Annotated in this window: 76 protein-coding genes, 4 pseudogenes and 1 riboswitch (1 of these 81 running past the window's edge); of the genes and pseudogenes, 17 read left to right on the top strand and 63 right to left on the bottom strand. The window is 36.8% G+C overall.

Going from position 1 to position 81,913, the window contains the following annotated elements:
• Positions 1-166 precede the first annotated feature (166 nt).
• The 3 genes and pseudogenes from JCM9152_RS02070 to JCM9152_RS02060 form a co-directional block, all read right to left on the bottom strand.
• Positions 167-979 (bottom strand): AAA family ATPase, encoded by an 813-nt coding sequence (locus tag JCM9152_RS02070; RefSeq protein WP_035340313.1) that lies wholly within the window; start codon positions 977-979, stop codon positions 167-169.
• A pseudogene (locus JCM9152_RS24265) lies at positions 972-2,421 on the bottom strand (transposase). The gene JCM9152_RS02070 and the pseudogene JCM9152_RS24265 overlap by 8 nt, the downstream one beginning before the upstream one ends.
• A 19-nt stretch (positions 2,422-2,440) precedes the next feature.
• Entirely contained in the window at positions 2,441-2,995 is a 555-nt protein-coding gene (locus tag JCM9152_RS02060; protein WP_035340311.1) for a recombinase family protein, read from the bottom strand.
• Between the two features lie 594 nt (positions 2,996-3,589).
• Between JCM9152_RS02060 and JCM9152_RS23080 the strand changes: the two genes are divergently transcribed.
• Both JCM9152_RS23080 and JCM9152_RS02050 read left to right on the top strand, forming a co-directional pair.
• Positions 3,590-3,850, top strand: a complete 261-nt coding sequence (locus tag JCM9152_RS23080) for a hypothetical protein (protein WP_035340309.1) — start codon at positions 3,590-3,592, stop codon at positions 3,848-3,850.
• A gap of 929 nt (positions 3,851-4,779) precedes the next feature.
• The gene (locus JCM9152_RS02050) at positions 4,780-7,746 is read left to right on the top strand and encodes a Tn3 family transposase (protein ID WP_035340308.1); all 2,967 of its coding nucleotides are present in this window, start codon (positions 4,780-4,782) and stop codon (positions 7,744-7,746) included.
• Between the two features lie 86 nt (positions 7,747-7,832).
• Here the strand turns inward: JCM9152_RS02050 and JCM9152_RS02045 are convergent, their stop codons facing one another.
• From JCM9152_RS02045 to cspD, 3 genes are all read right to left on the bottom strand, one after another.
• Positions 7,833-8,801, bottom strand: a complete 969-nt coding sequence (locus JCM9152_RS02045) for a sugar phosphate isomerase/epimerase family protein (RefSeq protein ID WP_035340306.1) — start codon at positions 8,799-8,801, stop codon at positions 7,833-7,835.
• A 220-nt stretch (positions 8,802-9,021) separates the two neighbouring features.
• Positions 9,022-11,046, bottom strand: a complete 2,025-nt coding sequence (locus JCM9152_RS02040) for a penicillin-binding transpeptidase domain-containing protein (RefSeq protein ID WP_035340304.1) — start codon at positions 11,044-11,046, stop codon at positions 9,022-9,024.
• A gap of 176 nt (positions 11,047-11,222) precedes the next feature.
• Positions 11,223-11,423 carry a cold-shock protein CspD gene (cspD, locus tag JCM9152_RS02035; protein ID WP_035340302.1) on the bottom strand — a complete coding sequence of 67 codons (201 nt, stop codon included), beginning with the start codon at positions 11,421-11,423 and terminating at the stop codon, positions 11,223-11,225.
• Positions 11,424-11,813: 390 nt separating this feature from the next.
• On the opposite strand from cspD, the gene JCM9152_RS02030 reads away from it, so the two are divergent.
• The gene (locus tag JCM9152_RS02030) at positions 11,814-12,383 is read left to right on the top strand and encodes a hypothetical protein (protein ID WP_035340300.1); all 570 of its coding nucleotides are present in this window, start codon (positions 11,814-11,816) and stop codon (positions 12,381-12,383) included.
• Between the two features lie 62 nt (positions 12,384-12,445).
• On the opposite strand, the gene JCM9152_RS02025 is transcribed toward JCM9152_RS02030, so the two are convergent.
• On the bottom strand, positions 12,446-13,156 hold the full coding sequence (locus tag JCM9152_RS02025; RefSeq protein WP_035340298.1) for a YhcN/YlaJ family sporulation lipoprotein: 711 nt from the start codon (positions 13,154-13,156) through the stop codon (positions 12,446-12,448).
• A 247-nt stretch (positions 13,157-13,403) separates the two neighbouring features.
• On the opposite strand from JCM9152_RS02025, the gene JCM9152_RS21695 reads away from it, so the two are divergent.
• Both JCM9152_RS21695 and dapA read left to right on the top strand, forming a co-directional pair.
• Positions 13,404-13,550 (top strand): aspartyl-phosphate phosphatase Spo0E family protein, encoded by a 147-nt coding sequence (locus JCM9152_RS21695; RefSeq protein ID WP_081727861.1) that lies wholly within the window; start codon positions 13,404-13,406, stop codon positions 13,548-13,550.
• Between the two features lie 107 nt (positions 13,551-13,657).
• A riboswitch (Lysine riboswitch) is annotated at positions 13,658-13,836 on the top strand.
• A gap of 131 nt (positions 13,837-13,967) precedes the next feature.
• Complete coding sequence (gene dapA, locus JCM9152_RS02020; protein WP_035340296.1) at positions 13,968-14,855, top strand: 4-hydroxy-tetrahydrodipicolinate synthase; 888 nt, start codon at positions 13,968-13,970, stop codon at positions 14,853-14,855.
• A 137-nt stretch (positions 14,856-14,992) separates the two neighbouring features.
• On the opposite strand, the gene JCM9152_RS02015 is transcribed toward dapA, so the two are convergent.
• The 6 genes from JCM9152_RS02015 to JCM9152_RS01990 form a co-directional block, all read right to left on the bottom strand.
• On the bottom strand, positions 14,993-15,919 hold the full coding sequence (locus tag JCM9152_RS02015; RefSeq protein ID WP_035340294.1) for a DMT family transporter: 927 nt from the start codon (positions 15,917-15,919) through the stop codon (positions 14,993-14,995).
• A 205-nt stretch (positions 15,920-16,124) separates the two neighbouring features.
• Positions 16,125-17,315 (bottom strand): M24 family metallopeptidase, encoded by a 1,191-nt coding sequence (locus JCM9152_RS02010; RefSeq protein WP_035340292.1) that lies wholly within the window; start codon positions 17,313-17,315, stop codon positions 16,125-16,127.
• A 35-nt stretch (positions 17,316-17,350) separates the two neighbouring features.
• The gene (locus JCM9152_RS02005; protein WP_035340290.1) at positions 17,351-18,790 is read right to left on the bottom strand and encodes an aldehyde dehydrogenase family protein; all 1,440 of its coding nucleotides are present in this window, start codon (positions 18,788-18,790) and stop codon (positions 17,351-17,353) included.
• Entirely contained in the window at positions 18,768-19,835 is a 1,068-nt protein-coding gene (locus JCM9152_RS02000) for a homoserine dehydrogenase (RefSeq protein WP_035340288.1), read from the bottom strand. Before JCM9152_RS02000 ends, JCM9152_RS02005 begins: the two co-directional genes overlap by 23 nt.
• Entirely contained in the window at positions 19,825-21,012 is a 1,188-nt protein-coding gene (locus JCM9152_RS01995) for a M20 metallopeptidase family protein (protein ID WP_052015479.1), read from the bottom strand. The genes JCM9152_RS02000 and JCM9152_RS01995 overlap by 11 nt, the downstream gene beginning before the upstream one ends.
• Position 21,013: 1 nt before the next feature.
• Positions 21,014-22,201 (bottom strand): cystathionine gamma-synthase family protein, encoded by a 1,188-nt coding sequence (locus JCM9152_RS01990; RefSeq protein ID WP_035340286.1) that lies wholly within the window; start codon positions 22,199-22,201, stop codon positions 21,014-21,016.
• Positions 22,202-22,340: 139 nt separating this feature from the next.
• Here JCM9152_RS01990 and JCM9152_RS01985 point away from each other — a divergent pair, with 139 nt between their 5' ends.
• The gene (locus JCM9152_RS01985) at positions 22,341-24,017 is read left to right on the top strand and encodes a PucR family transcriptional regulator (protein ID WP_035340284.1); all 1,677 of its coding nucleotides are present in this window, start codon (positions 22,341-22,343) and stop codon (positions 24,015-24,017) included.
• A gap of 641 nt (positions 24,018-24,658) precedes the next feature.
• Here the strand turns inward: JCM9152_RS01985 and kapB are convergent.
• From kapB to gltB, 6 genes and pseudogenes are all read right to left on the bottom strand, one after another.
• The gene (gene kapB / locus JCM9152_RS01975; protein ID WP_369384507.1) at positions 24,659-25,036 is read right to left on the bottom strand and encodes a kinase-associated lipoprotein KapB; all 378 of its coding nucleotides are present in this window, start codon (positions 25,034-25,036) and stop codon (positions 24,659-24,661) included.
• A 197-nt stretch (positions 25,037-25,233) separates the two neighbouring features.
• Positions 25,234-25,488, bottom strand: a complete 255-nt coding sequence (locus JCM9152_RS01970; RefSeq protein ID WP_235715592.1) for a hypothetical protein — start codon at positions 25,486-25,488, stop codon at positions 25,234-25,236.
• Positions 25,489-25,516: 28 nt separating this feature from the next.
• A complete protein-coding gene (locus tag JCM9152_RS01965; protein WP_035340278.1) occupies positions 25,517-25,882 on the bottom strand; it encodes a hypothetical protein in 366 nt (121 codons plus the stop codon).
• A gap of 146 nt (positions 25,883-26,028) precedes the next feature.
• Positions 26,029-26,685 (bottom strand): YpjP family protein, encoded by a 657-nt coding sequence (locus JCM9152_RS01960; RefSeq protein WP_035340276.1) that lies wholly within the window; start codon positions 26,683-26,685, stop codon positions 26,029-26,031.
• Positions 26,686-26,849: 164 nt separating this feature from the next.
• A complete protein-coding gene (locus JCM9152_RS01955; RefSeq protein ID WP_035340274.1) occupies positions 26,850-28,337 on the bottom strand; it encodes a glutamate synthase subunit beta in 1,488 nt (495 codons plus the stop codon).
• Positions 28,338-28,659: 322 nt separating this feature from the next.
• Positions 28,660-33,251, bottom strand: a pseudogene (gene gltB, locus JCM9152_RS01950) (glutamate synthase large subunit).
• 528 nt (positions 33,252-33,779) lie between these two features.
• Between gltB and JCM9152_RS01945 the strand changes: the two are divergent.
• Together JCM9152_RS01945 and JCM9152_RS01940 are read left to right on the top strand one after the other, a co-directional pair.
• The gene (locus tag JCM9152_RS01945) at positions 33,780-34,775 is read left to right on the top strand and encodes a toxic anion resistance protein (protein ID WP_035340272.1); all 996 of its coding nucleotides are present in this window, start codon (positions 33,780-33,782) and stop codon (positions 34,773-34,775) included.
• Positions 34,776-34,805: 30 nt separating this feature from the next.
• A complete protein-coding gene (locus tag JCM9152_RS01940; protein WP_035340270.1) occupies positions 34,806-35,705 on the top strand; it encodes a hypothetical protein in 900 nt (299 codons plus the stop codon).
• A 54-nt stretch (positions 35,706-35,759) separates the two neighbouring features.
• Here JCM9152_RS01940 and JCM9152_RS01935 read toward each other — a convergent pair whose 3' ends face one another.
• The 4 genes from JCM9152_RS01935 to JCM9152_RS01920 are packed head-to-tail and all read right to left on the bottom strand — an operon-like array spanning position 35,760 to position 39,099.
• On the bottom strand, positions 35,760-37,256 hold the full coding sequence (locus JCM9152_RS01935; protein ID WP_035340268.1) for a PH domain-containing protein: 1,497 nt from the start codon (positions 37,254-37,256) through the stop codon (positions 35,760-35,762).
• Positions 37,249-37,725, bottom strand: coding sequence for a PH domain-containing protein (locus JCM9152_RS01930; protein WP_035340266.1), 477 nt, complete (start codon positions 37,723-37,725; stop codon positions 37,249-37,251). Before JCM9152_RS01930 ends, JCM9152_RS01935 begins: the two co-directional genes overlap by 8 nt.
• 24 nt (positions 37,726-37,749) lie before the next feature.
• A complete protein-coding gene (locus tag JCM9152_RS01925) occupies positions 37,750-37,959 on the bottom strand; it encodes a hypothetical protein (protein ID WP_035340264.1) in 210 nt (69 codons plus the stop codon).
• Positions 37,960-37,965: 6 nt separating this feature from the next.
• Positions 37,966-39,099, bottom strand: coding sequence for a conserved virulence factor C family protein (locus JCM9152_RS01920; RefSeq protein ID WP_035340262.1), 1,134 nt, complete (start codon positions 39,097-39,099; stop codon positions 37,966-37,968).
• A 177-nt stretch (positions 39,100-39,276) separates the two neighbouring features.
• Between JCM9152_RS01920 and JCM9152_RS01915 the strand changes: the two genes are divergently transcribed.
• Entirely contained in the window at positions 39,277-39,999 is a 723-nt protein-coding gene (locus JCM9152_RS01915) for a metallophosphoesterase family protein (RefSeq protein ID WP_035340259.1), read from the top strand.
• Positions 40,000-40,062: 63 nt separating this feature from the next.
• Here the strand turns inward: JCM9152_RS01915 and JCM9152_RS01910 are convergent, their stop codons facing one another.
• The 5 genes from JCM9152_RS01910 to JCM9152_RS01890 all read right to left on the bottom strand — a co-directional run bounded on the left by JCM9152_RS01910 (position 40,063) and on the right by JCM9152_RS01890 (position 42,737).
• Positions 40,063-40,500 carry a BrxA/BrxB family bacilliredoxin gene (locus JCM9152_RS01910; protein ID WP_035340257.1) on the bottom strand — a complete coding sequence of 146 codons (438 nt, stop codon included), beginning with the start codon at positions 40,498-40,500 and terminating at the stop codon, positions 40,063-40,065.
• A 1-nt stretch (position 40,501) separates the two neighbouring features.
• On the bottom strand, positions 40,502-40,831 hold the full coding sequence (locus tag JCM9152_RS01905) for a thioredoxin family protein (RefSeq protein ID WP_035340255.1): 330 nt from the start codon (positions 40,829-40,831) through the stop codon (positions 40,502-40,504).
• Between the two features lie 144 nt (positions 40,832-40,975).
• Positions 40,976-41,236: a DUF2524 family protein gene (locus tag JCM9152_RS01900; protein WP_035340253.1), complete on the bottom strand. Its 261-nt coding sequence runs from the start codon at positions 41,234-41,236 to the stop codon at positions 40,976-40,978.
• Between the two features lie 62 nt (positions 41,237-41,298).
• Positions 41,299-42,210 carry a ribonuclease Z gene (rnz, locus tag JCM9152_RS01895; protein WP_035340252.1) on the bottom strand — a complete coding sequence of 304 codons (912 nt, stop codon included), beginning with the start codon at positions 42,208-42,210 and terminating at the stop codon, positions 41,299-41,301.
• A gap of 2 nt (positions 42,211-42,212) precedes the next feature.
• Entirely contained in the window at positions 42,213-42,737 is a 525-nt protein-coding gene (locus JCM9152_RS01890) for a type 1 glutamine amidotransferase domain-containing protein (protein WP_035340250.1), read from the bottom strand.
• Positions 42,738-42,874: 137 nt separating this feature from the next.
• Here JCM9152_RS01890 and JCM9152_RS23845 point away from each other — a divergent pair, with 137 nt between their 5' ends.
• Entirely contained in the window at positions 42,875-44,023 is a 1,149-nt protein-coding gene (locus JCM9152_RS23845; protein ID WP_052015477.1) for a C40 family peptidase, read from the top strand.
• Positions 44,024-44,117: 94 nt separating this feature from the next.
• Here JCM9152_RS23845 and JCM9152_RS01880 read toward each other — a convergent pair whose 3' ends face one another.
• Positions 44,118-45,023: a chemotaxis protein gene (locus JCM9152_RS01880; protein WP_035340248.1), complete on the bottom strand. Its 906-nt coding sequence runs from the start codon at positions 45,021-45,023 to the stop codon at positions 44,118-44,120.
• Positions 45,024-45,067: 44 nt separating this feature from the next.
• Entirely contained in the window at positions 45,068-46,315 is a 1,248-nt protein-coding gene (gene ilvA, locus JCM9152_RS01875; protein ID WP_148296414.1) for a threonine ammonia-lyase IlvA, read from the bottom strand.
• Between the two features lie 192 nt (positions 46,316-46,507).
• Here ilvA and JCM9152_RS01870 point away from each other — a divergent pair, with 192 nt between their 5' ends.
• Positions 46,508-46,708, top strand: a complete 201-nt coding sequence (locus JCM9152_RS01870; protein ID WP_035340244.1) for a hypothetical protein — start codon at positions 46,508-46,510, stop codon at positions 46,706-46,708.
• Between the two features lie 67 nt (positions 46,709-46,775).
• Here JCM9152_RS01870 and JCM9152_RS01865 read toward each other — a convergent pair whose 3' ends face one another.
• Together JCM9152_RS01865 and JCM9152_RS01860 are read right to left on the bottom strand one after the other, a co-directional pair.
• On the bottom strand, positions 46,776-47,168 hold the full coding sequence (locus tag JCM9152_RS01865; RefSeq protein WP_035340242.1) for a YppE family protein: 393 nt from the start codon (positions 47,166-47,168) through the stop codon (positions 46,776-46,778).
• 66 nt (positions 47,169-47,234) lie between these two features.
• Positions 47,235-47,483 carry a hypothetical protein gene (locus JCM9152_RS01860; RefSeq protein WP_035340240.1) on the bottom strand — a complete coding sequence of 83 codons (249 nt, stop codon included), beginning with the start codon at positions 47,481-47,483 and terminating at the stop codon, positions 47,235-47,237.
• Between the two features lie 171 nt (positions 47,484-47,654).
• On the opposite strand from JCM9152_RS01860, the gene JCM9152_RS22255 reads away from it, so the two are divergent.
• Positions 47,655-47,756, top strand: a complete 102-nt coding sequence (locus JCM9152_RS22255) for a spore protein (protein WP_148296413.1) — start codon at positions 47,655-47,657, stop codon at positions 47,754-47,756.
• A 198-nt stretch (positions 47,757-47,954) separates the two neighbouring features.
• On the opposite strand, the gene JCM9152_RS01855 is transcribed toward JCM9152_RS22255, so the two are convergent.
• A complete protein-coding gene (locus tag JCM9152_RS01855) occupies positions 47,955-48,899 on the bottom strand; it encodes a DUF2515 family protein (protein ID WP_035340238.1) in 945 nt (314 codons plus the stop codon).
• Positions 48,900-49,040: 141 nt separating this feature from the next.
• Here JCM9152_RS01855 and recU point away from each other — a divergent pair, with 141 nt between their 5' ends.
• The 3 genes from recU to JCM9152_RS23060 are packed head-to-tail and all read left to right on the top strand — an operon-like array spanning position 49,041 to position 52,307.
• Complete coding sequence (gene recU / locus JCM9152_RS01850; protein ID WP_035340236.1) at positions 49,041-49,661, top strand: Holliday junction resolvase RecU; 621 nt, start codon at positions 49,041-49,043, stop codon at positions 49,659-49,661.
• A 28-nt stretch (positions 49,662-49,689) separates the two neighbouring features.
• Positions 49,690-51,801: a PBP1A family penicillin-binding protein gene (locus tag JCM9152_RS01845; RefSeq protein ID WP_235715591.1), complete on the top strand. Its 2,112-nt coding sequence runs from the start codon at positions 49,690-49,692 to the stop codon at positions 51,799-51,801.
• Positions 51,717-52,307 carry a hypothetical protein gene (locus JCM9152_RS23060; RefSeq protein WP_500778232.1) on the top strand — a complete coding sequence of 197 codons (591 nt, stop codon included), beginning with the start codon at positions 51,717-51,719 and terminating at the stop codon, positions 52,305-52,307. Before JCM9152_RS01845 ends, JCM9152_RS23060 begins: the two co-directional genes overlap by 85 nt.
• Positions 52,308-52,386: 79 nt before the next feature.
• Here the strand turns inward: JCM9152_RS23060 and JCM9152_RS01840 are convergent, their stop codons facing one another.
• The 8 genes from JCM9152_RS01840 to JCM9152_RS21690 all read right to left on the bottom strand — a co-directional run bounded on the left by JCM9152_RS01840 (position 52,387) and on the right by JCM9152_RS21690 (position 61,411).
• Positions 52,387-55,977, bottom strand: a complete 3,591-nt coding sequence (locus JCM9152_RS01840; RefSeq protein WP_052015475.1) for a dynamin family protein — start codon at positions 55,975-55,977, stop codon at positions 52,387-52,389.
• Positions 55,978-55,996: 19 nt separating this feature from the next.
• Entirely contained in the window at positions 55,997-56,407 is a 411-nt protein-coding gene (locus tag JCM9152_RS21190) for a YpoC family protein (protein WP_052015473.1), read from the bottom strand.
• A gap of 73 nt (positions 56,408-56,480) precedes the next feature.
• Positions 56,481-57,140, bottom strand: a complete 660-nt coding sequence (gene nth, locus JCM9152_RS01830; RefSeq protein ID WP_035340234.1) for an endonuclease III — start codon at positions 57,138-57,140, stop codon at positions 56,481-56,483.
• Between the two features lie 11 nt (positions 57,141-57,151).
• Positions 57,152-57,856 (bottom strand): DnaD domain-containing protein, encoded by a 705-nt coding sequence (locus tag JCM9152_RS01825; protein WP_035340233.1) that lies wholly within the window; start codon positions 57,854-57,856, stop codon positions 57,152-57,154.
• 191 nt (positions 57,857-58,047) lie between these two features.
• The gene (asnS, locus tag JCM9152_RS01820) at positions 58,048-59,340 is read right to left on the bottom strand and encodes an asparagine--tRNA ligase (protein WP_035340231.1); all 1,293 of its coding nucleotides are present in this window, start codon (positions 59,338-59,340) and stop codon (positions 58,048-58,050) included.
• Between the two features lie 155 nt (positions 59,341-59,495).
• Positions 59,496-60,680, bottom strand: coding sequence for a pyridoxal phosphate-dependent aminotransferase (locus tag JCM9152_RS01815; RefSeq protein WP_035340229.1), 1,185 nt, complete (start codon positions 60,678-60,680; stop codon positions 59,496-59,498).
• 69 nt (positions 60,681-60,749) lie between these two features.
• Entirely contained in the window at positions 60,750-61,232 is a 483-nt protein-coding gene (locus JCM9152_RS01810) for a PepSY domain-containing protein (RefSeq protein ID WP_035340228.1), read from the bottom strand.
• 8 nt (positions 61,233-61,240) lie between these two features.
• Positions 61,241-61,411 (bottom strand): YpmA family protein, encoded by a 171-nt coding sequence (locus JCM9152_RS21690; protein ID WP_081727860.1) that lies wholly within the window; start codon positions 61,409-61,411, stop codon positions 61,241-61,243.
• A gap of 85 nt (positions 61,412-61,496) precedes the next feature.
• Between JCM9152_RS21690 and JCM9152_RS22525 the strand changes: the two genes are divergently transcribed.
• Positions 61,497-61,655 carry a hypothetical protein gene (locus tag JCM9152_RS22525; protein ID WP_156314971.1) on the top strand — a complete coding sequence of 53 codons (159 nt, stop codon included), beginning with the start codon at positions 61,497-61,499 and terminating at the stop codon, positions 61,653-61,655.
• Between the two features lie 57 nt (positions 61,656-61,712).
• On the opposite strand, the gene JCM9152_RS01805 is transcribed toward JCM9152_RS22525, so the two are convergent.
• The 13 genes and pseudogenes from JCM9152_RS01805 to JCM9152_RS01745 all read right to left on the bottom strand — a co-directional run bounded on the left by JCM9152_RS01805 (position 61,713) and on the right by JCM9152_RS01745 (position 74,757).
• A complete protein-coding gene (locus JCM9152_RS01805) occupies positions 61,713-63,017 on the bottom strand; it encodes an amidohydrolase (protein WP_035340226.1) in 1,305 nt (434 codons plus the stop codon).
• A gap of 39 nt (positions 63,018-63,056) precedes the next feature.
• Complete coding sequence (gene dinG / locus JCM9152_RS01800; protein WP_035340224.1) at positions 63,057-65,861, bottom strand: ATP-dependent DNA helicase DinG; 2,805 nt, start codon at positions 65,859-65,861, stop codon at positions 63,057-63,059.
• A gap of 30 nt (positions 65,862-65,891) precedes the next feature.
• Positions 65,892-66,851 (bottom strand): tetratricopeptide repeat protein, encoded by a 960-nt coding sequence (locus JCM9152_RS01795; RefSeq protein WP_035340222.1) that lies wholly within the window; start codon positions 66,849-66,851, stop codon positions 65,892-65,894.
• Positions 66,852-66,919: 68 nt separating this feature from the next.
• Positions 66,920-67,303 (bottom strand): aspartate 1-decarboxylase, encoded by a 384-nt coding sequence (panD, locus tag JCM9152_RS01790; protein WP_035340220.1) that lies wholly within the window; start codon positions 67,301-67,303, stop codon positions 66,920-66,922.
• Positions 67,296-68,159: a pantoate--beta-alanine ligase gene (gene panC, locus JCM9152_RS01785; protein ID WP_035340218.1), complete on the bottom strand. Its 864-nt coding sequence runs from the start codon at positions 68,157-68,159 to the stop codon at positions 67,296-67,298. The genes panD and panC overlap by 8 nt, the downstream gene beginning before the upstream one ends.
• Positions 68,137-68,994, bottom strand: coding sequence for a 3-methyl-2-oxobutanoate hydroxymethyltransferase (gene panB / locus JCM9152_RS01780; RefSeq protein ID WP_035340216.1), 858 nt, complete (start codon positions 68,992-68,994; stop codon positions 68,137-68,139). The genes panC and panB overlap by 23 nt, the downstream gene beginning before the upstream one ends.
• 245 nt (positions 68,995-69,239) lie before the next feature.
• On the bottom strand, positions 69,240-70,205 hold the full coding sequence (locus JCM9152_RS01775; protein ID WP_035340212.1) for a biotin--[acetyl-CoA-carboxylase] ligase: 966 nt from the start codon (positions 70,203-70,205) through the stop codon (positions 69,240-69,242).
• Entirely contained in the window at positions 70,202-71,341 is a 1,140-nt protein-coding gene (locus tag JCM9152_RS01770) for a CCA tRNA nucleotidyltransferase (protein ID WP_035340210.1), read from the bottom strand. The genes JCM9152_RS01775 and JCM9152_RS01770 overlap by 4 nt, the downstream gene beginning before the upstream one ends.
• Positions 71,342-71,357: 16 nt before the next feature.
• Positions 71,358-72,485: an N-acetyl-alpha-D-glucosaminyl L-malate synthase BshA gene (gene bshA, locus JCM9152_RS01765; RefSeq protein WP_035340208.1), complete on the bottom strand. Its 1,128-nt coding sequence runs from the start codon at positions 72,483-72,485 to the stop codon at positions 71,358-71,360.
• The gene (gene bshB1, locus JCM9152_RS01760) at positions 72,482-73,237 is read right to left on the bottom strand and encodes a bacillithiol biosynthesis deacetylase BshB1 (RefSeq protein ID WP_369384506.1); all 756 of its coding nucleotides are present in this window, start codon (positions 73,235-73,237) and stop codon (positions 72,482-72,484) included. Before bshB1 ends, bshA begins: the two co-directional genes overlap by 4 nt.
• Positions 73,212-73,601: a methylglyoxal synthase gene (locus tag JCM9152_RS01755; RefSeq protein WP_035340204.1), complete on the bottom strand. Its 390-nt coding sequence runs from the start codon at positions 73,599-73,601 to the stop codon at positions 73,212-73,214. The genes bshB1 and JCM9152_RS01755 overlap by 26 nt, the downstream gene beginning before the upstream one ends.
• A gap of 16 nt (positions 73,602-73,617) precedes the next feature.
• Positions 73,618-74,420: pseudogene (gene dapB, locus JCM9152_RS01750) on the bottom strand (4-hydroxy-tetrahydrodipicolinate reductase).
• Complete coding sequence (locus JCM9152_RS01745) at positions 74,404-74,757, bottom strand: nucleotide pyrophosphohydrolase (RefSeq protein ID WP_035340201.1); 354 nt, start codon at positions 74,755-74,757, stop codon at positions 74,404-74,406. The pseudogene dapB and the gene JCM9152_RS01745 overlap by 17 nt, the downstream one beginning before the upstream one ends.
• Before the next feature lie 134 nt (positions 74,758-74,891).
• Here JCM9152_RS01745 and JCM9152_RS01740 point away from each other — a divergent pair, with 134 nt between their 5' ends.
• The gene (locus JCM9152_RS01740; protein ID WP_035340200.1) at positions 74,892-75,764 is read left to right on the top strand and encodes a YitT family protein; all 873 of its coding nucleotides are present in this window, start codon (positions 74,892-74,894) and stop codon (positions 75,762-75,764) included.
• A 415-nt stretch (positions 75,765-76,179) separates the two neighbouring features.
• On the opposite strand, the pseudogene JCM9152_RS01735 reads toward JCM9152_RS01740, so the two are convergent.
• The 9 genes and pseudogenes from JCM9152_RS01735 to JCM9152_RS01695 all read right to left on the bottom strand — a co-directional run.
• Positions 76,180-76,865, bottom strand: a pseudogene (locus tag JCM9152_RS01735) (zinc metallopeptidase).
• A 138-nt stretch (positions 76,866-77,003) separates the two neighbouring features.
• Positions 77,004-77,789 (bottom strand): sporulation protein YpjB, encoded by a 786-nt coding sequence (gene ypjB, locus JCM9152_RS01730; protein WP_035340198.1) that lies wholly within the window; start codon positions 77,787-77,789, stop codon positions 77,004-77,006.
• A gap of 70 nt (positions 77,790-77,859) precedes the next feature.
• Positions 77,860-78,459: a DUF1405 domain-containing protein gene (locus JCM9152_RS01725; protein WP_035340196.1), complete on the bottom strand. Its 600-nt coding sequence runs from the start codon at positions 78,457-78,459 to the stop codon at positions 77,860-77,862.
• 114 nt (positions 78,460-78,573) lie between these two features.
• On the bottom strand, positions 78,574-79,362 hold the full coding sequence (locus tag JCM9152_RS01720) for a menaquinol-cytochrome c reductase cytochrome b/c subunit (protein ID WP_035340193.1): 789 nt from the start codon (positions 79,360-79,362) through the stop codon (positions 78,574-78,576).
• Between the two features lie 38 nt (positions 79,363-79,400).
• Entirely contained in the window at positions 79,401-80,072 is a 672-nt protein-coding gene (gene qcrB, locus JCM9152_RS01715; RefSeq protein ID WP_035340191.1) for a menaquinol-cytochrome c reductase cytochrome b subunit, read from the bottom strand.
• Positions 80,073-80,087: 15 nt separating this feature from the next.
• Positions 80,088-80,588 (bottom strand): Rieske (2Fe-2S) protein, encoded by a 501-nt coding sequence (locus JCM9152_RS01710; protein ID WP_035340189.1) that lies wholly within the window; start codon positions 80,586-80,588, stop codon positions 80,088-80,090.
• Between the two features lie 143 nt (positions 80,589-80,731).
• Positions 80,732-81,196 carry a YpiF family protein gene (locus JCM9152_RS01705; RefSeq protein WP_035340187.1) on the bottom strand — a complete coding sequence of 155 codons (465 nt, stop codon included), beginning with the start codon at positions 81,194-81,196 and terminating at the stop codon, positions 80,732-80,734.
• Positions 81,197-81,299: 103 nt separating this feature from the next.
• Positions 81,300-81,857 (bottom strand): ReoY family proteolytic degradation factor, encoded by a 558-nt coding sequence (locus JCM9152_RS01700; RefSeq protein WP_035340185.1) that lies wholly within the window; start codon positions 81,855-81,857, stop codon positions 81,300-81,302.
• Positions 81,858-81,912: 55 nt separating this feature from the next.
• On the bottom strand, position 81,913 holds a 1-nt sliver of the coding sequence (locus JCM9152_RS01695; protein WP_035340183.1) for a tetratricopeptide repeat protein. The gene runs 1,265 nt beyond the window's last position; only 1 of the gene's 1,266 nt is visible here; its start codon lies beyond the right edge, outside the window — the gene reads right to left on this strand; the stop codon is cut by the window's right edge — 1 of its three bases falls inside, at position 81,913.

Below are 81,913 nucleotides of genomic sequence, written 5' to 3'. Positions count from 1 at the left end.
GGACAATATTTGAAACATGGAAGATGCAATTGCTTTGCTCACTTAACAAAATTAATAGTCATACTTTTTATTTATTTCTAATACGACATTAATGGTCTTTATCCATTATTCGATCTTCAACAATCTGGCCCGATTGCTGAACAATCGGGAGAAAGCTTTTTACTTTTTACTTTATTCCGATCACTAAGCTATCTCGTGCAGCTTCAACAACTTCTGTTGTTATCGTTTCAAGCTTATTAATTTCAAGTATCCTTTCAATCTGAGTGAACAGTCTTTGTATGAGTCTAAAGTTTCCGCCAGTAATCTTTATTATGCTAGTTATTGCTTCGTAATCGGAAAAACCCTCAAGTTTTATAGAAAGTCCTAACTCCTCCCATTTATACTCCAAGATATGATGGGTTTCATCTTTACTAAGTTTATCGAATTCATGAGCAAATCCAATTCTAGAGTAGAGTTGGGGATATCGCGCTAATCGCTTCTCAATACCAGGCATTCCAAATAATATCATTGCTATATCATTTCGATCGTAGATATCCCTGAGTTGTTCTAAATTTTGCACTTTCAATCGATCTATTTCATCGATAATAATTAAGTCGATATCTACATAAGCATCGGAGGGATAACTTTCTTCTGCCCCCTCTGTGAGTACTTTATACGCAATTTTTGCCGTATTCATTCTATATCCAATATAATTGATCTGCTCGGTCATTTTAGTCGCTCGTACTGCTGGAGCTGTATAAAAAATTGTTCTGGCTTTAAGTATTTCTTCATTTGCGTCTGAGCCTATTTCTTTTGCTGTTTTATAAGCTATTTGTTTTTCGATGTAAGCCCAATTTGAATAGTACCTTGAGGATAATGTTTTTCCAACACCGGGCAAACCGTAACAAATGCCTATGTACTTGTATTTAATACAAGCGTCACAGAACTCGGCAAACCTTTTATATTCTTTTGTTTCAATAAACTTTTGTGTTTTATTCATTGAAATACCTCTTAAGTTTCGACTTTTTGGAATTAGATTTATTCAGCTTTTCCTCTAAATCCTTTTGCTTCGACAAGGCAATTTCTTCTGCAACAGTTTTTCCAGAATCAAGTTGTTTCTTTAGATTCTTCCTTATTTTACTTCGTGCTGAAACAATATCCTTTAAATCTACTGTATAATCAGAGATTTCAGGAGAAATAGCCGTACATAAGTATTTATCTTGATAGAACACTCGAATCTCTGCAATATCTCTTGGATCATAACGAATAATGACTGATTCACCAACGTATGCAGCAAGGTTTGTATCAATATACCGCAATCCTTGGAAGTGAATCCCATCAGAATGCACCTTTCTTGGTTTTGCTACGTTTAACAATAATAAATCAAGACTTTCTAAACTTTCAGGCATATTGGGAAGGAATCCCGAATTATTCCATGCATGTATAGGCTCCTTTTTTGTTGTGCCATGAACCCTATGGTGATAGTTACTTATAATGAAATTTAGTAATTTTTCGTCTAGTTCTTTAATGGTAAGAAGTGAAGTGCAAGTCTGATTTCCCAAATAGCCGGGTAAATCTTGCAGAAATAATTGATTAATGGTTAAAAAGAATCTCTCTATTTTCCCACGCCCTCTTGGAACACCAACTGTAGAAAAGACTAGATTAATTTTTAAATCAATTGCTACTTGCTCCATATGGTTGGATGTAAAATCGCTTCCATGGTCTGTATAAAATTTTTCTGGGATACCGCATATTTGCCAATCGGGATTACCTTTTCTCCATATTGCTTGGTGTAACACCAAAGATGTATGTATAGCAGAGGGGTTTTCAAAAGATAAGTAATACCCAGCGACTGCTCGGCTATAATCATCTAAAATGATTGTTAGCCAAGGTCTTTCTGGTTTTCCTTTTTCATTTAAAACTATAATGTCTATAGGGGGTATGGTCAGCTTGCCAAATTTCGTTGGGGTAGCTTGCTTCTCTTCGATGAATTAAATCATATTGATTGTTGTATGCTTTTTGACCATCATGCGCTAACTTCTTTAAGCTTGGTGAAAGGGACTGTGATATCTTATATACTTGATAATAACTTGGTTCTTGCCAGCCTTTTTTCTGACATTGCTCACAGATCATTCGATGAATTGACGTCAATGAATTTCTTTTGTTCTTCAATATCAATTGTTCGACTAACACGACAATTTCCGGCTCCAAATGTATTTTGCCATCATCGCTTCTTGTTTTTCGAATTAAACCTTTTAAGCCCAATTGTTTATAGTCCCGAATCCAGTATCGTAGTGTTCTTTTTGCAATGCCGGTTTCTTCTGTAATGACAGTTAATGTTTTTTCATTGATAAGATAGGGTGCGATAATTTTATACTTTTTTACTGCTGCTTGCCGTTGTTCTTCCGAATAAGCTGTTAATGGTAGTTGTTCATTTTGCACAGGCATCAACCTTTCCGATTTACTGTCGTTCCAAATAGCGATAAATCGTTGTGCGAGACACACCCCACTTTTCCGCAACATCTTTAATCGTTGTGCCACTTTCAATTAAAGCCTTCATCATTTCAATATCTTTAGCTCCATACTTTTCAGGGCGTCCACCTAGACGCCCACGTGCTTTGGCAGCTGCTCGTCCCGCAGCAGAGCGCTCTTCGATCAAATTACGTTCAAATTCTGCAAATGCTGCGAACAAGTGAAACATTAATTGCCCCGTCGCATTGCTTTTGTCCATTGTTATATTTTCTTGCAGACTATGAAAGCCAATACCCCGTTCATTTAAGCTGTTCACAATTTGAATCAAATCTTGCATGTTGCGTCCTAGTCGATCCAATCGCCAAACGACAATTGTATCGCCTTTACGTGCATACTTAAGAACTTCTTCCAAACCGGGGCGTTGTCTTTTTGTTCCACTCATTTTATCGTGAAAAATTTTTGTACAACCATGTTGCGTTAAAGCATCTGATTGCAAATCCAAATTTTGTAATCCTGTTGACACACGTGCATATCCAATTAACACCAATTATCACTCTTTCTAATTTTTACTCTGAATCCATTGTAACATAAGATAAAAATAAATAGGTTATTGAACATAGAATATTGAACAGGGTTTTATTACAATTAAGACAATAAAAAATGCCCCTATCTAATTAAAAATAAGCGTGTTCAGAAAAGGACGAGTTTTGGAACAAATATTGGGTTTAAGAAATATTGACAGGTTGCTTTTTTGATAAAGAGCGCATTTTTAATTTTGTTTAGCAATCGGGCCAATATCTACAGTATGATTTTCCACCGTATTCAACGTAGTTTAAGATATAAAAATGGCCGATTTTTAACTTTGTGGAAACATTATATACAGTAATTATTATAGTATTTAACGTGCACAAAGATAAAAGGTGCATTCTATCAATTTTTTGTCGATGATACCGTAGATAACTATCTAATTGTTGAGTAACTCATTTTTCAAAATAAATGGATATTTTTTGAAATTTATAGAGGATTGAAGAAATGCACTTAAATTAAAGGGTCAGTTTGAACAACTTAATTAAAAAATTATTAATTGTACATCCTAGAAATGTACTTATTTATTTTGTTTAAGATAGGATGTCATTTTATGTGGTTTCTTTATGTATCAATTGTTGTATTTAATATAACAGCTGTTTTTGTGAAAAAAAATTTAAGACCTAACGAATTTTATGTAAGTATCCTATCGGGATTATTAGTTTCTAGCTTCGCTGACCGATTTACGGACAAATATAACATTTATGGGCTTTTTGACCTCTATTTTATTGAAGCCAAGAGTTTACTTATTTATTTAGGAATATATCCAGCTGTTACAGTGCTAATTATTGGTATCCCTTTAATCGTCCATTAATTAATAAGATTTTTTACATATTATGTTGGTCTGCTTTTTCTACCATCTACGAATGGTTATCTTTAAAAATGGGGTTCTTATATCATACGAATTGGAATATCTGGTTTTCTGCAATTTCTTATCCTTTTTTATATCCTCTCTTGTTAGTAAATTTAAAATTTATTCGTTGGTTAGATAAAAGGGAATAATAGTAAATGATTAGTCTTGATTTTCGTAAAGAAGCCTTATTTTTTCTTGATTGAGCTGGCTTCTTCATCGACTTAGCCAATCGAATCTGGTAAAAATTAGTATTTCGCGAAATATTATGTAGGATCTTATACAAGAATCGGGCGCAATTCTTGTATAAAGAGTTGTGTTTTTTTAGTTATTTAGATGAATAAATGAGAATTTTTATTGCTTTAATATTGCACGTTTGACACAAACTGCGTCCTAGTGTTTATGTTTTGGGATTGTCCGAGCATTTTTTGCAGAGGAACTCAGACACCTTCATAAAGTCTACAACAAAAACGAGTCCTGTTCCTGCACCCCATAGGAAATTCCATATATACCAACAAGCATCACGCATAAAACCACTCCTTAGCTTTTTGCTTAGTATTTGCCAAGATGAGTGGATTGAAACAGCATTTTTTATATACGAAGTAATGAACAGTACGCTTATACTGTGCATTAAATTTAAACCACTTATTCAAACAATCGGGCGCTTTTCCGGAGTAACGAAAAAAGTCCAATTTCTCAATTTTAATGCTGAGAAGTTGGTCCTTTTTATATTTACTTATAGTGCAAAATAACGCTTAAAATAGATGCAAAATAACTCCTAAAGTGACAACTATGATTTTATCAGTCTACTATACTTGTATCAATAGAGTACACTCTATTGATATATAATTAAACTAATTAACTGAAAAATTACAGAAATGGGATGAGACTACATGAAAATTGCGAGAGGTAGAGAATTACTTACACCAGATCAGAGACTTGCTTTAATGCAAATCCCTGAAGATGAATGGGTATTGGGAACCTACTACACTTTTTCCAAACGAGATTTAGAAATTATAAATAAGCGAAGGAGAGAAGAAAATCGTTTAGGGTTCGCAGTTCAATTGGCCGTTCTTCGGTATCCCGGATGGCCATACACTCATATCAAAAGCATCCCAGATTCCGTCATACATTATATATCGAAACAAATCGGTGCCACACCATCCACGATTAGTCTTTATCCTCAAAGAGAAAATACACTTTGGGATCATTTGAAAGAAATTCGAAGTGAATACGACTTTGTAACTTTTACCCTAAAAGAATATCGAATGACATTTAAGCATCTTCATCAAGTAGCTTTGGAAAATGGTGATGCCATACATTTACTACATGAATGCATAGATTTTCTAAGAAGAAATAAAATCATATTACCTGCTTTCACCACACTTGAGAGAATGGTGTGGGAGGCAAGGGCAATGGCTGAAAAGAAGCTATTTAATATGGTTAATCAATCTCTAACAAAAAAGCAAAAAACAAAGCTGGAAGAGGTCATTACTTCGCAGCATCCATCCGAATCCAATAAAACGATATTGGGTTGGTTAAAGGAACCACCAGGTCATCCTTCACCCGAAACATTTCTAAAAGTAATAGAACGACTCGAATACATACGAGGAATGGAGTTAGAAACGGTACAAATTAGTCATTTGCATCGCAATCGCCTGTTACAGCTATCTCGCTTAGGTTCAAGATATGAGCCTTATGCATTCCGTGACTTTCAAGAAAATAAACGATATTCGATATTAACCGTCTATTTATTACATCTTACTCAGGAGTTAACGGATAAGGCATTTGAAATTCATGACAGACAAATACTAAGTCTGTTATCAAAAGGCCGTAAGGCTCAAGAAGAAATTCAGAAACAAAACGGTAAAAAGCTAAATGAGAAGGTTATACATTTTACGAACATCGGACAGGCTTTAATCAAAGCAAAAAAGGATAAATTAGATGTTTTTGAGGTTTTGGAATCTGTTATTGAATGGAATTCTTTTGTTTCTTCTGTAGAAGAAGCTCAGGAGCTCGCACGTCCTGCTGACTATGATTATTTAGACTTACTGCAAAAACGCTTTTATTCACTTAGAAAATATACGCCGACGCTATTAAGAGTATTAGACTTTCATTCTACAAAGGCAAATGAGCCACTTTTACAAGCTGTAGAGATTATCCGAGGAATGAACGAATCTGGAAAGCGAAAAGTACCTGATGACTCACCAGTGGATTTTATTTCAAAACGTTGGAAAAGGCATTTATACGAGGATGATGGTACAACAATTAATCGTCATTACTATGAAATGGCTGTTTTAACGGAACTTCGGGAGCATGTTCGGGCAGGAGATGTTTCCATTGTTGGTAGCAGGCAATATAGAGATTTTGAGGAATATTTGTTTTCAGAAGATACATGGAATGAAGCGAAGGAGAATACGAGATTATCAGTTAGTTTATCATTCGAAGATTATATGACGGAGAGAACCAAAAGTCTTAATGAAAGGCTAAAGTGGTTAGCTGCCAATTCCGTTAAGTTGGACGGAGTTTCTCTTGAAAAAGGAAAGATATCAATTGCACGCTTGGAAAAAGATGTTCCGGAAGAAGCAAAAAAATTTAGTGCGAGCCTGTATCAGATGCTCCCAAGAATAAAATTAACCGATTTACTCATGGATGTTGCTTATATAACAGGATTTCATGAACAATTCACTCATGCTTCCAATAATCGAAAACCGGATAAAGAAGAAACGATTATTATTATGGCAGCCCTTTTAGGAATGGGAATGAATATTGGTTTGAGTAAGATGGCTGAAGCAACACCCGGACTTACATATAAGCAACTAGCCAATGTATCTCAATGGCGCATGTATGAAGATGCCATGAATAAAGCACAAGCAGTATTAGTAAATTTTCATCATAAATTACAATTGTCTTCCTATTGGGGCGACGGTACAACATCCTCATCGGATGGTATGAGAATGCAGCTAGGTGTTTCATCACTACATGCAGATGCAAATCCACATTATGGAACCGGAAAAGGAGCAACCATCTATCGTTTTACTAGTGATCAATTCTCTTCTTACTACACAAAGATTATTCATACTAATTCAAGGGATGCGATTCATGTTTTAGATGGTTTGTTGCACCATGAGACGGATCTAAACATAGAAGAGCATTATACAGACACAGCCGGTTATACAGACCAAATATTCGGACTGACTCATTTATTAGGATTTAATTTTGCTCCAAGAATAAGAGATTTATCAGATTCGAAATTATTTACAATAGATAAAGCAAGTGAATATCCAAAATTAGAAGCCGTTTTACGTGGACAAATAAATACAAAGGTCATTAAAGAAAATTATGAGGATGTTTTGCGATTAGCTCATTCTATACGAGAAGGAACAGTTTCAGCATCCCTTATTATGGGGAAATTAGGTTCTTATTCAAGACAAAACAGCCTAGCTACAGTCTTACGTGAGATGGGCCGAATAGAAAAAACTATCTTTATTCTTAATTATATTTCAGATGAATCTTTAAGAAGAAAAATACAAAGAGGATTGAATAAAGGAGAATCTATGAATGGACTAGCACGAGCTATTTTCTTCGGAAAGCAAGGAGAGCTTAGGGAACGAACCATACAGCACCAATTGCAAAGAGCCAGTGCCTTAAACATAATCATCAATGCCATCAGTATCTGGAATACTTTACATCTAACAAAAGCAGTTGAATATCAAAAACGGTCAGATAGTTTAAATGAAGAATTATTGCACCATATGTCACCTCTAGGTTGGGAACATATTAATTTATTAGGAGAATACCATTTTAAGTCCGATAAAATAGTTTCGTTAGATTCTTTAAGACCATTGAAACTTTCTTAACGTTGTTAAAAATAGAGAATTCGTCAGGAAAATAGGCTTATCGTTGTAAATCCGCATTTTCCTGACGCTACCCCTATTTAATGATATTAGACCCACCACATATCTGTTGGTTGTTCTCTTAATAATACTTTCTGTAGGTTGTCTACGGCACATTTAAACCCTTCATCAATTGACATAAGTGGATCCTCATGTTCAATGCTTACGACAAAGTCATAACCATACGTACGAAGAGCGCTCATCATATTGATCCACTCTTGGCTACTATGACCTAATCCAACTGAACGGAAATTCCATGCGCGTGTTTGAATTTCGCCGTATGGCTGCATATCTGTTAATCCATACATGTTAACATTATCTTGGTCGATAAATGTGTCCTTTGCATGGAAATGGTGGATCGCATCCGCTTTACCAAGAATTTTAATCGCCGCTACGGGATCAATTCCTTGCCACCATAAATGACTTGGATCAAGATTCGCACCGATTGCATCACACGTTTCTTCTCGTAATTTAAGCAATGTATATGGTGTATGTACGAGGAACCCACCGTGTAACTCCAAACCAACTTTAACTCCATGCTCTTTGGCAAACGCTCCCGCTTCTTTCCAATAAGGAATTAGTTTCTCTTCCCATTGCCATTTTAATACATCGCCATAATCGTTTGGCCAAGGAGCTACTGGCCAGTTTGGATATTTGGCACCTTCGTGATCTCCAGCTGCACCAGAAAATGTATTGACAACTGGAACATTTAATAAATTTGCTAGTCGTACTGTTTTCTTAAATGTTTCTTGACATTCTTCCGCGAACGCTTTATCTGGTGATATCGGATTTCCATGGCAACTAAATGAACTAATCGTTAATCCACGTGATTCAACCTTCTCTTTATATTCTTTGCGTTTTTCTTCGCTTTCAAGCAGTTCATCTAAAGGACAATGGGCATTGCCTGGGTAGCCACCTGTTCCGATTTCAATGGAGTCCAGCCCTGCGTCTTTCACATAATCTAGCATTTCCTCAAAGCTTAAGTTTGAAAATAGTACAGTAAATACTCCTAATTTCATCTCATAACACCTCTCCTTTTTACATTTGATCAATCACATGTGAGAACGATCCCATAATTACGTAATAAAATAGATGAAATCGTTTACACTTACTATAAAAGGTTATTGGCTATAAGTCAATGATTGATCTAGTAATCGTGATAATATTTATAAGGTTATCTTAAAGGTGCGGCCTTACCTTTTTAATATAACTTTAAAAGATAAGGCCATTTCCTACTCGTTAATTGCTAAATGTTCGTTCGAAAACTTCTTTCATTTTCGGAACAACGTAACTACTACCACCTCGGTCTTCTACTTCTTCGATCATTAATGTTAGTAATAATTCAGGATTATCAGAATTATAAGCGACAAACCACCCTGTTTCTTTTCCATTATCATCCTGAGTTAATTTATATTCTGTCGTACCTGTCTTACCTGCCAGTGGAAGGTGAGTCATATTTGCTGAATGAGCTGTTCCTCTTGAATCTTCTACGACTGTTTGTAAAGATTGGTCAATAAGCTGTGAATGTTCTTCCGTCAGAACTTGTTCTAGCCAATAGGACGTTTCCTCACCTTGAATGATAGAAGGTTTTACAATATTCCCTTCATTCATAAAAGCCGTATACATAAGAGTTAAATGTAAAGGATTTACGAGCATCTCCCCTTGTCCATACGAAGTATCAGCTAATTGTAATTCACTTGATATATCTTCATTAGCAAAAGTGGACGTTCTCATCCCATATGGAAATGGGAGTGTTTCATTAAAACCAAATTGATTCAAGCCATTCGTAAAGGCGTCTGTACCTAATTCTAAAATGATTTGAGCAAAATAGATGTTATCAGAATACATTAAAGCGCTGTTCAGATCGATCGAATGACCTGGATCAGTAACCCGTCTAACAAAATACTCCCCCCATGCTGAATCGTCTGGTTGCCATTGATGAGATTGAATCGTACGTTCTTCACTTGGATCTAGCCCCTCATTTAATGCAATAGCAGCTGTAATCGGTTTAATGGACGAGCCAGGCGCAAATGACTGTGTAAATCGATTTGTAAATGGTCGCTGTTCATTTTGCTCTAATGATTCATATTCTCCTGAATGGAACCCTATGACAAATGAATTCGGATCATACATAGGAGAGCTAACTAATGATAGTACCTCTCCTGTTTTCGGATGTATCGCAACAGCAACACCTGCATCCTCTTCGGAAAATGTTTCAACAATTCTTTTTTGTAACGTACTATCAATGGTTAAATGAACGTCCTCTCCAGCTATTGGATCTTTACGAGTGATTAAATCCTTTTCTTGACCTTCTTCATTTATAACCGCTATTTCAATACCAAATTCCCCTCGTAATTGTTCCTCAAATACAGCTTCAAGGCCCGCTCTCCCAATTAAACCATCTTCTGGATACCCCTCATTTAATCGTTCCTCTAACTGATCTTCTGGAATAGAGCCTATATAGCCAGTCAAATGTGCGGCAGCTTCAGCTAATGGATATTCGCGTGTATCAAATGGTAAATAGCTGACGCCTGGCACGGTTAAACGCAAATGTTCAACATAATCCCCTTGGTCACTTCTTACACTAATTAACGGAACAAATGTATCTGGTTGAACCCATGATTGATTGAGCCTTGCTTCAATAAATTCTTCTGATAAGCCAAACTCTTCCTCTAAAAAGGCATAAGTCTCATGCTCAACTCCTTCCATCCGTTCTGGCACTAATCCGATATCATAAGCTTGACCATTAATGGCTAGCTCCTCTCCATTTCGATCAAATATTTCTCCTCTTTCAGGCATTTGATATCGAACTTGTATGTCGTCACCAGCATTTAACAACGGAAGAATTAGTGAGTAGTTCCAATCGACTTCCCACTCATTTGTTTCATCATTTCGAATGAAAGAGATATGCTCCTCGAATTGCAACGTACCAGTTATCATATTTAATGATTGTTTATAAGGTAAATAAACTTCTGTTACTTCTTCATCTCGTTCTTCTTGCTCTTCCTCTTCTAGAATAGGGCTTTCTAATGTTAATTCACTTAATTGTAATTTTTCATACACCCGACTATACGCTTGTGTGAATTCTTCGCTTGAAATGGTCTGTTTTGCATCCTCCGTTATCATGTTATACATATTGCTATATTCTTCATTTTCCCAATAGTTCATATAAGTCTGTAATGTTTGCTCAGGTGTTGGGTCTGGCTCAGAACAGCCTGCAATTAAGAAAATAAGAATGCCCCCCATACAAAATAAACGTTTCATTGTAAACTCCTCTCTTTTTTTCTATCTATGTATAAAATTATTTTACTTAATTTATGTTCTTTTGGCTATGTTCTTGCAACAAAAAACATCCTAAGAAGAATTTCATCTTCTTAGGATGTTCCCATCAACACGCATGAAAGCGCGAGATTTATAAATTGAATAAGCGTTAACGCAAATTAGCGCTTAACAACGTTAGCTGCTTGAGGACCACGGTCACCTTCAACGATTTCAAATTCTACTGCTTGACCTTCGTCAAGAGATTTGAAACCTTCACCAGTGATAGCGCTGAAATGTACAAATACATCATTTCCACCTTCAACTTCAATAAAACCGAATCCTTTTTCTGCGTTGAACCACTTAACTGTACCAGTTTGCATGCTTTAATTTCTCCAATCGTAAATAAATTTTCTTAATATGCGGTAATCTGTTTTGCACGAGCAAATAGAAAAATTCACATATTATAAGGAATATCAACAACAACATGAGTAAATATCCCTTATAAGATGTGAATACTGAACTCTTCATTTAATTGCAATTGATGCTAAATTAAATTATTTATAGAACATTTCTTCATGCATTTATTCATTAACATTACTATACATGATTCAATTAAGCAATGCAAGTTTTTTGAAGAAAAAGTTTCACTTCTTTAATTAAGGGCACTGAAATGGTTTTTTTCAGCGGCCTCCTTTATTTGTACAGTTTTTACACATAAATTATCTTGTTTTATTCATACTAAAAAAAAATGATATTTGGAGTGATTGACATTGAAAAGATATATTCTAGTCCTCATTGTACCTCTATTGATGATAACAGGTTGTACCATTTCTGATAGTGAGGAAGACATAGTTAACGATTTGACCATTCAACAATCAGATGATAATACGAAAGAAGACCAACCTAATAACATGGAACAAAATACGTTTCTAAATCCAAATGTCAGAACAATGGATTTACAGGAATATGCAGACTATGCAGGTACATATATTTATTCGGTATATCAGTATTTAGAGAATGTCGATGAACTATTCAATGATGAGGGGACAATGAATGAGGAAAAGGTTAAAGGGGCAATTGAATCATTACAAAGATTGTTAGAAGAGCATGAGCATTATAATCAGATAGAAGAACCTGAGCCATTTAATGGTCTTTCAGATGTACATAGTGTAGCCATTTATGAAATTGAGTTGTTGCTTGAAGAACTTAACAAGATGAAGAAAGGTCAATCAAATTATTCATTAGAGCATGCACGGCGCCATTACGAAAATGCGGTTCTATCTCATAATTTAATGGAACGAGAATTTTTGTCGTTGTCAGAGGAGTATGGTTTATATTAAGAATTGTAAGAGATCACAGACAAATGGAATACATGTTGCTGTGATCTCTTATCTTTGTGTAATTATCGGTGATGATGTGTAGCATCATCGATTAAATCAACGATTTCTGCAAGGGTCGCTCCAAATGTATCAAACGGTTCAGCGAGCGATACATTGTGTTCCAGTGCTTGTATTCGATTAATTATTTTTCTATTTGTTGTTACGTGTATTTCCTCATCTTTAAATGATTCAAGTTCTTTCCTAACTTGATTGACTAAGTAATTTCGATCAGATTCATCAGACTCTACTCCAACGACAAAAATATTTTTATCTGAAATGACATGAGCATCTCTAACTATTTGAAGCTTTTCTACTCTTTTTTCGATCTCATTTTCTTTTAATGATTGAGATTGGATGACAATATGTGATTGATCCGTTTTTATTTTTTTATTTGAATCGGATCGTCTATGAGCATATTTATCTCTTATTGTTCCTGGACGGTTCGTGTAAATCCTTGCACCTTGATGATTGACTCCTTCATGTTTCATCCCTAAATTTTTCTTCGTCACTGAATATGGATTGTTAAGTATGTCATCAGTTCTTTGGCCGATACTCATAGGAGATTGATCAGGAACCATTAAATCAGTAAGTGGTCCCTCATGATTGCGATAAAACGAAATCGTCGAATTCTCTTCTGTTTTATTTGTATTTACACCTAAAGGAGATTGTTGTGGAACGGTACAAGCTGAAAGCATTATGACGAAAAATAATGCAACTAATCCTTTACGTGACATCTCTACCTCCTCCTTTCTTTATTATATAGTGTGCATCAAAATCCTTATTAAAACCATCATAGCTCCTGAAAAATCAACCAATTATCTGACAAAAAATGTCGATTTTTTTCTTAAATTTCATCTTTCTGACTTATTTCGTAGAATCACTTTTTTTTATTAAAGATTCGCTTATAATAAGTCGTATGAAGAAAAAAGGTGCTTCTATTTTGAACCCCTTTTTCTTATTAAGACATTTGGAGTGGGAATTATGATTATTGGTAAGATTGAGGATAAACGTATGGAAATGCTGAAATTTGCTAAATCTCACGGGCTAACTTCGAAAATAACCGTTCAATGTAGCCAGGAATTGGATAAGTTATTAAATAAAGTACAAAACAAACCTCATATTAAATAAAATGTGTTAAACATTTTTTAAGAAATTTTTGCAAAACCATTGCAAACATTGAGTACATTTGTTAAGGTAGACACAAATTAATACTTAATCTTACTTCAAATGTTTGAAGTGAGGGTAGAGGTGCAAAGATCATCAGTAAACATGTTGAGGAGAATGAGCTCCAAGGAACCATGTTAAAAGGGATATTTGCCGAAGCTATTGGTAGCTCATAATCCAATCGCTGGGACTGTTTTGAATAAGAGCAGGACTGTCATATAGCATGGCTATATGGAGGGCTATCTCACACATTGAATTGGTTTTGCTATTCTTTGCTAACCATCAACAATGAGATGTAACCTCATTGTTGTTTTTTTGTGCTTCCATTAGTAGCCCAAAACGAAATAGGATAAACTAAAATAAAGAACGAGGGTGAATCGGATGAATTTCGGTCGAGTAATTACAGCAATGGTGACACCATTTGATCAAGATGGACAAGTAGATATTGAGGCAACAAGAGAGCTAGTTCAACATTTGTTGGCAAATGGTTCGGATGCACTTGTCGTTGGAGGAACAACAGGTGAATCCCCAACGTTATCAAAAGATGAAAAAATCCTTTTATACAAAACAGTTGTTGAAGAAGTTAATGGAAAAGCACCTGTTATTGCAGGCACTGGTTCTAACAATACGTATGAATCCATTGAATTAACGAAACAAGCTGAGCAAATTGGTGTGGATGCGGTTATGTTAGTCGTGCCATATTATAATAAACCTTCACAAGAAGGTATGTATGCTCATTTCAAAGCGATTGCTGAGGCTACATCATTACCTGTTATGCTATATAATATTCCAGGTCGTAGTGCTGTGAATATGAGTGTTGATACGACATTGCGTCTTGCTCAAATTCCTAATATTGTTGCAACGAAAGAAGCAAGTGCTGATTTAGAAGCGATGTCTGAAATTATTGAGAATGCGCCGGAAGGTTTCTCGTTATATAGTGGAGATGATAGCTTAACATTACCAATTCTTTCAATTGGAGGAATGGGTGTCGTGTCTGTAGCTTCTCATATTGTCGGAAACGAAATGCAACAAATGGTGCGTAATTTCCAAGCTGGGCAAGTGACTGCTGCTGCAATGCAACATCGCCAGTTGCTTCCAGTGATGAAAAAGTTATTTATGGCTCCTAACCCGACTCCTGTAAAAGCTGCATTAGAAATGAAAGGAATTCAAGCAGGATCCGTTCGTTTGCCATTAATTCCACTGACAAATGAACAATATAAAGAGCTTCAATCAGTGATTCATCCTAATATGAACTTCTTTGTTAGCTAAATGAATTAAGGTAACACAAAAACAGCCTTCAATAGTGCATTGATTGAAGGCTGTTTTCAATTTGTATAGAAACCGTTGCCTGTTTGAGATGATAAAACCACTCGTATGAAGCTTTTCAAAATAGGACTGCCTTTGATTTATGAGGCTCTCTTTCTATACTCTCTTCTCTCTTTTGAGTACCACATATGTTCAATATAACCAGTACCGAAAAGGACACCAATCACGATAAATAAAAACCCGACCCCTTGATACCAAAAAATTTGTTCGTCCAAAAAGATAGCAGAACTAATTAAACCAAAAAAAGGAACAAAATTATTGAAAATAGCTGTTTGTCCAGCACCAATTTGTTCAATAGCTGCATTAAATAAAAAGTGTCCAATGGCAGTAGCAATAATTGCTGATATAGCAAAAACACCATAGACCCACATAGGTGCACCACTCATTTGTTGTATCCCTTTAGGTTCAAAAACGAAGCTAATCATTAATAATCCAAAAGACCCTATGACGAGCATATATCCAGTCATTTGTTTAGAGTCTAATGTTTTTGTGGCCAGTTTAATATAGACAAAACTGATCGCTTGAAGTAGCATGGCGATAAATATATACATCTCACCTTTGTCAATTACTAACATACCACTCCCACTTTGAATGAAAAAAACGCCAAAAAATGCAAGACCTATACCCAAAATCCTCCATTTTGTAAGTTGATCATGTAAAAACCAAACAGCAAGAATGGACGTGGTAACGGGAAGTAAAGCTAATATTAATACAGCATTAGATGCTCCTGTATGAACTAATCCTTCAGCTAGAAAAAAATGATGTCCGACAACACCAAATAATGCTCCAAGTAGTGTGTATTTCCACTCGTAAGCCGTTAAATGACGTATGTGACGTGCAAGGAATATGATGATCATGACAACAATACCAGCTAACATAATTCGTAATGATGTCATTGAAATCGTTGGGAAGTGTTCAACTAGTACTTTTAGCATAACGGCATTTACTCCCCAAATCATCATTACAAACAAGATCACACCGTATGTCATTAGTAAGGAATGTTTCATTCTATCCCTTCTCTCTCCACTCTCTATTATCTATTTGTATACGTATCGTCTATGTATCTTATCATGTTCATCGTGTATCGTACATACAAAGGAATCCCTTATTTTGTTTTGTGCCCCTATTTATTATAAATAGTCATCATTAGTCGAACATGGAAGAAGACATCTAAAAAGGCTCTTTTTAGATGTCAACGTATACACCGTGTTACTAAACAGATTCCGACATGTGTAAGCATGATTTCTCATACAATGCTCGTGGGAAAGTTGTGAGTGTCTTCACTCCCTTATCGGTCAGTAAAATCGTTTCAGTAATTTCAATGCCGTAGTCCTCATACCAGATGCCAGGCATTAGATGAAAGGTCATATTCGGTTTTAAAATTGAGAGGTCTCCTTGGCGAAAGCTTATTGTATGCTCTCCCCAATCAGGTGGGAAGCTTAGACCGACAGAATAGCCTAGACGAGAAGCTTTAGTATGGCCTTTCTTTTCAATCGCCCTTCTCCAGACTCTTTCTACCTCTTCTGCAGTCATACCTGGCTTTATAGCGTCAAGTGTTAGCTGAATCCCTTCCTCTACTACTTTAGAAAGCTCTTTCAATTTATGAGGAGCAGGACCTAAGGACATGGTACGAGCCATAGGAGCGTGATATCGCTTATAAGCTCCAGCTATTTCTAACGTTAAGAAATCACCTGTTTTATATGTTTGATCTGTCCAAGTTAGGTGCGGGCACGATGTATGTTCATTTGTTGGTAGCATTGGTACGATCGATGTGTAATCTCCACCAAAATCTTTTGTTCCTTGTATTTGCGAATGAAAGATGGTAGCTGCCACATCACATTCTCTGACTCCCACATTCACTTTGTCATATGCCGCTTGCATCGTTTGCTCGACAATTTTAGCGGCTTTCCTCATACATTCAATTTCTCGCTCTGATTTAATTAATCGGATCATATTCACCAAGGTTGTTGTATCCTTAAAAGTAGCATTAGGTAATCCATTTGTTAGTTGCTCGTATGATAATCCTGTAAAATAGTGAGCATCCATCTCAATCCCTATCACTCGATTACTTTGGCCGATCTCTTTCAATATATTGACGATAAAATTCATCGGGTGTTTTTCTTTAGATTGAACATAATAGTCAGGATAAGGGATGATATGATGATCATCCAGCCAAGTTGTTTTTGAGACACCTTGAGCATCCATTTGTCTTCCTATCCAAATCGGTTGAGCATCTTCAAGTGTTACGATCATCATTTGATGCACGTAAAAGCTCCAAGCTGAATAATTCGATAAATAATACATATTAGAAGGGTTCGAGATAAGTAATACCTCTACCCCTTCATGAGCCATTCTTTTTTTCAGTGTATGAAGACGTTGATGGTATTCCTTTAGTGGAAACACTCTCCCCACCCTCTTTCTTTTTAATGAAAAGGTCCTTATTCTTTCGTTTGGAAAGCAACTACTTTCCACTCAGTCATAGCTTCCATGGAATAGCGAACGCCTTCTCTGCCTATGCCAGAATGTTTCACCCCACCAAATGGCATGCTGTCGATTCGAACATCGCTACTATCATTGATCATGACTGCACCTACATCTAATTGCTTGATGGCTAATAATGCTCGCTGAATGTTTGATGTAAACACGCCAGCTTGCAATCCATATTTTGTATGATTGGCTTTCTCAATTGCTTCTGAAAATGTTTCAAACGATTCAATTAAAACAACAGGTCCGAAAACTTCCTCCTGTGTAATGATTGCTTCACTCGGAACATCGGTGAGAACGGTCGGTTCTAGAAATGCCCCCTCTCGTTTTCCCCCATATAAAATCGACCCACCACGTTCGACAGCATCTCTAATCCAGCTTTCAACACGTATTGCTTCTTTTTCTGTAATCATTGGGCCCATATCGGTTGACTCTAGTTTTTTTGAACCCACTTTTAAGTTCTTTGTTTCGGTAATAAATTGATTCAAAAATGTCTGGTAAATAGAAGACATGACGTAAATTCGTTGTACACTTAAACAATTTTGCCCAGCAACACTGAATGCACCTTGCACCGTATCATGGACGGCTTTTGAGATATTAGCATCATCAAAAATGATGGTTGGTGAATTGGAACCAAGCTCCATTACCGTTTTTTTAATTCCTGCTGCTGAGAATATTTTCTTGCCTGTTTTATAACCGCCAGTGAATGAAATAAATGAGATCGCATTGTGTTCAAGTATAGGTGGGCAGATTTCGGCTCCGTCCCCTGTTAATACCGTTACGACGTGTGGCGGTAATCCAGATTTTAAGAAAGCTTCCGTTAATCGTAGCGTACTAAGTGGAGTTAAGGTTGAAGGTTTAATGATGATTGCATTTCCTGTTGCAATGGCTGGCCCCATTTTATGTGCGACTAAATTTAAAGGGTCATTAAAAGGAGTAATAGCTAAAACAATGCCAATCGGGAATCGATATTTATAACCGATTCGTTCTTCGTGTCCTTCTACTTGGGCAAAGGATATAGTTTCTCCTTCTAATCGTTTCGCTTCTTCTGCACATAGTGTTAGCGTGTTTATACAACGCTTTACTTCTTTCCTTGCTTCTCGAATCGTTTTACTACTTTCCTGTACAATTGTATGAACAAATTGCTCGAAATGGTTGTTAATATAAGAAGTAGTATTCTTCAATATACGTACTCGTTCATGAAGTGGTAATTGTGCTGAAATAGATGCTCCTTCCATTGCGCTATCAATCGCTTGATAAGCATCTTCTTTTGTTGCTTTTGGGACGTAAGCGATAATTTCATTTGTTTCGGGATTACATACTTCTGTATATTGCTTTGTATCTACCCATTCACCGTTTACGAACATTTTTTCAAATACGGTTTGAATGGACATTACGATCACCACCTATCTCTTGATTTAAGGTGATTAAATCAATTAATACGGCATATGCTGTTTCCGGCTTTCCGGCACCAGCGCCGACTAATGTAATTGGGCCAGAGATGTCGCAATCATAAGTGATCGCATTCATCGCGCCAGAAACGGCAGAAAGTGGATCTGACATTGAAAGTAACTCAGGCTGAACGGTTGCTTTCGTTCCAGTGGGTAAATGTTTGATTGAACCGATATATTTCCATTTTGCATTTTTCTGTTTAGCGATCTTCATATCCTCTTCTGAAATCGTTGTTAAACTTTTAACCTGTACATCTTCACGTTTTAGTGGTACATCTAATAAGACATTAGCTAAAATCAATAGTTTATATAGTACATCGTAGCCTTCTATATCATTGGTTGGATCAGCTTCGGCATAACCGAGTTGTTGAGCTTCTTTTAATGCTTCCGATAGAGATATTCCTTCTTCCATTCGCATTAAGATGAAGTTACAAGTGCCATTAAGAATACCACTTATTTCCGAAATGGTATTGGCAACTAAGGTCGCCTCAGGTAGTCGTAATGCAGGGGTTCCACTCATCACGGCTCCTTCAAAATACCACTTTACTCTGTTTGCTTGGGCTTCATTATAGAGTCGTTTATATTCAAGTGCTACAGGTCCTTTATTTGTCATCACGACGTTTTTTTGCTTTTTAAAGGCTGTTAAGCAATGATCGATAGCGGGCTGCCCTGTACTCGTATTCGTAAATGTCATTTCGATAATCGTATCAGCATTTGTGTTCATAATGGTTTCTTTACTCGACCAGCCGCGAATAAGTTTAGTTGTTGTTGGATAAGAATCTAATGAATCATTTGATTTGACTAGTTCGTTTATTTTGAATAAATCTAAACCATTTTCATCATGAATAGACCCTTTATATAAATCACAGATTGAAACAACAACAAATGTATGACCTAGCCTGTGTAACGTTTGTTCCTTTTGAATGAGTAATTCAATAACCGTTTGACCCACTCCACCAAAACCAATTAAAGCGATCTTATGTTCCATTGGTATCACTCCTTAATTGATTAATCACAAACTGAACAAGAGTATTCATGCCGAATAAGAGTGCTTTTTCATCGAAATCAAAGGATGGGTGATGTAAAGTAGTATCGATGTGCTCTTCTTTTTTTGCGCCAATAAATAGGAATGCGCCTTTCATTCGCTTTGTGAAATGACTAAAATCTTCACCACCCATTCCATATGGAATTTGATGAATCTCTACATGAGGATTTATTTGTTGTATACTTTTTTTTATTTCGCGTACGACATCTTTATCGTTATTTAATTGTGGTTCGCCTTTCATATAGCGTAGTTGTGTAACTCCACCATAAGAGGATAGTGAATCGCATATTTGCTGAAGTTGCTGCTCCATAAATTCTCTAGCTTCTTCTGAATACGTTCTACACGTCCCTTCTAACTTAACTTGCGAAGGGATGACATTTGCCGAAGTCCCTGTAGTAATTTGACCGATACTACAAATAGTAGGCTCCATAGGTGAAAAACGGCGACCAGGCATGCTATAAAGAGCTGGTAATAGAAGAGATAGAAGCCAAATCGGATCATTTGTTTGTTCAGGGTAACCTCCATGACCACCTTTTGCATGAATCATCATTGAAAAGGTATCAACATTCGCCATAACAGGTCCAGTTGTTAACTTCACTTGACCTAATGGCAATGTTGGGTCAAGGTGTAGAGCCATAATCATGTCTAACTGTTTGATCAGAGAGGATTCGATCATGTACTCAGCCCCTGTTCGGCCGTTATCATCTGTTGCCTCTTCTGCTGGTTGGAAAATACATGTGACATTTCCTGTTAATTGACCGTTTTGAAATAATGCGGACAGCTTGTGGATGGCTCCAATCAGCATCGCTGTATGACCATCATGGCCACAAGCGTGCATGATTCCGTTATGTTTAGAGCGATATTCACAAATGTGATCCTCTACAATTGGCAATGCATCAATATCCGCTCTAAGCCCGATTCCTCGCTTTGTTCCATCCCCTATAACAGCAATTAATCCTGTTGAAGTGCCTACTAATTCCTTTCCATGGAATATTTTCACATGGGGTAAGGAATTTAGCTGCTGAATGATATAGTCAGTCGTACCATACTCTTCATAACTTAATTCTGGATATTGATGTAAATGTCTTCTCCATGTTACCATTTCGTTAAAGAGATCCATTTCATTCACCTACGACGCGAAGAGCTTGCTCAAGGTCTTCCATTAAATCATTTATATCTTCAATACCTGTTGAATAACGCACCAACCCTTCTGGTATTCCTAATTCTTGTCGCTCTTCTTTTGTATTTTCAACATGGCTAGTCGTTCTTGCAGGTCCAACGGTCGTTTCTACTGCACCTAAGTTAGCGGCACGATGAGCCAATTGTAGATTGGGTAGGAATTGTCTTACAGCAGCCATCTCACCTTTTAATGAAAAGCTAAGCATACTTCCAAATCCACTCATTTGTTTTTTGGCGATATCATGATGAAAGTGGTCTTTTAAGCCAGGATAAAAGACGGTTTCTACTTTACGATGAGATTTTAAAAATTCGGCAATTTGATGGGCATTTTCTTCCTGTTTTTTCATTCGAATGTCAAGTGTTTTCATACCTCGTAGTAATAAATAAGCGGCCATCGGATCGAGTGAGGCTCCATTGATTTCTCGATAATGGTAAATCTGTTCTACTAAATTTTTGGAGCCGCATACAACTCCACCTAACGCATCTGCATGACCACCAAGAAATTTTGTTGCACTATGAATGACAAGATCGACATCCATCATTAACGGATTTTGATTTATCGGTGTGGCAAACGTGTTATCGACAAAAACAAGAGCTCCCATTTGTCGTGCTGCTTTAGTGATTCGTTTAATATCCGTTATTTTCACTGTAGGATTTGTTGGGGTTTCTAAATAGACAAGTTGACAACCTTTTGCTATTTCATCTTCCATTTTACTATGGTTACCCGTTTCAACAAGATCGACCTCTATTTGAAGCTTTGGTAGAAATTCAGTGAATATCTTATTTGTTCCTCCATACGTATCTTTAATAGATACAACTCGATCTCCTGGCTTTAAAAATGTTAATAATGAATTAGAGATTGCTGCCATTCCTGTTGAGAAGCTTGTAGCTGCTTCAGCACGTTCAAGCGCTCTTACTTTATCTTCGAAAGCTTGAACAGTTGGGTTCGTATTTCGTCCATATATATGCCCCTTCTGTTTACCGGTTGCGACCTCATACCATTGATCAATGTCATCATACGTATAAGCAACACTATGAACGACAGGTACTTGAGATGCTCCATGAACTAAATACTCTTTCTCACCTGACCAAACGGTTTTCGTAGCATTACGACATGTCATGTCTTTCATCAATAGCACCTCTTTCTTTTTTGTTAGTACTATCATACGAAAAACCATGGTATGTAACTATTCGTCAAATTGTATGAATTTTATCATAAATAATCATACGCCTTTGACAAATTGAGATCATTAGAAAGGTGGGTTCGTTATGAGTATTTATTTAAAAGACATTCAATCCCTTTCGATATTGAATAAAGCAAAGGTTCATAGTGGTGATCACTTATTGGCAACAAAGAAAGTGGAATGGATATCCGTTATTGAGGCGCCTGTCGAGTCATTTGTACGCCAGAATGAATATGTATTAACAACGGGTGTTAGTTTTTCAGAAAACGAACAGTCTTTTCAAGAATTTGTAGAAGATATTATCACGTCAAATGCAGCTGCATTAGCCATTGCGTTTGGTCCGTATGTGAAAGAAATTCCTCAGTCTATTATCGAGCTTGCTGAAAGTCATAAACTTCCCTTAATCGAATTGGCTTGGACGACACGCTTTTCAGATATTATTAAAGAAGTAATGAACCTCATGCAACGACATAAACATGAATATGTGGAAAGAATTGAATTAATCCGACGAGCTTTGCTTGATTATATATTAAATGGTCAATCCCTATCTGTAGTAGCCCAGCATGTATCTGATTCGATTCAGTCAGATGTCATCATTGCTGATAAAAAAGGAATGATTCGAGGTCATAACAAGAAATTAAATCCTATGTTAGAAAAGGCGTGGCAACAATCTTTAAACAAGTCTTTATTAGAAGATGGACTGGAGCAAGAAACAGAAAATGATTTTCAATGGGTCTTATATGATCGCAAGTATTATGCTCTTCAACTGTCCATACAGTTAACAGGGCATGTTCAAGGCTATGTTGTGATCGGTGATTTCTCAGAAGAACCTCTTACTCCAACAGAGGAGAAAAAATGGAAAATGCTACTTGAGCATGTTACTACGGCTATTGCCATCCATTTCCTTCATGAACAGGCAGCAAAAGAAGCTGAATGGCGTTTACGTGACGATTTTGTTTGGGAATTATCGCAAGGGAGTATACATTCAACAGAATTATTACGTTCGCGAGCCAAATCTCTTAATTATCAAATTCATTTACCATATATTTGTCTCATATTGCATGTCTCAAATTTAAAGAAATCTTATGATTTACATCCTCACCTTCCTATTTCGTTTGACCATTGGCATCATGAATGTATTAGGCATATTGAGGAAGAAGCTGAGCGTACAGCTAAATCAATGGCTATAAAGTTATTAGTCACTTATCAACATAAAGAATTTGTCTTGTTTATTGAAACAAATGAGCATAATGTCATTAGTCATGCTAATACATTTATTGAACGATTAAAGAAACGGATTCAAATGCTCTATCCATATGTTCTATTAACATGGGGAATTGCTAACCAATTTGGCTACTCTTGTTTCAACGAAAGTTATTTAGAAGCAAAGAGAGCCATTGATATTGGGCGTAAACGAAAAGGAGAAGGAACAATCTCCGTTTACGCTGATACAAAGGTAGACCGTGTGTTAGAGTTGTTATTATTGAATAAAGACCTACAAGAAATAGCTTATTCTGTATTAAGTTCGTTATTACGTTATGAACAAAAGAGACAAATCGACCTCATTCATACGTTCACTACGTACCATGCGAACCATGGTAATGTTAGTCAAACAGCAAGGCAGTTAAACTTGCATAGACAATCACTATTGTATCGACTTCGGAAAATTGAAACGTTAACCAACTGTCGACTTTCAAACGCAGATGACTTATTTTTATTAGATTTAAGTATTAGACTTTGGCTATATGGCATGGAAATCTAGTATAAGAAAAACGCGACAGCATCTTTTCTTCAAAGCGTTGTGCCGAGCCTTTACAGCATTTTTTAGTTTTTATGAAAGTGGAGTTCTTTCATAAAAACAGTACGAATTTTATCGATTCTAATTTATTAGAAAGATTGTCCACTCTTAAGAAGTTTACATGTGACTTGCTGTCATAAAAAGAGTACTTCAACCCGCTACCGGATGGGGGCACGCTTTCCGCAGGCGGGCGTGGAACTAACCGGCTGCGCCGGTGGATTTCCACTTGCCCTTCATCCTGCAGGAGTCGGCCCACCCCTCTCGTCCGCTTTGATTAGTGGAAAAATAGAAATGCCCTCTTTTCTAATAATAGATGAAAATAAGAATGGGGTGAATGGCAATGGTGTCAAAAAAGTTGGAAGATAAGCGAATGCCGCGTACCAGAAGCAGTTAGAAGATGAAATTAACGTGGAAAGAGTTTCAGATCCATCTTAAAGGATTGGAAAAAATGCAACGCAGACGATGTTTGTTTTTGTTGCCATAAACTTCAAATAATCAGCCAATTGGCACTACAGAAATACTTATCCTCCAGTGAAGAAATAACATCAAAACGCTTTTGAGAATCAATTTCCCAAAGGCGTTTTTTCTACGTTCTGAGAGCACAACTAGGATAAGTTGTATTCTTTTTCGCATTCGCGTAGTTTCGCTAAGCTCATTTTAGCCCAGTCAGACTGATCAGCTTGCAAAATGTTCATTTGTTGTAGGAGTGCTTTCTTTAAGGATTCTTTGTATTCAGGTGCAACATCATGCTCAAATGGTTTCATGGATGTTAAAGGAACCCAGGCTTTCTCAAATTGAGCTAATGCTTTTCTTTGGTGAAAGAGCGGTACATTGATTTGCTTTGGAGAGTGTAAATCACCTTGAGTAGGGTGCTTTACAACTGCAATAATTTTAACTAAACCTCTATTTTGATTAACCTGGCGTTCGATAAGCTCCCCAATATAAACCCCTGTTTTATATGTAGCACGAACTAGTTCAGTCAAGATTTGTCAACTCCTATCTGTTAATTATGAGGCATTGAAAAAGTAGAAATTCACTGTTCAGTACCTTTTAGACTAGCAACAGCATCATTTGTAGCTCGTTTAATGATGAGAAGCGGGATCGTATAGGTAACGAATTCGCGCATTGCTTAAAGGACACCGAAAAAGGTAAAACTCATACTTTTTCAGTGTCCTTCTAATTATAATCCAGGAATTAAGAAAGTAAATAAATCCCACATGAATTCTGATAAAGGAACTAAATATTGATCAGAAATAGCACCAAATCGATTCGAATCAGTAAATAAATCGACGACAACAAATGAGAATGTAATTAAGATAGAAATGATGGTTATAGCTAATATAATGGCTAGGAAAATAACATAGGCTAACAAAATTCTAAGAATCCATATTAACCATGTAGGCATTTCTCTCCTTTTACGTTCCTCTCTAGTCAAAAATGTCTCCTCCCACACAATAAAATAGTTATTCAGCGATGCCAATTTTCTCTAAGATTCCATCGATAGGAACCCCGTCTCGTGCTGAAATATCGCTAAAATCATAATTTGACAAATCAATCGTTTCGTTAGCAAGATAAGAGCCTTCGTTGTCGCTCACTGTGATAACTATTTCGTCATCTTCTTTGTTTGTACTTCCCTCTTCATCTTTAAAGGCAGTCTCATTCTCTTTATTATCTGCTTTATCTAACGTTATTTCCTCAAATTCAGATCCATGCATAGGTGATTCTTGACTATAATCTAATTGATGATTCGTCATTTGCATAATGACTAACACCCAAATTCCGATAAATGCAATAAATGTTGTTATTAATAATGCGAGTTGTTTTTTCATTATCGATCACCACCTATTATGTATATCTAACATTCTACCATTGTACACAACTTTTGTCACATTTAGGTGAAAGGAATCACAATTTCGTCAATTTGCTTAGAATTAGAAAAAATCCTCATGATTAAAATGAGGATTCATCAAATGTACTATACATCATGAGTGTCAGAACTCCATTGGGGTGGCATATCTTTTCCCCAATAAACGATACCTAACTCATTATGTGATTCATAATTATCGAACATCGTATGGTAATGAAAGTTAAAATAGTAACCTTGTTTTGGACGTTGATCTCTACGTACGTGAAATCGAAGTATATCCTTTCCTGAATCTCCATTGTATAAATGAATGATTTTTTCTCCAAGGCCACTTGATGGTTGAGTTGACCACTTTAAAGTTACCCAGTCATTTGTTGAAAAACCTTTCGTCGTATCACTTATAACCTCTTTAAACTTCGGTATAATTTCAGTTTTGTATTGTTTAGCAATATTGTCTGAAATAGCTGATCCGAATTTTGTCATTCCTTGTTCAATTGCTTGATTGGCAATATAATCACTTAATAAAAGTGACGATTCGACATCACGGTGAATATAGCAATCTGTTCGTACAGGTAATACATCTGTATACAATTCATAATCATGATGATTTATTTTATAAATGAGCTTTTCATCAGCTTCATCATGAGTTTTATCTACTTTATCATTTAACTCAGCAGCAATCGCTTGTTGTAAATCAACTGAAGTAGCTAACCCAAATGATAGAAGGACTGATGAAAGAATAAGGCTTCTTTTCATCAATTTAATCACGTGTATGACGTCCTTTCATGAGTTCATTTCTTATATTTTCTCATGAATTCTATGAAAGCGCCACATTTTTTTGAGTAAAAGTCTTACCATTCTAATTATATATTGAGGATGTTGGCAACAAAAAACGGCAATTGAATTGCATTGCCGTTTTTTCTCATAAACTATTAAGGTAGATTAGAGCTTCCCATCAAATAGCGATCACATTCTCTTGCTGCTTCACGACCTTCATGAATAGCCCAAACGACTAAACTTTGTCCTCGGCGATTATCACCAGCTGCAAACACACCAGGAACATTCGTTGAATACTTTCCATATTCAGCATCAATTGTTGATCGACCTGTCGTTTGTAATGATAGTTCTTCGATAATACGCTCCTCTGGACCCGTGAAACCAACTGCTAATAAGATTAAATCTGCCTTCCAGACTTTTTCCGTTCCAGGAATCGGAGTACGTACTTTACGACCACTTGCATCAATCGTTGTATCTACACAAATGGTATGAAGCTCTGTTACTTGGCCATTCTCGTTACCAACAAATTTAGTTGTGCTCACTTGATAGCTACGAGGATCCTTCCCATAGACTGCAATGGCTTCCTTTTGACCATCTTCTACTGTATGCACAATAGGAAATAGTGGCCATGGATTGCTTTCAGATCTTTCATTTGTCTTCTCGCTATTTATGTCAAATTGCGTTATAGAAGCAGCGCCATGACGAACTGACGTAGTAATACAGTCTACCCCTGTATCCCCTCCGCCAATTACAATAACATGTTTGTCTTGAGCAGAAATATAATTGCCATCTTTGTGCTCTGAATTAAGCAAGCTTCTTGTATTTTCTGTTAAGAAATCCATAGCAAAATGAATGCCTTTTAAGTTTCGTCCTTCAACTTCCACATCACGAGGTTTTGTAGCGCCTGTACAAAGAATGACGGAATCAAATTGATCATGTAATTCTTTAGCTGAAATATCTTTTCCAATTTCAGTATTTGTTTTAAAGGAAATCCCTTCTGCTTTTAAAATAGAGATTCTACGTTCGACGATGTCATTAGCTAACTTAACATCTGGTATACCGTATGTTAATAAGCCTCCAATTCGATCCTCGCGTTCAAATACGGTTACAAGATGACCCGCTTTGTTTAATTGTTGAGCGGCAGCTAGTCCAGCTGGACCTGAACCGACGACTGCTACTTTTTTGCCTGTTCGATTAGCAGGAGGCTGGGGTTTAATCCACCCTTCCTGGAATCCTCGCTCTACAATGTGGTATTCGATACTTTTAATTGTGACTGGGTCATCACTAATAGCTACAGTACAGGATCCTTCACAAGGTGCTGGACAAACTCGTCCAGTGAATTCAGGAAAATTATTTGTTTTATGAAGACGGTCAAGAGCTTCCTTCCATTTGCCACGATAAACTAAGTCGTTCCATTCAGGAATTAAATTATAAACTGGGCACCCAATTTCATCAGATCCGTCCATCGTTGTGCCAGTTTGGCAAAATGGTACACCACAATCCATACAACGTGCTCCTTGTTGGCGTAAAGCTGGTTCAGGCATTAATAGTTGGAACTCTTTCCAACTTTTCGTACGTTCAAATGGATCTTTTTTGGTTGGGTTTTCTCTCTTATATTCAAGAAATCCTGTTGGCTTCCCCATCGCATTCACTCCAATCTCTTTCTTTCCCCTTTTTCAAAAAAGGTTCTCATAGGAACGTGCATATGAGAGCATGAGTCTGGGACATAAGTGTTTTCATAAATGAGAATTCGAACAAATAGACAGAGGTGCAAATAAATCGTTCTCGAAATAGACTTCGTATTCCGCAGGAGGCTTCATGAGCCTAGTTCTGCGAGTTCTCCTCTTTTCATCCAACAGGAGTCTACGTATATTACCTTCGCTGCGTTCGCACATAGTCTAGATTCTCAAGTTAAACACGTTCGCTATGTCCCTTCATCTCCCTCTAACTTGGCACAAGTTGTTCCTACTTCCCGCTTACACGAGATTTGTCATTTTTATTTTCATCAAATGCTACCATAACCGCATCAAGTCCAGTTAAACCATCCTGCTTAACACGCTCAATTGCTGCAAGCATTCTTTTGTAATCTTTAGGGATGACTTTAACAAATTTTGAAACTTCATCAGCCCAATTTCCAAGAATGAATGTAGCATTTTCACTACTTGTGTAATTCTGATGATTTTCAAGTAATGTTCTAAGCTGTTCGACATCTTCTTGTGATGAAACTGATTCTAGCAACACCATCTCTTGGTTACAGTGCTCACTAAACGTACCATACGGATCGTATACATAAGCGACTCCACCAGACATCCCTGCAGCGAAGTTTTTCCCAACTTTTCCTAAGTTGACAACAACTCCACCAGTCATGTACTCAAGTCCGTGATCACCGACTCCTTCAACAACAACTTTCACTCCTGAGTTACGAACAGCAAAACGTTCACCAGCTATACCGTTTATATAAGCTTCTCCGTTCGTAGCACCGTAGAAAGTCGTGTTCCCAATTATAATATGATCATCAGCCTTTAGATCGGCGTTCGTTGGAGGATACACAATAATCTTACCACCTGATAACCCTTTACCAAGATAATCATTGGCATCTCCTTCAAGACGCATGGTCATCCCGTTTGGTACAAACGCTCCAAAGCTTTGACCAGCAGACCCTTTGAAATCAAACGTAATGGTATCATCAGGTAATCCTTTAGCGCCATATCGTTTACTTATCTCACTTCCAACAATCGTACCGACCACGCGGTCAATATTGCGTACAAGGTAGGTTCCTTTTACCTTTTCTCCATTTAAAATTGCTGGTTGACTGACAGGTAATAGTTCACGCTGATCGAGCGATTGCTCAAGTTGATGATCTTGCTCCTTCGTCTTATATTGACGTTCTTGTGAATCAGACGTTGGCTTATATAATAAGTTTGATAAATCAACTTGTTTTGCTTTATCATTTTCAATATTTTTATTTACTTCAAGAAGATCTGTACGACCGATTAGGTCATCTAATTTACGAATACCTAGTTCAGCCATAATTTCACGTATTTCTTGAGCGATAAATTTCATGAAGTTTTCAACATGCTCAGGCTTACCCATATATTTCTTACGAAGCTCTGGGTTTTGAGTCGCAATACCTACCGGACAGGTGTCTAAATGACAGACACGCATAATAATACATCCTAAGACGACTAGCGGAGCAGTCGAGAAGGCATACTCCTCTGCACCAAGCATTGCCGCAATAGCAACGTCTCGTCCAGTCATTAATTTACCGTCCGTTTCTAATGTTACACGGTTGCGTAAATTATTTAATAATAAGGTCTGATGTGTTTCAGCGAGTCCGATTTCCCATGGTAATCCAGTATGCTTAATACTTGTTCTGGCAGCAGCGCCTGTACCGCCATCATAACCACTAATAATAATACCGTCTGCTCGACCTTTTGCTACACCAGCAGCAATTGTACCAACACCGGTACCAGCGACTAGTTTAACACTTACTTTTGCTGAAGGATTTGCATTTTTTAAATCATGAATGAGCTCTGCTAAATCTTCAATCGAGTATATGTCATGATGTGGTGGAGGAGAAATAAGCCCAACCCCTGGAGTTGATCCACGTACTTCTGCTACCCAAGGATATACTTTATTACCAGGTAATTGACCACCTTCACCAGGTTTTGCGCCTTGTGCCACTTTGATTTGGATTTCATCGGCATTAACTAAGTAATGACTCGTTACACCAAATCGACCGGATGCAACCTGTTTAATTGAACTACGACGCAAATCACCGTTTTCATCACGTGTAAAACGATCTGGATCTTCCCCGCCTTCACCAGTATTGCTTTTTCCCCCTAGGCGGTTCATAGCAATCGCCAATGTTTCATGAGCCTCTTGTGAGATAGAACCAAAAGACATTGCTCCGGTGCGGAATCGTTTCACAATCTCTTCAATAGGTTCTACTTCATCGACTGAAATTGAGTTTTGTCCGGTTTTAAACGCTAATAAGCCACGTAAAGTCGTTTGTTCTTTAGACTGTTCATTGATAGCCTTTGTATATTTCTTAAATAGCTCATAGTTTGTTGAACGACATGCATTTTGTAGCATATGAATCGTGTGCGGGTTATATTGGTGTGGGTCACCATTACGACGCCATTGTAAATCATCCCCTGGATCCAATGCTTTATCCACGCCTTCTTGCTCTGAATAAGCTCTCTTATGTCGTGCGCGTACCTCTTTTTCAATCGTTTCTAAATTAACTCCACCAATACGTGTTGTTGTCCAAGTGAAATACTTATCGACAACAGATGGAGAAATTCCAACCGCTTCAAAAATTTGCGCTCCTCTATAACTTTGAATCGTTGAAATACCCATTTTAGAAAGGACTTTCATAATGCCTTTAGCAGCTGATTTAATGTATTTGTTCACAGCTTCAATATATGAGATGTCTTCAAGTAATCCGTCTTGAATTAAGCCATCAATAGAATCGAACACAAGGTAAGGGTTAACAGCCTCGGCACCATATCCAAGTAAAACAGAAAAATGGTGAACTTCTCTTGGTTCGCCTGATTCTAGTAAAATACTAACGTCCGTTCGTGTTCCTTGACGAATTAAATGGTGATGTAATCCCCCTACAGCAAGTAATGCTGGAATTGGTGCGTTTTGACCATTTACATCACGATCACTTAAAATTAGCAACGTATGACCATCTTTAATCGCTTGATCAGCTTGTGTAAATAAAGTTTCTAGCGCAGATTCTAGCTGATTTTCTTTCGAGCAATCAAAAGTAATCGAAAGTGTGATCGACTTAAAGCCTTCCATTTTATTGTGCTTAAGCTTAGCCAATTCCTCATTGTTAATAATTGGATACGGCAAATGAATGTGACGACAGCTCTCAGGGTCTGGATTTAAAAGGTCACGCTCTTTACCAATAGTTGTTCCAATTGCAGTAACGACTTCTTCACGAATAGCATCGATTGGAGGATTCGTTACTTGCGCAAATAACTGCTTAAAATAATTGTATAGTAATTGTGGTTTTTTAGATAATACTGCAAGTGGTGAATCGTACCCCATTGAACCAATTGGATCGACGCCATCCTTGACCATAGGTTGAATCATCTTCGACAATTCTTCATACGTATAGCCAAATGCTAATTGACGTAACTCTAATGATTTAAAATCAGTATTATCGACGTGAGCCGTTTCCAATACATCTTCCAATTCGACTAAATGTTGATCGACCCAGTCCTTATAAGGCTTTTCTTTTGCCATTTCATTCTTAATTTCTTCATCAGGAATAATACGTCCTTCAACTGTATCAATTAGAAGCATTTGACCTGGATGTAAACGTTCTTTTGCTAGTACATTTTCAGGCTTCACATCAAGAACACCCACTTCAGAAGACATAATAATATAATCATCTTTCGTCACATAATAACGTGATGGACGAAGACCATTACGGTCAAGTGAAGCTCCAATTTGTTTTCCATCAGTGAAGACTATTGCAGTTGGACCATCCCAAGGTTCCATTAACGTACTATGATACTGGTAAAAAGCCTTCTTCTCAGGACTCATATGTGTATCATTTTGCCATGGTTCGGGAATCATCATCATCGCAGCATGTGTCATTGAACGTCCTGCTAATGATAAAACTCTAACGTGTTATCAAACATAGAAGAGTCAGAACCATCTTTATCAACAACTGGTAGCACTTTGCTCAAATCTTTACCAAATACATCTGAGGTGAACTTTGCCTCACGTGCGTGCATCCAGTTAACGTTTCCTCTAATTGTGTTAATTTCGCCATTATGAATCATGTAACGATTTGGATGCGCCCTTTCCCAACTTGGGAATGTATTTGTACTAAAGCGTGAATGAACGAGAGCAATGGCAGACTCAAACGTTTGATCATTTAAGTCGAGATAAAATTGATTTACTTGCTCGGTCGTAAGCATCCCTTTATAAACGATCGTACGACTTGAAAAGCTAGTAAAATAAAACGATTCTTCTTCAGCAACCTTTGATCCTATTTCACGTTCTGCACGTTTACGAATGACATAGAGCTGCCTTTCAAAATCTACTTCTGTCATTTTATAATCATTTTTCTTAATAAATAATTGACGAATAAATGGCATAGCTGCTTTTGCCGCATTACCAAGCATCGAATCATCAACAGGAACAGTGCGCCAGCCAATGAGTTCTTGATTCTCTTCTGCTATGATGGCTTCTAATTCCTTTTCACATGCTCCTCTCGCTTCTTCATCCTGTGGCAAAAATAGCATCCCAACTCCGTACTCACCTTGATTTGGAAGGTTTATTCCACTCTCAATGCAAGTCTTTTTGAAAAAACGATGCGGGATTTGTAGAAGAATACCTGCACCATCTCCTGTATTTACTTCATCACCTTGACCACCACGATGCTCGAGATTTCGTAGAATGTGAAGAGCATCTTGAACTACTTTATGCGACTGTTTCCCTTTCATGTGAGCTAAAAAGCCGATCCCACAATTGTCGTGTTCGAATTGCGGATCATATAAGCCTTGTTTCTTCGGGAATTGTGTGTACCGCATTGGCATCAACCTTTCTCCAAAAAATAAAAACGCAATCAACTCTCCCTTAATAAATGAGCTAATATACAGGATCATATCATTTTTCTGACATTTCGGCAAATTATTTTTTTTATTCATAATCACTGAAAGCGATTACTGTATTGCTGTATTAAGGGGTTTATGAAATGATGAAATGATGCATATTTCATTTGGTTTTGTTCTCTCTATACATTGAATATGAATAAATATACAATTATATTCGTGTTGGTTGGTTTTTGGAAAAAGTATATTGGAGAAAGACATTTGTTCAAGTACGAACGATTAATTGAGTTTGAAAGTGTAACTTCTGTTTATTAGTTGAAGATAAAGTGATTGGAAAACAAACGAAGTAAAACAAGTGTGATATTCTCGTAGTATATCACGAAATTCGTTGCTTGTAATTTCTCTTCATTAATTATATGCGTATTCATAAGTTGTGAACATTGTCTTAATTGAAAAAATCAATCATAATAGAAAGTGACATACTTTGTTGAATATAGGAGGAATTTGATGAGTTCCAATAACGAAATGAATCAAGATATGAAGTATAATGATGAGGAGTTGGCTAAAGTTCTTTCAACACTGGACCAGCTTGGGGAAACTGAGCAAAAAGAAGCAGGTGAATCATTAGAGGCTTTAAAACGCCCAGTGAAAGAAATGATGAAAGATCAAAATAACACGCTCCCTACTAAGCTTCACGAATTGAAAGAAACGGTAAGTCAGCTAGAACCAACACACCTTAAAGATAGTAAAGCGAAAAAATGGATGAGTAAATTGCTACGACGTAATCCGATCGAACAATATGCTAAAAAATATCAAACAGTTGAAGCTCAGGTTGAGCAAATTGTTGAAGGGCTATTAACTGGAAAGGATAAGTTGCAAGAAGATAATGTTATGCTTGAGCAATTGAAAGAAGTAGCCATTGAACGAATCGACAAATTAAACAAGCAAATTGAAACAGGTCAAACGTTACAAACGATGTTAAATGAGAAGCTAGAACATGAGCAAGATTCTCAAATGATTAATGAAATCAAAAAAGGTCAACTAAAAGTAGTCTCACGAGTTAAAAATATGTCACAGGCTGTTATGGTTTTGCAACAGTCACTTGCTTCTGTTGATTTAATTAAGGAAAACAATGGTAAATTAGAAGAGGCTATTTTCAATGCTATTACAATGACTAAGAATGTTATTACTGTATCGGCATCGATTCAAATGGCTCTGGCCAATCAACAAAAGGTTATTAACGCGGTTAAAAATGTAAATGAAGCTACGGAATCAATGCTGCTCTCTAACTCTGAACTATTAAAGTCAAATACAGAAGAGACATTAAAGACGATGGAAGAACCAGCAATTGCTCTCGAATCATTCCGAAAAGCATATGAAAATGTCTTTGAGGCGATTGAACTTACAGAGCAATCAAATGATCGGATTATTCAAACAGGTCAGCAATTTATCGCGGAATTAGATCAATTAAACAAAGAGATGAAAACAAAACTTTTACCATAATGAATTGTTGGGCTCTGGAGGTGGTTAAACATGGGGATGATGGAAGAATTACGATCTTTTTTTACACCAGCTCATAAAAAGCCTGTTGAAGAACATTTAATTCGTGATTCCGTTACAAGACGCTTAATTGAAGATACAGAAGAGCTATTAGTGCGCATTGCCGAAAACAAGCCAAAATCGACTAAGGTCATTAAACGAAAGCAGCGTGAGTGGTCGATTAAGGTAAAGATGAAGCAACCGACCATTCAAGTAATTATGACTGATACGAAGCATTCGACAGCACCGATTAAGAAGAGAATTACGATAATTTGCTATAGAAAGTATATAAAGGCAGTTAATGGAGTCGGTGTTTGCAAGGAAGCCTCGATACACTATTTAAAAGACGGTCGCTCACAAACACGCTCTATAAAAGATTCTCCTTTATTTCAAACACTATTTTATCGAATTCACTATTTGGACTCAGTTTTATCAAACGATCTTTCGACATTAACGGAAACGCCTAAATCATTACTTCAACAGCAAGAGCAACTTTTAAAAACGAGTGATCATAATCAATTACATTTATTACTTGATGAAGCGAAAAGATATAAGCAATTACTCTCAAAGTTTCAAGTAGATCCTTCGATTGAACACCGATTACAACGTATTTTGGAGCATTCCTCTTTGTTAGCTGATGACTTTATGATGCTTGATTTTGAGGAAAAGCACATCGTTCGACGAATGCTTAGGGAAGATATTCCTTCCTTGTTACATACGTATATTTCATTATCAACTAAGCATCAACTTGAGCAAAAGGAGAACGTTTATTTAACACTGTTTAAAATGGAATTGACTCTTATCGATTACAAAGAAAAACTAGAAAAAGAGAGAGTCACTCGAATGGACCAGTTATTTAAGCTCCAATCAATGCGATATGATCGCAATTCCTAATTGTTAAGAAATACGCGACAGCGTCTTTTCTTGCTCAAAAAAATGAGAAAGATGTTACGACGAACGAACATCTTTCTCACTGCTCTCTTTTGAATACCATTCTAATAATCTCTGTACGTTCTCCTCATCCTGATCAACAACTTTATATGTTCTGCCAGTAATGGATGAAAGAACTGAAAATTGGATCGAAGCTAACCTTTTGCGTTTTTGAAAAAAGGAAATGTGACTTTCCATTGATTGTATTTTCTTCTTTTCTGAAATGACCGTTGTTTGTTTTAACAGTCGAAAGCGAAAACAAATGAAATCTCCATTAATCGATGTTGCTCCATCGCGGTATTGTAAGTAGCCTAAAAGCAGCGAAAGAAGAATGATTACAATTCCCCAATAACCGTAAGATGTGAAATAACAAGTTATGGAAGTTACGACAATCGGCAACCATGACATTCTTCTCATGGCGCGGAAAATAGCTCGCTTTGGAATGGAATTTAAAGTGTGATTCATTTCATAATGTGGTAAAACCTCTGCGAAGATGGCTTGAATCTCTTTAGGGCGGATGATTGGTAAAATAACAGTCGAAAGTTGTTCATCCATACTTCCCCCACCGGCGCATTCGACATAGACTGTCGCAAATCCAATCGGTTGTCTTAAAATCGATTTCTCAATTGAAATGGCTGTTACACGATTTAAAGCAATTGTTAATTGGCGTTTTTCGATGATCCCACGCGAAATAACCAATTCATTTCCATATTTCTCGATTTTAAAACTACCGTATTTCAACATATGTGCTCCAATGGATATGAGCCACGCCAGTAAGAAACCGGCAAATAAGAGGAAAAGAAGAAGCCACAGACCGCTATCACGAAAAAATGAAAATACTCGATCATAGATAGCTTCAGGTAGGAATTGTTCTACTTGACCTAATAAGACGAATACAGCCGACAAAGTTAATCCAATTCCACTTGAAGTAAGTGCAGAAATCCATAGCCGTAAGTTTGTTAAGTGCCACTGAAATTCAGGCTGCTCTTCTGTAACTGCGTGCCCTTTATGTTCTGCTTCATCATTAATCTCTTCACTCATACTAGTTGTGTGATCATTCGCTTCTTCACGAAAGCTTTTCTTTAAGTATTGTCTAATATTTATTGCTTCTTCTTTCTGAATCGCAAGCAATGAGACTTCTGGTTCAGATCCCCCACCAGCAGTCTCTACTTTTAGTTTAACGAGCCCGAACAACCGTTGGAATAATCCGGCAGTTATATCGATACTTTGAACTTTATGCTGGTATATAAACCGTTTTTTTCGGATGAAAACACCGTGTTGAATATATAATAGACCTTCGCTAACACGATATTTAAAGAAAATCCATCTTAAAAGTCCTGATAATATGGCAACAACTAAAAGAAAAATCCATATGTATTCAAATCGAAAAAATCCTATTGGGTTTGTCGTTGTACCAATAAACAAACTAATAATAATAGGTAGTATAAATTCTTTTAGGGCTAATACAGCTGAAATGAAAATGGTTGCAGGGTGCATACGCTTTAACTCAGTCATCTTTTGCCACCGCCGCAAGTGCTGCTATTTGATCACGTAAATGATCAGCGACTTCTTGAGAAAGTGCTGGGATCGTATGAACAGTAGCAGCTGTTGAAATCGTCACAGCCGACAGTTGATACTTCTTCAATAACGGACCTTGAACGGTATCAACATGTTGGACACGAGCCATAGGAACGAGTGTTCTTTTCATAATGATAACACCATATTGTAAATCTATTTCTTCTCCTAACACTTCATAGCTCCAGCGCTTCCACTTGATAGGTGGAAATACTATTACGGTAAATATCATATGAATCATCCATGTAGCAATCAAAATCCATAGAATCCAAAAAGGGAAAGAAAAGAAATATAATAGTACCCCGTACCCAATTGGTACGAGGGCTGTTATGATGCACTGTATAGCAGCTTGTAAACGAAACAAAGGTAGTGCTTTCTCTGGAAGTGTTTCGGTTGGCTTTTCTCTCAAGTTTCTTCCTCCTACTCCTCTAGTTTACTCCTCATCTTTTATATAAATAATCGTAACACCGAGTTCTTTTAATAGATGTATTACTTCTTGATTTAACGTTTGGTCGTATAATAAGCCTACTGATTGGACGACTTCTAACTCTTCTAAATCACCGGATTCTGCATCTTCAATTAATTCAACGATGTCATCTAATTTTCGATTCTTTAATTCATTGAGAATGTCTTGTTTTTTCATCGCAATCTACCCTTCATGCTTTCTTGCGTCTGTCATTTGTTTCCAAACTGATCCTTTTGCTTCTTGACCACCTTCAATGCGTTCTAACGCCATTTTCACTTGTAATGCAACTTCAAATTCTTCATCAGCTTCCGCCTTTTTTAATGCTGGAATGGCAGTTTCATTACCTACTTCATATAAAAACATAGCTGCTCTCCATCTCACTAGTTTATTTTTATCTTCGAGCGCTTCAATCATAGCAGGGATTGCTGCATCACTCCCGATATCTGATAAGCAGTCACCAGCTGTTCTGCGTACCGTAACGGAAGAATCCTTTAATGCTTTGTATAAGTAAGGCAAAACGGAATCTTTTTCAATCATACCAAAATAAACGGTTGCTAATCGTCTTATAGAAGCTTTTTCATCATCTAATGCTTTTTCTAAAACAGGAATATCCTTTTCCTTTGGATCCATTCGTTCTAAAACAGCATAACGCTTCTTCCAGTCATCTTCATTTAACATTTCTGGTGTAACCTCAATAAATCGACTTGCAAACGCTGCTTCTTTTTCAGTTGGATTACCACTAGCTAATGCAATTAAAGCTTGAAGTCTTTCACTTGAATATGCAGCGGCTAACTCATCAGCGACCTCTTTCGCTACTTGATCCAATTCGCCATAGCGAACACCCTTCTCTACCCATTTACGCTCTAGTACAACGTTATCTTCTGGTTTTTGTACCTTTGTTATGGCTTCGGTGAATCTATCAGGCAAGCCTTCTCGTTTCTCTTGCTCTCCATCTGTTAATTTAATCTGCATTGGAATGCCTTTAAACATTTGCACGAAAACATTTACTTCTCCAAAGTGTTCATTCACACCTGATTCTTCAGAAGAATCACTTGCTTGGTCTTCACCAAATACTTCTCTTACTTTAGGCAATATTTGCTTCCAATCTTTTTTGGGATGACGGTCAATGGCTATGAAATCCGCTACATGATAGACACCTTTTACACCATCAATGTCAAATAATTGTTGTATATAACTTGGCGCTTCTTCTTTATTTTTTACTGTATAAGAATTTCTAGTACTATCGCCCAAGCTTTCGCTTAATGTTAGTTTCATTGTATTCGGGCTAGGTGTAGGTTCAATTGATTGAATGTGCATGTCGAATACCTCCAATTTCCAATTCTTCATTTGGTTTTACTTTATCATACGATTTCTATCTATGCCACCCTTCCGCTCGAACTGGCAAAAATGATGTTTTAAAAGTATATGTAAAAGGAATGATTTACTGTATACTATTAATAGTCTGTTATAATAGAAAAAAGGGAGGTTTTTCTATTGAGAATAGCTTTTTTATCTGACATTCATGGAAATGCAACAGCATTGGAAGCTGTCCTACAAGATGTTCGTCAACAACAAGTCGATAAGATTTGTATTTTAGGTGATTTATGCTTCCGAGGACCTGAACCAAAACGAGTATTGGAAACGGTGCAATCCTTAAATGCAAAAGTCATAAAAGGGAATGCTGATGAGTGGCTTGTACGTGGATTTAAAGAAGGAGAAGTTCCGAAGCAAGCATTAGACATGATGAACCAGGAGCGTGACTGGACTCTAAAGCGCTTAAATCAAAGTGATTTAGATTATTTAGACCAATTGCCTACTGAACTCGTTCTTGATGAAGGAGTGGATACGATCATTCATGCCTTTCATGCGACTCCAACAAGTCTGTTTGATGTCGTTTTACCAGATGAAACAGATAAGATCGAAAACAATTTAATGCAGCGTGATGACGCAGATTTGTATGTATATGGTCATATTCATCACCCGTATATTCGCTCGATTCATGGAAAGAATGTCGTGAACGTCGGTAGCGTTGGCTTACCATTTGATGGTCATCCCCTCGCCTCTTATTTAGTAGCAGAAGTTGAGGAAGGTCGACACCGCTTACATTTAAATCGTGTTCCGTATAACCGAGAGCATGTCGTAGAAATTTACAAACAAGCTGGCTATCCGAATACGCAAACGATGGCACCAGTTATTTTTTATGGCGTAAGACCATAATTTTCAATACGAAAGGGATGTCTACCAATGTGTTTTATTGGTTGGACATCCCTTTTCATTCTTTTATGATTGACAATATTCGTTATAAGCAAGTGCTAGATTACGAATAATATCCATTGGTTCAACGCCTTCGATTTGCTCTCTTGGAATAAAATGAACAAGGTCCTTCCCTTTAAATAAAGCCATAGATGGTGAAGATGGTGGTATATCACCAATATATTCGCGCATCCGAGCAGTGGCCTCCTTGTCCTGTCCAGCAAACACAGTTACTAGATGATCGGGAGTATGATCATGTTGAAGGGACGTAACTGCCGCAGGACGTGCTAATCCAGCGGCGCAACCACAAACGGAATTGATGACAACGAGTGTCGTTCCTTCTGCACTCTCCATATAGGACTCGACTTCTGCTGAAGTGGTTAATTCCTCGAATCCATTTTCAGTAAGCTCTAATCTCATGGGTAATACAACTTGTTTCATGTATTCGTCGTAAGCCATAGACATGTTAAATATCCCCTTTCTTTATTAACGTATAAGGTAACAAAAGCTGATGTACATGCATGATTGAATGAAATGCATAAATTTGCTTTACACTAAATCCTTTCTGAAAGATATAAAGTGCTGGCACACTTTTCACTTGCCACTTTTGAGCAAAAGTCGGTGCTTGATTTATATTAATTGTATATATTTTTATCATAGGTAGCATTTCTTCCACGACTTCTAGCATTTTTTTTGCAACCGTGCATGTACCGCATAAAGGTGTATAAATAAATACAAATAAATCTTCACGCTTCGTTAATCGTTCGTTTATTTCTTCAATGTTCAATTCAATCATAAAGACACCTCACATACTCAATACTATTGTAACAAAAATAAGTATACTTGTCTTATGCTAAGCTATACACGTTTCATGATTGATATTAAACATTACGCAAAAAATAAACCAAGCATTTATGTGCTCGGTTTATTTTTAAAAGGATTATCGCTTTAAAATCATATGATTTTGCAGTTGGCGAATTTGTTGCTGTTTTCGAGATAACTCTTCACGCTGCTCAGGCGTTGCTGTTCGAATTAACGTATCCAGCTCATTATGCATCGACTGTAAATTTTCTTGTGTCTTTATGTAATCTGATTCATCAACCCGATTAACTGTTTGAGATTTTTTAAATATTTCCTCCGCCATTTCGATTTGATGATTAAAACGGTTCAAAACTTCCTTAACGTGACTTCGTTCAGTCATATTCACAGCCTCCTCCTTAAAGATGAACTGTGCTTACTTTTTCCAAAACGAATACGTTCTATTCACATTAGTTTGTAAATCATATGATCGTAGGCAATGATAGCTTGAGGAAAATTTATCTCAGCTTCACTTAATAATTCCTTCTCCATATCAACATACCTTGAGCTAATATGTGTAAGAATAAGAGATTGAACATTGGCGCTTTTTGCTAAGTGAGTGACCTCTTTTATCGTCGAATGTCCATACTTTTTCGCATGCTCTCGTCGGTCATCAAGAAATGTGCCTTCATGAATAAGAAGGTCGACATTTTTGATAAATGGTGTTAAAGAAGTTATAGGTCTTGTATCTCCTACAATGACAACTTGCCTTCCCTTTACTGGAGAACTAACATAATCAGCATGATGAACCGTTTCACCATTACGTAATGTGACTTGTTCTCCTTCTTTAATTTTTTTATAAATAGGTCCTGGCTTAATACCCGCATTTTTTAATTTATCCACTAGTAATGAACCTGGCTTGTCGTCTTCAATTAACTTATATGCGAAGCTTTCGATGACATGATCGAGCTGTTTAACTGTAATCGTGATCCCTTGTTCATAAGCCTTAAAATCATCTTTGACGATGACATAGTCAATCGGATAACCTAGTGTTGTTTTAGAAACTTTAAATGTCGTTTCAATAAATTCTTTAATTCCTTCAGGGCCATAAATCGTTAATTTACTCTGACCACCTTGGGCTGAGCGCGACGAAAGAAGTCCTGGTAAACCATAGATATGATCACCATGCAAGTGTGTAATAAATATATGCGAGATTTTTGAAAGAGTAATGGAACTGGTTAATAACTGATGTTGTGTCGCTTCTCCACAATCAAATAACCAGATGTCTTTTCTTTGCAAAAAACGAACAGCTAATCCACTTACATTTCTTGATTTAGATGGTATTCCAGATCCCGTACCTAAAAAGTGAAACTCCATTACTATTCTCCAACTAGTGCATCTGCAAATGCTTTTGCATATGGAGGCAAATCAGGTGGCCGTCGACTTGAAATAATATGATTATCTACGACAACGGCTTCATCCTTCCAAGTTGCACCTGCATTTTCCATATCATCACGAATTCCAGGTGTACTTGTAACGATTTTCCCTTCTAATATTTTTGCAGAAATAAGCACCCAACCAGCGTGACAAATTTGTCCAATTGACTTTTTCGCTTGATCCATTTCTTTTACAAGCGTTAGCACCTCTGAATATCGACGTAATTTGTCTGGTGCCCAGCCACCAGGAACTAGTATTCCATCATATTCATTGGCCTTCACTTCAGAAAATGAATACTCTGTTGTAGCAGGAACACCATACTTCCCGATATATGTTGTGTTTTTTTCGGGTCCGACTAAATGGACAGTTGCTTCTTCCTCTCTTAAACGCATAACGGGATACCACAGTTCCAAATCTTCAAATTCTTCATCAACAAGTGCTATCACTTTTTTATGCTGTAGTCGCATGTCTTCACTCTCCTTTTTTATTTATAGATAGTATAACATGTTCGTTTTCTTTTCAAAATTGTTACACGTGTTCTATCTTTTCTTTTTCCACATAAAAATAGAGAAACAACCACGACCTTACTTAGGAGGAATGAATCGTGAACACGAAAACGAAAGGGACTATACTCGTCTCAACAGCGATGATTGGTTCAGTTAGCTCCTTTACTTCTCTTCCCATTGATCAGCCGCAACTGGAACTGTCTAACCATGCCAAAAAATGGACTCATCATCAGTCTTTACAATTTGGAGATAGAAATAACTCTGTATACAATCTTCAAGGGTATTTAAAAGCATTTGATTATTATCGTGGAGAACAAGATGGCCAATTTGGATTATTGACGAAGTTAGCGATTATTTCCTATCAGAAGCAGCACCAGTTACAAATGAATGGAGTTGCTAATGAAGAAACTCTTAAACATTTGCTTCAATCTAATGAAGTTCAGTTAAAAATTGACGAGGCGAAGATTAGTGGTTTCACGATTGAAGAGCAACCAAACAGTTTAGATCATGTATTAACGGCAACCGAAGAAACATCATCTTTAAAAGGAAGCTCACAGCACCTGTTTCAAATTGGCGACGAAGGTCAACAAGTTGAAACCTTTCAAGAAACGTTAGCTGAGTTTGGGTACTATAGTGGAGTTGACGGCATTTTTGGTCCGAAAACGAAAGAAGCTGTAAAACGATTTCAAGAAAAACATCAATTGCAAGTTGACGGTATTATCGGTCCTGAAACGAAAGAAGCATTAGCCAATACAGATGAAATTATCAAATATGAAGCTACTGAAGTGGTTGTTGATAATGAGATAGAATCGGAGGTCAATACGACTAAACATAACGAGGACATGGAGAATAAAGAAGCAAGTGACAAATCAAATAAGGAAAAAGAAAGTCATCATCATTCTGCTGTTATTGACACAGCCCACTCCTTAATTGGAACACCTTATTCATGGGGAGGAACAACGACAGCTGGTTTTGATTGTAGCGGCTTTATTCAATATGTGTTCGAGAAGCATGATGTATCTGTCCCGCGCACAACAAACGACTTGTACAATGAAGGAGCGTCTGTTTCGAGTTTGCAAGTTGGAGATATTGTATTTTTCACTACATATCGTAGTGGGCCTTCTCATGCTGGAATCTACATCGGTGATCAGCAATTTATTCATGCCGGATCATCAACGGGAGTGACAATATCTAGTTTAGATCAAAATTATTGGTCTGAGCGTTATATAGGTGCAAAACGTTACTAAGAAATCTATCATCATACTCTTGAGGCAAATTTATTTATAGAAAAAAGTGCTAACGGAAAAGTGGTTGTCCATTTAGCACTTTTTTTCTATATTATTACAATACAAGCTGATCAATTACTTTAATGAGATCGACAATTTGCGGTTTACTAATTTGTGCATCGGCACCGACCCCTTTACCTTTATAAAATAAATCTTCTGTAATAAGAGAAGAAAAGATAACAACAGGTAACTGCTGCAATATTTCATCGTCTTTTATTCGCCTCGTTAAATGATGTCCATCCATTTTAGGCATTTCAATATCAGTAATGACTAATTGAAGATCATCAAATAGACTCTCGTCTTCTTTTTTATTATATAAGAACTCCCAAAGTGCTTGTCCATCTTCAAAAAACTGAACTTGATCATAGCCTGCTTCCTTCAACGTATCTCCAATTAATTTACGTAAAATAGCTGAGTCTTCGGCTACTATAATTTTTTTATTATTTCTTTCTCGTTCACCAAGTTGCTTGACTTGGTGAACAGATATGCTACGTTCAGGGTTTATGTCAACGATAATCTTTTCAAAGTCTACTAGTAGAATCATATCGTCCTCAACTTTTACAACACCGGTTGCAGCTGTTTCGATATTTTGAGCAAGCTCATTAGGCTTTCGAATATCTTGCCAAGAAATTCGATGTATACGAGAAACATCTTGAACACGAAAAGCTACTTTTAACTGATTTAATTCGGCAATGATAAACTTATCATCATTTAAATTATTTGCAGGTTCAAAGCCTAATACATCTGTTAAATTGACTACTGTAATGACTTCCTCACGTAACCGAATAATTCCTTCTATATGTCGGTGACTATTTGGAATCGGAGTAATCGTTTGGGCAGGGATAATTTCACGCACTTTCAAGACATTTATTCCGAATAAGCTTGTACCGACTTCAAAAACAATGATTTCTAACTCATTTGTACCTGTTTCTAGTAAAATTCCTTGTTTGCTTTCATCCATGTCTTTCCTTCTCCCCTTTAAGTTAGAGAACTACTTCTTAAAATTTAAATCAGAAGCTGAAATAAACTCTCATCTTTGTTTAGCTCTGTATAGGCAAAGCCTTTCTTTGTTAAGCGATCAATTAATTGATCATAGTCACTAGCATATTTTAGTTCTACACCTAACAATACTGGACCATTTGAACGGTTATTCTTTTTCGTATATTCAAAACGTGTAATATCATCATCAGGACCTAATACATCTGATATAAATTCTCTTAACGCACCTGCGCGTTGTGGAAATTGGACAATGAAGTAGTGCTGTAGGCCTTCGTAAATAAGAGAACGCTCTCTCATTTCTTGCATCCGCCCAATATCATTATTGCCTCCACTTACCACACAGACGACATTTTTCCCTTTAATCTCTTCGCGATAAAAATCTAGCGCGGCAATTGACATCGCTCCTGCAGGCTCAGCAACAATGGCATTTTGGTTGTACAATTCTAAAATGGTTGTACAAATTTTCCCTTCAGGTACTAACACAACATCATCTAGGATATTTTGACAAATGGAAAATGGAATATCACCGACTCTTTTAACAGCAGCACCATCTACAAATTTGTCAATTTTCTCTAACTCGACCACTTTTCCTTGTTTTAACGATTCCTTCATTGATGGTGCGCCACTAGGCTCACAACCAATAAGTCGGGTTCTTGGACTAATACTTTTAATATAAGTCCCTACGCCACTAATAAGTCCGCCTCCGCCAATTGAAGAAAACAAATAATCGATGTTGTCATCGATGTCATTCATGATTTCCATCCCTACAGTCCCTTGTCCAGCAACAATCTTCTCCTGATTAAACGGATGGATAAACGCCATATTGTAGTCATTAGAATAACTGAGTGCTTCGTTGTATGAGTCATCAAACGTATCACCAATTAGTAATACTTCAACAAATTCCTTTCCAAAAAATTTCACTTGGTCGACCTTTTGTCTCGGAGTTGTTGAAGGCATAAATATTTTCCCTTGAATTTTCAACGCTCGGCAGGAGTAAGCCACTCCTTGTGCATGATTTCCAGCACTTGCGCAAACAATGCCATTATTTAATTCCTCTTCAGATAAGCTAGAAATTTGATAATAGGCACCTCTAATTTTAAATGAACGAACGACCTGTAAGTCTTCTCTTTTTAGAAATACATTACAGTCGTAACGTTCTGACAATACTTCATTCTTTTGTAATGGCGTATGTGTTACAATGTCCTTTAAACGTTGGTTTGCAATAATAATATCTTCTATATGTAAAATTCCCATGATCCTATCCCTCTCGATTCATTGTCTACAGTATATCTATAGTATCACAATGACTTTCTTTTGCGAACCCCTAAGCCATTGAGCAGTTGCTCAATAACCTGTATGATTTTGTCATAATAAGATTGATTATTTAATTCCGGCTTACTATAATAGAGTGAAGGATCTTTCTGTTCTGGTTGAGGAGGGTAGAATATGAAATTAAAATGGATGCTATCAACAGCGATAATCATGCTAATCTGTATGGTACCAGCACAAGTTCTGGCAGCAGCTGCTGAAAATGGTGATGAAGCTGCTAGTTCTGAACCATCTGGCTTGCTTGTTGTTTCACTTACAATCTTATCGATTGTGACAATGATTTATTTAATCTATCTTGAAATTCGTGATAACGGATAATCACTTATTTTCTTCGATTGCGTGTAGTTAGGAATATGTACATATAAAAAGAGAGTTACTAGATATGCTAGTAGCTCTCTTTTTTGTATTGATCGATGGCGGATAATAGTTGTGACAGTACAAAGTCAACTGATTTGAAAGTTTCCATCTGTCGTTTTCTACTTGTATTTGAGTAAAATGATTTAATGGCGACAATTTCTAAATTCTCTTCTGTTTGATTCAATTGAGAAGGATGAAGATGTAGAGGTTTAGCTTCCTGCACGAATGCGACAGCTAATGGAAGCCAATTGTCTCTAATATCTTTCACCTGATCAGCAAAAGGTTTCACTTTTCCGTAAAAATCAACCTCATACCCCTCTCTTTTGACTACTTGTATAAAATCATTTCTTGCTTCATCATTTCGTATGCATAATTCTTTTGTTAATCGTTCTAACTGTTCTAGCTTATTTTGTTCTAGCATAACGCCCTCCTTTTTGTATCATACCAAAGGTGGCGATAAATCGAAAGACGTAAGAAATATCAATTTTCAACATTCATTATTAAATGCCTTTAATCGATTCTTCATTTTGGTGAACATTGTATGAAATTCAGTTAACTGATTCACATTTCTTTCATACTTTAAATGTCTCATACAATCATATTCTTCAAATAGATTTTCAATTGAATCAAGTTTACACTGTATGGTTGCACCTGTGACATAGTTTCCATGTTGGGAGTTGTTTTTGTAATTCTGAATCGATTGTTCATGATCATTTACGCGAATGACATATTCCACGTTAACACCCTCCTCTTTTTATCGTACAAAATGTATTCCATAGAACGATATTCATTTCCTTTCACGTTGACAAAACTAGTATTGGTTCGGCAAAGAAAGTGCTAATTCTGTATGAGATGCTACCTTTTGGATAAACTATGGAACGATTTCAATAAAAAAGGAGGTCTTTAGATGACAAAAAACAATAAAGAAACGAAACAACAGGAAAAGCAACGTAAGGAATTAAATAAAGGCGATAAAAAGCTAGGTGGACCAAACCGTCCAGCAGAATAATTTCACCATGCTTTTAAGCTTGCAATGTGAAACATAGAGGAAGAACCACCTTGTCTAATTAGCAAGGTGGTTCTTTCTAAATAGGGACTTGAGATAATTATCCATTCTCTATACTAGTAATGTTCTGTTCAAAAGTGTCTTTTCTATTTTGGAGACAGCCTCTTATTCCTTTAACCTTTTTTGATGTGTACCTTTCACTTAATAGCCACCTATGAGTAAAGACGCCTTTACTACTAGGCCTAATTCTAGTTCTTTTCTCTGTACCCACTTATTCATTTCTTTTGGTATAATTATCTTTCTGTTTTTCAAAAAACGGTGTCCATTCATTTGCAAACTCCAATCTTTTTTGTACTTCCAATGATGATGAATGATTGGACATGCCAATCGCAAATACGGACTAGTATTCGCTGTCGACCAATTTAAATGACTCCTATATTCATTACGAGATCCGGTTGGTTCAACTTTACAAGCAAATTGATAAAAGTCCCCTCTCAGTTCAGGATGAAAAAGGAGATTCATTAACTGTTTGCCTAATGTAATTCGTTTTTTTACTTTTGTAAATTGTCTTATATAGTATCCATACAGGCGTCCATCAGTAGTAGGAAATAATACATAGCTGAAATGACCATGTTCTTCTAACCAATATAAAGCCGTTGAGAAGACTTTTTTTCGGTATAGCTCTTGTTCGATAACATTTTGTTGAAGAACAAATTGTTCATTAATGACGAGTGCGATACATAATCGTTCTTCATCACGTTTTTCTAAAAAATGCAACCATTCTTTTTGCATAAATTGGGATACGTTTAAGTTTTTCAAAATAGTTATATCGGAATGATTCGTTTTTTTTATGTATTCATACCAAAGAAGTTGAGGATACGCATCAGCAAAGATTGTCCAATTTGCTCTTTCATACGTCTGAAATAGAATGGCGCGATGCTCTTTCGAAATGAGTTGTTGAAACCATTTGCTTGATAAGTCCGTTATATTCCAACCGGCATTTCTTGAAACCATACTCGCTAGGAATGCCCACCTTATTTCAGGATGTTTTTTATAAAAATTGAAATAAAATCTGGTTCGTGAAATATTATCAAGGTTTCCTTTATAAGTTTTGTTTAAAATTGATTGAACTACATGATTTTTCATTATTTTTCACCTTATCTCCTTGAAAGTTCTACAACATTGTCTTGCAACTTATGGTAATATAATGTGATGAAGATTATTCATGCATTTTAGTTCTGTCTACTTTCAAGGATGCATATCAGTTTGGAAGGGCTGTGATTTCGCGTGGCAATTCATTATCCAAACGGGAAAAAATTCAATAAAGGGAATGTCGTAAATAACGCGCCTAAAAAAAGAAGTGAACCCACTACTTTGTATAGTAATCGAGGAATGACACTTGAAGACGATTTGAACATGGCGAATCAATATTATTTAGCGGATGGTCGTGCTATTATTCATAAAAAACCAACACCAGTTCAAATTGTTCATGTTGATTACCCAAAGCGAAGTGCTGCTGTTATTAAAGAAGCTTATTTTAAACAAGCGTCAACAACAGACTATAATGGAGTATATCGAGGACGTTATATAGACTTCGAGGCTAAAGAAACAAAAAATAAAACCTCCTTTCCGTTAAAAAATTTTCACGATCATCAAGTCAATCATATGGAACAAATTATTGAACATGGTGGCATTGCATTTGTTATACTTCGCTTTTCTTTTGCTGAGGAAATTTATTTGCTTGAAGCTAAGCACCTTATTACGTTTTATCGAAAAAAAGAAACCGATCGTAAATCTATTCGTAAAAAAGATATTGAAATTTATGGTCATTTGATTAAAATAGGATATCATCCACGTATTGATTATTTAGAGGTGGTTGATTCGATCTACTTCATGGACGAGTCATAATGAATGAATAAGAAAGGGAGAATGAACGATGTCAGATCAACTGAACACAAGGCAAGCGCGTCGTCAGGCCCAAAAGAAAAAACAAAATAGTAATAATAAAGGGAAATCAAAAAAACAGCTTATAAAGAAAATTGCCATCGCAACTGCAATTGCCATCGCAGTCGCGATCATTGCAACTGGTATTACTGTATTTGCAATTATTAGTAATGCGCCTGAATTGGATGAAGAACAATTAATGCTAACACAAGGGGCACTCATGTATGACCAAAATGATGAATTTGTCTCTCAGCTTGAATCTTCTGAGCGACGTATGAACGTCTCAATAAGTGACGTCCCTTCTGTCGTCCAAGATGCATTTATCGCTGTAGAAGATATCCGTTTTAGAGACCATTTTGGTATCGATATTCGCCGTCTGTTTGGCGCTGTTGCAGCAAATATTACAGATGGATTTGGAGCGGAAGGTGCGAGTACGATTACACAACAGCTCGTCAAAAATTTATTTTTGGAAAATGACAAATTAATGTCTCGGAAAATTCAAGAGCAGTATTTAGCTATTAAATTAGAGCAGCAATATTCAAAAGATCAAATCCTTGAGATGTATTTAAATCAGATTTATTTAGGATCAGGTGTTTATGGAATTGAGCTAGCATCACAACGATATTTTAACAAGACGGTTGAAGAGCTTTCTTTGGCTGATGCTGCGCTACTAGCAGGAATTCCTAGGCGCCCAAGCTTCTACGATCCAACTGTTAATCCAGAAGCTGCTGAAAGTAGACGTAATTTAGTCTTATCATTAATGGTTCAGCACGGAAAGATTACTGAGGAAGAGGCTGCTGAGGCTGAGGCAATTTCAATTGAAGAGCAATTAGATGTGACAGAACGCGAGGCTTACGCCTACGAAGCATTTTATAATCTTGTTTTAAATGAATTAGAAGAGATTGATGGCATTACAAGCAGTGATATATACAATTCGGGCTTGAAGGTGTACACAACATTAGATACAGATGCACAAGAACATGTTGAAACAGTATTACAAACGAGTGAGTATATTCAAAATTATCCTGATAACGAGGATTTCCAAGCTGCTATTACACTGTTAGATACTGAAACTGGTCAAATTAAAGCAGTCGGAAGTGGTCGTGAGGATTCCGGACAACAAAGAGGGTTTAATTATGCGACTGAAGCCAAACGTCAAATTGGTTCAACGGCTAAACCATTACTAGACTATGGACCAGCAATTGAATATTTACAATGGTCCACTGGTCATATGATTACAGATGAACCTCATTCGTATTCGGATGGTACTGAAATTAATAACTTTGACGGTACATTCCAAGGTCGGATGTCTATGAGAAGAGCTTTAGCTGCTTCGCGAAATGTTCCCGCCGTTAAAGCATTACAGGAAGTTGGAACGGATCGAGCAAAAGAATTTGGGGAGCAACTTGGTATGTCTATTGATACAATGCATGAATCGTACGGGTTAGGTGCTATTCCGCTTTCAACGAAAGATTTAGCAGGTGCTTATGCGGCCTTTGGAAATAATGGAACATATACACAACCATATTCTGTTAGAAAAGTCGAATTCCCAGATGGTCGCGTGTTAGAATTTGAACCGGAATCGCAAATGGCAATGAGTGATTATACGGCTTATATGGTTACTGACATGTTGAAAACAGCCGTTACAGATGGAACTGGTGGGACGGCTAATATATCAGGTTTACCTATGGCTGGTAAGACTGGTACAACAAACTTTGATCGAGATACTCGGGAACAATACAATATTCCTGCAAATGCTGCTCCTGATATTTGGTTTGCTGGTTATACAACTAAATATACAGCAGCTGTTTGGACAGGATTTAACCAGCATTCAGAGAACAATTACTTCCCTAGTCAAGATTCATCTAGACAAATTGCTCAGCAAATATTTAAGGCAGTTGTTGAGGAAGTATCATCTACTATTGAAACACCAGATTTTACAATGCCGAACTCCGTTGTTCGTGTTGGCGTAGAACGTTCCACAGGCTACTACCAAGTGATTTTACGCCAAGTAGTGAGATTGTTTATGAATTATTTGTACGTGGTAATGAGCCGACTAGAGTATCAGAAGAATTTATCGACATTGAATCTCCTAGCGATCTGATGGCGAACTATGAAGAGAGCTCTAACCAAATTATAATGAGCTGGAATTATCCAGATGAATTTAGAGACCAAGTCACATTTGAAATTCAAGTTTCAGTTGACGGTGGTGACTTACAAACATTAGACAGGAAGAAAGATATGCAATATATTTACGGTTCTCCTGATGAAGGTGTTACGTATCAATTTTATGTTACCGCCCTTTCCGATGACCATTCGAGCTTGAGAAGTGATCCGGCGTCTGTAACGATAGAGATCCCTGAGGCTGTTGAGGATCCTGTTGATGACCCTGATGCACCAGATGATGAAGATCCTAACGATATACCTGATCCTACCGATAATATTGGCAATGGAGATGGTTCGAATGGAGATGGTGACCCTTCGAATGGGAATGGTGATAGTGATACGGATAGTGGTGATAATGATACGGATAATGGTGATTCCCCTCCTTCTAGTGATGGAGACGGTGATAACGATACGAATGTCGATGATGAAGAGACAACTGAATAAATAGAGGAACTATATGTAAATAAAAGCAGTCTTAAAGGATACAACATGTAACCTTTAAGACTGCTTTAATAGTTTTTTGTCATTTTTGAAGCTGTGAGACACCGTCTTTAATGAATTGATTTACTTTCTTTTCTTCCGTAAATAATATATCTAATTGTGTATCATTCATTAATGAATAGAATCGGTCGGATTGACGTTGTAATTTATCATAAAATTGTTCTTTTATATTTGCTACATATTGTTCGATAAAAGAATGCAAGTGAATAATGGTTTCATCTTCACAAGCTTTTAATTGCTCCTGAACATGCTCTGTCCCTTTAGTGACTAACTCTTCCTTCCAGCGTCGATTTTCACCCTCTTCAAAAAATCGACGTAGTGAATGGAATTGTTGGATATACCGATCTATTTCAATTTCTAAAAATCGCCTTGACCTAATGTCTACTTGAAAATGGTTCATGTCCTCAACCGGACGGCTCAATGATTGAAAATCGTTTTGTATTCTTACCATTAGCAAGTCTATCCATTCATTTATAGAAAGATGAATTTTCGCATCAATACGAACGAATGTCGCCTGTAGTTCCTGTTTAATAAAATGATCTCCTTCATTGAGCCATTCTACTAAAGCAGAACGTAACGTTTGTTTTTGGGTTCGTTTGTTAGCACCTGTAACGGTTGTAACATTGACGATATCTTGATAATTATCATTCAGTTGAAAACGGATTCGTTCTCTTAAATAAACGAATAACTGTTGAAGTTCTTGCTTACTAAGCTGTGAAATGACATCATAGGAAGTATTCGATACCTCTTCTTTCCAATGCTTTAGCTTTGCGTGTAATTCTTTTTCTTTCTCTTCCTTCTTATCATTTTCCGATTGAATTAAGTCAATGCTTTCTATTAATATTTCTTTGTATTTCTTTATTTCATCAACGATTAACATATAACTAAGCTTTAGAATATCATTAATGGTTGAGGCATAGAATGTACGTTCAAAGTTTTGAAAGGGATTATCAGGTTCGTTAGATTGTTTTCCACTTAACCCTTTTTTACTAGATAGAGCAAATAAACGTGGCTCAGATATGCCATTATTTTTTAACTGCTGAATAACATGATTTTTTACACCATTTAATTCTGATTCATTACTAGCTAAATCTGACGCGTTTAATATGAAGTATAATTTATCTTCTCTAAATCCATCATTGACCTTAGCCATTTGTTGCAGAAACAATTGATCAGCTTTTGAAAACGAATGGTTGTAATAACTCACATAGAAAATGGCATCTGATTGTTGTACTTGTTTAAATGCTACTTGAGTATGTCGACCATGTATTGAATTGACTCCAGGAGTATCTACTAATACAACACCATTTTTTGTCAACTCACAATCATAGAAAATCGTCACCTTTTGCACAAGACATGCGCGTTCTTCTTTTGCAATAAAGGGACTCACATCATTTAACGAGACAGAATATGAATCATCTAACAAAAAGTCCTCTTGCCCACTCAAGCCAGTCTTCAGCATTGTTAAATAAGCATGATACGTTTTTTGCCATTTTGACGTTGCTGTATATTTAGTGTGATCCCACTTCTGAATCGTTTCATATGACACATCTACTTCCAATTGCTTAGAAACTAATTCTATTTCTTTCCTAATCGTTTGTTCGGATTTCATTTCAATAAGAGCTGTACCACTTTCATGCTCATGATTTGATTGTTTTACGACATTGACCGTTGCTGTTGTTGGGTTCGGTGAAACAGGTAACACATGGTCGCCAAGTAATGCATTAGCAAAGCTAGATTTTCCTGCACTGAACGCACCGAATAAAGAAATCGTAAACGTACGATTTTCGAATCGTTTAATTCGTTTCAAAATTTCCTTTCTTTCTTCATCGACTGCATGGTGTCCAGCATTTTGAAAATGACTTTTTAGTTCTTTTATCCATTTCATCGCTATTTTCTCATCAAAGCGATCGTTTGGTGCTTCGCTTCCTTCTTGTTCGACGACTCCAATCACACTCTCATTTGGAAGAGTCATTTCGCCCCACTCATGTTGGGCGAAAGTAGGAAGTGTTCGTTGCATAGTGCTTTTCAACATCGATTCATATCTATCCTCATCTTTATATTGCGAAGCTTCACGAGCATACTCCACAATGACATCATCATACCGTTTTTTTCGTTCATTCATTTCGCCTACATATTGTTCGACAACTCGAAGTTGATTCAATCTTTCTGACACACTATTTCTTTCACGAGTCCAATAATTCTCCATTCCAATTTGGATGAGTTCTAACACATGAGTAGCTTGGCGTTTTATTCTGGATACGATTTCTTTCGTTCTTTCTTTTGTGTACGTAAAAACATAATCACGATTTTTCGGACCTTGTTGTACTGAAGAAGTAAAAAAATCATAATCTAAAGAAATGGTTAGCTTTTCAATCGCAGCCTCAACTTCGTGACGATTCGTCAAAAGATCGAGATCATACGAACGAAAAAGAGCTTGAAGATGAAAGATGATTAAGCTTTGAACTTTATCTTCTAGTTCATTTTTTAATCGTTGCAAACGCTCCTGACGAGCTTGATCGGTTTTTTTCTTTGAAAAAATCCAACCCACTCGATAGCTTGGGTCCATAGCTTCAAGCCACTGTCTTGTTAATTCTGTTGTCGTATATGGGAAAAGTGTGACATTTTTGACTAAATCATTCCACTGTTTTGTGAAATTTTGTTCAAGACGTGCTTTTGCGCCCTCTAAATCAGAACGTTTATTCAGCAGCTCTTCTCGTTCCCGTATGTCATTAGGATTTAAACCAGAATGAAGCATTTTATCCTTTATCTCTTGAATGGCTTCGTTCCTATCATCCTCTAATCGTAGCATGATACGTAAATAAAAGCCTTGTAATAAACGTTTATTTGCTAATGGTACTAAATCATTAGAAAAATATAACAACGTTTTTATATCTTCGTCTACTTCTGTCCAATCATTTAACGGATGATGATGCGCTTTCATACTTGTATATGCTAGCTTTAAATAGTGAATACCCCAGTTTTTTAATGTTTCTCTCGTTGAATGATCAAAATGTTTAAACGATAGTTCATCTTCATCATGCTTATCAATTTGATTAATGATCATATAAATAGGCTTATTTTCATCTGTTAATTGCTTCAAAAAATTTAAGTTTGTTTCAGATTGTACATGATTATATTCCATTACATAAACAATAAGATCCGTTTCTTGAAGAGCATCCATCGTTACTTCTTGATGGGTCGGATCAGTCGAATCAACACCAGGGGTATCAAATATTACACTTCTTTCGTTCAAAAATGGTAATGGTGCAGAAATCGTAATCGAATGAATGTCTACTCCATTCATTCCGAAATTCCTCACTTGTTCCCATGGGATTTCACCTTCCCATTTTTGTTCAACCCCCTCTTTATTTTGAATGGTTAGTCCTAATGAGCCATTTTGAATACGAATAATATTCGCGCTCGTTGGAATGGGACTAGTTGGGAGTAAATCCTTTCCCATTAATCGGTTTAGTACAGTAGATTTTCCCGCAGAAAAATGTCCACAAAAGGCAACCTGAAACGATTGCTCCTGAACCTTATTTTGAATTTTCATTTTTTTTAATGTTTCTTGTTCGGTTTCTCGAATAACACGTTCTAACGTTTCAATCATCCACTCCACCTACTTTTTTCTATTTCTTTCTTTTTACTATTTTCATTTTAGCATTTTTCTTACGCTGTTCGGAAAATAAATGTTCTAATTGTACAATCGCTTGAAAATGAGTGATATTTTCAAGAACAAACGTTAATCGATCGCCACAGTTATACGGTTTATAAGTGAGTTGTTCGATATCAGTGAACAATCCATTACCTAATTGGCAAACCTTCTGTCCATTCGCCCAAAACATGAGATCAATGTATAAAGCAATGAGAAGAGTCATTTTAGGGTATAGATGACCTTGATCATTCCTTTTTTTTAATCGCTTGACTTCTTCTAATTGTATTTCTGATAAACGAATGAGCTTGTTTTCGACTGATTCAAAATCAAGCCAAGGTGTTTGATATTCAGTTAAATCAAAATAAAAAGGGAATGAGCTTATCACTGTAGATAGCTCCCCTTTTTCTAATTTCCATGTATTTGTCCCGAAAAGGGAGCATAGTTAAATTCTTTCGTAATCATGATACGTTTCTCTTTAATCGTTTCGTCCCTTCTCGACACACATCCACTAAAGGGCACTGAACACATTTAGGAGATTGAGCTTTGCAATGATATCGTCCGAAAAAAATTAATTGATGGTGTGAATCTGACCACCGTTCTTGAGGGATTTTCTTCATTAATGTTTCTTCTACTTCTCGAACAGAATCTTTCCAGCGACAAATTCCCAAACGTTTAGACACTCGTTCAACATGTGTATCGACAGCTATGGCAGGGACACCGAAAGCAACCGACGTGACAACATTGGCCGTTTTACGACCGACTCCTGCTAATTTAATTAGTTCATCACGATCTTTAGGAACTTCACCGTTATAGGATTCTAACAAAGATTGTGATAGTTTTTTAATGTTTTTTGCCTTACTTCTAAATAAACCGATAGAACGAATATCTTGTTCAAGCTCTTCTAACGGAACTTGAATATAATCTTCGGGTTTTTGATATTTTTTAAATAATTGAGGGGTTACTTTATTGACTAAGGCATCCGTACATTGCGCTGATAGGACAACGGCAATGAGAAGCTCAAATGGATTTGAATGGACTAGTTCACATTCAGCTTCTGGAAATAATTCAGCAATAACATCTAATGCTTCCATTGTCTGCTTTTTAGACTTTAAACTCATCGTTAACTCCTTTATGATTGCTCTAACCATTGAAAGCCAGGAGCCGAATCTAATTGACTTCTTGCTTGCTCCTGCTTTATCGGTTGTTTATATTTTCTAAATTTCTCACCTTGTTCTTTAGCTTGTTCAATTGTTTTGATTCCATTCTTCTTCCATTCGAATAAAATACGGTCAATATACCGAAAATTCAATTTTCCTGAAACAACTGCCTCTCTAAGCGCTGCAACAATCATTTTCGGTGAATGACCATCTTGGTCGATCCACATTGATAATGTTTCCACTTCGATAGGTGAAAGTGGACGCGAAAATTCTTCTTCAAATCGTTTAAATAATTGTCCTTCCTCTTGTTGCTTGGACATTTCTGATTGCTGGATTTGTTCACCTTTTAATACATCAATTAGCTTTATCCATAAAGGCTCCAAAGTTAGCATTTCATAAATAATGCCATTGTCATCACATTGCTTTTCGATGGAGACAAATTGATATTTTAATAACCGTCCTATCATATTTGAGCACAATGAAGATGATATATTCATTCGTTCACTAATTAAATCTGCAGTTGGAAATAGCTCCCCTTCATCAAGAAACGACTGGATATGTAACAAAATAACTAATTCATCTTCTTTTAAGTGAAGGTCTTTATAATGCTTTAATAATAGACTAGGTATTGTCATATAACGTTGAGTCGTCCACTTTTGTAATACTTTTTCGTTCATTAGCAAAACACCTCTTCACGTTATTATAACATGAGATTGGAGCTCATTGACCACCGAACTTTTTCAAGCTTAAGAAAGAAGCTAGCAAGAAACAGAAACGAAGGGCACCGAAAAAGTTTAAAACGAAATTTTTTCGGTGCCTGTCTCTTGTTGAAACTCCTTTGTTCCAGCCTCGAAGAACGCAGAAACGATTAAGGATAAAGACGATTTAGTAAACGTGGAAAAGGAATGGTTTCGCGCACGTGCTCGACACCAGCAATCCAAGCAACCGTTCTCTCTAGCCCTAATCCAAAACCGGAATGCGGAACAGAACCATACTGGCGTAATTGTAAATACCATTGATAGGCTTCATTTGATAATTGATGTTTCTCGATATTTTTTCTTAATAATTCATAATGATGAATACGCTCAGATCCACCGATTATTTCCCCATATCCTTCTGGAGCAATTAAATCCGCACATAGTACAACCTCTTCACGGTTAGCGTCCGGTTGCATATAAAAAGGCTTCAATTGAGTTGGATAATGTGTGATGAAGACAGGTTGATCATAGTGTTTGGCAATGGCTGTTTCATGAGGAGCACCAAAATCATCTCCCCATTTAATATCATTAAATCCGTTATTCGTTAAAAACAAAATGGCCTCATCATACGTAATACGCGGAAAAGGAGTTTGTACTTTGGCAAGCTTATCTAGATCACGACCTAATACACGTAATTCTAATTGACAATTCGCTAAGACAGATTTGACAATAAACGATACGAACTGTTCTTGTATTTCTAAATTTTCTTCAAACTGAACAAAAGCCATTTCAGGTTCAATCATCCAAAATTCGATTAAATGTCTTCGAGTTTTAGACTTTTCGGCACGAAAAGTAGGGCCAAACGAAAATACACGACCTAACGCCATCGCAGCTGCTTCCATATACAATTGACCACTTTGCGACAAATAAGCTTCTTCATCAAAATAATTAGTCGCAAATAGCTCTGAAGTCCCTTCTGGTGCACTTCCAGTTAATATTGGAGGATCAACTTTAACAAAGCCATTGTCATTAAAAAATTCATATGTAGCTCGAATGATTTCATTACGTATTTTCATAACAGCATGCTGACGTTTCGATCGTAACCATAAGTGGCGATGATCCATTAAAAATTCTGTACCGTGCTCTTTGGGTGTAATAGGATAGCCTTCTGCTTGATGAATAATATCAATAGACGTTACGGTAAGTTCAAATCCAGAAGGCGCTCGTTCATCCTCACGAACGATTCCAGAAACATATAAAGAACTTTCTTGTGTGAGCGATTTCGCTTTTTGGAATAACTCTTCACCAACTTCAGCTTTAACGACTACACCTTGAATAAATCCAGTTCCATCACGTAATTGCAAAAATGCAATCTTACCACTTGATCGTTTATTAGCTAGCCAAGCACCAATTGTTACTTCTTTATTAGAAAATTTTCCTATTGTTTTTATTGTTGTTTTCAATGTATACCCTCCAATTATGATCAGCTATGTTTATTATAACCATCCCATTCTGCTTCGAAAAGTGAAAACAAAAAAGAAAAGGTTTGATTCGTCAGGTTCTTCTTACCCTTCTGAATCAAACCAAAAGCAAATCTCATTTTACTTAAACACGCAAATTATTTCATATGATTATTGATGAATCGTTCAAGGCGATTTAACGCTTCTTCTATTGCTTCAAATGCTGTTGCATACGATAAACGAACATTATTTGGGGCACCAAACCCTGACCCTGGGACTAGTGCTACTTTTTCTTCTTCCAAAATAGCTGCTACCCAATCATCAACTGAACTAAATCCATTCATCTTAGCTGCTTCACTAACATTTGGGAATAAATAAAAGGCTCCCTTTGGCTTTACACATGAGACACCAGGTATTTTCGTTAGCTTTTCATAAACGCCGTTAAGTCGTTCTTCAAAAGCAGCACGCATCGTTTCAACTGAACCATCATCTTTTGTATAAGCTGCAATTGTTCCATACTGTGCATTTGTTGTTGGATTTGATGTACTATGACTTGCTAAATTGGTCATTGCTTTAATAATAGTCGAATCACCAGCCGCATATCCAATTCTCCAGCCTGTCATCGAGTGTGATTTAGACACACCATTAATAACAATCGTTTGTTTTTGTAATTCAGAAGATAACTGTGCAATCGACGTATGTTTCGCACCATCATAAACTAATTTTTCATAAATCTCATCAGATACTATGAGAATGTTATGCTTTAAGCAAACTTCACCAATTGTTTTTAGCTCTTCTTCACTATACATTGAGCCTGTCGGATTGCTAGGTGAGTTTAAAATAAACGCTTTTGTTTTACTTGTAATTGCCTTTTTGATTTGGTCAGCGGTTACTTTAAATGCATTGTCTTCATGACCTTCAATATAAATTGGATTTCCTCCTGCAAGCTTCACTTGTTCAGGATAGCTTACCCAATAAGGGGTCGGTATGATAACTTCATCTCCCTCATCCAAAATCGCTTGAAATAAAGTGTACAGTACATGTTTGGCACCAGAACCAACTAAAATATTTTCAGCAGAATATTCAATTTGCTGATCGGTTTTAAATTTTCCGATAATGGCATTTTTAAGTGCTGGTAACCCTGCTGAAGGTGTATATTTCGTATGTCCTTCTTCCATCGAACGGACCGCTGCATTAATTATGTATTGTGGTGTGTTAAAATCTGGCTCACCTGCACCTAATCCGATTACATCATGACCTTGTTCTCGTAATTCTTTTGCCTTTGCTGTAATCGCTAATGTTGAAGATGGTGTTAACGTTGAAACTCTTTTTGCTAATTTCATGTTCTCGTCCCTCCCACTATATACTATACACTATAGAAGTTGATTCGCAATAATTCAAGTATGAATTCATTACGAATCAGCTCTTAAAGAATAACGTTTTAATAATGAACCGTTGGTAAAATCCAAATAATAATAAGCTTGTCGTCCATTTTCATCAATAAAGGTTATTTCATACAAGGGGCGATTTCTTTCATATCCTAAGCGAACCGCTTGAAGTTGATTAATTGTTTCATGCTGCTCAACAATGGCAATGGCTTCGTTTTGTGTGATACCATCTTCTTCATTTGCTTCATGGACAGACATAAAATCTTCTGAGACCCATACAAATTTCAACTCGTCTTCATACAACCCTTGTGCAACATACACGACTTCTTGTCCATGGAAATAAGTTACTTCTTCAACCGTGTTAAGAAGTTGCTGGTTGAGCACATATTTTTCAACTTGACTTAATTGATTCGTTAAAGGTTCGCGAATGATGGTATATGCATATATAGTTCCCGATATTAAAAGGATTATAACGATTAAAAGAATAGAAATGATCCACTTTTTCATGGTCACACCTATGTTCGATAAATGGTAAAAACCATTTTTTTATCATTTTTTTGATCAAGCGCTAAACCAAACATTAAATCCTGTTCCTTTAATGTGCGGTTTAATGAATCAACAATTTTGTATAAATCAGAAGTCCGGTCAACGGTTACCTTTGATAATACTTCCATTTTTTGTTCCATTCTCTTACCTCCATTGGTTAAAATTCGGCACGATATTTTTACCTTATTCGGTTATAGTAATAGTAGGCAAAAGGGAGGTCATAACATGTTTAAAAAACATATTCACCCTTTAGCTAAGCAATATCAAGCAGAAAAACATCATATAGCATTAATTTGTCGTGAAGGTCGTACGTGGGAAATGGCTTACCCAATTTCATTTAAACAACCACAATTACCTTCATATTTCACAAATAATAACCATTAAATGAAGCTTTGCCCACACCTTAAGCGGAGGTCAGATTCAGTTAGAGTCTGATCTTTTTTAGCTATGATGAATTCTATGATAAGCTTTATTTGCAGTATACATGATTTGTTCTTGATCAAGTGTGGTCAATTGACGATTCTTCACGAGTTGTTTACCTTGGACGAATACATCTGTTACATCAGAACCATTAACAGCATAAATCAAATGTGAATACACATGCTCTTTCGGCTGTAAGTGTGGTTCTTCGTTTGTAAGTAAAATAAAATCAGCCTCGTAGCCATTCTTTATTTGCCCCACCTTGTTTAAGGAAAGAGCTTTAGCACCATTCACAGTAGCGATTTTAAATGCCTCAAACGCCTCTAAAACGGTTGGATCTTGAAGAATTCCTTTTTGCAATAATACACCTATACGCAATTCTTCAAATAAATTCAATGTATTATTAGAAGCGACACTATCTGTTCCTAGAGCTACATTAATACCCTTTTTCATCATTTGGGCAATTTGAGCAATGCCAGAGCCTAATTTCAAGTTGCTTTTAGGGTTGTAACTGACAGATAAATCATACTCTGGCATTTGGGCAATATGTTCTTCATTCATATGAACACAATGAGCAAATAACCACGGTACTTTATCCAATACACCTAATTGATTTAAATGATCAAATGGGTGAACACCATATGATTCGATGTGATCATGGACTTCTTTACTCGTCTCTGCGAGATGCATATGTACAGGTAGCTGTAATAAACTTGCTTCTTCTACAATCCGTTCAATAAAAAGCGGTGGACACGTATAAGGTGCATGAGGAGCTAGCATCATTTGCAAACGGCCGTTTGCATGGTTGTGCCATTTTTTTGCTAATGTTACAGCTTCCTTCAATTTTTCCTCTTGTTCCTCTCTTGAACAGAGTCCAATCATGGATCTCATTAATGTGGCTCGAACGCCAATTTCTGATAGCTGTTCTGCAAATTCATCAATAAATAAGTGATACGTTTCTAAAAATGTTGTCGTTCCTGACAGAAGCATTTCGGCAACAGCCATTTCGCGCCCCGCTTTTATCGCCTCGTAATCTTGCTTTGCTTCAAATGGCCACATTTTCTCTTCCAACCATTTATACAACGGTAAGTCATCCGCATGACCACGAAGTAAAGCCATTCCAGTGTGTCCATGTGTATTAATAAGCCCTGGTGTCATCCATTTTCCATTCGCATCAATCACTTCATTTGCTGTTGATTCTAGCTGTCTAGAAGGTATACCTGCTTTTATTTCGACGAACTGTCCTTCTCTAATAAAAGCATACCCATTAACAATTCCTAAATCTGACATTGTAATGATTTTGGCATTCTTAATTAATTTAGTCATCAGTATACGATTCCCCTTTTTAATCTAGGTCAGCTACGACTATAAATATGAGTTATGACTATGTAATAACTGATTAAATTCATCTTCATAAACAGGCACATTAGGTAATGATAGAATAAATTGCTTGCCATATCGAGTAGTCGTAATACGACGATCAAACACAAACACAGATCCTCTATCCGTAGTGGAACGAATTAAACGACCAAATCCTTGCTTAAAGCGAATGATTGCCTGAGGTAACGAAATATCCATAAATGGGTTTCCTCCTTCCTCCTTTACTTGATCGAATTGAGCTTGAATGAGTGGATCATCTGGTGGAGAAAATGGTAACCTAACAATGACTACGGTTGTAAGCTCGTCTCCTGGCAAATCAATGCCTTCCCAAAAGCTACTAGTTCCAAATAACATCGCATGATCACTTTGCTTAAACATTTTCATTAATTTTGCTCGACTTCCTGAAGTGACTCCTTGACCGATAATGTGTAATAAATGGTCATTGTTCCATTTCTGAATATGGTCATAGACTATTCGAAGCATTTCATATGATGTGAATAGAACGAGAGTTTTCCCTTTCGTCTTCTCAGATAATTGCCACAGCTTTTTGGCAATTTCATATGAAAATTGATCCATTGTCACTTCTTTAATTGAAGGGATATCGGTCGGTATTAATAGTCGCGCCTGTTGATTATAATCAAATGGAGATGGTATCACACACGTTTCTGGAGCGAAATCTTCTAGTCCTAACCGTTTAATTTGATAAGAAAAGGATCCATTTACTGCTAGTGTTGCTGATGTTAAAATAACACTTTTTTTCTTTGCAAAAAAAAGATCTGCTAATGCAACAGATACATCTATAGGTTTACTGTAAAGATAAGTTGCATTTTTAGCTCCTCTTGGTTCAATTTCTGCCCAATAAACAACCGTTGGATCATATTCTAGTAACAATTGATAAAGAGTATCTTCCTCCTCTAGCAAGACTTCAAACCATTTTTCTAACTCAGTTATAAAAGATTGATCGGAATACTGTATATGGTCATGATCATTTTGTTCTAAAGGTTGTAGCAGTTGCTTAAACGCAACAGCTATTTCCTTTGCTACCATATGAACACGCATCGTACATTCTAATAGCGCTTGCCATTGTGTCCCTGCCTCTTTAAAGCTAAAGTAACGATAACGATTTCGACCGACATCTGTAGCTGAAAGATGATTTTTCTTTTGTATGTATGAAAATAAAATTCGAAATAATTCATCCACATCCTCTTTCATGCTCGTTAAAAGGGTAAGGAGACGTTCAGTTGATCGAAAAGGTAGCTCATTTCGCTTGAAAATAGCTTCTAAATGCTCAACCCAATGATGTTCTTGTTCTGTGGACAACCGCTGGAAAATGTGAGCGAATGCTACATAGTCTGTTCGTTGTCCAAGGTGATTACTTGCAACCTCTTCTAAATGGTGTGCTTCATCTAAAATGACGTGAGTATGTTGTGGCAAGATCCGTTGCTCATGCATTAAATCAGTACATAATAGCGCATGATTTGTAACAACGATTTGAGCATCCTGAGCAAGCCTTCGTGCACGGTGATAAAAGCACCTTGAAAACCAAGGGTTCGCTTTACCGATATCACTACTGGCATCACTTTGTACCTCATACCATAACGATTTAGCACCGGTTGGAATCATAATCTCCTCAATATCACCTGTTGTTGTCTCTGTTAACCATACAAGTATCATACATTTCGTTAAGTTAATTTCATAGTTTGAATGCTCGACGGACAAACTATGTTCAAATTTACGTAAACATAAGTAATGACTACGTCCTTTAAGAAGAGCAATACGAATAGGAAATGGAACTAATCTTTTTAATATGGGTAAATCACGCTGAAATAATTGCTCCTGAAGTGGAATCGTCTGTGTACTTACGATAACCGGTTGGTTATGCTGTTTCGCATAGAAAAGTGCAGGGAGTAAGTAAGCTAATGATTTTCCAGTTCCAGTTCCTGCTTCAATTAGTTTATATTCATTTTGATTAAATGCTTCATGTACTTCCTGCATCATCAATTCTTGCCCTTCACGGCGTTCAAATTGGCTTAAAGCCGTTTTCATTAACTCTGTAAAATCAGATACCATATAATCTTCATACGTCTTAAATGTATCATTATTTGATGTAGGTTGTTTTTCAACTTTTTTAATGGCTAACTGTCGGAAACAATCATATTCTGTTTCATTACGTTTAGTGAATTTTCTCTGATCGATGCATTCCAATAAAATGGGTTCAAAGTCACTTTTTAGCTTTCGTAGTAATGGAATTAATTGTTGCAATGTCAAAATGGGAAGCTCTTTGCATCTTTTTATTATTTTTTGAAACAGAGCAGCCGTGACGCTTGCATCGCTGTCAGCCTGGTGTGGCCGATCATGAGAATAGCCAAGTTCTTCTGCCAACTCGCTTAGTTTATAGCTGTTTTGCTGTGGTAAAAAGATCCGAGCTAACTCTACTGTATCTATGACAGGAACTTGCGGAAAAATATAGCCTTCTAGTTCTATTTGTTTTTTCAAAAAGTTTCGATCAAAATCAGCGTTATGCGCCACTAAACAACCATCTTCAAGTAATTCTAAAATGGTTGGAATAACAGTACGAAATGGTGGCGCATCTTGAATGTCATTTTCAGTTATTCCCGTTAATTCTTCTATAAAAGGTGGTATTTCCACTCCAGGTTGGACAAATGTTGAAAAGGTTTTGATGATTTCATCATTTGAACAAACAACAGCACCAATTTGAATAATGCGATCTCCTTTTTCGACTGAATGACCTGTTGTTTCAAGATCAATCACGATATAACGATCATACATACGTACACCTCAATTTCATCGATTCAACTATTATACGTTGAATTCAGGAAAAGCTTTTGAAAGCCAATTCATTGATTTGCGTATTTCTTTGTCATCAGTTTCTTTTTCAAGTAAATGATGAAAGAATTTCTGAGACTGTTGAATGTCCCCGATAAGGGCATAATTCCAAGCTAGTCCATGATAAACATGAAACGTATACCCTTCTCGCTTCTGTGCTAGTTCTAAGCAATGAATCGCAGCATCATGTAGCCCATGCCACTCATACACAATAGAAAGGGCAAGAAGCATCTGAAGTGATGGATTGATTTGTAGGCATTCTGACCAATAAGATAGTGAGCGTTCATAATTGCCTAGCAATGAATCACAGCAGCCAAGTACAAAATACATACCTTCTTCATTGTTGTTCATCTCAATATAACTTAACGCATACTCTTTAGCTAACGTATATTGTTTCATATAAAAATAACAGAGACTTAAATTATACACAACATCTAATGAAGAAGTAAGCGAGTTTGCGCGTTCAAATTTCGCAATGGCTTCATCGAATTTTTCCATTGTTAAAGCGATATGTGCCTGACCCAAATAAGAAAAGTGCTTAATGTGCGTATGGTCAGTAGACTGGACTAAATAAATAAAGACTTCCTGTGCTTGATCGAGTAATCCGATATAATAATAAGAGTAGCCTAAATAAAGCCTGCGTACATCATCTTCATAGCCGTTAGCCTCTTCATTTGCTAATTGTTCAGCGGCCTCGTTAAACATGTTAAGAGAATAATAAGTAGTCCCTTTCGAGGAATACATAGGTAATTCTTCTTCTAATTGCAGTTTTTCATTTAAATGATTTATTTTCTCATCAAGCTCAACCCACTGATCTAATAGATGGGCTGCTGTCTTCTCTAACAATTGGACATATTTCAATTGCTTTTCCTTTGGGAGTAAGTCCCATTTTTCGTCTGGACTTGCTATGCCATTGAATTTCTCTTTATCCATAAAAATCCCCCTCTTCATGCGAAACATCTATGTTAAGTGTTTATCGAAGAAGAAGGGAATATGCGATATTAACGTATTGTTGATGCTAATTCGGTTCCTAACATTTCAACGATCTCATTGTTGTCATTCATAATGGCTACTTTAGGTTCATGTTTTTGTGCCTGTTCATCAGACATTAGAGCATATGACAAAACAATAATAATATCTCCTTCTTGAACAAGTCGAGCAGCGGCTCCATTTAAACAAATCACTTTACTGCCACGTTCTCCCTTTATGACATATGTTTCGAATCTGGCACCATTATTATTATTTACAATTTGCACCTTTTCATTTTCTAAAATGTTTACAGCCTCCATAATATCTTCATCAATGGTAATACTACCAACATAATTTAAATTAGATTCTGTCACACGCGCTCGATGTATTTTTGATTTCATCATCGTTCTAAACATGTCGATTCTCCTCCTCAATATCAATGATGTCATTATCAATTAACCGTGCCTTCTCATAAAGATAAGCGACAGCTACTATGACTTTGCCTGACAACTTTTCCTGAATTTCAAGCTCTGGATAGGTCAGAATATCAACATAATCGATTTCACCCATTCCATTTTCAAGGTGTTCTTTCACGCGTTGTATAACTTCTTTTCGGTTGAGAATCCCGCTTTTTATTGCGTCACAAGCCTTCTTGAGTGATTCAAATATAATTGAAGCCTCTGCTCGTTCATTTTCTGATAGATAAACATTTCTTGAACTTTGGGCTAACCCATCACTTTCGCGTATCGTCGGGCACTGAACAATTTCAACAGGAACATTAAAAGCTTGAACCATGTTCATGATAATAGCTACTTGCTGAGCATCTTTTTGTCCGAAGTACGCTTTTGATGGCTGAACGAGATTAAATAATTTCATTACAACTGTGGCGACTCCATCAAAGTGGCCCGGTCTACTTTGGCCACAAAGAACATTGGTTCCTTTGTGAACTTGGATCGACATAGGCATTTCAAATGGATACATTTCAGCAACTTCTGGACAAAAAAGAATGTCAACCCCTGCTTCTTTCGCAAGTTGCTCATCTCTCTCTAAGTTCCTTGGGTATTGATCTAAATCCTCATTTGCTCCGAATTGAAGGGGGTTGACAAATATACTAGCAATAACGTGATCGGTTTGCTTTCGAGCTTCCTTCATTAATGATAGATGACCATCATGTAAATAGCCCATCGTCGGAACGAACCCAATTGTTTGATTAGATTTCTTAATATTTTCTATTTCCACTTTTAATAAATCAATCGTCTTTAGAACTTTCATTTGATCCTCCATATAAGGCCTGTACTTGATCTTCTGTCATACTAAAGCTCTGAAGTTTATTAGGAAACTGACCAGCTTTTACTTCTTTTCGATAATGTACTAAAGCTTTATTGATAGGTGATGCTATATTCGTATATTGTTTGACAAATTTAGGCACATGTCCATAGCCATATCCAACTAAGTCATGATAAACAAGTACTTGCCCATCAGTTTCCGCTCCAGCCCCAATACCAATAATAGGTATTTGGCAACTGTTCGCAAGTGCTTTACCTACTTCTTCAGGTACACACTCAACGACAATGGCAAAAGCTCCTGCTTCTTCTAGTCGTTTTGCATCATCTATTAGCTTCTCAGCTTCTAATGCACTTTTCCCTTGAACACGATACCCACCGAGAACGCCAACAGACTGTGGAGTTAATCCTAAATGCCCAACAATAGGGATACCGGCATTTGTCAGCTTTCGAACTGTTTCTACAATTTCTCCAGCTCCTTCTAGCTTTAATGCATTACAACCACCTTCTTGCATGATTGTTCTAGCTAATTCTAACGTTTGCTGGAATTCTCCGTGGTATGATAAATATGGCATATCCGTTACAATAAATGTTTGAGTGGCACCTCTTTTTACGGCTTTTGTATGATGTAACATATCATTGACTGTAACAGGAATCGTCGAATCGTATCCTAAGACGACCATTCCTAGAGAATCTCCAACGAGAATCATGTCTATTTCCGCTTCCTCCACTAGGTGAGCCGTTGGTGCATCATACGCTGTCATCATTGTTATTTTCTCAAGCTCTTGTTTCATTTTCATAAACGTACTTGTCGTTTTCTTCATGATTGATAATCCTCCTTCTCATCGTTAGAGGAGTTGTCATAAACACGAAAAATCCACTTCCAAATAAAGAAAGAGGACAAATACATGCTTAAATAAGCTATTTTGCGAAAATAGTCTTATCCATTACTCCTCTGTCCCAGTCAATCTTGATCAAGGCAGATTGATTTTTTCTTTTTATTTTATTCCTCGTATAGGTGCAGTTTATGACTAATACCGCCCTTAGAGAATAGTATAACAAAGATTCTTTAAAATTCGATATCTGCTGAATAAATTTGATGTGTGACACCAGATTCATCTTCAATTAATAAAAAGCCTTCACTTGTAATTCCTTTTGCAAAGCCGTAAATAACATCATTTGGTGTTCTAGCATAAAGGTGAGTACCAATACTAATGGAGTGCGTCTCCCACATTAATTTTATTTGCTCAAATCCATCCGTTATATAGATTTTATATAATGACTCCAATTCATTCAACACATATGCAATTAACTTGGCACGATCAACCTTCTTTTTTGTTTCAATGAATAATGATGTCGTCTTATCTTTTAAATCTGAACGTAATTCATCTTTTGTTTGATTAACGTTGATACCGACACCGATGACAACTGAATGAACAAGATCAGGATCTGATTGGATCTCAGTTAAAATACCGACTAATTTCTTTCCATTAACTAACACGTCATTAGGCCACTTAATGTCTGCTGAAAGACCTGTTAATTGCTTAATCGCCCTCACGATGGCTACAGCAGATAGCAATGTAAGTTGTGGAGTTTTTTGTGGTGGTAGGTTAGGCTTTAAGATAAGACTCATTGAAACGCTTGTACCTGCAGGAGAGTGCCATGCGCGTGACATTCTTCCCTTCCCATTCGTTTGTTCATTGGCAACAACTAGGTGCCCTTCTTTTACTCCTTTTTGCAAAAGCTCATGAGCAACTTTTTGTGTTGATACAGTTGTAGAGAGATAGGTTTGCTCTATAGCAAATGTATCTGTCGTTAAATTAAGCTTTATATCATGAGGCTGTATTTGTTCCCCTCTTTGAACTAATCGATATCCTTTTCTTGGGGCTGATTCAACCTCATATCCGCTTTTTCGCAAACTATCTATGTGTTTCCAAATAGCGGTTCTAGAACAACCTAATAAGCGACTAATATGTTCACCTGAGACGAACTGATCTTGTTTTTCTTCTAATAATTTTATGAGCGATTCCTTCAAATGAACATTCTCCCTTCTAGCCACTTTAAAAGTTGGCTCTTTTCATTTACACACTTTCTATTTATAACAGCTAGCTCTGCTTGTCGTAAAGCGTCATTTATCCATCTACCTGCACTTTTACCACTTTTTAATAAATCATGCCCATTTATGGCTAGTTCACTTCGTCTATGGATCGATAATGAACCCCATATCTTTTCTAAATCCTGTCCACTAATAGTAGGCAAATGCATTTTTTTTCTTAATGTTTCCACATCAAGAGCAACTGCAAGCGTTGCATCAAAAAGCGAGGTAGGATTCCATCTTTCAGTTTTCCTTTTTTCATACCACTCTAACCGTACCTTTACTTGCCGTCTCACCTCTGATGAAACGGCTAGCTTTCGTAAATACGAAGAGGAAGGTGGTTGATACACTAATGCAAATGTCGACCATGTTAAGATGTCAGATTCCTTTTGGCTTAGTGGGAGTAACATTAGGTGTTCAAGTTGCTCTTTTGTTAAATGAAAGCCAGTCATATACCGATATAATTTGGTTGATTGAATCAATTGTAACGCATCGAGCACATTTGATCCTTGTAGCAACTTCAACCATTCCTTCGCAAAACGTTCTGTAGCAACAAAACGAAGCATCGGAGCATTTGCATATACAGCCTGCTCCAATGCTTGATCAATTGAAAAGCCTAGTTGACTCATAAAACGAGCTATTCTTAATAATCTAAGCGGATCTTCCTTGATTCGTATTTCTGGATGGTGTGAACGTAGCAGTTGATTGTTTAGATCAATCTGCCCTTCGCATGGATCAATAATCGTTCCAGTAGCATCCATGGCCATACTATTGATTGTTAAGTCTCTTTTGCTTAAATCTTCCTCAATTGAATAACCACGCATTGTCGTTATTTCATAATTTAGTGAGTCTACTCGAACGATTACCGTTTGATGCGCCGTATTCATCTGAAATGATTGTGGGTATAGTTGTTGTATTTGTTCAGGCGTTGCACTAGTAACAATGTCGATATCAGAACAATTTTTCTTTAATACATAATCACGGACAGCTCCACCGACAATATATGCTTCGAAGCCATTATGACTTAAGCGTTGTAATAGCTGTTTCGCTTTTCTAAAGAATGGATTGTCCATCATAACCTAATCACTCATTTCAACTTTCTAACATTTTATTGTATAATTGTTCATAATGACTAACGACTCTTTCAGAATGAAAAACTTGATGAACTCGTTTCACACTATGGCTTGAAAAGCGGTTATGTTGTTCATCGTCTGTCAATAACGAAACGGCTTTCTCTACGACACAATCTATTTCACCAACTGGACAAACATACCCAGTTTCACCGTCAACAATGACTTCTGGTATGCCTCCCGCATTACTTCCGATAACAGGAACTCCGCAGGCCATAGCTTCCAATGCTACTAAGCCAAAACTTTCTTTTTCACTCAATAATAACATTAAATCACTCATTGATAGTAATTCCGCAATATGCTTTTGATTCCCAAGGAATTGTACACGATCATCAATCCCTAATTGTTTAACGAGCTGCCTCACAACTGGTAAATCAGGACCGTTTCCAATTAAAAGAAGCGTTGATTTTACTTTAGCTTGAATTCCAGCGAAGCTTTTAACAACATCACAAACACGTTTGACCGGTCTGAAGTTAGAAATATGTATAACGACTTTTTCATCCTGACTTAACTCGTAATGTTTTTTTAAATGCTCAACCTCTTTTTTCATATAAACTCGCTCATCGATAAAATTATAAACAGTTTCAATTTCTTTATTTGTCCGAACTAAGTCTTTCGTTTGTTCAACTAAATTGTTCGACACAGCTGTTACGCAATCAGACTTATCGATGGCAAACCTAATGATTTCTCTTAAAGATGGGTCATAGCCTAATACGGTAATATCTGTACCGTGTAATGTCGTCATGATTTTTAACTTATTATCGATCATTTGCTTAGCTAGTATCGCGCAAATAGCGTGAGGTACGGCATAATGTACATGGATGAGATCTAATTGATTACGTTTTGCAACTTCGGCTATTTTACTCGCTAATGTTAAATCATAAGGTGGATATTGAAACACAGAATATTGATTTACATCAACTTCATGGTAATAAATATTTGGATACACACGATCAAGGCGAAAGGGGACACTAGATGTGATAAAATGAACCTCATGACCTCTTTCAGCTAATAGTTTACCGAGTTCCGTAGCTAATACGCCAGAACCCCCTACAGTTGGATAGCAGCTGATTCCGATACGTAATTTCATTTATTCGCTCCCCTTCCAACGAGCAATTGATCTATAATAAGGGGCTTAGGTGTCATAAAGCCTTCTGCTGCATGAACACCGACTTCCTTTCCAAATAATTGATCTCTTGCTTCAACCGCAGAAATATAATCATTTGTAAGCGGTGTTTGAATTGAATTATTCTTCATTGTAAATTGACTTTCGTATGAAAGAAGTGCCTGCCTTTTTAACTTCTTTTCGTTTGTAATATCAATGACAAAGTTAGGACGTTCATAACCATTAATAAAATAATAAAATAAATTATCAGGTCGATAAGCCTTTCTGTTTTCATAGCAACGATATTGTCGAATACCCGCATTAAAATAAGCCTCATTAATAATTCGACTACACTCACCGTGATCTGGATGACGGTCGATTTCAAATGGAGCAAAAATTACTTTCGGTTGAAATTGACGAATGAGTGAAACAACTTTTCGTAAATCTTCCTCGGTTATATATTTTAAGCCTCGATCGCGAAAAGAAAGCTGTATTCGCTTACATACCCCTAATTGTTTACTTGCTCTTTCCGCTTCTTCTTGTCTTATTTGTACAGTTCCATTTGAAGATAGCTCCGCATTTGTTAAATTACAAATTCCAACTTTATATCCAGCCTTCGCATATTTAGCTAACGTCCCTCCCATCCCGATTTCAATATCATCAGGATGGGCTCCGAACGCTAATAAATCTAATGAAGTCATAATCGTTTGCCTAACCTTCTCTCCAAAGGAGATCACCCCGTTCAAGGCCCTTGATTAGTACTTCAGCTGTACCGAGGTTTGTCGCAAGTGGGACATTTTGTAAATCACAGAGCCTTACTAAAGCAGTAACGTCAGGTTCATGTGGTTGGGCTGTTAGTGGATCACGGAAGAATAGAATAAGATCAAATTTATTTTCAGCGACTAACGCACCAATTTGTTGATCCCCACCTAGCGGACCTGATTTGAAACGAGTAACAGGTAATTCAGTAGCTTCCATAATTCTTGTTCCTGTCGTACCAGTAGCAAAAAGTTCATGTTCTGAAAGAATTGACTTGTATGCAACTGCAAATTGAACCATATCATCTTTCTTTTTGTCGTGAGCAATCAATGCAATTCTCATCCGGTTTCTCTCCCTTTTATTCAATGATCTGTTCTAAACCATATACAAGCGTATCAATCTTTAGTACAGTTTCAACCGCTAATTTTACACCAGGCATGAAAGATGCACGGTTTATAGAGTCATGACGTATCGTTAACGTCTGTCCTTCTCCTCCGAAGATCACTTCTTGATGTGCCACTAACCCTGGCAGACGAACACTATGTATTCTCATCCCTTCTATATCTCCACCTCTTGCACCAGCTAATTCTTCAACTTCGTCTTCATGACCTTGTTTCTTTTCATCCCGCACCTCTGAAATAAGTTGTGCCGTTTTCAATGCTGTACCAGACGGTGAATCTAGCTTACGATCATGATGACGTTCGATAATCTCACATCCGTCATATATTTAGCTGCTAGTTGTGAGAACTTCATCATAAGTATAGCACCAATTGCGAAGTTTGGAGCTATAATTGCACCTATTTCTTTCGTTTCTGCTATTTGTCGAAGTTCAACGATATCTTCTTCTGTAAAACCAGTTGTACCAACTACAGGACTTACCCCATATTGAAATGCAATCTCCATATGCTTCCTACCAAATTGTGGTGCAGTTAAGTCGATTAGCACATCGACATCATGCTCTTGAAAGCATGTTTCCATATTTGTGAAAATTGGGACATCAACATTGGAAAAATGATCTAAATCAGATAGTTTTTTTCCTTCATGTTTCGAGTCAACTACTGCAATAAGATTAAATGTTGCCGTATTTTCTACAAGCTTGACGGCCTCACTTCCCATATTCCCTCTTGGCCCTGCAATAACGATATTAACGGTCTTCTCCATCTAAAGCACCCTCTTCATCAAATCTTGTCCAGCGATTTTGATCTCGTTCCTGAAATTTTTTCATCACAAGATCAAATGCTTCATCTAAATCAATATGTAAGGAATTGGCGAAACAAATAAGAACAAACATTAAATCACCTAACTCTTGTTCTAGTGATTTTTCATCTTCTGTTTCCTTTTTTGGCTTTTCACCATAGTAGTGATTAACCTCTCGAGCAAGCTCACCTACTTCTTCTGTCATACGTGCGAGCATCGCCAATGGTGAGAAATAGCCTTCTTTGAACTGTCCAATAAATTGATCAACTTCATTTTGCATTTGCTTCATTGATTTATCCATACTTACACATTCCTCCTTTCTACATGTTAGCGAATTGTTCTTAATTTGACAAATAGAAAATAGAAATTTGATATGAACAACATGATTTTCTATAATAAGTCTACATCAAAAGATAGACTAGGAGGGATAAAAGTATGAATCCAATATTACACATAAAACGAATTATCTTTATTATTCTTGGCTCAGCTGTTTTATCTTTCGGTCTTGTATATTTTAACATGGAAAATCAATTAGCAGACGGTGGGTTTACAGGTATTACGCTGATATTATATTTCATGTTTGAGTTCAACCCCGCTTTGTCAAACCTTGTACTTAATATTCCACTTTTTTTTATAGGATGGAGAATTCTCGGTAGGACAACATTTATTTATACGTTAATCGGAACGTTTAGTGTATCGATCTTTCTTGAGTTTTTTCAACGGTACCCTCTTATTCATATCCCATTACATGATGATATGACTCTTGCCGCTCTTTTGGCTGGCGTATTTATTGGAGTTGGTTTAGGAATTGTTTTTCGTTACGGAGGAACGACTGGTGGTGTAGATATTATTGCTAAGCTAGGGTTCACATATCTTGGCTGGAGTATGGGGAGAACGATGTTTATTTTCGATGCGATTGTCATTAGTAGCTCATTACTCTATTTAAATTATCGAGAAGCGATGTATACGTTACTCGCCGTGTTTGTCGCCGCAAAAGTCATTGATTTTATACAGCAAGGAGCTTATTCTGCTAAAGCATCATTTATCATATCTGATCACGCTTCTGAAATCGCTCATAGTATTATCAATGAAATGGACAGAGGAGCAACGATCTTGACTGGAAAAGGAACTTTTTCAGGTTCTAACAAAGACATACTATATTGTGTTGTTGGACGTAATGAGCTTATTCGTTTGAAAACATTAGTTGAAAAAATTGACCCGCATGCCTTTGTAACTGTCAATGATGTTCAAGATGTAATTGGTGAAGGATTTACACTGGATGAACAAAAACGCCCTCTTACACGTTAAACATTTTAGCTTTTGGCTGGCTGTTTGGACCAATGAAGAAGTACAAATCGAGAGCACTGAAAAAGTCCTTTCTAGTAACTCAAAGAAGAGTAATCGCTCCGCTCGTTGCGCGCCTTGTTATGAGGAACCCACTCATAGCAAGGCTTTCAAAATCGGGCAACGGCTACGCACATTACTTAAAGGCCACTGGAAAAGTGAAAATCGCACTTTTTCAGCGGCCTCCTCTATTTCTCGCAGGAGTCGAGTGACTTCAGCTTTGAGAATTCTCTTTTTCAAAATAACATAAGGATATCATGTACAAAAGAAGTAGTAGAATTTACTCATAAAATAGAAAAAGGTGAATTTGAGCTCGCTCAAATTCACCTTTTCATTACTTAAAGCTAGCTATGCCCCAGCCTTTTGCCGTCTTTTTTACTTAATCATCACCATTCATGCCCAAATACATTAATGCGAAGCTACTAACTCTAGTAAAGCAACGACCGCTGCAGCTACATACGTTAGAGCAGCAGCATTTAACACTTTCTTTGTTTCACGTTCTTCATCATTGCGAATAACACCGGCTGAAACGATTTGCTCCATTGCACGATTACTCGCGTTAAACTCTACTGGAAGAGTGACAAGTTGGAATAAGACTGCTGCAGCCATTGCGATGATTCCAAATAATAACATACCTTGACTAGAAAGTAAGATCCCAGCCAAAATAAGGAAAAATGAGGCATTAGAGCCAAAGCTCGCAACAGGTACTAAAGCATGTCTAAATCGTAAGAAAGCATACTCCTCCTGATCCTGAATAGCGTGTCCTACTTCATGTGCAGCAACCGCAGCTCCGGCTACCGAATGACCGTGAAAATTATCTGTAGACAAACGCACAGCTTTTGAACGTGGATCATAGTGATCAGTTAATGTTCCTTTTACTTCTTCTACTCGTACATTATACAAACCATTATCATCTAAAATTTTCCTTGCTACTTGCGCTCCTGTTAGACCTGATGATGAGGGCACTTGTGAATATTTTCTGTAAGCGCTCTTCACTCTTGATTGTGCCCAAAGTGGAATAATTAAGAGGAGTGCAAAATAAATGATGAAAGTAGTTAAACCCATGTATAGTCACCTCTTATGTTGATCATTTTCTTATAGTTTAATGAGAACATCAAATAAAGTCAAACATTTGCTCTCATTTTCGAAAATGGTCATGAAGTTGTCACTTTATCGAACATATGATAAATATTTTTAAGATCATTATTCTTTTAAGCGAACTTTACGTTTTTCTGCTCGATACTTTTTCCAGCCAACATACGTTAATGATCCAGTAATCATACTACCAATTGTAAAAATCACCCACCAAAATGAAGGATCCGTATTATCCTCCTTCATTCTCTTATATAGTTGCTCCCACTCTTCTTTCATCAACTCCATATGGTCTACGAGCTTATTATTACTTGTGCTCTCTATCCTCATTCGGTCTAAATAAGCTATTTGAGCATCTATACGTTGTAACTGTTGAGGTTCTGTGTCTATATATAAAGCTGGGCGTATCATCTCATATTGATTTAAAAGTTGATTTAAACGAACTTGGAAAGCTTGTTCATCGTTTTCGACTATTGATGCCTCCATTTCCGTTAATGCTTGCATCACAACCTCTTCAGTCTGTAGCCATAGGGGGTGAAATTCACTTGTTAGAGCATCAACAGCTAATCGAAAGGATGTCACTGCCCTAATACGATCTTCCAACATTATATCGGTCGCTGTTAATGATTGCTCGGCTTTTTCAAAGGCTAAAATAACAGCGCGTAAAGAACTCATTGTAATACCTTCTTCACGAAAATCAATTTCTAAAAATGAATTAGAGAAATGGTTCATTAATTGTTTTGATTCAGCAAATTTTTCTTGCTTCGTTAATTGAAGAATTTGATCAGACATATGATTTAATTGTTTCCAAGTATGTTGTGATGGAGAGTCATCAGCATAAGCAGTTACTGGAATGATTAAAGAAATCGTTATGATAGCGATGAGTATTTGTCGCATCCTTGTCCCTCCTTTTTCTACTCTCATCCTATGAATTTGTGGACAAGAGTAGACCAAAAAAAGAAGGTTATTATCGAACAAGTATAAAACGATTCTTTCTAACCGCTAATAAGTAAACGACTAGAATGGAGAATAGGCTAAGTCCAAACGTAAAAAAACCTATTTGTTCAATATAAGAATTTAAGCCTCTTGATACCCAAGGGTGCATCATAAATCCATAATCAATATAATCATTCAAAATTGTCCAAATAGCTACAATTAATAAATGCCACAATTTAATACGAAAATAAGGTGAATAAAGAATTGCTTGTAAGGCCATTCCAGCATGAGAGGCTATCAGCATATAATTTTTCCAATTTAACGGGTCACCTACTAAGCCAGCGCCGATATTCATGGCTACAGCCCATATCCCATACTTAATGAGTGTCACAGCAGCAAATGCCTCAATAAGTGGTATTTGTTTTTTATAAAGAAGTGCCACTAATACAAAGACAAAAAATAAACTCGCAGTTGGACTATCGGGTACAAATAATATAAAATGAGCTGGTGTTTGAGCTAATTGATCAGCATACCAAATGTATCCATAAATTGTCCCTAAAATATTAATCATTAATAAAAGAAAAAGAATTCTCTTGTCCCCAAAAAGGGGAAGTATTCTTTCTTTTAACATATACTTTCCCTACCTTTATGTATGATTCACACAAGTAATGATTTGTTCTTTATGAAGAAAGTGCCCTAAAAGATAAAATCCTACCTTTTAGGGCACTCGTGAAACGTGTTACGCTTATTCTTCTGGTTGACCGTCAGCAACGATATATTCAGCAAGGATCTCGAGTTCTTCGTCTGTCCCTTCAAATGCTCCACCTGGCATAGCTGTCCCTTCAATACCATTGATGATAATTTCAATCGTTTCTTCAACAGTTAGTTCCGAATCAATTAGTGAAGGTCCAACACCTGGAACACCAGCTAAATTGTCACCATGACAACCAATACAGCTCGTCTGGACTGAATAAATTTCGTAGCCTTGTGCTTCCATATCAATTTCTACCTCTTCTACAATCATACCTTGCTCAGCAGCAGCTTCCCAATCATGTTGAGCAACTGATTCCCACGTTAAATATGCAACAGCGATAAATGAAAGAATCATTATAGAAGAAGCAATTGGTCGTTTAATCGGACGTCTTTCTTTGCCTGTATCTAACCATGGAGCAAGTAGTAGTGCTCCAAAAGCTAATCCTGGAATAACGATTACACCGATCACATTATAGTCACCAGATGCAAATTGATATTTTAATAATTGATACAAGAATAAGAAATACCAGTCAGGTAATGGTATGTAGCCTGTATCATTCGGATCAGCCATACGTTCTAACGGTGCTGGATGGGCAACCGTTAAACAAAGAAATCCCATTAAGAAAACGGCACCTACTAGCCATTCCTTTAAAAGGAAATTAGGCCAGAATGCTTCTGTTTTCCCTGGATACTCTGAATAATCTTTTGGTATGTTAGGTTTACGATTATTTGCCTTCACACGAGAATCACCGACAAATTGTAATCCTTTCCCTCGTTCCATCTCTATTCCCTCCTTTACTAAGTTCGCATCACTTTAGTTTACAATGGTCCTGAGATACCTTGTTTTCGAATCATGTAGAAGTGAGCTGCAAGTAGACCTAACAACGCACCAGGTAAAAAGAATACATGAATCGCGAAGAATCGCGTTAAGGTTGCTGCACCAATAATATCTCCACCTGCTAGCAACGCTCTTGCAAATCCACCAATAACCGGCACACTCTCAGCGATCTCAAGTACAACCGCTGTTGCAAAATACGCTTTCATATCCCAAGGTAATAAGTAACCTGTTACACCTAAAGCAAGCATAACAAAGAAAATGAGGACACCGACAACCCAGTTCAATTCACGTGGCTTCTTATATGAACCTGTAAAGAAGACACGTAACGTGTGTAAAAACATCATAACAATAACTAAACTTGCGCCCCAGTGGTGCATCCCACGAACGATTACACCGAAGGCTACTTCATTTTGTAAAAAAGCTACAGATTGATAAGCGTTAATAATATCTGGTGCATAGTACATCGTTAAAAACATACCAGATAAAATTTGAATAACTGTAATAAAGAACGTTAGTCCGCCAAAACAGTATACGAACGCAGAGAAGTGGTGAGCAGGGTTAACATGCTCAGGAACTTCATGGTCAGCAATATCCCGCCACATTGGCGTAATATCAAGACGCTCATCAACGTAGTCATAAATTTTTTGAAGCATTGATTACGCTCCTCCCTATGTTCGTTGATAAATTGATCCTAAATAAACTTTTCCATCCTCTACCTTGACTTCATAAGCGTCAAGTGGTCGTCTTGGCGGAGTACCAGGAATATTATGCCCATCCTTATCAAATCGTCCGAAGTGACATGGACAGAAGAATTGCTCCGGATAGTCATCATTCCCGTCATACGCAACGGTACAGCCTAGATGAGTACAAATGGCAGACAATGCTGTTACTTCATTATCACGGATATAAACGTAAACGTCTCGTGATACCTCAGATTCGTACCATGCATCAACTTGATCGAAATTGAATGGAAATACTTGTGGATCTTCGGTCAGTTGATCTACATCACATACGTATAAAAATTCAGATTCCGCTCCAGCTCTCAAAGCTGGGTCTAGGGCAAAGCGCGCCATTGGCATTAACATACCAGCAGCCATGAATCCGCCAACCCCCGTAAGCGTATACGTAAGAAATTGTCTCCGTGATACTTTGTGGTCTTTTTCGCTCACTCATTTTCCCCCCTTGCACAAGTAAAGTCAACCCAAAAACGGGCGTAAATAAGCACATATTATACTAGGACATACTCATGATAATACAACAGACATGAATGTGCAACAACTTCTAGCTTTCGGCACAAATTCGGCAAACTTTTTCATGTTCTTGATTGCCATCTGTTTGTCACAATTGGGATCAATTGTTTCATTTGATCATGAATGACATGGTTACGATTTTCACTATCAAGGTGCTCCAAAGGAATAGACGGTAACCAAATATGCAGACCTTGTAATTCCCCTTCGACCTGACGCCACTTTCCATCTGAAGTCAAATAGACAACATGTTTAAAGCCTTCTTTGAGAAGATTGTCTTCCCATAGTTGCAATCGATGTAAACATTGTTCATTGGATTCCGTTGCAAAGTATGTAAATGCTGGAAATAATACAACCCTCCCATGGAACTGCTTTTCTAACTCGTGAGATATAATCGTAATGAATTCTCCCATAGAAACTGTTCCTTTTACTTCAGTTCCCCAAGAAATCGGGATTAAGGAAATAATAGCTGTATCTATATATTCCCTCGCTTGTAAATAAGTATCCATATCATTTGCATTCCATTTCATTTCATCACCTCGTTTACACTTGATACTAAGCCTAGAGAATCGCACTTAAATGAATCATACAATAAAAAAGCACAGCAATTTGCTATGCAAAGAACATAAGCATCTAATTTTTTTCTTTTTCTTCATCAAGCTTTTTTAATTCCAATAATAACGTTATGAATCGATCTTGATCTTTTTCATCTAGTGCACGATCTATCTCGTTCGTTAATCGCTCTCTTTGATATGAGATTAATGAACGCTGTAAAATAAACGTTGCCGCCTCATCATACACTTTTGTTAGTTCTACATCGTCAGGAACGTACGGATTTTCTTCTAGTACAGTTAAAAATGGTGAATATCGATTTGCTCCTTGAAAGTGGAGTTCTATATATACATCTTCGGATTGATTTAAGCGAATATCGTGATAGGCTTTTTCGGTATCAGTTGTCACATGGTGTTGCTTGTGAAAAGAAAAAGGTAGGTGATCCACTCCTTTTGCAGATATAATTAGCCCTTTAGGGGTATGGGCAGCTTTTTCAACAAAATGAACATACTTCATTAAATCATCATCAGACATTAAAAAATTTAATAACCATGTACATTCCCGACGCTTCAATTCGAATTCTGCTAAGAATTGTTTGAGAAACTCCTTCTTTTCACTAACTGATATCATATGACCCATTTCGTCCTCCTTGCGAAGTAATGATGTATGATATGATTATTCATTTACTTAATCGT

The organism is Halalkalibacter hemicellulosilyticusJCM 9152 (genome assembly GCF_000513115.1).
GTDB lineage: Bacteria > Bacillota > Bacilli > Bacillales > Bacillaceae_D > Halalkalibacter > Halalkalibacter hemicellulosilyticus.
Note: the sequence above shows the minus strand (reverse complement) of the source record. Positions and strands in the feature narration are given on the sequence as shown.

Bases quoted from the DNA above. Each gene is read 5' to 3' on its own strand.
- JCM9152_RS02070 (WP_035340313.1), bottom strand. From the start codon at position 979: ATGAATAAAACACAAAAGTTTATTGAAACAAAAGAATATAAAAGGTTT.
- JCM9152_RS23080 (WP_035340309.1), top strand. From the start codon at position 3,590: ATGTGGTTTCTTTATGTATCAATTGTTGTATTTAATATAACAGCTGTT.
- JCM9152_RS02050 (WP_035340308.1), top strand. From the start codon at position 4,780: ATGAAAATTGCGAGAGGTAGAGAATTACTTACACCAGATCAGAGACTT.
- JCM9152_RS02045 (WP_035340306.1), bottom strand. From the start codon at position 8,801: ATGAAATTAGGAGTATTTACTGTACTATTTTCAAACTTAAGCTTTGAG.
- JCM9152_RS02040 (WP_035340304.1), bottom strand. From the start codon at position 11,046: ATGAAACGTTTATTTTGTATGGGGGGCATTCTTATTTTCTTAATTGCA.
- cspD (WP_035340302.1), bottom strand. From the start codon at position 11,423: ATGCAAACTGGTACAGTTAAGTGGTTCAACGCAGAAAAAGGATTCGGT.
- JCM9152_RS02025 (WP_035340298.1), bottom strand. From the start codon at position 13,156: ATGTCACGTAAAGGATTAGTTGCATTATTTTTCGTCATAATGCTTTCA.
- JCM9152_RS21695 (WP_081727861.1), top strand. From the start codon at position 13,404: ATGATTATTGGTAAGATTGAGGATAAACGTATGGAAATGCTGAAATTT.
- dapA (WP_035340296.1), top strand. From the start codon at position 13,968: ATGAATTTCGGTCGAGTAATTACAGCAATGGTGACACCATTTGATCAA.
- JCM9152_RS02015 (WP_035340294.1), bottom strand. From the start codon at position 15,919: ATGAAACATTCCTTACTAATGACATACGGTGTGATCTTGTTTGTAATG.
- JCM9152_RS02005 (WP_035340290.1), bottom strand. From the start codon at position 18,790: ATGTCCATTCAAACCGTATTTGAAAAAATGTTCGTAAACGGTGAATGG.
- JCM9152_RS02000 (WP_035340288.1), bottom strand. From the start codon at position 19,835: ATGGAACATAAGATCGCTTTAATTGGTTTTGGTGGAGTGGGTCAAACG.
- JCM9152_RS01995 (WP_052015479.1), bottom strand. From the start codon at position 21,012: ATGGATCTCTTTAACGAAATGGTAACATGGAGAAGACATTTACATCAA.
- JCM9152_RS01990 (WP_035340286.1), bottom strand. From the start codon at position 22,201: ATGAAAGACATGACATGTCGTAATGCTACGAAAACCGTTTGGTCAGGT.
- JCM9152_RS01985 (WP_035340284.1), top strand. From the start codon at position 22,341: ATGAGTATTTATTTAAAAGACATTCAATCCCTTTCGATATTGAATAAA.
- JCM9152_RS01965 (WP_035340278.1), bottom strand. From the start codon at position 25,882: ATGAAAAAACAACTCGCATTATTAATAACAACATTTATTGCATTTATC.
- JCM9152_RS01955 (WP_035340274.1), bottom strand. From the start codon at position 28,337: ATGGGGAAGCCAACAGGATTTCTTGAATATAAGAGAGAAAACCCAACC.
- JCM9152_RS01945 (WP_035340272.1), top strand. From the start codon at position 33,780: ATGAGTTCCAATAACGAAATGAATCAAGATATGAAGTATAATGATGAG.
- JCM9152_RS01940 (WP_035340270.1), top strand. From the start codon at position 34,806: ATGGGGATGATGGAAGAATTACGATCTTTTTTTACACCAGCTCATAAA.
- JCM9152_RS01935 (WP_035340268.1), bottom strand. From the start codon at position 37,256: ATGACTGAGTTAAAGCGTATGCACCCTGCAACCATTTTCATTTCAGCT.
- JCM9152_RS01925 (WP_035340264.1), bottom strand. From the start codon at position 37,959: ATGAAAAAACAAGACATTCTCAATGAATTAAAGAATCGAAAATTAGAT.
- JCM9152_RS01920 (WP_035340262.1), bottom strand. From the start codon at position 39,099: ATGCACATTCAATCAATTGAACCTACACCTAGCCCGAATACAATGAAA.
- JCM9152_RS01910 (WP_035340257.1), bottom strand. From the start codon at position 40,500: ATGTCTATGGCTTACGACGAATACATGAAACAAGTTGTATTACCCATG.
- JCM9152_RS01905 (WP_035340255.1), bottom strand. From the start codon at position 40,831: ATGATTGAATTGAACATTGAAGAAATAAACGAACGATTAACGAAGCGT.
- JCM9152_RS01900 (WP_035340253.1), bottom strand. From the start codon at position 41,236: ATGACTGAACGAAGTCACGTTAAGGAAGTTTTGAACCGTTTTAATCAT.
- rnz (WP_035340252.1), bottom strand. From the start codon at position 42,210: ATGGAGTTTCACTTTTTAGGTACGGGATCTGGAATACCATCTAAATCA.
- JCM9152_RS01890 (WP_035340250.1), bottom strand. From the start codon at position 42,737: ATGCGACTACAGCATAAAAAAGTGATAGCACTTGTTGATGAAGAATTT.
- JCM9152_RS01880 (WP_035340248.1), bottom strand. From the start codon at position 45,023: ATGGATGAAAGCAAACAAGGAATTTTACTAGAAACAGGTACAAATGAG.
- ilvA (WP_148296414.1), bottom strand. From the start codon at position 46,315: ATGGGAATTTTACATATAGAAGATATTATTATTGCAAACCAACGTTTA.
- JCM9152_RS01870 (WP_035340244.1), top strand. From the start codon at position 46,508: ATGAAATTAAAATGGATGCTATCAACAGCGATAATCATGCTAATCTGT.
- JCM9152_RS01865 (WP_035340242.1), bottom strand. From the start codon at position 47,168: ATGCTAGAACAAAATAAGCTAGAACAGTTAGAACGATTAACAAAAGAA.
- JCM9152_RS22255 (WP_148296413.1), top strand. From the start codon at position 47,655: ATGACAAAAAACAATAAAGAAACGAAACAACAGGAAAAGCAACGTAAG.
- JCM9152_RS01855 (WP_035340238.1), bottom strand. From the start codon at position 48,899: ATGAAAAATCATGTAGTTCAATCAATTTTAAACAAAACTTATAAAGGA.
- JCM9152_RS01845 (WP_235715591.1), top strand. From the start codon at position 49,690: ATGTCAGATCAACTGAACACAAGGCAAGCGCGTCGTCAGGCCCAAAAG.
- JCM9152_RS01840 (WP_052015475.1), bottom strand. From the start codon at position 55,977: ATGATTGAAACGTTAGAACGTGTTATTCGAGAAACCGAACAAGAAACA.
- nth (WP_035340234.1), bottom strand. From the start codon at position 57,140: ATGAGTTTAAAGTCTAAAAAGCAGACAATGGAAGCATTAGATGTTATT.
- JCM9152_RS01825 (WP_035340233.1), bottom strand. From the start codon at position 57,856: ATGAACGAAAAAGTATTACAAAAGTGGACGACTCAACGTTATATGACA.
- JCM9152_RS01815 (WP_035340229.1), bottom strand. From the start codon at position 60,680: ATGAAATTAGCAAAAAGAGTTTCAACGTTAACACCATCTTCAACATTA.
- JCM9152_RS01810 (WP_035340228.1), bottom strand. From the start codon at position 61,232: ATGAAAAAGTGGATCATTTCTATTCTTTTAATCGTTATAATCCTTTTA.
- JCM9152_RS21690 (WP_081727860.1), bottom strand. From the start codon at position 61,411: ATGGAACAAAAAATGGAAGTATTATCAAAGGTAACCGTTGACCGGACT.
- JCM9152_RS22525 (WP_156314971.1), top strand. From the start codon at position 61,497: ATGTTTAAAAAACATATTCACCCTTTAGCTAAGCAATATCAAGCAGAA.
- JCM9152_RS01805 (WP_035340226.1), bottom strand. From the start codon at position 63,017: ATGACTAAATTAATTAAGAATGCCAAAATCATTACAATGTCAGATTTA.
- dinG (WP_035340224.1), bottom strand. From the start codon at position 65,861: ATGTATGATCGTTATATCGTGATTGATCTTGAAACAACAGGTCATTCA.
- JCM9152_RS01795 (WP_035340222.1), bottom strand. From the start codon at position 66,851: ATGGATAAAGAGAAATTCAATGGCATAGCAAGTCCAGACGAAAAATGG.
- panD (WP_035340220.1), bottom strand. From the start codon at position 67,303: ATGTTTAGAACGATGATGAAATCAAAAATACATCGAGCGCGTGTGACA.
- panC (WP_035340218.1), bottom strand. From the start codon at position 68,159: ATGAAAGTTCTAAAGACGATTGATTTATTAAAAGTGGAAATAGAAAAT.
- panB (WP_035340216.1), bottom strand. From the start codon at position 68,994: ATGAAGAAAACGACAAGTACGTTTATGAAAATGAAACAAGAGCTTGAG.
- JCM9152_RS01770 (WP_035340210.1), bottom strand. From the start codon at position 71,341: ATGATGGACAATCCATTCTTTAGAAAAGCGAAACAGCTATTACAACGC.
- bshA (WP_035340208.1), bottom strand. From the start codon at position 72,485: ATGAAATTACGTATCGGAATCAGCTGCTATCCAACTGTAGGGGGTTCT.
- JCM9152_RS01755 (WP_035340204.1), bottom strand. From the start codon at position 73,601: ATGAGAATTGCATTGATTGCTCACGACAAAAAGAAAGATGATATGGTT.
- JCM9152_RS01745 (WP_035340201.1), bottom strand. From the start codon at position 74,757: ATGGATAAATCAATGAAGCAAATGCAAAATGAAGTTGATCAATTTATT.
- JCM9152_RS01740 (WP_035340200.1), top strand. From the start codon at position 74,892: ATGAATCCAATATTACACATAAAACGAATTATCTTTATTATTCTTGGC.
- ypjB (WP_035340198.1), bottom strand. From the start codon at position 77,789: ATGCGACAAATACTCATCGCTATCATAACGATTTCTTTAATCATTCCA.
- JCM9152_RS01725 (WP_035340196.1), bottom strand. From the start codon at position 78,459: ATGTTAAAAGAAAGAATACTTCCCCTTTTTGGGGACAAGAGAATTCTT.
- JCM9152_RS01720 (WP_035340193.1), bottom strand. From the start codon at position 79,362: ATGGAACGAGGGAAAGGATTACAATTTGTCGGTGATTCTCGTGTGAAG.
- qcrB (WP_035340191.1), bottom strand. From the start codon at position 80,072: ATGCTTCAAAAAATTTATGACTACGTTGATGAGCGTCTTGATATTACG.
- JCM9152_RS01705 (WP_035340187.1), bottom strand. From the start codon at position 81,196: ATGAAATGGAATGCAAATGATATGGATACTTATTTACAAGCGAGGGAA.
- JCM9152_RS01700 (WP_035340185.1), bottom strand. From the start codon at position 81,857: ATGGGTCATATGATATCAGTTAGTGAAAAGAAGGAGTTTCTCAAACAA.